115 protein-coding genes and 2 pseudogenes (1 of these 117 only partly in view) are annotated in these 105,642 nt (G+C 70.7%); 73 read left to right on the top strand and 44 right to left on the bottom strand.

From position 1 onward, the window contains the following. Window positions 1–517: 517 nt before the first annotated feature. From rpmH to ACGH48_RS18760, 9 genes are all read left to right on the top strand, one after another. Window positions 518–655: a 50S ribosomal protein L34 gene (rpmH, locus tag ACGH48_RS18800; RefSeq protein ID WP_022889115.1), complete on the top strand. Its 138-nt coding sequence runs from the start codon at window positions 518–520 to the stop codon at window positions 653–655. A gap of 47 nt (window positions 656–702) precedes the next feature. Next, window positions 703–1,053: a ribonuclease P protein component gene (gene rnpA / locus ACGH48_RS18795; RefSeq protein ID WP_222658970.1), complete on the top strand. Its 351-nt coding sequence runs from the start codon at window positions 703–705 to the stop codon at window positions 1,051–1,053. Beyond that, window positions 1,050–1,430, top strand: coding sequence for a membrane protein insertion efficiency factor YidD (yidD, locus tag ACGH48_RS18790; protein WP_111083680.1), 381 nt, complete (start codon window positions 1,050–1,052; stop codon window positions 1,428–1,430). The genes rnpA and yidD overlap by 4 nt, the downstream gene beginning before the upstream one ends. Before the next feature lie 8 nt (window positions 1,431–1,438). Continuing rightward, a complete protein-coding gene (yidC, locus tag ACGH48_RS18785; RefSeq protein WP_123292941.1) occupies window positions 1,439–2,407 on the top strand; it encodes a membrane protein insertase YidC in 969 nt (322 codons plus the stop codon). Next, window positions 2,408–2,902, top strand: a complete 495-nt coding sequence (locus tag ACGH48_RS18780; RefSeq protein WP_123311292.1) for a R3H domain-containing nucleic acid-binding protein — start codon at window positions 2,408–2,410, stop codon at window positions 2,900–2,902. Next, window positions 2,899–3,558, top strand: coding sequence for a 16S rRNA (guanine(527)-N(7))-methyltransferase RsmG (gene rsmG / locus ACGH48_RS18775; protein WP_123311294.1), 660 nt, complete (start codon window positions 2,899–2,901; stop codon window positions 3,556–3,558). The genes ACGH48_RS18780 and rsmG overlap by 4 nt, the downstream gene beginning before the upstream one ends. Window positions 3,559–3,639: 81 nt before the next feature. After that, window positions 3,640–4,533: a ParA family protein gene (locus ACGH48_RS18770; RefSeq protein ID WP_275898011.1), complete on the top strand. Its 894-nt coding sequence runs from the start codon at window positions 3,640–3,642 to the stop codon at window positions 4,531–4,533. Beyond that, window positions 4,533–5,498, top strand: coding sequence for a ParB/RepB/Spo0J family partition protein (locus ACGH48_RS18765; protein WP_396289716.1), 966 nt, complete (start codon window positions 4,533–4,535; stop codon window positions 5,496–5,498). The genes ACGH48_RS18770 and ACGH48_RS18765 overlap by 1 nt, the downstream gene beginning before the upstream one ends. A gap of 313 nt (window positions 5,499–5,811) precedes the next feature. After that, window positions 5,812–5,985, top strand: a complete 174-nt coding sequence (locus ACGH48_RS18760) for a hypothetical protein (protein ID WP_396289715.1) — start codon at window positions 5,812–5,814, stop codon at window positions 5,983–5,985. Between the two features lie 24 nt (window positions 5,986–6,009). On the opposite strand, the gene ACGH48_RS18755 is transcribed toward ACGH48_RS18760, so the two are convergent. The 6 genes from ACGH48_RS18755 to ACGH48_RS18730 form a co-directional block, all read right to left on the bottom strand. Next, window positions 6,010–6,126: an ATP-dependent Clp protease proteolytic subunit gene (locus ACGH48_RS18755; protein WP_396291143.1), complete on the bottom strand. Its 117-nt coding sequence runs from the start codon at window positions 6,124–6,126 to the stop codon at window positions 6,010–6,012. Window positions 6,127–6,584: 458 nt separating this feature from the next. Next, a complete protein-coding gene (locus tag ACGH48_RS18750; RefSeq protein ID WP_396289713.1) occupies window positions 6,585–7,547 on the bottom strand; it encodes a D-alanine--D-alanine ligase in 963 nt (320 codons plus the stop codon). A 60-nt stretch (window positions 7,548–7,607) separates the two neighbouring features. Further along, complete coding sequence (locus ACGH48_RS18745) at window positions 7,608–8,912, bottom strand: PLP-dependent aminotransferase family protein (protein ID WP_123311304.1); 1,305 nt, start codon at window positions 8,910–8,912, stop codon at window positions 7,608–7,610. Between the two features lie 161 nt (window positions 8,913–9,073). Continuing rightward, window positions 9,074–9,400 (bottom strand): thioredoxin, encoded by a 327-nt coding sequence (gene trxA, locus ACGH48_RS18740; protein ID WP_017887828.1) that lies wholly within the window; start codon window positions 9,398–9,400, stop codon window positions 9,074–9,076. A gap of 76 nt (window positions 9,401–9,476) precedes the next feature. Continuing rightward, complete coding sequence (gene trxB / locus ACGH48_RS18735; protein WP_123311306.1) at window positions 9,477–10,463, bottom strand: thioredoxin-disulfide reductase; 987 nt, start codon at window positions 10,461–10,463, stop codon at window positions 9,477–9,479. Window positions 10,464–10,546: 83 nt separating this feature from the next. Next, window positions 10,547–14,608, bottom strand: a complete 4,062-nt coding sequence (locus ACGH48_RS18730; RefSeq protein WP_396289712.1) for a DUF6049 family protein — start codon at window positions 14,606–14,608, stop codon at window positions 10,547–10,549. 110 nt (window positions 14,609–14,718) lie between these two features. Here ACGH48_RS18730 and ACGH48_RS18725 point away from each other — a divergent pair, with 110 nt between their 5' ends. The 6 genes from ACGH48_RS18725 to dnaB all read left to right on the top strand — a co-directional run bounded on the left by ACGH48_RS18725 (window position 14,719) and on the right by dnaB (window position 20,182). Beyond that, complete coding sequence (locus tag ACGH48_RS18725; protein WP_396289711.1) at window positions 14,719–16,155, top strand: CCA tRNA nucleotidyltransferase; 1,437 nt, start codon at window positions 14,719–14,721, stop codon at window positions 16,153–16,155. 234 nt (window positions 16,156–16,389) lie between these two features. Next, complete coding sequence (gene rpsF, locus ACGH48_RS18720; RefSeq protein ID WP_111083667.1) at window positions 16,390–16,773, top strand: 30S ribosomal protein S6; 384 nt, start codon at window positions 16,390–16,392, stop codon at window positions 16,771–16,773. Window positions 16,774–16,776: 3 nt separating this feature from the next. Further along, window positions 16,777–17,364: a single-stranded DNA-binding protein gene (locus ACGH48_RS18715; protein ID WP_123311310.1), complete on the top strand. Its 588-nt coding sequence runs from the start codon at window positions 16,777–16,779 to the stop codon at window positions 17,362–17,364. A gap of 50 nt (window positions 17,365–17,414) precedes the next feature. Then, window positions 17,415–17,672, top strand: coding sequence for a 30S ribosomal protein S18 (rpsR, locus tag ACGH48_RS18710; RefSeq protein ID WP_017887834.1), 258 nt, complete (start codon window positions 17,415–17,417; stop codon window positions 17,670–17,672). Between the two features lie 14 nt (window positions 17,673–17,686). Then, on the top strand, window positions 17,687–18,139 hold the full coding sequence (rplI, locus tag ACGH48_RS18705) for a 50S ribosomal protein L9 (RefSeq protein ID WP_111083665.1): 453 nt from the start codon (window positions 17,687–17,689) through the stop codon (window positions 18,137–18,139). 678 nt (window positions 18,140–18,817) lie between these two features. After that, window positions 18,818–20,182 (top strand): replicative DNA helicase, encoded by a 1,365-nt coding sequence (gene dnaB, locus ACGH48_RS18700; RefSeq protein WP_111083664.1) that lies wholly within the window; start codon window positions 18,818–18,820, stop codon window positions 20,180–20,182. 832 nt (window positions 20,183–21,014) lie between these two features. Here dnaB and ACGH48_RS18695 read toward each other — a convergent pair. From ACGH48_RS18695 to ACGH48_RS18685, 3 genes are all read right to left on the bottom strand, one after another. After that, window positions 21,015–21,209 carry a hypothetical protein gene (locus ACGH48_RS18695; RefSeq protein WP_148061717.1) on the bottom strand — a complete coding sequence of 65 codons (195 nt, stop codon included), beginning with the start codon at window positions 21,207–21,209 and terminating at the stop codon, window positions 21,015–21,017. A 63-nt stretch (window positions 21,210–21,272) separates the two neighbouring features. Then, window positions 21,273–21,842, bottom strand: coding sequence for a GNAT family N-acetyltransferase (locus ACGH48_RS18690; protein ID WP_396289708.1), 570 nt, complete (start codon window positions 21,840–21,842; stop codon window positions 21,273–21,275). Window positions 21,843–21,943: 101 nt separating this feature from the next. Then, entirely contained in the window at window positions 21,944–22,927 is a 984-nt protein-coding gene (locus ACGH48_RS18685; RefSeq protein WP_340196594.1) for an aldo/keto reductase, read from the bottom strand. A gap of 90 nt (window positions 22,928–23,017) precedes the next feature. Here ACGH48_RS18685 and ACGH48_RS18680 point away from each other — a divergent pair, with 90 nt between their 5' ends. Together ACGH48_RS18680 and ACGH48_RS18675 are read left to right on the top strand one after the other, a co-directional pair. Next, complete coding sequence (locus tag ACGH48_RS18680; RefSeq protein ID WP_070417508.1) at window positions 23,018–23,425, top strand: MerR family transcriptional regulator; 408 nt, start codon at window positions 23,018–23,020, stop codon at window positions 23,423–23,425. Between the two features lie 167 nt (window positions 23,426–23,592). Then, a complete protein-coding gene (locus tag ACGH48_RS18675) occupies window positions 23,593–24,618 on the top strand; it encodes a S66 peptidase family protein (protein ID WP_396289706.1) in 1,026 nt (341 codons plus the stop codon). 39 nt (window positions 24,619–24,657) lie between these two features. Here the strand turns inward: ACGH48_RS18675 and ACGH48_RS18670 are convergent, their stop codons facing one another. Next, on the bottom strand, window positions 24,658–24,936 hold the full coding sequence (locus tag ACGH48_RS18670; RefSeq protein ID WP_148061719.1) for a hypothetical protein: 279 nt from the start codon (window positions 24,934–24,936) through the stop codon (window positions 24,658–24,660). Between the two features lie 90 nt (window positions 24,937–25,026). Here ACGH48_RS18670 and ACGH48_RS18665 point away from each other — a divergent pair, with 90 nt between their 5' ends. The 4 genes from ACGH48_RS18665 to ACGH48_RS18650 all read left to right on the top strand — a co-directional run bounded on the left by ACGH48_RS18665 (window position 25,027) and on the right by ACGH48_RS18650 (window position 28,033). Next, the gene (locus tag ACGH48_RS18665; RefSeq protein ID WP_396289705.1) at window positions 25,027–25,617 is read left to right on the top strand and encodes an SH3 domain-containing protein; all 591 of its coding nucleotides are present in this window, start codon (window positions 25,027–25,029) and stop codon (window positions 25,615–25,617) included. A 37-nt stretch (window positions 25,618–25,654) separates the two neighbouring features. After that, window positions 25,655–26,302, top strand: coding sequence for a Type 1 glutamine amidotransferase-like domain-containing protein (locus tag ACGH48_RS18660; RefSeq protein WP_396289704.1), 648 nt, complete (start codon window positions 25,655–25,657; stop codon window positions 26,300–26,302). Window positions 26,303–26,427: 125 nt separating this feature from the next. Next, the gene (locus tag ACGH48_RS18655) at window positions 26,428–27,402 is read left to right on the top strand and encodes a nuclear transport factor 2 family protein (RefSeq protein ID WP_396289703.1); all 975 of its coding nucleotides are present in this window, start codon (window positions 26,428–26,430) and stop codon (window positions 27,400–27,402) included. A 70-nt stretch (window positions 27,403–27,472) separates the two neighbouring features. Beyond that, window positions 27,473–28,033: an MOSC domain-containing protein gene (locus tag ACGH48_RS18650; protein ID WP_396289702.1), complete on the top strand. Its 561-nt coding sequence runs from the start codon at window positions 27,473–27,475 to the stop codon at window positions 28,031–28,033. A 37-nt stretch (window positions 28,034–28,070) separates the two neighbouring features. On the opposite strand, the gene ACGH48_RS18645 is transcribed toward ACGH48_RS18650, so the two are convergent. Next, window positions 28,071–28,520: a MarR family winged helix-turn-helix transcriptional regulator gene (locus tag ACGH48_RS18645; RefSeq protein ID WP_396289701.1), complete on the bottom strand. Its 450-nt coding sequence runs from the start codon at window positions 28,518–28,520 to the stop codon at window positions 28,071–28,073. A gap of 172 nt (window positions 28,521–28,692) precedes the next feature. On the opposite strand from ACGH48_RS18645, the gene ACGH48_RS18640 reads away from it, so the two are divergent. The 4 genes from ACGH48_RS18640 to ACGH48_RS18625 all read left to right on the top strand — a co-directional run bounded on the left by ACGH48_RS18640 (window position 28,693) and on the right by ACGH48_RS18625 (window position 32,176). Beyond that, entirely contained in the window at window positions 28,693–29,346 is a 654-nt protein-coding gene (locus ACGH48_RS18640) for a hypothetical protein (RefSeq protein ID WP_396289700.1), read from the top strand. Between the two features lie 159 nt (window positions 29,347–29,505). Next, window positions 29,506–30,390 carry a S26 family signal peptidase gene (locus tag ACGH48_RS18635; RefSeq protein WP_396289698.1) on the top strand — a complete coding sequence of 295 codons (885 nt, stop codon included), beginning with the start codon at window positions 29,506–29,508 and terminating at the stop codon, window positions 30,388–30,390. Continuing rightward, window positions 30,387–31,241: a LamG domain-containing protein gene (locus tag ACGH48_RS18630; protein WP_396289697.1), complete on the top strand. Its 855-nt coding sequence runs from the start codon at window positions 30,387–30,389 to the stop codon at window positions 31,239–31,241. Before ACGH48_RS18635 ends, ACGH48_RS18630 begins: the two co-directional genes overlap by 4 nt. Window positions 31,242–31,606: 365 nt before the next feature. Next, on the top strand, window positions 31,607–32,176 hold the full coding sequence (locus tag ACGH48_RS18625; RefSeq protein WP_123311385.1) for a manganese efflux pump MntP family protein: 570 nt from the start codon (window positions 31,607–31,609) through the stop codon (window positions 32,174–32,176). Between the two features lie 23 nt (window positions 32,177–32,199). Here the strand turns inward: ACGH48_RS18625 and ACGH48_RS18620 are convergent, their stop codons facing one another. Beyond that, window positions 32,200–33,588, bottom strand: coding sequence for a hypothetical protein (locus tag ACGH48_RS18620; RefSeq protein ID WP_396289696.1), 1,389 nt, complete (start codon window positions 33,586–33,588; stop codon window positions 32,200–32,202). A gap of 139 nt (window positions 33,589–33,727) precedes the next feature. Between ACGH48_RS18620 and ACGH48_RS18615 the strand changes: the two genes are divergently transcribed. From ACGH48_RS18615 to ACGH48_RS18605, 3 genes are all read left to right on the top strand, one after another. After that, window positions 33,728–34,450, top strand: coding sequence for an SDR family NAD(P)-dependent oxidoreductase (locus ACGH48_RS18615; RefSeq protein WP_396289694.1), 723 nt, complete (start codon window positions 33,728–33,730; stop codon window positions 34,448–34,450). Between the two features lie 17 nt (window positions 34,451–34,467). Beyond that, window positions 34,468–35,118 (top strand): dihydrofolate reductase family protein, encoded by a 651-nt coding sequence (locus ACGH48_RS18610; protein WP_396289693.1) that lies wholly within the window; start codon window positions 34,468–34,470, stop codon window positions 35,116–35,118. Between the two features lie 125 nt (window positions 35,119–35,243). Next, the gene (locus ACGH48_RS18605) at window positions 35,244–35,519 is read left to right on the top strand and encodes a hypothetical protein (protein ID WP_396289692.1); all 276 of its coding nucleotides are present in this window, start codon (window positions 35,244–35,246) and stop codon (window positions 35,517–35,519) included. On the opposite strand, the gene ACGH48_RS18600 is transcribed toward ACGH48_RS18605, so the two are convergent. After that, window positions 35,520–36,059 (bottom strand): MarR family winged helix-turn-helix transcriptional regulator, encoded by a 540-nt coding sequence (locus ACGH48_RS18600; RefSeq protein WP_396289691.1) that lies wholly within the window; start codon window positions 36,057–36,059, stop codon window positions 35,520–35,522. A gap of 58 nt (window positions 36,060–36,117) precedes the next feature. Between ACGH48_RS18600 and ACGH48_RS18595 the strand changes: the two genes are divergently transcribed. Then, the gene (locus ACGH48_RS18595) at window positions 36,118–37,344 is read left to right on the top strand and encodes an FAD-dependent monooxygenase (RefSeq protein WP_396289690.1); all 1,227 of its coding nucleotides are present in this window, start codon (window positions 36,118–36,120) and stop codon (window positions 37,342–37,344) included. Window positions 37,345–37,352: 8 nt separating this feature from the next. Here the strand turns inward: ACGH48_RS18595 and ACGH48_RS18590 are convergent, their stop codons facing one another. After that, window positions 37,353–38,144: an SDR family NAD(P)-dependent oxidoreductase gene (locus ACGH48_RS18590; RefSeq protein ID WP_396289689.1), complete on the bottom strand. Its 792-nt coding sequence runs from the start codon at window positions 38,142–38,144 to the stop codon at window positions 37,353–37,355. Window positions 38,145–38,252: 108 nt separating this feature from the next. Here ACGH48_RS18590 and ACGH48_RS18585 point away from each other — a divergent pair, with 108 nt between their 5' ends. The 7 genes from ACGH48_RS18585 (at window position 38,253) to ACGH48_RS18555 (ending at window position 46,215) form a co-directional block, all read left to right on the top strand. Further along, the gene (locus ACGH48_RS18585) at window positions 38,253–38,750 is read left to right on the top strand and encodes a MarR family winged helix-turn-helix transcriptional regulator (RefSeq protein ID WP_396289687.1); all 498 of its coding nucleotides are present in this window, start codon (window positions 38,253–38,255) and stop codon (window positions 38,748–38,750) included. 112 nt (window positions 38,751–38,862) lie between these two features. Beyond that, complete coding sequence (locus tag ACGH48_RS18580; RefSeq protein WP_396289685.1) at window positions 38,863–39,882, top strand: LacI family DNA-binding transcriptional regulator; 1,020 nt, start codon at window positions 38,863–38,865, stop codon at window positions 39,880–39,882. Between the two features lie 110 nt (window positions 39,883–39,992). Next, a complete protein-coding gene (locus ACGH48_RS18575) occupies window positions 39,993–41,255 on the top strand; it encodes an ABC transporter substrate-binding protein (RefSeq protein ID WP_340196957.1) in 1,263 nt (420 codons plus the stop codon). Between the two features lie 25 nt (window positions 41,256–41,280). Continuing rightward, the gene (locus ACGH48_RS18570) at window positions 41,281–42,234 is read left to right on the top strand and encodes a carbohydrate ABC transporter permease (protein ID WP_396289684.1); all 954 of its coding nucleotides are present in this window, start codon (window positions 41,281–41,283) and stop codon (window positions 42,232–42,234) included. Beyond that, window positions 42,231–43,103, top strand: coding sequence for a carbohydrate ABC transporter permease (locus ACGH48_RS18565; RefSeq protein WP_396289683.1), 873 nt, complete (start codon window positions 42,231–42,233; stop codon window positions 43,101–43,103). Before ACGH48_RS18570 ends, ACGH48_RS18565 begins: the two co-directional genes overlap by 4 nt. Before the next feature lie 53 nt (window positions 43,104–43,156). Next, window positions 43,157–44,434 carry a family 1 glycosylhydrolase gene (locus ACGH48_RS18560; protein ID WP_396289681.1) on the top strand — a complete coding sequence of 426 codons (1,278 nt, stop codon included), beginning with the start codon at window positions 43,157–43,159 and terminating at the stop codon, window positions 44,432–44,434. Window positions 44,435–44,532: 98 nt separating this feature from the next. Beyond that, window positions 44,533–46,215, top strand: coding sequence for a CBM35 domain-containing protein (locus tag ACGH48_RS18555; RefSeq protein ID WP_396289680.1), 1,683 nt, complete (start codon window positions 44,533–44,535; stop codon window positions 46,213–46,215). A 152-nt stretch (window positions 46,216–46,367) separates the two neighbouring features. Here ACGH48_RS18555 and ACGH48_RS18550 read toward each other — a convergent pair whose 3' ends face one another. Next, window positions 46,368–46,799 carry a MerR family transcriptional regulator gene (locus ACGH48_RS18550; RefSeq protein ID WP_396289678.1) on the bottom strand — a complete coding sequence of 144 codons (432 nt, stop codon included), beginning with the start codon at window positions 46,797–46,799 and terminating at the stop codon, window positions 46,368–46,370. Window positions 46,800–46,859: 60 nt separating this feature from the next. On the opposite strand from ACGH48_RS18550, the gene ACGH48_RS18545 reads away from it, so the two are divergent. The 6 genes from ACGH48_RS18545 (at window position 46,860) to ACGH48_RS18520 (ending at window position 52,073) form a co-directional block, all read left to right on the top strand. Beyond that, window positions 46,860–47,561: an SDR family oxidoreductase gene (locus ACGH48_RS18545; protein ID WP_396289676.1), complete on the top strand. Its 702-nt coding sequence runs from the start codon at window positions 46,860–46,862 to the stop codon at window positions 47,559–47,561. A 176-nt stretch (window positions 47,562–47,737) separates the two neighbouring features. Then, window positions 47,738–48,196, top strand: a complete 459-nt coding sequence (locus tag ACGH48_RS18540; protein WP_222658933.1) for a hypothetical protein — start codon at window positions 47,738–47,740, stop codon at window positions 48,194–48,196. 137 nt (window positions 48,197–48,333) lie between these two features. Beyond that, a complete protein-coding gene (locus ACGH48_RS18535) occupies window positions 48,334–49,032 on the top strand; it encodes a GAF and ANTAR domain-containing protein (protein ID WP_396289674.1) in 699 nt (232 codons plus the stop codon). A gap of 12 nt (window positions 49,033–49,044) precedes the next feature. Next, window positions 49,045–49,761, top strand: a complete 717-nt coding sequence (locus ACGH48_RS18530; protein ID WP_123311427.1) for a GAF and ANTAR domain-containing protein — start codon at window positions 49,045–49,047, stop codon at window positions 49,759–49,761. Window positions 49,762–49,857: 96 nt separating this feature from the next. Next, window positions 49,858–50,949 carry a fatty acid desaturase gene (locus tag ACGH48_RS18525; RefSeq protein WP_123312205.1) on the top strand — a complete coding sequence of 364 codons (1,092 nt, stop codon included), beginning with the start codon at window positions 49,858–49,860 and terminating at the stop codon, window positions 50,947–50,949. Between the two features lie 125 nt (window positions 50,950–51,074). Further along, window positions 51,075–52,073: a matrixin family metalloprotease gene (locus ACGH48_RS18520; protein ID WP_396289672.1), complete on the top strand. Its 999-nt coding sequence runs from the start codon at window positions 51,075–51,077 to the stop codon at window positions 52,071–52,073. Between the two features lie 27 nt (window positions 52,074–52,100). Here ACGH48_RS18520 and ACGH48_RS18515 read toward each other — a convergent pair whose 3' ends face one another. After that, window positions 52,101–52,751 (bottom strand): SDR family oxidoreductase, encoded by a 651-nt coding sequence (locus ACGH48_RS18515; protein WP_123311432.1) that lies wholly within the window; start codon window positions 52,749–52,751, stop codon window positions 52,101–52,103. A 107-nt stretch (window positions 52,752–52,858) separates the two neighbouring features. On the opposite strand from ACGH48_RS18515, the gene ACGH48_RS18510 reads away from it, so the two are divergent. Together ACGH48_RS18510 and ACGH48_RS18505 are read left to right on the top strand one after the other, a co-directional pair. Further along, window positions 52,859–53,347 (top strand): DUF4126 family protein, encoded by a 489-nt coding sequence (locus ACGH48_RS18510; RefSeq protein ID WP_123311434.1) that lies wholly within the window; start codon window positions 52,859–52,861, stop codon window positions 53,345–53,347. Next, entirely contained in the window at window positions 53,347–54,318 is a 972-nt protein-coding gene (locus ACGH48_RS18505) for an NAD-dependent epimerase/dehydratase family protein (protein WP_396289670.1), read from the top strand. The genes ACGH48_RS18510 and ACGH48_RS18505 overlap by 1 nt, the downstream gene beginning before the upstream one ends. A 165-nt stretch (window positions 54,319–54,483) precedes the next feature. Here the strand turns inward: ACGH48_RS18505 and ACGH48_RS18500 are convergent, their stop codons facing one another. Beyond that, window positions 54,484–54,687 (bottom strand): hypothetical protein, encoded by a 204-nt coding sequence (locus tag ACGH48_RS18500; protein WP_396289668.1) that lies wholly within the window; start codon window positions 54,685–54,687, stop codon window positions 54,484–54,486. Then, the gene (locus ACGH48_RS18495) at window positions 54,684–55,556 is read right to left on the bottom strand and encodes a helix-turn-helix transcriptional regulator (RefSeq protein ID WP_396289667.1); all 873 of its coding nucleotides are present in this window, start codon (window positions 55,554–55,556) and stop codon (window positions 54,684–54,686) included. The genes ACGH48_RS18500 and ACGH48_RS18495 overlap by 4 nt, the downstream gene beginning before the upstream one ends. Before the next feature lie 86 nt (window positions 55,557–55,642). Between ACGH48_RS18495 and ACGH48_RS18490 the strand changes: the two genes are divergently transcribed. Continuing rightward, on the top strand, window positions 55,643–56,527 hold the full coding sequence (locus ACGH48_RS18490; RefSeq protein WP_396289666.1) for an aldo/keto reductase: 885 nt from the start codon (window positions 55,643–55,645) through the stop codon (window positions 56,525–56,527). Between the two features lie 72 nt (window positions 56,528–56,599). Here ACGH48_RS18490 and ACGH48_RS18485 read toward each other — a convergent pair whose 3' ends face one another. Beyond that, window positions 56,600–57,865 carry a cell wall metabolism sensor histidine kinase WalK gene (locus ACGH48_RS18485; RefSeq protein ID WP_221180525.1) on the bottom strand — a complete coding sequence of 422 codons (1,266 nt, stop codon included), beginning with the start codon at window positions 57,863–57,865 and terminating at the stop codon, window positions 56,600–56,602. A gap of 92 nt (window positions 57,866–57,957) precedes the next feature. Further along, window positions 57,958–58,641, bottom strand: a pseudogene (locus tag ACGH48_RS18480) (response regulator transcription factor); the annotation flags it as partial. A gap of 138 nt (window positions 58,642–58,779) precedes the next feature. On the opposite strand from ACGH48_RS18480, the gene ACGH48_RS18475 reads away from it, so the two are divergent. The 4 genes from ACGH48_RS18475 to ACGH48_RS18460 are packed head-to-tail and all read left to right on the top strand — an operon-like array spanning window position 58,780 to window position 62,774. Next, complete coding sequence (locus ACGH48_RS18475) at window positions 58,780–59,880, top strand: AAA family ATPase (protein WP_396289665.1); 1,101 nt, start codon at window positions 58,780–58,782, stop codon at window positions 59,878–59,880. Then, window positions 59,877–60,791 (top strand): DUF58 domain-containing protein, encoded by a 915-nt coding sequence (locus ACGH48_RS18470; RefSeq protein ID WP_396289664.1) that lies wholly within the window; start codon window positions 59,877–59,879, stop codon window positions 60,789–60,791. Before ACGH48_RS18475 ends, ACGH48_RS18470 begins: the two co-directional genes overlap by 4 nt. Further along, window positions 60,788–61,783: a VWA domain-containing protein gene (locus ACGH48_RS18465; protein WP_396289663.1), complete on the top strand. Its 996-nt coding sequence runs from the start codon at window positions 60,788–60,790 to the stop codon at window positions 61,781–61,783. The genes ACGH48_RS18470 and ACGH48_RS18465 overlap by 4 nt, the downstream gene beginning before the upstream one ends. A gap of 16 nt (window positions 61,784–61,799) precedes the next feature. Beyond that, window positions 61,800–62,774, top strand: a complete 975-nt coding sequence (locus tag ACGH48_RS18460; RefSeq protein WP_396289662.1) for a S1C family serine protease — start codon at window positions 61,800–61,802, stop codon at window positions 62,772–62,774. A gap of 18 nt (window positions 62,775–62,792) precedes the next feature. Here the strand turns inward: ACGH48_RS18460 and ACGH48_RS18455 are convergent, their stop codons facing one another. Both ACGH48_RS18455 and ACGH48_RS18450 read right to left on the bottom strand, forming a co-directional pair. Beyond that, entirely contained in the window at window positions 62,793–63,680 is an 888-nt protein-coding gene (locus ACGH48_RS18455; protein WP_396289661.1) for a helix-turn-helix transcriptional regulator, read from the bottom strand. Window positions 63,681–63,753: 73 nt separating this feature from the next. Next, complete coding sequence (locus tag ACGH48_RS18450) at window positions 63,754–64,923, bottom strand: PQQ-dependent sugar dehydrogenase (protein WP_396289660.1); 1,170 nt, start codon at window positions 64,921–64,923, stop codon at window positions 63,754–63,756. Between the two features lie 109 nt (window positions 64,924–65,032). Here ACGH48_RS18450 and ACGH48_RS18445 point away from each other — a divergent pair, with 109 nt between their 5' ends. Continuing rightward, a complete protein-coding gene (locus tag ACGH48_RS18445) occupies window positions 65,033–65,431 on the top strand; it encodes a cupin domain-containing protein (protein ID WP_396289659.1) in 399 nt (132 codons plus the stop codon). Beyond that, the gene (locus ACGH48_RS18440; RefSeq protein ID WP_396289658.1) at window positions 65,428–66,099 is read left to right on the top strand and encodes an SDR family NAD(P)-dependent oxidoreductase; all 672 of its coding nucleotides are present in this window, start codon (window positions 65,428–65,430) and stop codon (window positions 66,097–66,099) included. Before ACGH48_RS18445 ends, ACGH48_RS18440 begins: the two co-directional genes overlap by 4 nt. Window positions 66,100–66,169: 70 nt before the next feature. Here the strand turns inward: ACGH48_RS18440 and ACGH48_RS18435 are convergent, their stop codons facing one another. Then, window positions 66,170–66,712: a TetR/AcrR family transcriptional regulator gene (locus tag ACGH48_RS18435; RefSeq protein WP_396289657.1), complete on the bottom strand. Its 543-nt coding sequence runs from the start codon at window positions 66,710–66,712 to the stop codon at window positions 66,170–66,172. Between the two features lie 53 nt (window positions 66,713–66,765). Here ACGH48_RS18435 and ACGH48_RS18430 point away from each other — a divergent pair, with 53 nt between their 5' ends. Genes ACGH48_RS18430 through ACGH48_RS18420 form a run of 3 tightly spaced genes read left to right on the top strand, consistent with a single transcriptional unit; the run spans window position 66,766 to window position 68,721 of the window. Further along, entirely contained in the window at window positions 66,766–67,098 is a 333-nt protein-coding gene (locus ACGH48_RS18430) for a hypothetical protein (RefSeq protein WP_340196943.1), read from the top strand. 51 nt (window positions 67,099–67,149) lie between these two features. After that, a complete protein-coding gene (locus ACGH48_RS18425) occupies window positions 67,150–68,253 on the top strand; it encodes a hypothetical protein (protein WP_396289656.1) in 1,104 nt (367 codons plus the stop codon). Between the two features lie 30 nt (window positions 68,254–68,283). Beyond that, on the top strand, window positions 68,284–68,721 hold the full coding sequence (locus tag ACGH48_RS18420; protein ID WP_123311473.1) for a hypothetical protein: 438 nt from the start codon (window positions 68,284–68,286) through the stop codon (window positions 68,719–68,721). 43 nt (window positions 68,722–68,764) lie between these two features. Here the strand turns inward: ACGH48_RS18420 and ACGH48_RS18415 are convergent, their stop codons facing one another. The 8 genes from ACGH48_RS18415 to ACGH48_RS18380 form a co-directional block, all read right to left on the bottom strand. Next, window positions 68,765–71,584, bottom strand: coding sequence for an FtsX-like permease family protein (locus ACGH48_RS18415; protein WP_396289655.1), 2,820 nt, complete (start codon window positions 71,582–71,584; stop codon window positions 68,765–68,767). Beyond that, window positions 71,581–72,309, bottom strand: coding sequence for an ABC transporter ATP-binding protein (locus tag ACGH48_RS18410; RefSeq protein WP_396289654.1), 729 nt, complete (start codon window positions 72,307–72,309; stop codon window positions 71,581–71,583). Before ACGH48_RS18410 ends, ACGH48_RS18415 begins: the two co-directional genes overlap by 4 nt. After that, complete coding sequence (locus ACGH48_RS18405; protein ID WP_396289653.1) at window positions 72,306–72,890, bottom strand: PadR family transcriptional regulator; 585 nt, start codon at window positions 72,888–72,890, stop codon at window positions 72,306–72,308. The genes ACGH48_RS18410 and ACGH48_RS18405 overlap by 4 nt, the downstream gene beginning before the upstream one ends. A gap of 146 nt (window positions 72,891–73,036) precedes the next feature. Further along, window positions 73,037–73,918, bottom strand: a complete 882-nt coding sequence (locus ACGH48_RS18400) for an aldo/keto reductase (protein ID WP_340196938.1) — start codon at window positions 73,916–73,918, stop codon at window positions 73,037–73,039. Between the two features lie 55 nt (window positions 73,919–73,973). Further along, a complete protein-coding gene (locus tag ACGH48_RS18395; protein WP_396289652.1) occupies window positions 73,974–74,561 on the bottom strand; it encodes a YdeI family protein in 588 nt (195 codons plus the stop codon). A gap of 56 nt (window positions 74,562–74,617) precedes the next feature. Continuing rightward, window positions 74,618–76,156, bottom strand: a complete 1,539-nt coding sequence (locus ACGH48_RS18390) for an FAD-binding oxidoreductase (RefSeq protein ID WP_396289651.1) — start codon at window positions 76,154–76,156, stop codon at window positions 74,618–74,620. After that, window positions 76,153–76,389: a hypothetical protein gene (locus ACGH48_RS18385; protein WP_123311486.1), complete on the bottom strand. Its 237-nt coding sequence runs from the start codon at window positions 76,387–76,389 to the stop codon at window positions 76,153–76,155. Before ACGH48_RS18385 ends, ACGH48_RS18390 begins: the two co-directional genes overlap by 4 nt. Window positions 76,390–76,494: 105 nt before the next feature. Next, window positions 76,495–77,034 carry an acyl-CoA thioesterase gene (locus ACGH48_RS18380; RefSeq protein ID WP_396289650.1) on the bottom strand — a complete coding sequence of 180 codons (540 nt, stop codon included), beginning with the start codon at window positions 77,032–77,034 and terminating at the stop codon, window positions 76,495–76,497. Between the two features lie 128 nt (window positions 77,035–77,162). On the opposite strand from ACGH48_RS18380, the gene ACGH48_RS18375 reads away from it, so the two are divergent. Next, a complete protein-coding gene (locus tag ACGH48_RS18375; protein ID WP_396289649.1) occupies window positions 77,163–78,149 on the top strand; it encodes an aldo/keto reductase in 987 nt (328 codons plus the stop codon). A 178-nt stretch (window positions 78,150–78,327) separates the two neighbouring features. Beyond that, entirely contained in the window at window positions 78,328–79,758 is a 1,431-nt protein-coding gene (locus tag ACGH48_RS18370; protein ID WP_396289648.1) for a nucleobase:cation symporter-2 family protein, read from the top strand. Window positions 79,759–79,768: 10 nt separating this feature from the next. Here the strand turns inward: ACGH48_RS18370 and uraH are convergent, their stop codons facing one another. From uraH to ACGH48_RS18335, 7 genes and pseudogenes are all read right to left on the bottom strand, one after another. After that, window positions 79,769–80,107: a hydroxyisourate hydrolase gene (uraH, locus tag ACGH48_RS18365; protein ID WP_396291142.1), complete on the bottom strand. Its 339-nt coding sequence runs from the start codon at window positions 80,105–80,107 to the stop codon at window positions 79,769–79,771. Further along, a pseudogene (gene uraD, locus ACGH48_RS18360) lies at window positions 80,108–80,566 on the bottom strand (2-oxo-4-hydroxy-4-carboxy-5-ureidoimidazoline decarboxylase); the annotation flags it as partial. It abuts the gene before it with no gap. Window positions 80,567–80,736: 170 nt separating this feature from the next. Continuing rightward, window positions 80,737–81,219 carry an FBP domain-containing protein gene (locus ACGH48_RS18355; protein ID WP_340196932.1) on the bottom strand — a complete coding sequence of 161 codons (483 nt, stop codon included), beginning with the start codon at window positions 81,217–81,219 and terminating at the stop codon, window positions 80,737–80,739. A 181-nt stretch (window positions 81,220–81,400) separates the two neighbouring features. Continuing rightward, window positions 81,401–82,126: a class I SAM-dependent methyltransferase gene (locus ACGH48_RS18350; protein WP_396289647.1), complete on the bottom strand. Its 726-nt coding sequence runs from the start codon at window positions 82,124–82,126 to the stop codon at window positions 81,401–81,403. A gap of 39 nt (window positions 82,127–82,165) precedes the next feature. After that, window positions 82,166–83,077 (bottom strand): helix-turn-helix transcriptional regulator, encoded by a 912-nt coding sequence (locus ACGH48_RS18345; RefSeq protein ID WP_123311496.1) that lies wholly within the window; start codon window positions 83,075–83,077, stop codon window positions 82,166–82,168. A gap of 114 nt (window positions 83,078–83,191) precedes the next feature. Then, window positions 83,192–84,451 (bottom strand): hemolysin family protein, encoded by a 1,260-nt coding sequence (locus ACGH48_RS18340; RefSeq protein ID WP_396289645.1) that lies wholly within the window; start codon window positions 84,449–84,451, stop codon window positions 83,192–83,194. A 129-nt stretch (window positions 84,452–84,580) separates the two neighbouring features. Continuing rightward, entirely contained in the window at window positions 84,581–85,588 is a 1,008-nt protein-coding gene (locus tag ACGH48_RS18335) for a M23 family metallopeptidase (RefSeq protein WP_123311500.1), read from the bottom strand. A 162-nt stretch (window positions 85,589–85,750) separates the two neighbouring features. On the opposite strand from ACGH48_RS18335, the gene ACGH48_RS18330 reads away from it, so the two are divergent. Then, window positions 85,751–86,245 carry a hypothetical protein gene (locus tag ACGH48_RS18330; protein ID WP_123311502.1) on the top strand — a complete coding sequence of 165 codons (495 nt, stop codon included), beginning with the start codon at window positions 85,751–85,753 and terminating at the stop codon, window positions 86,243–86,245. Between the two features lie 19 nt (window positions 86,246–86,264). On the opposite strand, the gene ACGH48_RS18325 is transcribed toward ACGH48_RS18330, so the two are convergent. Both ACGH48_RS18325 and ACGH48_RS18320 read right to left on the bottom strand, forming a co-directional pair. Beyond that, window positions 86,265–87,956, bottom strand: a complete 1,692-nt coding sequence (locus ACGH48_RS18325; RefSeq protein ID WP_396289644.1) for a cation:proton antiporter — start codon at window positions 87,954–87,956, stop codon at window positions 86,265–86,267. A 318-nt stretch (window positions 87,957–88,274) separates the two neighbouring features. Beyond that, entirely contained in the window at window positions 88,275–88,640 is a 366-nt protein-coding gene (locus ACGH48_RS18320) for a hypothetical protein (protein ID WP_396289642.1), read from the bottom strand. A gap of 193 nt (window positions 88,641–88,833) precedes the next feature. Between ACGH48_RS18320 and ACGH48_RS18315 the strand changes: the two genes are divergently transcribed. Beyond that, complete coding sequence (locus ACGH48_RS18315) at window positions 88,834–91,044, top strand: NADP-dependent isocitrate dehydrogenase (protein WP_396289641.1); 2,211 nt, start codon at window positions 88,834–88,836, stop codon at window positions 91,042–91,044. 291 nt (window positions 91,045–91,335) lie between these two features. On the opposite strand, the gene ACGH48_RS18310 is transcribed toward ACGH48_RS18315, so the two are convergent. Further along, a complete protein-coding gene (locus ACGH48_RS18310; protein WP_396289640.1) occupies window positions 91,336–91,788 on the bottom strand; it encodes a DUF3817 domain-containing protein in 453 nt (150 codons plus the stop codon). A gap of 51 nt (window positions 91,789–91,839) precedes the next feature. On the opposite strand from ACGH48_RS18310, the gene ACGH48_RS18305 reads away from it, so the two are divergent. Both ACGH48_RS18305 and ACGH48_RS18300 read left to right on the top strand, forming a co-directional pair. Next, on the top strand, window positions 91,840–92,616 hold the full coding sequence (locus tag ACGH48_RS18305) for a ThuA domain-containing protein (RefSeq protein WP_340197414.1): 777 nt from the start codon (window positions 91,840–91,842) through the stop codon (window positions 92,614–92,616). Next, the gene (locus ACGH48_RS18300) at window positions 92,613–93,770 is read left to right on the top strand and encodes a PP2C family protein-serine/threonine phosphatase (protein ID WP_396289639.1); all 1,158 of its coding nucleotides are present in this window, start codon (window positions 92,613–92,615) and stop codon (window positions 93,768–93,770) included. The genes ACGH48_RS18305 and ACGH48_RS18300 overlap by 4 nt, the downstream gene beginning before the upstream one ends. 45 nt (window positions 93,771–93,815) lie before the next feature. Here the strand turns inward: ACGH48_RS18300 and ACGH48_RS18295 are convergent, their stop codons facing one another. After that, window positions 93,816–94,259, bottom strand: a complete 444-nt coding sequence (locus tag ACGH48_RS18295; RefSeq protein WP_123311513.1) for a hypothetical protein — start codon at window positions 94,257–94,259, stop codon at window positions 93,816–93,818. A 74-nt stretch (window positions 94,260–94,333) separates the two neighbouring features. Between ACGH48_RS18295 and ACGH48_RS18290 the strand changes: the two genes are divergently transcribed. The 8 genes from ACGH48_RS18290 to ACGH48_RS18255 all read left to right on the top strand — a co-directional run bounded on the left by ACGH48_RS18290 (window position 94,334) and on the right by ACGH48_RS18255 (window position 101,236). Next, window positions 94,334–94,984 (top strand): ScbR family autoregulator-binding transcription factor, encoded by a 651-nt coding sequence (locus ACGH48_RS18290; RefSeq protein WP_396289638.1) that lies wholly within the window; start codon window positions 94,334–94,336, stop codon window positions 94,982–94,984. A 117-nt stretch (window positions 94,985–95,101) separates the two neighbouring features. Next, the gene (locus tag ACGH48_RS18285; RefSeq protein ID WP_396289637.1) at window positions 95,102–95,980 is read left to right on the top strand and encodes a phosphotransferase; all 879 of its coding nucleotides are present in this window, start codon (window positions 95,102–95,104) and stop codon (window positions 95,978–95,980) included. A 58-nt stretch (window positions 95,981–96,038) separates the two neighbouring features. Beyond that, window positions 96,039–96,650, top strand: a complete 612-nt coding sequence (locus ACGH48_RS18280) for a hypothetical protein (protein WP_123311519.1) — start codon at window positions 96,039–96,041, stop codon at window positions 96,648–96,650. After that, window positions 96,647–97,351 (top strand): DinB family protein, encoded by a 705-nt coding sequence (locus tag ACGH48_RS18275; RefSeq protein WP_396289635.1) that lies wholly within the window; start codon window positions 96,647–96,649, stop codon window positions 97,349–97,351. The genes ACGH48_RS18280 and ACGH48_RS18275 overlap by 4 nt, the downstream gene beginning before the upstream one ends. A 208-nt stretch (window positions 97,352–97,559) precedes the next feature. After that, on the top strand, window positions 97,560–98,207 hold the full coding sequence (locus ACGH48_RS18270) for an ABC transporter permease (protein ID WP_396289633.1): 648 nt from the start codon (window positions 97,560–97,562) through the stop codon (window positions 98,205–98,207). Next, complete coding sequence (locus ACGH48_RS18265; RefSeq protein WP_111083580.1) at window positions 98,194–99,471, top strand: ABC transporter ATP-binding protein; 1,278 nt, start codon at window positions 98,194–98,196, stop codon at window positions 99,469–99,471. Before ACGH48_RS18270 ends, ACGH48_RS18265 begins: the two co-directional genes overlap by 14 nt. Then, window positions 99,468–100,229, top strand: coding sequence for an ABC transporter permease (locus tag ACGH48_RS18260; RefSeq protein WP_111083579.1), 762 nt, complete (start codon window positions 99,468–99,470; stop codon window positions 100,227–100,229). Before ACGH48_RS18265 ends, ACGH48_RS18260 begins: the two co-directional genes overlap by 4 nt. Continuing rightward, window positions 100,226–101,236, top strand: coding sequence for a glycine betaine ABC transporter substrate-binding protein (locus ACGH48_RS18255; RefSeq protein ID WP_396289632.1), 1,011 nt, complete (start codon window positions 100,226–100,228; stop codon window positions 101,234–101,236). The genes ACGH48_RS18260 and ACGH48_RS18255 overlap by 4 nt, the downstream gene beginning before the upstream one ends. Here the strand turns inward: ACGH48_RS18255 and ACGH48_RS18250 are convergent. Beyond that, window positions 101,223–101,852, bottom strand: a complete 630-nt coding sequence (locus tag ACGH48_RS18250; RefSeq protein WP_396289631.1) for a TetR/AcrR family transcriptional regulator — start codon at window positions 101,850–101,852, stop codon at window positions 101,223–101,225. The genes ACGH48_RS18255 and ACGH48_RS18250 overlap by 14 nt on opposite strands. Window positions 101,853–101,932: 80 nt before the next feature. Between ACGH48_RS18250 and ACGH48_RS18245 the strand changes: the two genes are divergently transcribed. From ACGH48_RS18245 to ACGH48_RS18235, 3 genes are read left to right on the top strand one after another with little or no spacing between them, the layout of a single operon-like run. After that, window positions 101,933–102,679 (top strand): ABC transporter ATP-binding protein, encoded by a 747-nt coding sequence (locus ACGH48_RS18245; protein ID WP_123311530.1) that lies wholly within the window; start codon window positions 101,933–101,935, stop codon window positions 102,677–102,679. Further along, the gene (locus ACGH48_RS18240; protein WP_340197422.1) at window positions 102,676–103,953 is read left to right on the top strand and encodes an ABC transporter permease; all 1,278 of its coding nucleotides are present in this window, start codon (window positions 102,676–102,678) and stop codon (window positions 103,951–103,953) included. Before ACGH48_RS18245 ends, ACGH48_RS18240 begins: the two co-directional genes overlap by 4 nt. 26 nt (window positions 103,954–103,979) lie before the next feature. Continuing rightward, on the top strand, window positions 103,980–104,507 hold the full coding sequence (locus ACGH48_RS18235) for a GNAT family N-acetyltransferase (RefSeq protein WP_396289630.1): 528 nt from the start codon (window positions 103,980–103,982) through the stop codon (window positions 104,505–104,507). A gap of 32 nt (window positions 104,508–104,539) precedes the next feature. Here the strand turns inward: ACGH48_RS18235 and ACGH48_RS18230 are convergent, their stop codons facing one another. Next, window positions 104,540–104,815 carry a hypothetical protein gene (locus ACGH48_RS18230; protein WP_340197424.1) on the bottom strand — a complete coding sequence of 92 codons (276 nt, stop codon included), beginning with the start codon at window positions 104,813–104,815 and terminating at the stop codon, window positions 104,540–104,542. Window positions 104,816–104,917: 102 nt separating this feature from the next. Here ACGH48_RS18230 and ACGH48_RS18225 point away from each other — a divergent pair, with 102 nt between their 5' ends. Continuing rightward, window positions 104,918–105,586 (top strand): hypothetical protein, encoded by a 669-nt coding sequence (locus tag ACGH48_RS18225; RefSeq protein WP_111083572.1) that lies wholly within the window; start codon window positions 104,918–104,920, stop codon window positions 105,584–105,586. A 39-nt stretch (window positions 105,587–105,625) separates the two neighbouring features. After that, window positions 105,626–105,642, top strand: the start of a protein-coding gene (locus ACGH48_RS18220) for a phytoene desaturase family protein (RefSeq protein WP_396289629.1). It continues 1,429 nt past the right edge of the window; the window shows 17 of its 1,446 coding nt (coding positions 1–17); the start codon lies at window positions 105,626–105,628; the stop codon falls past the right edge of the window.

Here is a 105,642-nt window from a genome sequence, read left to right as displayed (position 1 = left end):
GTCGCGCTCGTCTCCAGGTGTGTGTCGTGCGTTCGGTGCCGGACCGGGGTGCGTCCTGCTGGGTCGGACGTGCCGGGGCGCCGCGGGTGGTGGCGCTCAGCGGACCGTGTCGTTCGCCGGCGGTTCGTCGGTGGCTCGGGGGCTTCGTCGACGCCTCGTACCGCGCGTGTTCCCACAGGGTTGTCCACAGTGTTGTCCACGACCGCCCGGATCCGTCGGACAGGAGTACTTCCCTGTCGTACCGGGGCGCGGGGCCGATCGATGACCCCACTGTAAAGGACCGGGCCGGGTGGCACCGAACGGAAGTTGTCCCCAATGTGGAGAATGGACCGCGGCGGTGTCCACGACGCCCCGGCATCGAGGCCGGCCCCGATCGGCGTTTGACCTGCCCGCTGCTGTCACGTACCGTTAACCAGTTGACTGCGGCCGATTGGTCGCGCCCATCTGCGTCGTTCGACACCGAGCGATGACACATACATACGTGACGGCTCGCCGCGAGCAGCCGTGTGGAGAGATCATGAGCAAGCGCACCTTCCAGCCGAACAACCGTCGCCGCGCCAAGAAGCACGGCTTCCGCCTCCGCATGCGGACGCGTGCCGGCCGCGCCATCCTGTCGGCGCGTCGCGCCAAGGGCCGCACCGAGCTCTCGGCCTGATCAGGCTCATCGCCTGATCCGGTCCTCGGTCTGACCCCGGCATCGCAGTGTTGGCCAGCGCCAACCGCATCGTCCGCGGGGACGACTACCGGAACGTCGTGCGTCGTGGTCGCAAGAGCGCCACGGCGCACGTCGTCGTGTCCGTGGTCCGTCGTTCGGCGGACCCCACCGGACCGTCACGGTTCGGGTTCATCGTCGCGAAGACGGTGGGCAACGCGGTGACCCGGAACCTGATCAGGCGGCGGCTCAAGGCGATCGCGCACGGCATCCTCGCCGACTCCCCCGTGGGGTACGACGTGGTGGTCCGAGCACTGCCAGCCGCATCGCAGGCCGGATGGCCTACCCTGCTCGAAGACGTCGTGCGCTCCTACGCGCGCGGGGTGGAGAAGGCAGCATGAACCGCATCCAGTGGACCCGGCTGGCCTGGGTCGCCGCGTTGCTCCCACGCAACGCGTGCGTCGTCGTGCTCCGGGCCTACCGTGCCGTGATCTCCCCGCTGTACGGCAACGTCTGCCGGTACCACCCGTCGTGCTCCCGGTACGCCCTCGAAGCGATCCAGCAGTACGGCGTCGTCCGCGGATCCGCGATGGGCGCCTGGCGTATCGCTCGCTGCAACCCCTGGGCTGCAGGCGGCATCGACGACGTCACGGAACGTCGTCGCCCGTTCGTCGTCAACCGGTTCGGGTTCGTCCTCGCGCCGATCCCGCAGCAGCCGCACCCCGCGGTCGGAACGGCCCGGCCGGTCCTGCTCCCCCAGCGCACTCGAAAGGCGTAGCCGTCCCCATGGACATCATCGGTACGATCCTCTGGCCGCTCAAATGGGTGGTCTCCGCCATCCTCGTCGGCTTCCACTGGATCTTCGAGAGCATCGGCATGGACCCGGGCGCGGGTATCACCTGGGTCCTCTCCATCATCTTCCTGACCTTCGTGGTCCGCGCCGCGCTGATCCCGATCTTCGTGCGCCAGATCAAGTCGCAGCGTCGCATGCTCGAGGTCGCGCCGCAGCTGAAGAAGATCCAGGACAAGTACAAGGGCAAGAAGGACCAGTTCTCGCGTGAGGCCATGAGCCGCGAGACCATGGCGCTCTACAAGGAGACCGGTACCAACCCGCTGAGCTCCTGCCTGCCGCTGCTGCTGCAGATGCCGATCTTCTTCTCGCTGTACTCGGTGCTGCACGAAGCTCAGATCAACAAGACGGGCATCGGCCTGCTGACGAACGACCTCGCGGCGTCGTTCGGCAACGCGGCCCTGTTCGGCGCTCCCCTGCACGAGACGTTCACCAACGCCTCCGGGTGGGAAGTCCGTGCGATCGCCGGCTTCATGATCGTCGTCATGACCGCGTCGCAGTTCATCACGCAGCTGCAGCTGGTCGCCAAGAACATGTCGCCGGAGACCAAGGCGTCGCCGATGTACCGCCAGCAGAAGATGATGCTGTACATCCTCCCGCTGGTCTTCGTGATCTCGGGTCTGAGCTTCCCCCTCGGCGTCATGTTCTACTGGCTCGCGTCGAACGTCTGGACGATGGCGCAGCAGTACTTCGTCATCCGCAGCATGCCGACGCCCGGCTCCGAGGCGGCGCTGGCGCGTGAGGCACGTCTGGCGAAGAAGGCCCAGCGTCGTGGGATCGCGAACCCGGTCCTCGCCGAGGCCGGTGCCGGTGCGGGTGCCGCCGAGATCGAGGCCGTGCGCGTCACCACCCAGCGTTCGCAGCCGGTCGGCAAGCAGCGCTCGAAGAAGAACGGGAAGAAGTAAGTGACCGAGCAGGACACCGCCGCAGCCGTCGACACCACCGAGGCCGAAGACGGCCGCGACGAAGCTGACATCGCTGCGGACTACATCGAGGAACTCCTCGACATCTGCGACCTCGATGGCGACATCGAGATCGAGGAGCGCGCCGGCCGCGTCTACCTGTCGGTCACCGATGACGGTGAGGCGCTTCGTGTGCTGTCGAAGCCGGACACCGTGACCGCGCTGCAGGAACTGACGCGGATCGCCGTGCAGGCGGAGACCGGTGAGTTCAGCCGGTTGATCCTCGACGTGGGCGGTTCGCGTGACGCCCGTGCCGATGAACTCCAGCGCCTCGTCGACACTGCGGTCGAGCGCATCGAGGCGGGTTCGTCGTCGGCCGCCCTGCCCCCGATGTCGTCGTACGAGCGCAAGCTGGTCCACGACCTGGTCGCCGAGAAGGGCTTCCACTCGGAGTCCGAGGGCGAGGGTCGGGACCGCCACACGGTCGTCACCCGATGACGGACGACGCGGTGTCCACGGACGCCGCTCCGGTGCTCGAAGTCGAGCCCGCGGCTGCGTCCGCGCTCTTCGGCGACCAGATCGAGACGGCGCGGTCGTTCACGAACGAGTTGGCTCGACGGGGCGAGGAACTGGGCCTGATCGGCCCGCTCGAGCTGCCTCGGCTCTGGACGCGACACATCCTCAATTCTGCGTTGCTGGCGCCCCTCCTGGAGGCCCGTGGTCGGGTTGCCGACGTCGGTTCCGGTGCAGGGTTGCCCGGGCTCGTGCTCGCGATCGCCCGTCCTGACGTGCGGTTCACGCTCATCGAGCCGATGGAGCGTCGCGTGGACTGGCTCACGTCCGAGGCGGGCCGACTCGGCCTGTCGAACGTGACCGTCGTCCGTGCGCGGGCTGAGGACGTCTCTGACGACATCGTGGTCGACCAGGTCACGGCCCGCGCTGTCAGTGCACTGTCGAAGCTCATCCCGCTCACGGTTCCGCTCGTTCGGTCCGGCGGCCAGCTCATCCTGATGAAGGGTGCGCGGGTCGACGACGAGATCGAGAAGGCTCGGAAGGTCATCCTCCGCACGCACCTCTCAGACGTCGAGGTCCTCGAGCTCGGGGACGGTGTGGTCGACGAGACCACACGTGTCTTCCGGGCTACAGTTGACTGACGCTGCGGCCCGGACCGACAGGTTCGACCATCAGCGGCTCCACGTTTCACGTGAAACATCGAACCGGGGAAGAGGCATTCGTTGAGCTCATCGACCGATTACGACGCGTCGACTCCGCTTGCTCGCGAAATCGCCGACCTGAACCGCCGGCGTCGGGCCATCGCGACGCAGCAGTTCCCACTGCCGTCGAAGACGCGCATCATCACCGTCTCGAATCAGAAGGGCGGCGTCGGGAAGACCACGACGACCGTGAACCTGGCTGCAGGCCTCGCCCATGGCGGGGCTCGCGTCCTCGTGATCGACCTGGATCCCCAGGGCAACGCGTCGACGGCGCTCGGTGTCGACCACCAGGCTGAGGTCGCCAGCATCTACGACGTCATCGTCGACGAGGCTGCGATGGCCGACACGGTGCAGCGGTCCCCCGAGTCCGACACACTCTGGTGTGTTCCGGCGACGATCCACCTGGCCGGCGCGGAGATCGAGCTCGTGTCGCTGGTTGCGCGGGAACAGCGCCTGCGCACTGCGCTCGACCTGTACCTCCAGTCGCTGGATGAGCCGTACCACTACGTCTTCATCGACTGCCCGCCGTCGCTCGGCCTCTTGACGATCAACGCGTTCGTCGCGGCGCAGGAAGTGCTGATCCCGATCCAGTGCGAGTACTACGCGCTCGAGGGCCTCAGCCAGTTGTTGCGGAACATCGAGCTCATCGAGCGACACCTCAACCCCAATCTCCGGGTCTCGACCATCCTGCTGACCATGTACGACGGACGGACCAACCTGGCGAACCAGGTCGCAAACGACGTTCGCGAGCACTTCGGTGACCAGGTGCTCAAGGCGATGATCCCCCGATCAGTGCGGGTGAGTGAAGCGCCGAGTTACGGACAGAGCGTCGTGGCGTACGACGTGAACTCCACCGGGTCGCTCTCCTACCTGGAGGCGGCCGCCGAGATCGCAGCACGAGGAGCGCAGGACTGATGGCACCCAAGCGAACCGGACTGGGCCGTGGCATCGGCGCGCTCATCCCGACGGCGACGGACCAGCAGGATCGTCCGGTCGACGTGTTCTTCCCCACCGGTGGTTCCCCGGCATCGGCGCCGACGGCCGACGAGCTCGTGGCCGTCCCGGGTGCGCGACTCGCGAACCTCAACCCGCTGGACGTGATCCCGAACGCACAGCAGCCCCGCAAGGAGTTCCGCGAGGAAGAGCTGCAGGAGCTCGTCCACTCCATTCGCGAGATCGGCGTGCTGCAGCCCATCGTGGTCCGCCCGATCCCCGGGGCTGCGGGGACGGAGCCGCAGTACGAGCTCATCATGGGCGAACGGCGCCTCCGTGCGACCAAGGAACTCGGACTCAGCGTCATCCCGGCGATCGTCAAGGAGACGCCGGACGACGCGATGCTCCGTGACGCCCTCCTCGAGAACCTCCACCGTGCGCAGCTCAACCCCCTCGAAGAGGCTTCGGCGTACCAGCAGCTCTTGGCGGACTTCGGTATCACGCAGGAGCAGCTCGGTCAGCGCATCGGGCGATCGCGCCCGCAGATCACCAACACCATCCGTCTGCTCCGGCTCCCCTCCCCCGTGCAGCGCCGGGTCGCCGCCGGTGTCCTGTCCGCCGGGCACGCTCGCGCGATCCTGGCTGCTCCGGACGCTGAGGCGATGGAGTACCTCGCCGAGAAGATCGTCAACGAGGACCTGTCCGTCCGTGCTGCTGAGGCCATCGCACAGCAGCTCGCGACGAAGACCCCGCCGAAGCCGGCACCACAGCCCACGAAGAACCAAGCGCACTTCAACGACCTCGCTGAGCGGATCGGCGATCGCCTGAACACGCGGGTCAAGATCGCCGTCGGAGCACGGAAGAGTTCCGTGACGATCGACTTTGCGAACGGTGACGACCTCAACCGCATCCTCACCGAGCTGGGTATTGGCGACGTCTCGTCTTGATGCGCCTCCGCGGGCGCTGTGCGGCCCGTAGCGGGCCTCGCAGGCCCGGTTCGGGTGTCCGGAGCAGCGAGGGAGCGTTCAGTCCGTTACGGGGCGCGCAGTCGTTCAGCTGGTTCGAGTTCACGAGCAGCCAACTGGAAGGCCGGACGTTTCACGTGGAACGCTCTCAATCTCGGATCATGGGATCCTGCAATCCTGAGCCGCTATGGCGTGATGTCGTCGGCCAGGAAGTCCGCGCTCGTCGCCGGGGCCGCGGGACACCCTGCACGACGTCGCTCGTCGCGCAGGGACGCCTCCGCAGTACTTGTCCGAGGTGGAACGCGCGCGGAAGGAGCCGTCGCCCGAGATGCTGGCACCAGTGGCCGGCGCGCTCGAGAGCTCGTTGCCGGACCTGACGGTAGCCGCAGCGGAACAGCTCCGCGAGCGAGGACGTTCCGCAGGTACTGGTGGCGAACGACTGCGGAACAGTTTCCTCCTCGCAGCCTGAGGCGTCGTCGGGGAGCGCCGTCCGTCAGCGTCGAGTGATCACGTGGTCCACGAGCCCCCACTGCCAGGCCTGACGGGCCGTGAAGACGCGGTCGTGATCGGTGTCGGCTCGCAGTCGGTCGACACTCCGGCCGCAGTGCACAGTGAGCACGTTCTCGATCTCGGCGCGGATCCGGACGACCTCGTCGGCCGGCAGGATGGGCTCGGGTATGGTCCCTGTCCCTGCGCCGCGGGTTGGTGGAGCAGTTGACGGAGAGCTGCACGTCCGAGTCGGGTTGCGGAGTACCAGTGGTCGTGCAGCGAGTCCTCGAAGATGCGGTCGAGCGTCTGCCCGGGGCCCGCTGCGATGAGTCCGAGCACGGTGGCCGTCGAGTACGAGCACGCGCTGGTCGAAGAGGGCACGCCGGTACTCGGTCGTGAAGGCTGCGGGGGTGGTGAATCGGTCATGCGTCCACCGAGCGCCGGCAGATGACCAGACGCACCCGATGCTGCTCAGAGTGGATCAGCTCTCAACAGCGAGCCGCCGGACAGCGGTGTTCCACGTGGAACATCGCGCTGGCGGCCGCTCGATGTTCCACGTGGAACGTTCGACCCCGCGGGTCAGACATTGTGGTCGCGGATCGCCTGTTCGGCGAGCTCTGCGTAGGTCCAACCGAGGTCGAAACCGGACGCCGAGAGTGCCTGCGGGAGCAGTGATGTCTCGGTCAGACCCGGGAGCACGTTGGCCTCGAGGAACCAGGGCGTGCCCGCTCCGTCGATGATGAGGTCCACACGCGACAGGTGGCGGAGGCCGAGCGCCGTGTGGGCTGCGACTGCGGCGTCTGCTGCAGCTGACGCGAACTCGTCCGACAGCCTGGCCGGGGTGTAGAACGTCGTCTCCCCCGCGTTGTACCGCGCCTCGAACCCGTAGATCCCGTTCCGCGGCACGATCTCCACGGCGGAGAGGGCCACGGGCCCGTCGCCGGTGTCGATGATGCCGACCGCGACTTCGGTGCCTCGGATGAGCTGCTCGACCACGACGTCGTCGCAGTACGTGTACGCGGTCACCATGGCTCGCGGCAGGTCGTTGACGTCATCGACGAGGGTGACGCCCTGCGCGCTGCCACCGCGTGCTGGCTTCACGGCGAGTGGGACCGGGTGCTCCCCCGCGATGGCCTCGAGCACTCCGACAGCACCGAGTTCGCGGAACACGTCGTGGGACAGGGTGACGGAACGAGGGGTTCGCACACCTGCCCGCGCGACCAACGCGGAGGCCGTGGGCTTGTCCCATGCCAACCGTGCCGACGTGGAACGTGAGCCGACGAACGGGATGTCCACCGCCTCCAGGATGCCCCGCAGGGCCCCGTCTTCACCGGAGGCGCCGTGCAGAGCCGGCCACACGACGTCCGGGCGGGTTTCGGCGAGAGCCGGCAGGAGTAGTGCGTCCGCGTCGCGGAGGTCGACCTGCCAGCCGTACCCGGTCAGCGAGTCGGCGACTCGTCGACCGGAGCGCAGGGAGACGTCACGTTCGTGCGAGATCCCTCCCGCGACGACGACGACGTGACGACGGGTGAGCTCAGCCATGGGGGTCCTCCGGTGTGGAACGACGGTGCTGTTGGACTTCGCACCGCAGAAAAGCGCTGATCAGGAGATATTCGGCGGCGGCGCGCTGACCGAGGACGTCTCACGCACGACGCCGTTCGGCCGCGTGCTCGGGCCGAAGGTCTCGATCAGCTCGAGCTCGTCGTTCACGACGTTGGCGAGCCGCTTCACGCCGACGCGGATCTGCTCGGGAGTGGGGTAGCAGAAGGACAGCCGGATGTGTCCCCCACCGCGACCGTCTGCGTAGAAGGCCGTCCCCGGCGTGTAGGCGACGAGCTCCTTCACCGCGCGCGGCAGCATGCCCTTCGAGTCGAGCGACTCGGGGAGCGTGAGCCAGACGAAGAAACCACCGTTCGGCTTCGTCCAGGAGAGGTCCGGTAGGAACTCCCCCAGGGCGGACAGCATGGCGTCACGACGCTCGGCGTAGATGCCCCGGAAGGTGTCGACCTGACCCTTCCAGTCCGCGGCGTCCAGGTAGGCGTTCACGACGTACTGACCGAAGGAGTTCGGGGCGAGGACGGCCGATTCGTTGGCGAGCACGAGCTTCTCGCGGATGGCATGCGGCGCGAGCGCCCAGCCGACGCGGAAACCGGGTGCGAGGGTCTTCGAGAAGGACCCCAGGTACACGACGCCTTCTTCGTCGATGGAGCGGATGGCCTGCGGTGCCGGCTCGTCGAACCAGAGGAGCCCGTACGGGTTGTCCTCGAGCACGAGGATGTTGTTCGACCGGCAGATGTCGAGCACCTCGATACGGCGCTCCCGGCTCATGGTGACGCCGGCCGGGTTGTGGAAGTTCGGGATCGTGTAGAGGAACTTGATCCGCTTCCCCTGCGTGCGCAGGTTCGCGATAGCCTCGCGCAGCGCCTCGGGCACCAGCCCGAGTTCATCCGTCGTCACGTGGACGGTCTCCGCCTGGTACGACCGGAACACACCGATCGCGCCGACGTAGGACGGGGACTCGGCGAGCACGACGTCGCCCGGATCGATGAACAGCCGCGTGACGAGGTCCAGCGCGTGCTGCGAGCCCGTCGTCACGACGACGTCCTCGGCGCTCGCACGGATGCCCTCGAGGCTCATGACGTCGACGATGTGCTCGCGGAGCGACCGGAGACCCTGACCGCCGCCGTACTGCAACGCCATGGCGGCGTGCTCGTTCATGACACGGTCCAGGGAGCCCGTGACGAGCTCTCTGGGCAGTGCGGAGACGAACGGCATGCCGCCGGCCAGCGAGACCACCTCAGGGCGCGAGGCGACGGCGAACAGCGCTCGGACCTCGGAGGCGCTCAGCCCGGCGGTGCGCTGGGCGTAGGAGTCGTACCAGGGGTCGAGGCTGTTGCCGTTCGTCATACCGTGCTCCGATCAGTGAGACATTCCCGCCACACTACGACATCGACCCCGGAAACCCGGGCTCCGCGGCGGGGGCCGATCCGCAACGGGTGGCATGCGAACGCCCCGCCCGCGTCTGCTGAGCAGGACGAGGACGGGGCGTTCGGTGGTGCTGGTTCGACCTACGCGAGGAACTCGGCGAGGTCGGCCTCGAGCGCGGGCTTCGGCTTGGCACCGATGACGGTCTTGACGACCTCGCCGCCCTTGAAGACCTTCATCGCCGGGATCGACGTGATCTGGTAGTTCATGGCCGACTGGGGGTTGTCGTCCACGTTGAGCTTCACGATCTCGATCTTGCCGGCGTGCTCTTCGGCGATCTGGTCGAGGATCGGCGAGACGGCGCGACACGGGCCGCACCACTCGGCCCAGAAGTCGACGAGGATCGTCTTGTCGGACTTGAGGACCTCGTCCGAGAAGGTGGCGTCGGTGACAGCCTTTGCGTTGGACATGGGTGTCCTTTCGTGAGAAGTCAGTACTGGGTGTGGAACCACGGGCGCGCCCCCGGCATTCCGGGGGCTGTCCGGGTCAGGCGGAGATGGTGACCGGCTCGACCGGGGTCTCGCCCACGGCAGCATCGGTCAGCGTGTCCTCGAGGTCGGCGAGGTACTTCTCCGCGTCGAGGGCAGCGACCGCACCGGAGCCGGCAGCCGTGATGGCCTGGCGGTAGGTGTGGTCGAGGACGTCGCCGGCCACGAACACCCCGGGGACGCCGACGGCCTTGGACGTGCGGCCCTCGACGGCGATGGTGCCCTCGGGAGCGAGCTCGAGCTGGCCGTGCACGAGGTGCACGCGGGGGTCGTTGCCGATCGCGATGAACAGGCCGTCGAGGGCGAGTTCGCTCTCGGTGCCGTCCACGGTGTCCTTGAGGGTCACACCGGTCACTGCGGAGTCACCCTGGATGCCGATGACCTCCTTGTTCCACGCGAACTCGATCTTCGGGTCGTTGTGGGCACGGTCCTGCATGATCTTCGACGCGCGAAGGGTGTCCTTGCGGTGGATCACGGTGACCTTGTCGGCGAAGCGGGTGAGGAACGTCGCTTCTTCCATCGCGGAGTCGCCACCGCCGACGACGGCGATGTTCTTCTGGCGGAAGAAGAAGCCGTCGCAGGTCGCGCACCACGAGACACCGTGGCCCGAGAGGCGCTCTTCGTCGGCGATGCCGAGGTGGCGGTACGCCGAGCCGGTTGCGTAGATGACCGCGAGGGCCTCGTACGTCTCGCCGGAGCCGACGGTGACCTTCTTCACGTCGCCGGTGAGGTCGACGGAGACGGCGTCGTCGTACAGGACCTCAGCACCGAACTTCTCGGCCTGTTCCTGCATCTTGATCATGAGGTCGGGTCCCTGGATCCCCTCGGGGAAGCCCGGGAAGTTCTCGACCTCGGTCGTCTTGGTGAGTTCCCCGCCCGTCTCGACGCTGGAGGCGACGATGAGCGGCTTGAGCTCTGCGCGCGCGGCGTAGATGCCGGCGGTGAACCCGGCCGGACCGGAACCGATGATGATGAGCTGGCGCATGCCTGACTGCCCTTCCGTTGCGTGCTGACCGGGTCAACACATGGTACCGGCGCGGCATTCCGCGACGTCCGGGAAGCGTGCGGTCAGCGGCCGAGCTTGCTCTTCACCATGCCGACGGCGTTCCTGATCTCGCCGTTCTTCGCGACGACGAGCGCCCCGAAGTAGACGAGGACCATGACGGCGCCGGTCAGGACGATGGTGATGAGCGCGCCGGTGCGGTCCGACATGGCGAACCCGGCCGCGGAGAACGCGCCGAAGAAGTTGACGACCAGCAGGCCGACGACACCGGCGATCAAGGCCGCGATGACGAACTGCACGTGCGAGCGGGTCACGACCGGCCCCTCGATGCTGCCGAGCTTCCGACGCACCAGGACGAGGGCGACGATCGTCTGCGCGGTCCCGGCGAGGGTGGTGCACGCGGCCACACCGATGCCGATCACGGAGGTCGGGAACGTCGACACCGCGAGGGCCCCGATGACGAACAGGACGGACTGGATGCACTGCATCAGGAACGGCGTCCGGTGGTCGTGCATGGCCCAGAACACGCGCTGGATGATGAACAACATGCTGAACAGGACCAGGCCCGGCATGTAGGCGACCAGGACGGCGCCGACCTGCAGCGCGCTCTCGAACGTGCCCTCGTAGAGTCGGCCGAACGGCACCGCGACGACGACCAGCGCCACCGACGCGAACACGGTGAAGAGCCCGACGATGCGCAGGGACAGCGAGAGGTTCCGTCGGACGGATGCCAGGTCGCCGCGTTCGGCGTCGTGGCTCATCCGGGTGAAGTACGCCGTCGCGATGGACACCGTGATGATCGAGTGCGGCAGCATGAAGATGAGCCACGCGTTGCCGAGCACCGCGTTGCCGGGTCCGTCGCCCTGACCCTTCCACGCGACGGCCGACTGCACGATGCCGGCGACCTGCGTCACCAGGATCATCGCGAAGAGCCACCCGGCAGCGGTCCCCGTCGACTTCAGGCCGACGCCGCGCCACCGGAAGTCCGGTCGGAACGACAGCCCTGCTCGCCGCCAGAACAGCGGGAGGAACGCCGCCTGGGCGAACACCCCGAACGAGGCGCTGCCGGCGAGGAGCGCGATCTTCGCGGGTGTCCATTCGTCGAGGGCGCTGCCGCTGGTGCCGTACATGGCGATGAAGACGACGAGGCCGGCGATCGCGATGACGTTGTTGAGCAGAGGAGCCCAGGTGAACGGTCCGAAGACCTGCTTGGCGTTGAGGACCTCACCCAGCAGCGAGTACATCGCGTAGAACAGGATCTGCGGCAGGCACCAGAACGCGAAGGCGATGGCCAGGTCGGTCGCAGCGGGCCCCCGGGTGTCCGAGGACGTCGTGTAGAGGCGGACCAGGAGCGGTGCCAGTGCCGTCGCGACGATGGTGATGACGATGAAGACCGACCCGCCGAGCGTCACGATCTTGTTGACGTACGCCTGGCCGCCGTCGGTGCCGTTCTTCATGGCGCGGACGATCTGCGGGATGAGCACGGCCGACAGCAGGCCACCCGCGATGAGGGCGTAGATGTTGTTCGGCAGCTGGTTCGCGACGGCGAACGCGTTCGCCGAGGGGCTCGCGTTCTGCCCGATGGCGTAGGCGAGCACGAAGGTCTTCGCGAAGCCGAGGATCCGGCTCACCATCGTCCCCGCCGCGAGCATCGCACTCGCCCGCCCCAGGTTGCGCTCGGCGACCGGTTCAGCGTCGACGTCGGGCTGGGGCTGGGTGGCGCTGATGGTCGGCTCCTCGGGGTCGCGGGCGTCCGCGACCCGGCTGGGACGGGCGTCGGACGGGAGGCCCGGTCCGGCTCCGGCACGGTCGGTCGCGTCCTGCGGACGGTCGCCTCCGGGGGCCGCGACAGCGGCCGGGACGGCGGACGCACCGGGCGCGCTCGGCTGCACGGCGAGCGGGCGGTTGGGGTCGTCGTCGTCCTCGTCGTCGAGTTCGCCGTTGCGACGGCGGATGCGCTTCCGGATGCTGCGGAAGATACCGAAGCCGAAGATCGCGATCAGGGCGACCGCGGCGGCGGCGGTGATGACCGTCTCCCACTGTGCCTGGACGTTGAGCTCGACGGTGGCCGGCTGCGCGACGGCGACGCCGGTCGGGCTCGACAGCGACATGGTCAGCTCGACCTTGCCGTTCGCGACCGACTGCACGGGCACGGTGGCACGGGTGGACGAGTCCGGCTGGATCTCGACCACGATGTCGTTGCGGACGATCCGGAGTGCGGAGTTCGACGGCTGGACGGCCAGGTGCACCGTCACCGGGTAGTCCGAGCTGTTGCGGATCGAGACCGGTAGCGACGACCGGTCCCCGAGCAGGGTCAGGCTGCTCGAGTCCACGATCCCGACCTCGGTGGTCTGCTTCGCCCAAGCCGCGGTGCGGGCGTCGACCGCGGCCGTGAGTCCCTCGTCGTCGCCGCGCCACGCGTTCGAGGCGAGGGCGAGCAGCCGGAGGCGTGCCGGTGCCGTCAGTTCGGTGGGGGTGTCGAGGATCGTGGCGAACGCGGAGAGCCCCTGTTCGCCCTGCACCAGGCGCTTGAGCTGCGCGATGCGGTCGGCGCCCGTGGACGCACTGTTGAGGGTGAGCGACCCCGCGACGGCCTTCGACGTGGTGGAGAGGTCGGCCGGCGCCACCCAGGCGGTGCTCTCGAGGGCGTCGAGGGTCTGGCTGAGGCGCGTGGAGTCCGAGGGCCAGTCGCGACCGAGGGTGAGCAGGATCGGTCCGGTGGTGCCGCCGTCACGCGCCGAGGTGGCGAGCGTCGCGGTCAGTTCGGACATCGCCGACGACCAGCTCTGGCGGTCCGGTGCCGTCGCGGCATCGCGCAGCAGGGACGACATCGACTGGTCGGAGACGAGGACGTGGTCGTCGCCGATCTTCTCGGACGCCGAGATCGTGGCGTTCGCGCCGGCGGAGGTGTTCCCGCTCGAGACGATCGTCGTGTTCTTGTCGGCCCGCTGCAGCGCCGTCAGGTCAGCCGCGGTCACGGTGCCGTCCGCCGGCCACGCGATGGAGTCCATGGAGTAGGGGAAGTCCAGCAGCTGCTCCGTGGTGGGCAGCGTCTCCGTGGTCTCGCCCGTGCCGGAGCCCGTGCCGGAGCCGGCGTCGGTGGTGGCGTCGTCGCTCGGGGTCGCGGTGCTGCTCGGGCCGGAGGTCTGCCCAGGGGTGGCGGTCGGCGTCGGTGCGGGCGTCTCGGCACCGGGGAAGTTCTCGGACTTCACGGACTGGTCGAGCGAGATCGGGGCGAGGATGCCGTCCGACCCCGCCTGGCGCAGGCCGGTGACGTCGGCGTCGGCGTAGGGCAGCGCGAAGGTCTCGTTGCGCAGGGCTTCGAGCCGCTGGAGCCACGCGGTCGCCGCGGACGGGGCGTTCTCGCCGAGGATCCGGATCGAGGCGATGATGCGTGGGTCGACCGCGACGGCGACGTTGTGGTCCTCGGCCGCGTCGAGCTGCTGGGTGAGGGTGCCGTCCACCGAGGTCGCGGCGGCCAGGACGGCCGCGCTGAGGATGCCGTCCGTGGACTTCGGGACGGTCACCGGCATCGCCACCGAGACGCTGACCGGCACCTGCTCGAAGTCCGGGTACCAGGTGATCGCGGAGCGGGCGACGGCGAACGTCTCACCGGCCGTGTACTCCGCCGCGATGCGCCGCGCACCGAACGAGGAGTACCCGCCGAGTGCGACGTTGCCCGAGACGATCTCGACCGAGTCGATGGTGACCGATCGGTGCGCCGGGACCGCCGGGATGTCCACGGAGTCCATCGGGGCGCCGAGGTAACCGGTCGTGGTGGTGTCTGCAAGCCACTCGGCGAGGACGTCCCGTGTGCTCACGGAGCGGAAGATGTCGAACTCCGCGGTGCCTGCCGGCAGTGCGGTGTCGGTGTCGTTGGTGACCGTCACCGAGAGGGTGAGGTCCTGGTCGCGCTGCACGATCCCACGGTGCGCGGGAGCGACCGAGATGGTGGCCTTGCCGGCGTCGGCGGCAGCCGGATCGGCGAGGTGGGTCGTTGCTGACGAGACCGTCGCGGCGGACGCGTGGTCCGTGCTGACGGGCGCGACGACCAGGCCGAGCGCGACGAGGGTCGACGCGGCTGCGGCGAGCGTGGTGCGGAGGATGTGCATACGGGAGCGGGCCACGGGGTCGGTTCGGGCCGAGCACGAGTGTATGAGGCGCGACCATGAACAGGTCCCGTGCGCGCGGGGTTGTGGAGAACTCGGGGCGTCGATCTGGGAGGATGAGGACCGTCATGCAGTCCGTTGCCCAGGCCGTCGAACGACTCGACGCACTCGCCACCACCGAGCCCGTCGACCTCCTCGCTCGGGCCTTCGCCGACGCCGGACACGAGCTGGCCCTGGTCGGCGGTCCCGTCCGCGACGCCTTCCTCGGTCGTCCCGTCACCGACCTCGACTTCACGACGAGCGCCCGTCCGGACGACATCCTCCGCATCGTGGAGCCGATCGCGAGCGCCACGTGGGACGTCGGCCGCCAGTTCGGCACCATCGCGGCGCGGGTCGGTGGCGAGCAGGTCGAGATCACCACCTACCGCAGTGACGTCTACGACGGCGAGACCCGGAAGCCCGAGGTCGCGTTCGGCGACACCATCGAGGACGACCTGCTCCGTCGCGACTTCACGGTCAACGCGATGGCGCTCCGGCTGCCGGCCCGCGAGCTCGTCGACGTGCACGGCGGCGTCGAGGACCTGCTGGCCGCCCGGCTCCGCACCCCGCAGGCCGCCGTGGTGTCGTTCCGCGACGACCCGCTCCGGATGATGCGGGCAGCGCGGTTCACGGCGCAGCTCGGGTTCACGGTCGACGACGACGTCCGTGCCGCCATGCAGGAGCTCGTCGACTCCATCGACATCGTGTCCGCCGAGCGGGTGCGCGACGAACTCGTCAAGCTGCTGAACACGAGCGACCCGGTGCCCGGCATCCGGCTGCTCGTGGACACCGGCCTCGCCGAGCGGTTCCTGCCCGAGCTGCCCGAGATGCGGCTCGAGATCGACGAGCACCACCACCACAAGGACGTCTACGAGCACTCCCTGACGGTGCTCGAGCAGGCCATCGGGTACGAGGCCGAGCGGCACGCGGGCGACCCGCCGGACACCGTCCTGCGACTCGCGGCGCTGCTGCACGACATCGGCAAGCCCGCCACCCGCAAGCTCGAGCCCGGCGGCGCCGTCAGCTTCCACCACCACGACCTGGTCGGCGCGAAGCTCGCGAAGAAACGACTGCGCGCCCTGCGCTTCGACAACGACACGATCGCCGCCGTGTCCCGGCTGATCGAGCTGCACCTGCGGTTCTTCGGGTACACCGACGGAGCCTGGACCGACTCCGCCGTCCGCCGCTACGTGCGCGACGCCGGACCGCAGCTCGAGCGGCTGCACGAGCTCACACGCTCGGACGTCACCACGCGGAACCGTCGCAAGGCGGACCGCCTGGCGTTCGCGTACGACGACCTCGAGGACCGCATCAAGGTCCTCGCCGCGCAAGAGGAGCTGGAGTCGATCCGGCCCGACCTGACCGGCGACGACATCATGCGGATCCTCGACATCCCGCCGGGGCGTGCTGTGGGCGAGGCCTACCGCTTCCTGCTCGAGGCGCGGATGGACGACGGACCCCTCGGAGCGGACGCAGCCGAGGCGCGCCTGCGCGACTGGTGGGCCGCGCGCGACGCGACCGCCTGACAGGCGCGACCGCAGCCACGGAACCAGGTTCCGGACTCGGAACCGCGCGAATGCACGGTGTGGTGTCCGGAACCTGGTTCCGCGAGCCGATCCACAGACCGGTGGCGCGCCTCCAGGCCGTCCGGTAGTCTGTGCAGGTTGCCCGGCGCGTGTCTGCGTGCCGTGGCACATGCATCAACCCTCCTGCCCCGGGAACTGCCCGGGGCCGCTGAGACCAGAGGAGGTGGGTTCCGCATGCACCAGTACGAACTGATGGCGATCCTCGACCCCGAGATCGATGAGCGCACCGTCGCTCCCAGCCTGGACAAGTTCCTCGCTGTCATCCGCAACGACGGTGGCACCGTCGACAACGTGGACGTCTGGGGCCGTCGCCGGCTCGCTTACGAGATCGCCAAGAAGTCCGAGGGCATCTACGCCGTCGTCGACTTCACGTCCTCCCCCGAGGCCGCCAAGGAGCTCGACCGTCAGCTCGGTCTCTCCGAGGCCGTGCTCCGCACGAAGGTCCTCCGCGCCGAAGAGGGCATCGCGCAGGTCGCCGCCCAGAAGCAGCGCGACGAGGCACGTGCGGCCCGCAAGGCCGCCAACGCGTCCGCAACCGCGACCGCGAGCGCCGAGTAACCCGTGGCCGGCGAAACCGTCATCACGGTGGTGGGCAACCTCACCGCGGACCCCGAGCTGCGCTACACGCAGAACGGGCTCGCGGTGGCGAACTTCACCATCGCCTCCACGCCTCGCACGTTCGACCGTCAGGCGAACGAGTGGAAGGACGGCGACGCGCTGTTCCTCCGCGCGAGTGTGTGGCGGGAGTTCGCCGAGCACGTGGCGGGGTCACTGACGAAGGGCTCGCGCGTCATCGCGCAGGGTCGTCTGCGTCAGCGTTCCTACCAGGACCGTGAGGGTCAGCAGCGCACGAGCATCGAGCTCGAGGTCGACGAGATCGGCCCGTCGCTCCGGTACGCGACCGCACAGATCACCCGCGCAGCGGGTGGCGGCGGCGGTCGTGGCCAGGTCGGCGGCGGCAACGGCGGCGGTCAGCAGGGCGGCGGCAACGGCGGCTGGAACAACAACGGTGGCGGCAACGCCTCCGCTGGTGGCCAGTCCGACGAGCCGTGGTCCCCGCAGGGTGGCCAGCAGGGCGGCGGCAACGCACAGTCGAACGACGTGTGGAGCACCCCCGGCGGCAACTTCGACGACGAGACCCCCTTCTGATCCCTCGGGTTCCGACGGACACACAACTCTTCTTCTAAGGACAAATCACTATGGCTGGAAAGAGCACCGGCGACCGCCGGAAGCCTCGCGGCAAGGGCGGCAAGAACGCCGCTCCCGCGAAGTCGATCAAGGTCGGCGTCATCGACTACAAGGACGTTGCGACCCTTCGCAAGTTCATCTCGGAGCGTGGAAAGATCCGTGCCCGTCGCATCACCGGCGTCTCCGTCCAGGAGCAGCGCCTCATCGCCCGTGCCGTGAAGAACGCCCGTGAGATGGCGCTCCTCCCCTACGCCGGCTCCGGCCGCTGATCGGAGGTCGACACATGTCGAAGCTCATCCTCACCCACGAGGTCTCCGGCCTCGGTTCCGCTGGTGACGTCGTCGACGTCAAGAACGGCTACGCCCGCAACTACCTCATCCCCCAGGGCTTCGCTGTCGCGTGGTCCAAGGGCGGCGAGAAGCAGGTCGAGTCGATCCGTGCCGCGCGCACCGCGCGTGAGCTCGCCACCATCGAAGAGGCGCAGGACCTCAAGATGAAGCTCGAGAACGCGACCATCTCCCTGGCGGTCAAGGCCGGCAAGGACGGCCGTCTGTTCGGCTCCGTCCGTCCGGGCGACGTCGCTGACGCCGTCCAGGCGCAGGGCGTCGGCTCGCTCGACAAGCGCAAGGTCGAGGTCCCCGCGACCATCAAGACCGTCGGTGACCACGAGGCCACCGTGCGTCTGCGCGAGGACATCACTGCCGTGATCTCGCTCAAGGTCGTCGCTGCCAAGTAGCACTGACGTTCCGCTCCACGACGGGCGGGTCTCCTCCGGGAGGCCCGTCCGTCGTTGCGTTGGCGGGTGCTCCGCGTGGTGCGCGGCGCGGGGCGCGGGGCGCGCGGGTGCGGGGCGCGTGGCGCGCGTGGCTTCACTTGGTGAGCAGAAAAGGTCGGGTCCCGATCCCCCACTCGACATCTTCTGCTCACCATCAACGCACGGTCGTCCAGAACGGCCGGGAGGCCCGGCTCGGCTTGTACGGGCGGGTTCGGCTTGGCTGGCTGGTTACCTCTCAGGCCCGGTCCGGCTTGCTGGGAACGGCCCGAGAACACTTCCCACAGGAGGGGCACTTGTCAAGTCGTTTTACACAGCAGAAACGTGTCAAATCGGAACCTTCAACGCCTACTTGAACCCCACTTTTCCACACATGGTGTGAACCGGAAAACCCCAGGTCAAGTGGTCGAAAGTGTGTTCCCATGGGTCTGTTTCCACAGGACCATCCACAGTTGTCCACACAGCATCCCGGCGTGTTCCGCAATCTGTCCACAGAGTTATCCACAGGGCCGTTTGTTGGGGATAACTCTGCGGCCGTAGCTTGGCCCAGCGACTCGGGGATGTCGGTTGCTGGGGGTAGAAAGTCGTTGCGGGTGTCGGACCGTCGTGTCCGGTCCCGCGTCGTTCAACAGAGGAGAGAGTGTGTCGATCGCGCATCTTGAGCCCGCACCGCAGGAGTACGCGGAGCGCGGCATGGAACGCACCCCGCCGCACGACCTGCTGGCCGAGCAGTCGACCATCGGCGGCATGCTGCTGTCGAAGGACGCCGTCGCCGACGTCATTGAGACGGCCCGTGGCGTGGACTTCTACGTCCCCAAGCACGAGGTCATCTTCGACGCGATCCTGTCGCTCTACTCGCACGGCGAGCCCACCGACGTCATCGCCGTCACCGACGAGCTGACCAAGACCGGACTGCTGTCCCGTGGCGGTGGCGCCGAGTACCTGCACAGCGTCACGAGCATGGTGCCGACCGCGGCGAACGCCGGGTACTACGCCGGCATCGTCGCCGAGAAGGCCGTCCTCCGTCGCCTCGTCGACGCCGGTACGCGCATCGTGCAGATGGGGTACGCGTCCGAGGGAGAGGTCACCGACCTCGTCAACAGCGCCCAGGCTGAGGTCTACAACGTCGCAGGCGGCGTGCAGACCGAGGACTACGTGCCGCTGACCGACGCCATCTCGGCCGCCCTCGACGAGATCGAGGCCGCCAAGGGGCGCGACGGCCAGATGACCGGTGTGCCGACCGGCTTCGCGCAGCTCGACGGCCTGACGAACGGCTTCCACCCGGGGCAGCTCATCATCGTCGCCGCACGACCGGCGCTCGGTAAGTCCACCCTCGCGCTCGACCTGTGCCGCGCAGCCGCGATCAAGCACGACCAGACCGCCGCCTTCTTCTCGCTCGAGATGGGTCGCGCCGAGATCGCGATGCGACTCCTGTCCGCCGAGACCAGCGTGCCGCTGCAGAACATGCGCAAGGGCACCGTCGACTCCCGCGACTGGACCACCATCGCGCAGACCCGCGGCCGCATCAACGACGCCCCGTTCTTCATCGACGACTCCCCCAACATGACGCTCGTCGAGATCCGCGCCAAGTGCCGTCGACTCAAGCAGCAGCACAACCTCAAGCTCGTCGTCATCGACTACCTGCAGCTGATGACCTCGGGCAAGAAGGTCGAGAGCCGCCAGCAAGAGGTCTCCGAGTTCTCGCGTGCGCTGAAGCTGATGGCGAAGGAGCTCCAGGTCCCCGTCATCGCGCTGTCGCAGCTGAACCGTGGCCCCGAGCAGCGTGCCGACAAGAAGCCCGCGATCTCCGACCTGCGTGAGTCCGGGTCGATCGAGCAGGACGCCGACATGGTCATCCTGCTGCACCGCGAGTCGGCGTACGAGAAGGACAACCCGCGGCAGGGTGAGGCCGACCTGATCGTGGCGAAGCACCGCAACGGGCCGACGGACACCATCACCGTGGCGTTCCACGGGATGTTCTCGCGGTTCGTGGACATGCCGCAGTAGTCGCGTTCTCGTTCGCCAGCTGACTTGTCCGACTGCCACTCAACGTGTCTGAAGTACGGAAGTGGACACGTTGTCTGGTAGCACAGACTGACGACGCTGTCGGGTCAGACAAGCCTGCTTCAATCGTCTCGAGGCGTCCGTATGGCGTACGTGAACTGCGAAAGTACGCGGACTACCTATTTGAGACGGTGTCGGCCCCGGACCAGGGCAGTCGGAGTCGGGGCCGCCCGCAGGCGCCCGGACGTCCACTGAAGGACCGGCTATCGGACGCGCTGAGGTCCGCTTGATCGGCGGCGACGGCGGACCCAGAGCGCGAGGAACACGACCTCCATCGCTGCCAGTGGGAGCAAGGACCAAACGGCCCATGTCGCGCCCACCAGGATTGCGACCAACGCCGCCACACTTAGAACTGCGGCGATGATGACACCGCCGCCCACGAAGCCCCGCTTCATCGCATCGACTTCTTGTTCAGTGACCATCGCCGGACCTCCGAAACCGAGTCTGTCAGTCACATGCTCACTTGTACCGCCAGCCGATCGACTACCGAACGGCGGCGCGCGCGGAAGAACTAGTCTGACGAGGCAGGCTGGACGAGGGTTTACCTCGGCGGGTTGCGATCGATCGGAGCGTCGTGTTCACCCCTACCTCTCACTACCTGGCTGTGATGAACCCTGGCGGAAGTATCCCGTTTCCCATCTGGATCGTCATCGTCCTGGCGCTCGTGGCAGTAGGCGGTGTCCTCGCCTTCAAACGAGGACGACGGAAGTAACGTCGTGGGCCTGACTCCGGCCGGCCCGATGCGAGGCCGCTGGCTCCATGATCACTCGAACCCCTACCCCGATGTGGTGAACATCCCGAGGAGCACCCCGGCGGCGGCGAGCACCCATCCGCTGATGATGATCGGGAACCACGGAAGCTTCTTCCGGTAGAGCTTGCCTGTTCGGCGGTAGTCGATGAGGTAGTAGACGATGCCGCTCGCGAACGGCAGCGCGCCGATGATGAACAGGGTGATGGCGAGAGAACGCATGCTGTCGATCTTGCCCACGTGACGTGGACGAGGCATCGCGGCGCTGTCTCATTAGCCGATCGGCTACCGGACGGTTCGAGTGGTAGCCCGCTCGCGATCGAGCATGGCGTACTGGTAGCCATCGACCCAGCACAGGTCGGCGTGCCAGGAGTCCTCGACGCCGTGCTGCTCACGTCGCATGCCGTTCTTCTCGAGGACGCGGGCTGAGGCGATGTTGTCGGCGTTGCAACTCGCCGTGACGCGTCGGAGCCGGAGCACGTCGAACGCTGCGGTCAGGAGACCGCGGACCAAGTCCGTTCCGAGTCCGCGTCCTGCGAGGTCGGGTCGCAGCATGTATCCGATGACCCCTTGTGTGCCTTGGGGCATCCCTGGTTGCCCCAGGGCGTCGACGACGTCGAAGAACCCCAAGCCGGCGACCCGGCCGTCCAAGTCAGCGATGCACGAGTAGTCGATGTCGCTGTCGGGGATGCTCGCCCACTCTTGGGCGTAGACGTCCGGGTCGACGGAGGTGCGGAGCATGAACCGATTTACAACCGGGTTGTTCCGAAGCGCGACGAGCGTGTCTGCATCCTCGGGCCGAGGGGCGCGGAGGAGGAGGCCGGCGCTCCGAGCGGGCCAAGGAGAGCTGTTCACGCTGTCATCCTCCCAGGAGCCCGGCTCGGCGACCGATCGGCTACCAGACAGCAGAAGAGACCCGCGGCACTTCCTGGGTACTGCGGGTCGCTCTGGCTGGATCAGCCCCGATCGCGTGCCATTCCTGCCTCGGTGTTGCGTGGTCCGACAGCGACGCCGTGCGGGGAAGCAGCTTCGATGCGGTCGAGATCGCTCGTGGTGAGCACCACGTCAGCAGCGGCGACGTTCTCCTCGACCCGTGACGCTTTGGTCGTGCCCGGGATCGGGACCGTGTTGGCTTGGATCAGCCACGCCAGCGCAAGCTGCGCGGTCGTCACACCCTTCTCATCAGCGATGACCTTCAGCGCCTCGACGACGCGCAGATTCGCGTCGATGGCTTCGTCGGAGAACCTGGGGAGGTTTCGCCGCGCATCTCCTTCGGGGAGGTCGTCCTTCCGAGTGACGGTGCCCGAGAGGAACCCACGTCCGAGCGGCGAGAACGGCACGAACCCGATCCCGAGCTCCGCGGCGGTGTCGAGGACACCATTGTGTTCGGTGTCGCGCTCGAACAGGCTGTACTCGGACTGGATCGCAGTGATCGGGAATGTCGCGTGTGCACGGCGCAGGGTCTCGGATGAGGTCTCGGAGACGCCGATGTAGCGGGCCTTACCAGCGGTGACCGCTTCAGCCATCGCGCCGACCGTGTCCTCGATCGGCACGTTCGGGTCGGCTCGGTGCAGGTACCAGAGGTCGACATGGTCGGTGCCGAGGTGACGGAGGGACCTGTCGATCGCTCGACGCGCATGTTCTGGGGACCCGTCGAGTCCGATCGGGGTGCCGTCGTCGGTGAAGTCGGTGGCGAACTTCGATGCGACGACCACACGGTCCCGATCCCCGCCGAGCACGCGTCCGAGGAGCTTCTCGTTCTCGAACGGCCCGTACGCCTCCGCGGTGTCGAACAGGGTGACCCCGAGGTCGAGGGCCCGTCGGATGGTGTCCACGGAGCCCGCTTCGGTCGCGCCGCCGTAGTAGGCACTCATACCCATGCACCCGAGGCCGAGCGCGGACGTGACGAGGCCCTGGGAGCCGAGAGGGATCTGCTGCATGCGTGTTCTCCGTTCGTCGCCGGGAGCACCCGGACGCCGTCGACCCTCCACCCTGGTGTGCACACCATGTCAAGTGGAAGACTCGACCTCATGCTGCTTCCCGAGGTCCACGTCAACGAGCCGGTCACGATCAGCGCCGCCGCGGACCTACTCGGCATCACGGTCGACACGATCCGGTACTACGAGAAGGAAGGGATCGCACCGGCGGCGGAGCGCGGTCCGGATGGGTGGCGGCGGTACGACACGGCGGCGCTGAGCTGGCTGGCCGGGACGGTGATGCTCCGCGGCACCGGGATGAGCATGCAGGAGATGCGCGAGTACGCGGCCGCGTACCGGGCCGGCGCTGACGACGTCGCACGGCTCGCGCTCCTCGAGCAGCACCACGAGGCCGTCCTCGCCCGGCAAGCCGAGGTGTGGCGACACCTCGCGGCACTGGAACGGAAGATCGCGGCATACCGCGAAACCATCGCCGTGAGCGACACCCACTCGACAATGTGACCCCTCGCCCGGACACGACAGACGACAGTCGATGCCCCGTCTCGATGGACGATCGGCTACCGGGCAGATGCATCGACATCTCCTGGTTACCCCGGTGAGTGGCCGAGATTGCGGAACCGGTGCACCGTCGCTTCGGGACATGATCAGGAGGCCGTTACGGTCGAACCATGGCGAGCATCACCTACCCAGCGCCGCTCCGCGCAGGGGGACGCATCGAGGTTCCGGCACCGTCGATGGGCATCCCCGCGCATCTCCTCGAGCGGTTGCAGGCTGCGGTCGATGCGCTCACGACCCTCGGTTTCGACGTTCGACTGCGCCCGCACGCGGTGACGGGTGGTCTGACCCCGGCGCCGGCTGCTGCGCGAGCGGAAGACCTGCACGCTGCGTTCGAGGAAGCTGACGTCGTCCTTCCACCATGGGGCGGGGAGCTCGCCATCGAGTTGGTCGAGGGGATCGACTGGAACGTCCTCGCCGAAGCTCGCCCGTGGTTCGTGGGGTGGTCGGACATCTCGACGTTGCTGTTGCCCCTGACCACGCGGACCGGGCTCGCAACGCTCCACGGCGCGAACCTCATGGATGAGCCGTACGAGCTGCCCACCGAGTTCGCGCGGTGGACCGCCGTCGCGGGGCTCCCGCCGAACAGCACCTTCGAGCAGTACAGCGCACCTCGCCGACGCAGCCGTCCGTGGGGAGCGTGGGCGGACGAGCCGTTGGACCGCGATCGGGCCTACGACGCCCCCACGAGGTGGCGGCCCCTCGACGGAACGGATGACCTGAGGATGCGCGGCCGTCTGATCGGTGGCTGCCTCGAAACAGTGTCGTTGCTCGCCGGAACGCCCTACGGTGACGTGCCTGCATTCGCGCGGAAGTACGCCCCGGAGGGCACGATCGTCTACCTCGAAGCGGCGGAGTCCAACGCGATCACCGTCCTTCGGATGCTTGCCTCACTGCGTCTCGCGGGCTGGTTCGATGACGCGAACGGCATCCTGATCGGGCGTACCGACGGCACCGCATCGCCTGAACTGAGCCAGGAAGACGCCGTGCGACACGCGCTGGGCGACCTCGACGTGCCGGTACTCCTCGACTTCGACACCGGGCACCAGCCTCCGCAGATGCCACTGGTGAACGGCGCCCTGGCAGAAGTCCGACTCAACGGAGCGGACAGTTCGATCGTGCAGCACCTGGTCCCGTGATGCGACCGCTCGGCGATCCCCCAACCGAACGCGTCGGAGCTACAGGCCCTTGCGCTTGTTGGTCTCCCAGTACCCGAGTACGACGTCGTGCTCTTCCGGCAGCTCTCGTTCCACGAGGAGGAGGAGACGACGTCCTTGGCGTTCGTGGAAGCGGGCGGCGGCCTCGGTCGGCCAGCCCGTTTCGATACCGTAGTTCTCGGTGAAGTCGCGGGCCCAGGCAAGGATCTCGCTCGTGAGTCGCGGCGAGAAGGACGGTGTGCCCTCGGCGCACGGCCCGTCTTCGTCCCACAGCGGCCAATCGACGCTGTACTCGTTCATCAGCCGGTAGTGCACATCCGAAGGATCGCACAGGTCGGAACCGTTTCCGATGGCCGCCGGTTGTCCACGGACACCGGGTAACGTCCGAGCATGTCGTCTTGGTGGGACCGCACCGATCCGACGGACCGCCCGGAGTTGACGAACCGTGCTCCCGCCGGGCTCGTCGAATCGTGGTGGAACGTCGTTGCAGGGGCCGTCCTGCTGATCGGACTGCCAGTGATCGTGCTCAGTGGGGGCTTCAGTCCGGCGCGCATCGCGTTCGCACTCTTCGGCCTGGCCATCATGGTGGCGCTTGAGCTCGTCTTCGTGCGGAAGCTCACGCGGCGGATCGCAGGCCGGCGAGCCCTTCGCCTGGTGACTGCTGATCACGAGGTCCCAGAACGCGCGCCGTTGACGATCAGGCCGGGCGACGTCGTCCAGGTCGGAGCTCGCGACACTGAGTGGCCCGCTTTCGTGTTCGTGACGACCGAACACGGAACGGGATGGGTTCCCGCGCGCCACCTCGACATCGACGGTTCGGCAGGTACCGTCCGCGTCGGGTACGACACCACCGAGCTTCCCGCGAGTTCCGGTGAGATCGTCGACCTCGTGGCGGACGATCCTGAAAGCGGCTGGTCCTGGTGTCGGAACGCCGACGGTCGTGAAGGGTGGCTACCGCACCGCGTCCTCACTGCTGCATGACCGATCGTGTCGGCGGGGCCCTCTACAGTCACGCAGCGTGAAGATCCTCCTGCTCTCCCGCAACACCGGGGCGATCCTGCCCTTCCTGACCGAGCCGGACGGCGCAGATCCAGCGCTCGACCGGTTCCGGATCGCCTACGTCGATGACGCGCAGCAGGCATTCACGGGCGCCCCGTTCGTCGAAGCGGAACGCGCGGCCATCGCAGCGCTCGCTGGCGAGGTCGTCCCGGTCACCGTGCGCGGAACCGAGAACCACCGGTTCGACCAGATCCTCGCGGGTGTCGACGCCGTGTACGTCGCCAGCGGAAGCACCTTCGCGCTCCTCGAGGCTCTGCGGGTGAGCGGGAACGACGAGGTGTTGGTGGAGCACGTCCGGGCTGGTCTGCCGTACATCGGCGCGAGCGCCGGCTCGATCGTGGCCGGACCGGACGTGACCCCAGCATCCTTGATGGACGATCCTGCTGACGGGCCTGCTCTCACCGACCACACCGGCCTCGCGTTGGTCGACCAGACGGTGGTCCCGCACGCGGACGGCCTCCTGCCGCCGTACCCGCCGGAACTCATCCAGGAGACCCTCGACACGTACCGCGACTCCTACGCCTTGGTCCCGCTCGACGACGACCAGGCGCTGGCCGTGGACGGCGGGCGAACGCGTGTCATCAGGTCCGACACGATTCCGGGGTGAGCCGTCTTGTCGGCGGCGCAGCGCACGGGCTCCCAGGATCACGAGTAGTTGTCACGTCACCAACCTGAGCGGATCACTCGGAAAGTTGGCGCTGCGTTCCAGGCTGCGCTTGCATCGTGGTGCTCGTGACGAACCTCCGAACGACCTTCCTCGCACGCGGCCTCGCCGTGCTCGCGGGTACTGCCCTCTTCGCCGGACTGCACGTCTCCGGATCAGCCTCCGCGTCGACCGACGCTCCCGCCACCTCCGCCACGACCTCGACGTCCACCAATGCCTCGATCGCGAACGGCGGGACGACCGCCAGCCGCCACGACACGGCCACCGAACACCGGAACGCCTGCCGCATCCACCGCCTCCTGACCGGCACCTTCTCGGCTCCCGACAGCCGCTCCGCGAAGCGGCTCGCGGCGAAGGACGTAGCCCCGGACGCGGTGACGCACGCAGCCGGAGCAAGCACCGGGCCGAGCGGGATCCTCGCCCAGTTCGCGGCCGACCGTGCCCGTGTGCCCGGCGCCCACGCCGTCATCAAGCACCTGGCAGCCGACGGTGACCTGGTCGCCGTGCACTGGCAGATCGCGCCGGACCCGAAGGACGAACGACGGGGTGAGGCCGCGGTCGACCTGTTCCGTCTCGCGAACGGCCGCGTCGTCGAGCACTGGTCCCTGGATCAGCAGATCGCCACGGGGAAGCCGGCCAGCGGCAACACGAACACGATGTTCAGCGATCTGTACCGCCCCGCACACCGGACGAAGGCGCCGACGGAACGGCAGGAAGAGCGCAACCGCGTCCTCGCGGTCAGGGCCTACGACAGCCTGTTCCGTGACCACGACGTGTCGGTGCTCGACCGCGACTTCGACCCGGCCTACCTGCAGCACAACCCGGTGGCGCCGAACGGCACGGCCGCGCTGAAGCAACTGTTCGCGGGTGGCGCGCAGTTCCCGGCGCAGCAGTCGGTCATCTCCCTGTCCGACGGCGACATCGTCTGGACGTTCTCGCAGCGCGTCGACGCGAAGTCGGGTGACCCGATCCTCGCCGCCGACCTCTTCCGTGTCGACGGCGGGAAGATCCGTGAGCACTGGGACGTGGTGCCGGCCAGCTGAGCGCGGGCATCCGAACGAACGACCCAGCATCACCGATGCGCCGGTCCCGGACCTGCGCCAGAATCGGACCATGACCGACAACCGTGACGAGCAGCCGCGCGTGATCGCCGTGAGCCGGGACGACGTCCATCGGTTCAGCAAGCCCGTGGTCGACGAGGTCACCCTGGTCGAGGGGTGGGGCATCGAGGGCGATGCGCATGCCGGGACGACCGTCCAGCACCGGTCTCGCGTCGCGCGTGACCCCTCCCAGCCGAACCTGCGTCAGGTCCACCTGCTCCACGCCGAGGTCTTCGACGAGGTCGCCGAGGCCGGGTTCCGCGTCGAGCCCGGCCAGATGGGCGAGAACGTCACGACCCGCGGGGTCGACCTGCTCGGCCTGCCCACCGGGACGCTGCTGCACCTCGGCGACGAGGCGTGCGTCCGTGTGACGGGCCTGCGCAACCCGTGCCAGCAGATCAACGGGTTCGAACCGGGGCTGTTGCGCGAGGTGCTCGGGCGGGACGAGGACGGTGCGCTGGTGCGCAAGGGCGGCGTGATGAGCGTCGTCGTGACCGGCGGTGTCGTCCGCACGGGTGACCGCATCCGGGTCGAGCTGCCCACCGGCGAGCAGCAGGCGCTGCAGCCGGTCTGACGGGCACCCGAGCGCCAGAGCACGCGAGCTCGGCGCCCTACTCCCCCGCCACCGCAGCCTGCTCGTACAGACTCGTCGCCAGGTCGTTGAGCACCTCGTGCAGCTCCCCACCGTGCGTGCCGTCGACCGCTCGGAGCATGGCGGCGTAGCGCTGCCGGTAGTCCGCGACGACGTCGTCGCCGGCCGGCAGCAGCCGCAGCAGCGATCCACGCCGGTCGTTCGGGTTCGGCGCGCGCTCGAGGAGTCCGGCGGTGCTCATCCGGTCGATCATGTTCGTCACCGCGCCCGAGGTCAGGCCGAGGTAGCCGGCGACCTCCGTCGGCGTGGAGTACCCGGTGTCGCTGATGAGCACGAGCGCCCGGAGGGCGTTCTCGTGTACCCCGGCGCGGGCGCTGAGCTGGTTCACCAGGCTCGCGTTCGCGCGCACGACAGCGGTGAACGCGGCCATCAGGTCGGCGGCGTCGTCATCGGGTGCGGCGGGTGTCACGGGGGAATCCTTCCATGTCCGGAACCAGGGGGACACGAGCGTCCCCCGCACTGGGGTAGGTGTGCGAGTGGCTAACTTGGTCAACCAATGACTATCTTAATGATTGAAGCAAAACAGCCCGAATGCCTTGCTTCCCCAGTCACCGAGAACCACCGAACCGATGAGGTACACCGTGTCCACCAAGCTCCGCACCTCCGCACTGAAGCGGATCCGCTTCGCACCCGTGGCCCTGCTGGCCGGCATCTTCGCCGCGGTGCTCCTCTCCCTCTCGCTCACCGGTACCCTGTCCGGGTTCGCGGCGAGCATCACGAACAGCAGCAACACCGCCGGCAGCGGCACGCTGATCATGCAGGAGCAGAACGCCGGCGCGACCGTCACCTGCCTCAGCACCGACGGTGGTTCGGTCTCGACGAACTCCGCGACCTGCTCGACGATCAACAAGTTCGGCGGCAGCACCACGATGACGCCGGGCAACACGGTGAACACCGCGATCTCCATCAAGAACACCGGGACCGCGGCCGCCAGCACCTTCACGCTGAACCCCGGCGCCACCTGCACCCAGTCGGCGAACGGCTCGGCCAACGGCACCGCGACCGACCTCTGCGCCAAGATGAACCTGGTCATCACCTCCGGCTCGACCACCGTCTTCAGCGGCACGCTCGCCAGCTTCAAGGGCGCCGCAGCGTCGGCCTTCACGATGCCGCAGGCCCCGGTCGCCGGTGCCAGCGTCCCGTTCAACTTCGCGGTGACCCTCGACTCGTCGGCCGGCAACACCTACCAGGGCCTCGCGGCCTCGGTCCCCATGACCTGGACGTTCACGGCCTGATCCCGCTCCGGGCCGGCACCCCCCAAGCCGTCCCGGGACGTCCCGTGACCCCAGACCGGCGACGCTCGACCGACCCCCCTCCGGCCGAGCGTCGCCACCCCCGTCCCACCGAGCGCAGCAGGCGCTGAGCCGCACCCCACCGAGCCGCAGGAGCACGACATGAGCCAGACCGCAGCGATCCCGCTCAGCGGCACGCTCGACCGTCCGGTCCTCCGGGGTCGTGCGGTCACCCGCTCCGAGTCCGTCCTCGCCTGGTTGCTCGCCCTGGTCGCCGCTCTGCTGCTCACTGCGGCGATCCTGTTCCTGTCCGCCGGCGGCCGCTGGTTCGTCGTCGAGACCCCCTCGATGGGTGAGGCCGCCCCGGTCGGCACCCTGGTGCTCGACCTGCCGGTCGACGTCACCACCCTGCACGTCGGCGAGATCGTCTCGTTCGAGACCTCCGCCAACCCGGACGTCGTCTACACGCACCGCATCGTCGCGATCGACGCCGACGGCGGTCTGCACACGCGCGGCGACGTGAACGGCGCCGTCGACCCGTGGACGCTCTCGCAGGCCGACGTGATCGGTACCCCGGCGCTCCTGGTCCCGCACCTCGGCTGGCTGTTCCGCGCCGCTCCGATCCTGCTCATCGGCACGCTCCTGATCCTCACCCTGACCAGCGCCTTCACGGACCGGGTGACCCGTACCTGCCTCCGGATCGCCGGCTCCGCGCTGACGGTCTCGTACGCCGCGTTCGTCCTCAAGCCGTTCGTCAACGTGACGACCATCACGAACACCTCGAGCCCGACGGGAGTCGAGGCCACCGTCATCTCGTCCGGCATCTTCCCGGTCCGCGTCGACGCCCACGGCGGCAACACCGTGCACCTGGTCGACGGCGAGGTCGGCCGCGTCGTCATCCACGAGCTGACCCGCAACGGGCACTACCAGCTGACGTCGAACATCGATCTCGACCCGCTCGGGTGGGTGGCGCTCATCGCCCTGTGCCTGGTCCCGCTCGTGGCCTGCCTGGCGGTCGGCCGCGTCGAGGCGGTGCGTCCCTCGTGATTCTCCGGCACCTGCGCGACGGCCGCGTCGTCGCCCTCCTGCTCGCGGTCGCCCTGGCCGTCGTCGTCCTGCTGAACCAGTTCGCGCCGACGCGCTCGGCCTACAGCGCCACTGTGCGGAACGACACGAACACGGCCGCGACCGCCCCGTACTTCACCTGCACGGGAGCCGTCGGAGCGGACACGGCGAACGCCCTGTTCGCGTACCGGCTCACCGAGTCGTCGAACGCCAGGACCGCCACGGACTGGTCCGGTCGCGGTGTGAACGGCACCTACCAGGGCTCGATGACGGCGGCCACCCCCGACCCGATCGCCTGCCCGCGCGACACCGGCAGCGCCTACGTGCTGAACGGCTCGACCAGCTACGTCACCGCCTCGCGCTCGTACGCCAACCCGACCACCTTCAGCGAAGAGGTCTGGTTCAGGACGACGGTCGCCGGCGGGCAGCTCATCGGCTTCGGCAGCAGCCAGACCGGTGGATCCGGCCAGCACGACCGGAAGCTCTACCTCAACACCAGTGGACAGCTCGCGTTCGGCACCTACAGCGGGACGACCCAGGTCGTCACGTCGCCCAAGGCGTACACGGACGGCACGTGGCACCACGCCGTGACGACGATGTCGCCGACGAACGGCATGCGTCTCTACGTCGACGGCACGCTGGTCGCCTCGAACGCTGCGTTCAAGGCCCCCGAGAACTTCACCGGCTACTTCCGCATCGGGTACGACACCGTCAGCGGGTGGCCGGGCTCCCCCGCGAACCCCTACTTCACCGGGTCCATGCGGTACGCGGCCGTCTACGGGACGGAACTGTCGGCCACCCAGGTCGCCGCCCACGCAGCAGCCGGCCGCTGACGCGCCCAGAGCGGACGGGAGGCCCGTGGCGGGCCCGCCACGGGCCTCCCGTCCGTCCGCGGTCGCGCCCACCCCGCCGCGCGAGGTTCCGAGATCTCGGAACCTCGCGCGCGTGCAGCGCCCCGATCGGAACCTGGGCGGGTCGCACGCGGTGTGTCGTGGAACCTCGGCGGACCGCACGCGGGGTGTCGTGGATCCTCCCGCGCTTCCAGGCGACCACGGGGGTCCGGGGCGGGCGCACCAACCCCCGGATTCGGCGCGACGAATACCGCTGATCAGGCCTTTTCGTGCTGGGTACCGTGCCAGGATCATCAGGTCCTGAGACGTCGGCGTCTCCGTCCGACCGTCTCGAAAGGCGCCGCCCCATGTCGTTCTGGGCCCTCTTCCTCATCGCGCTCGGCGTCTCCGCAGACGCCTTCGCCGTCGCCCTCGGCAAGGGCCTGCACATGAAGCGTTTCGACGTGCGGCACGCCCTCGTCATCGCGCTGACGTTCGGTGCGTTCCAGGCGCTCATGCCCCTGCTCGGATGGTTGCTCGGTTCGGCGTTCGCGCAGTACATCGCGGCCTTCGACCACTGGGTCGCGTTCGGACTGCTCGCGCTGATCGGCGGCAAGATGCTGTGGGAGGCGTTCTCGAAGCACGAGGACACCGAGCAGGACACCGACCGCCTGCCGATCCGTGAGCTCCTGGTCCTGGCGATCGCGACGAGCATCGACGCCCTGGCCGTCGGCGTCACGTTGGCGTTCCTGCCGGTGTCGATCGGCGGCGCGGTGCTGCTCATCGGTGTGACGACGGCGGTGCTGTCCTTCGCTGGCGTGGTCGTCGGGCGCCGTGTCGGAGCCCGGTTCGGCAAGCCCGCCGAGATCGCCGGCGGTGTGGTCCTCATCCTGATCGGCGTGAACATCGTGCTCGAGCACACGGGCGTCATCGGCTGACGCTGCGGAACGGACGCCGACCGTCAGATGTCGAGGACCCCGTCCACGGCTGACTCACGCGCAGGGATGTCCCGGGTCGCGATGTCCTCCTCGAGGTGCACCGTCACGTACGCCCAGTCCTCGACGTGGCCGGCGTCGTCGAACACGCGGTACCGCCGACGGAGCCGCAGGTACGGCACGTCGCTGTGCTCGAACGACACGACCACCTCGGTCGCGGGCCACTCCCCCTCGACGACGACCTCGACGGCGCGGTAGGCGCTCGCTGCACGGCGAGGCTCGGGGTGATCGCGGGTCCACAGGATCCCCGGTTCGGCCAGCGACTCGAACACACCGACCAGTGCGGCGACCGCCTGCTCCTTCCTCGACTCGTGCGTGTCGTGGAGCGGCCACCGGGTGCCCTCGACCCCGGTGAGGTCGAACCGCTCGATCCACGGGGCACGAGCCGCTTCGAGCCGTTCCCGTTCGTTCTCCCACGACGACTCGTCCTCGTCGTCGTCCACCGTCCGTGCCGGCAGGGCATCGGTGGTGATGGTGGTCGGCAGACCGTCGGAGAGGTCGACGTCGACCTCGCGGTACTGGTAGGTGTAGAGCAGCCCGCCCGTGGTGTCCGGGATCCGCCGGGGCCCGGTGGGGGCGTACCGGACGGTCAGCACCGAGCCCTCGCGACCGACGCCCTCGACCAGGTGGTCGACGGTGATCGTCGCGCGGCTGCCGTCCGGTCGAACGAGCACCAGGTCGGTCGCCGGGGTGGGCAGCGGCGGACCCGGGTCCGCGAGGGGCTCCATCGTCGGGACGAAGCCCTCGTCCTCGTCGCCGAACGCGATGCTCCAGGTGTACGGGCCACCGTCGTCCTCGTCGTCGAGCAGCTCCGGTTCGTCGTCCTCGGCGGCCGCCTCGGCCTCGAGCGTCGCCGCCCACTCCTCCGGTGTCGGCCAGAACGGCTCGGCCGGCGCCCACGGCAGGGTCTCCGGATCGACACCGTCGAGCGGGTCGGAGTCGGAGTCGGAGTCGTCGGCATCCGTATCGCCGTCCGGCGAGCCGTCCACGTCGTCGCCGTCCCACATGGACGCGTCACGAGGGTCACCGATCCACAACCCGTCCACATCGGCACCGTGCGGCCGACGATCCCCGAGCTCGACCGCGCACGTCAGACCGGTCGGCGTGACGTGCACGGCGGACCGGGACACCTCGTCGCCACCGTCACCGTTCGACTCGTAGACGACCCACGCGCCCGCTGTGGTCGCCAGGACGCGGACGTCGTCGACCGCACCGTCGGGCAACGGAGCACCAGGCCACGTCACCCACCGCACGTCGTCACCGGTGACGACTGCTGCGACCGGACGCGTCGCGTCCGGCAGGATCGTCGCGTCGCCGACGGCGACGGCGTCCGCAGGGTCGAGGAAGCTGCTCATGTTGCGACCGTACTGCAGCCCTGTGGCCGGGCCGAGAACGGACGGGAGGCGCGGGGCGGGCCCGCCCCGCGCCTCCCGTCCGCCCCGTTGCTGGTCCACCTGCCGCACACGACTCCGCCACCCGGCGCATGATGAACGCATGTCCCGCATCCTCGTCACCGGATCGACCGACGGCCTCGGGCGGGCGACCGCCGACACCCTGCTGCGCGACGGCCACGACGTGATCGTGCACGCCCGGAGCACGGCGCGCGCCGAAGCGGTCGCCGACCTCGTCGACCGCGGCGCCGCACTGGTCGTCGCCGACCTGTCCGACCGGGCCGCCGTGATCGCCGCCGCGCGCGACCTCGACGCCGGCGACCCGATCGACGCGGTCGTGCACAACGCCGGCGTGATCTCCGGCCGTGCGCTGATCCCGGTCAACGTCGTCGCGCCGTACCTGTTCACCGCGCTGCTCCGGACGCCGACCCGGCACGTGTACCTGAGCAGCGGGATGCACCGCGGCGGTCGACCCCGACTGGACGGCGTCGACTGGGACGGCACCGCGGAGACCAACACGTACTCGGACACCAAGCTCTTCGTGACCGCGCTCGCCGCCGAGGTCGCCGAGCGCCGGCCCGGCGTCCTGAGCAACGCCGTCGACCCGGGCTGGGTGCCGACGAAGATGGGCGGCGCGGGGGCGTCGGACGACCTCGAGCTCGGACACCGCACGCAGGAGGCCCTCGTGACCGACCCCGACGCAACCGTCAGCGGCGGTTACTGGTTCCACGGGCAGCGGCGGGAGCCGCACCAGGCGGTCGCGGACCCGCAGTTCCGCCGCCAACTCGTCGAGGCGCTGGCGGCGGCGACCGGCATCACCCTCTGAAGCAGGACAGGAGCGCCATGTCGACGGTCAGGGTCCACAACTTCGCGATCTCGCTCGACGGGTACGGTGCCGGAGCGGACCAGTCGCTCGACCGGCCGTTCGGGCACGCCGAGGGTCGCCTGATGGACTGGTTCGCGGCCACCGCGACCTTCCGCGCGATGCAGGGCGCATCCGGCGGGACCACGGGAGTGGACGACGAGTTCGCGCGCGCGTGGGGGCCGGACATCGGCGTCGAGATCATGGGGCGGAACAAGTTCGGACCCCAGCGCGGACCGTGGCCGGACGACGGCTGGACCGGCTGGTGGGGCGACGAACCGCCGTTCCACACGCCGGTCTTCGTGCTCACGCACCACCCCCGCGAGCCCCTCGAGATGGCGGGCGGGACGACCTTCCACTTCGTCGACGCGACCCCGGCGGAAGCGCTCGAGCTCGCGCGCCAGGCCGCACCGGGTCGGGACGTCCGCATCGGCGGTGGGGTCGAGACCGTCCGCGAGTTCCTGCAGGCGGACCTGGTCGACCACCTGCACCTGGTCGAGGTACCGATCGTGCTCGGCCGGGGCGAGCGGCTCTGGGACGGGCTCGAGGGCATCGAGGAGCGCTTCGCCGTCGAGACGGTCGCGTCGCCGTCCGGCGTCGTGCACCGCACGTTCTCGCGGGCGGCGCGCTGATCGCAGGGTAGGGCACTGATCGATCCTGAGCCGCAGCGCCTGCAGAGGACTACCGTCAGGGACAGGTGACCCGAGCCCCCGGCTGCCGGCACGATCTCTTCGTCCGATGCCGACCGGAACAGGCCATGTCCTCCTCGCAGCCCGACTCCCCACCCCTGACGAACGGGGTGCTCCCGCACGAGACGACGAGCTGGACCACGCTCGAGGTCGACCGCTGGGAAGCGCGCTCCGGTCGGTCCCACATCGGGACCGTCGTGTTCACGCACCGGTACGAGGTCCGTGGGTGGTCCGGCGAGGTCTTCGGCGACCACACGAGCCTGGAGAGTGCGAAGGCACAGCTCGAGGCATTGGCGCGGTGGAGCCTGGGTGAGCGACCGTGGTCACCCGATGCGATCGCCTGATCAGTCCATCGCGTCGTCGTAGATCCCGATCAGGCGGTCCAGGAACGCCTGCACCGTGGCGCGTTCGGTGGCGTCCATGCCGGCGACGACGTCCTCGATCCCCTCGATCAGCGGCAGCACCAGGTCGTACGCACGGTCGGAGGACGGCTCGGCTGCGGTGACGACGAGCTTGCGGCCGTCGCTGGGGTGCCGCTCCCGCGTGACGTGGCCGGCGGACTCGAGTCGGTTGAGCACGAGGGTCATGGCAGCGGTGGAGATCTCCAACCGTCGCGCGAGCTCGGTCGGGGTGGACTGGCCGTGGCTGATGAGGTGGTCCATCGCCTCGAGCCCGGCCGCGTCGACGTCGAGCGCTCTGGCGAGGTGTCGCTCGAACCGCTGCTGCCGCACGCCGACCTGCTGCACCCGTGCGCGGATGTCGTCGTCCGGCAGAGGTCGTCCGTCGCGACGGGCGGCTTCGCGGTCGCGTCGGTCGTCGCGGTCGCGCCGGGCGTCGAGGTCTCGCGGTCCGTCGGTGGGCGCTGTCGGTTCGTCGTGCGGCACACCGCGATGATAGTCGTGTAGATTGCCAATCTCATTGGTAATCAAGATTCGAGGCAACATGTCGACCGACCGCAAGCGCGTCCTCATCTCCGGTGCGAGCATCGCCGGGCCCGCCCTGGCGTACTGGCTGCACCGCTACGGCTACGAGACGACGATCGTCGAGCGCGCCCCCGAGCTCCGGACCGGCGGCCAGAACGTCGACGTGCGGGGTGCCGGGCGCGAGGTGTCGCGACGGATGGGCATCGAGGACGACATCCGCGCCGCCACGACGGGTGAGGTCGGCATGCGGTTCGTCGGCCGTTCCGGCTCGGTGATCGCGGAGTTCCCGGCGGGCACCACGGACTCGGGTGGTGCCACCGCAGAACTCGAGATCCTGCGCGGTGACCTCGCGCAGCTGCTCGTGAGCCGGACCACCGACACCACCGAGTACCGGTTCGGCGACCGCATCACCGGCATCGCGGACAACGACGGCGGCGCCGGCGACGGCGTGACCGTGCAGTTCCAGCACGCCCCCGAGGAGCGTTTCGACCTGGTGATCGCGGCCGACGGCATCGGCTCGAGCACCCGGCGGCTGGTCTTCGGCGACGAGCCGCAGATCCGCTCGCTCGGCCTCGAGACGTCCTACGCGACGATCCCCCGAACCGAGGCCGACGACGACTGGTGGCGCTGGTACAACGCGCCGGGTGGCCGGTCGGTCACCCTCCGTCCGGACCCGCACGGCACGATCCGGGCGACGCTGTCGTTCGTGACCGACCGGACACGGGAGCGCGCCGGCTCCGAACGACGATCCATCGAGGAGCAGCGCCGACGACTGCACGAGGTGTTCGCGGACGCCGGGTGGGAAGCGGCGCGCGTGCTCGAGGGCATCGACACCGCTGACGACCTGGACTCCGAGTCGATCGGGCAGGTCCGTGCACCGAGGTGGTCCGCGGGTCGTGTGGCGCTCGTGGGCGACGCCGCCTACTGCGCCTCGCCGGTCAGCGGCATGGGCACGAGCCTGTCGCTCACGGGGGCGTACGTGTTGGCCGGTGAGCTCGCCGCCCACGTCGACCACCGCGATGCCTTCCGTGGCTACGAACGCATCATGCGGCCCTACGTCGCCCAGGCGCAGCAGCTGCCGCCGGGGGTGCCGCGGGTCGCGAACCCGAAGAGCCGGCTCGGGATCGCTGCGTTCGGTGCCGCGGTCCGGGTCGCGTCCACCCCGATCATCGGTCGGCTCGGCGACCGGTTCTTCACACCTCCGGCGGACGCGATCGACCTGCCGGACTACGCGCACCTGGGCTGACGTGCCACCTACAGGAGCCCGGTCAGGACACCGCCGTCAGCCCGGATCGCCGCGCCGTTCGTCGCGGAGGACAGCGGGCTCGCAAGGTAGGTGACGAGCGCCGCGATCTCGGCCGGGTCGATGAAGCGCTCGAGCAGGCTGGTCCGGTTCTGAGCGATGATCGCGGCCTGCATCGCCTCGACCGGAAGAGCCTGCGCCTCGGCGATCGCCTCGACCGTCGTCGCGACACCGTCGGAGTACGTGGGGCCGCCGAGGACGGTGTTGATCGTGACCGAGGTCCCACGGGTCTGCTTCGCGAGTCCGTTCGCCAGCGCGATCACCGCGGCCTTGGTCACGCCGTAGTGCACCATGTCCGCGGGGACGTTCACGCCGGACTCGCTCCCGATGAACACGATGCGACCCCACCCGCGTTCGAGCATCCCGCCGAGCAGGTGCCGCGACAGGCGGACCCCGCTCATCACGTTGACCTCGAAGTACCGGGACCAGTCCTCGTCGGCGATCGACTCGAAGGCGGCGAGTCCGAAGAGTCCGACGTTGTTGACGAGGACGTCGACGGCGTCGAGTGACCCGAGCAGTCGGGTGACGGCGCCCGGGTCTCCGAAGTCGGCCGCGATCCCGGACACCGTGGCTCCCGGATGGTCACGCCGCAGGCGATCGACGGCTGCCTCGACCCGGGCTTCCTCCCGGCCGTTGACGATCACGCGCATGCCCTCGGCCGCGAGTGCTGAGGCGATCGCGTACCCGATGCCCTGCGTCGATCCGCTGATGAACGCCGTTCTGCCTCGGAGCTGCAGGTCCATGGATCCTCCTCCGTCGTCCCGCGTCGCTCGACCCGGTGACTTGCCTGAGCAAGTCACCGTACGGGAGGTTTGCTTGCTCAGGCAAGTCATCGGTCGTACGATGCCCTGATGGCACCGCCCGAACCACACGGCCTGCGCGGCGAACGACTCGAGATCTGGGCAGCCGTGGCGACGATGCTCGAACGACTCCCGGTCGCCCTGGACGCCCAACTCCAACGAGACAGTGGCCTCACGCACTTCGAACTCGGGGTCCTCACCGCCCTCGACGCCGCGCCGGACAGGACCCTGCGGATGAGCACCCTCGCCGGGTACGCGAGCTCGACGCTCTCGCGGCTGTCCCGCGCGGTCACGCGGCTCGAGGCGAAGGGGTGGGCGCGCCGTGTGGTCGACACGACGGACGGCCGATTCACCCTCGCGGTCCTGACGGATGACGGGCACGGCAAGGTCCTCGAGTCGACGCCCGCGCACCATGCCCTGGTCGAGCGCCTGGTCTTCGACACGCTCACTGCGACCCAGACGCGGCAGCTCGGGGTCATCGCGCGGAGCATCGGCGACGCGGTGGACGCAGCTCCGTCGTGGACACCGCCCGGGGCCCGCCAGCCGTGACCGGACTGACACGTCCGGGCCGCACGACGCTGGTGCGGTAGGTTCCTGCCCAACGCATTCCGGACGCGAGAGGGGAGCGCGGATGGCCCAGGGACACCGCTCGCCCCCCACGATGAGCGACGTCGCAGCCGTCGCGGGCGTCTCGAAGAAGACCGTCTCGAACGTCCTGTCGGGCTACGAACACGTCTCGGCCCGCACCCACGACCGGGTGATGGCTGCGGTGGACGAACTCGGCTACGAGCTCAACGTCTCGGCCCGGAACTTCCGCGCCGGCCGGTCGAAGGTCATCGGCCTGGCGGTGCCGGAGCTGCGGCAGGCGTACTTCGCCGAGCTCGCCGACGCCGTCATCCGCGCTGCCGGTGCGGTGGGGTACACGGTGCTCATCGAGCAGACCGCGAGCGGTGTGCGCGAGGCGGACGCGATCACCCGGATGCGCGAACACTCGATCGACGGCATCATCTACAGCCCGCTGACGGTGCGGTCGAACGATGCCCCTGCGCTCGAGGTGAAGTTCCCCCTCGTGGTGCTCGGCGAGCCGATCCCGGACACCCCGGTCACGTTCATCACGATGTCGAACGCGGACGCGCTGCACGATGCGACGGCGCACCTGCTCGACGCGGGCCGTCGGTCGATCGCGTTCATCGGGTCAGAACCGTCAGGGCCGGTGCGGACGGCGCAGGAGCGGCTCCGCGGGTACCGCGAGGCGCTCGCCGAGCACGGCGTGGCGTTCCGAACCGAGCTCGTCGTCCCCACGGCGCTCTGGCACCGGGCTGAAGGGGCAGCGGCGGCGCGGGCTCTGCTCGACTCCGGCGTCGAGGTCGACGGGATCGTCTGCTGCAACGACGCCCTGGCACTCGGGGCGATGAGCGCGTTGCAGCTCGCCGGTCGGACCGTGCCGGACGACGTCGCGGTGGTCGGCTTCGACGACATCGAGGAGTCGGCGTACGCGACGCCCGCGCTCACCACGGTGTCGGCCGACCTGGACCGGGTCGCGGCGACGGCGGTCGGGGTCCTCGTCGAACAGCTGGAGGAGGACGCGGCCGTCGAACCGGGTGTGCTGCGCTCGCCGCACGCGTTGGTCGTGCGGGCGTCGTCGGCGCCCGTCGCAGTGGAACGCACGGTCTCCGCCTGAGGTCTTGACCTGCCCGAGGGGCACGGACTACTGTCCAGATTTACACCGGTGTAAATCCGGCATGGACGAGGTCCCGCACACCGATGTGCAGGACGGATGGCAGGTTTTCGATGAAGAAGCACATCGCAGTCGTCGCGCTCGCAACAGCGGCGGCGATCTCCCTGGCCGGATGCGCCGGCTCCCCCGGATCGTCCGCGAACGCCCACGTCGACCTGACGTTCTGGCACGGGTACACCGAGGCCGACGGCAAGGTCCTGGACGGCATCGTCAAGGACTTCAACGAGTCGCAGGACAAGGTCACGATCACGACCCAGACGAAGACGTGGGCGGTCATCGACGACACGATGCTCCCCGCGCTGACGGCGAAGAAGGGCCCGGACATCGTCGCGATGACCTCGGACCGACTGCCCGTCTACGCCGAGAAGAAGGCCCTCGTCGACCTGAGCGACTTCTACGACGACGACACCAGCAACACCGGCGAGCTCAAGGAGCAGGCCGTCGCGATGGAGCAGGTCGACGGCAAGGAGTACGGCGTCCCGAGCGGCTTCGTCCCCCTGTCCGTGATCTACAACAAGAAGCTCTTCGCCGAGGCCGGCATCGACGCGTTCCCGACGACGTGGGACGAGTGGGTCGCCGACGCGAAGAAGCTGACGAAGGACGAGAACGGCGACGGCACCCCGGAGCAGTACGGGCTCGTGCTGCCGGACCACCAGACGGTCGGCAACGGCATCTGGCCGAGCCTGTTCGCGGGCAACGGCGGCTCGATCACGAACGACGCCGGGACGAAGTCGACCATCGACTCCGCTGCGAACGTCGAGACGCTCGAGTACTGGGCGAAGGCGATCCGGCAGGACAAGATCTCGCCGACCGGTGTCGACGGCATCGCGGCCGACAAGCTCTTCACCGCCGGCAAGACCGCCATGGAGATCGGCGGCCCGTGGATGGCCGGCGTCGCGAAGGCGTCCGACATCGACTACGGGATCGCCGCGATCCCGGCCGGCCCGAAGGCGCAGGTGGCCTCCGCCATCGGCATCTCGCTCGGCGTGACGGCACAGACCGACGACCCGAAGCAGGCCGCTGCCGAGGACTTCCTGCGGTACTTCAACCAGAAGGACGTCGCGACCAAGTGGGCGCTCGGGTCGGGTTGGCCGTCCCTGCGCACCGACGTCACCGCCGCCGACGTCGACGCGAACCCCACCGTCGCGGCGCTGACCGGTCTGACCGGCACGACGATCCCGCTCCTCCCGGGCGTCGTGAACAGCGGTGACGTGCTCACCGCCCTCGACACCGCGACGCAGAAGTCGATCGCGGGCGGCGACCCCGAGTCGCTGCTCGGCACCGCCGACGTCGACGTGCAGTCAGCCCTGAAGTAGCAGCAGCGGCCCCCGGAGGACCCTCGTGACCACGCAGCAACTCGGCCGACGCCGTCGGTACCGCCCCCCGCGACAGCTCGGCGGCCGGACTCCCCTGAACGGGACCTTCCGGCGCCGTGCGACCGTCGTCGGATTCCTCGCACCCGCGATCGTCGTCCTCGGAGCGTTCGTGCTCTGGCCGATGCTCTCGGCACTGCGGCTCTCGTTCACCGACGCCAGCGGCTTCGGTGACCCGAGCTGGGTCGGCTTCGCGAACTACGTCCGGGTCTTCACCGACCCCGACGTGGTCCGCTCGATCGGCAACACGGCGCTGTACTCGGTGCTGTTCACCCCGGTCGCGATCGCCGTGGCGCTGGTGCTGGCCCTGGCGCTCAACCACCCGGCGCTGCCGTTCCGCGGCTTCTTCCGCTCGGCGCTGTTCCTGCCGTTCATCGTGTCCCTGGCGGTCGCCGCGTTCGCGTGGTCGTACCTGCTCGACCCGCAGATCGGCCTGCTGAACCACTGGCTCCAGGTGGGCGGCATCCGGCTCGGCAACGTCCTGCAGGACCCGACGCTCGCCATGCCGACCGTGGTGCTCGTCGCGGTCTGGAAGAACTTCGGCTTCTACATGGTCATCTTCCTGGCGGGGCTGCAGGAGATCCCGACCAGCCTGTACGAGGCGGCACAGCTGGACGGTGCGAACGGCCGCCAGCGGTTCGCGAACGTGACGTTCCCGATGCTCAGCAACACCATGGCGTTCGTCGTCATCGTCGCGCTCATCGCCGCACTGCAGGCGTTCGACCAGATCTACGTCCTGACCGGCGGCGGGCCGTACCGGTCCACCGAGACGATCGTCATGCAGATCTACCAGTCCGGGTTCAAGGACCTCGACCTCGGCTTCGCGTCCGCCCTGGCGTACGTGCTGCTCATCGCGACCCTGCTGCTGAGCCTCGTGCAGTTCCTGTTCTTCGGCAAGCGCGGAGAGGACACCGCATCATGACCGCACTCCCCCGTCCGGCCACCGCGGTCCGGCGCAGGACCGTCGCCCGGCGCCCACCGTCGATGCGGTGGCTCGGTTTCGCCGCCGTGCTCATCGTCACCCTCGCGGTGCTGCTCCCCGTGCTCGTGATCGTCTTCACGGCGTTCAAGCCGGCGAGCGAGGTGAACGCCTACCCGCCGACGCTCTTCCCGCACACGTGGACGCTCGACAACTTCCGGGCGATCTTCACGCAGCTGCCGTTCGGCCGGCTCATCCTGAACAGCTTCGCCTTCGCCGGCGGGGTGACGGTGTTCGCGCTGGCGTTCGACGCGCTCGCCGCCTACGCGCTGGCCCGGCTCGACTTCCGGGGCAGCAGGGTCCTGCTCATCGTGATCATCGCCAGCCTGATGATCCCGTTCCAGGCCACCCTGATCCCGATCTACCAGCTCGTGTCCGACCTCGGGTGGGTGAACACCTTCGCCGGCCTCATCGCCCCGCGGGCGGCAGACGCGTTCGGGATCTTCTTCCTCCGGCAGTTCTTCGTGTCGCTCCCCCGCGACCTCGACAACGCGGCGCGCATCGACGGCGCGTCCGAGTGGCGGATCTTCCGGAGCATCATCCTGCCGAACGCCGTGCCGGCACTGCTCACCCTCGGCATCTTCACCTTCGTCAACAACTGGAACGACCTGCTCTGGCCGCTGGTGTTCACCACGGACCAGGACATGGGGACCATCACCTCGGGGCTGACGCTGCTGACCGGACCCGGCGGCATCATCCCGCAGGGCGTGATGATGGCCGGCGCCCTGATCGCCGTGCTGCCCCTCGCCGTCATGTTCCTGCTCGTGCAACGGCGCTTCATCGAGAGCGTCGCCAGCACCGGGCTCAAGTGACGACGACACCGCGCGGTCCCCTCGGGGGAGCGCCCACCACGAAACGAGACACCATGCACTGGTCCGACGACGGACGGCTGCACTTCGCCCTGGGCATCGAGGACACCTTCGTCCCGCAGGCCCGGCCGGGTGAGCGCCCCATCGACGAGTACGAACTCACCGACCACTACCGGCAGTACGCCGCCGACCTCGGCCTGGCGGTCGACGTCGGTGCCGAGCTGCTCCGCTGGGGCGTCCCCTGGTACCGGGTGGCCCCGGAGCCGGGCGTCTGGGACTGGTCCTGGGTCGACGGTGTCATGCAGCGCTTCCGTGAGACCGGCCTGCGGCCCGTCATCGACCTGCTGCACTACGGCACACCGCTCTGGCTCGACGGCCAGTTCGCGAACCCCGACTACCCGGCGCACGTCACGGAGTACGCGGCCCGGTTCGCCGCCCGGTACGGCGACGTCGCGACCGACTACACGCCCGTCAACGAGCCCGTGATCCACGCCCTGTTCTCGGGTGAGTACGGCTACTGGCCGCCGTACCTGACCGGCGCCGAGGGCTCCGCCCGCATCGCCTCGGCCCTGGCGAAGGGGTTCGTCTCCACCCAGCACGCGATCGCTCGTGAGCTCGGTGACGACGCCACCTTCGTGCACGTCGACGCCGGTATCCGGTACGTCGGCGACGTCGACGTCCCCGAGCACCGTGACACCGTGGCGCGGCTCCGCGCCCAGACGTTCCTGGTCGAGGACCTCGTGACCGGCGGGGTCGACGACCACCATCCGCTCGTCGGACGGCTGCGCTCCGGCGGTGTCACCGACGTGGACCTGGACTGGTTCCGACAGCACGCGGTCCGGCCGGACGTGATGGGCGTCAACTACTACCCGCTGCACTCCACCGAGGTGTTCGAGTCGGGGGTGCACCACGGTGGCGGGTTCGCGGACCCGCGGCCCTACGAGGACACCGGTGTCGAGGGGCTCCGCGACGTCCTCACCACGTACGCCGAGCGGTACGGCGCTCCGGTCATGCTGACCGAGACGTGCGTCACCGGGTCCGTCGACGAACGCATCGGCTGGCTCGACGACTCCGTGGCCGCCGTGCACGAGCTCCGTGCCGAGGGCGTCCCGGTGGTCGGGTACACCTGGTGGCCGCTGTTCGACATGTACGAGTGGACCTGGCGGCACACGGACGCACCCCGCCAGGAGCACCTGCTCACGATGGGCCTCTTCGACCTCGTCGAAGACGGCGTCGGCGGCCTCGACCGCCGCCGCAACCCGGTCGCAGACGCCTTCGCTGCGCACACGCGACAGGAACGCGCCGTGGCAGCGGCCCTGTCGGCGACCCAGTGACGGTCTGGAGGCGCGAGTCGGGTCGGTCCCGCGCCTCCCGTCCGTCTCCGCGCACCACCACTGCACCACAACCGCACCACCTGACCGAACGGAGCACCATGTCCCTCCGCCTCGGCGCCGCTCCGGCGCCTCGTCGACGCCGAACGCTCGCGCTCGTCGTCACCGCTGCCGCCGCTGCGGCAGCCCTCGTCGCCGGTGTCACCGGCCCCGCCCCCGCGCAGGCGGTCACGACCGGCAACGGAGCCCTCGTGTACTCACCTGCCGCGGGCTCCTCGTTCAACCCGGAGGGCGGCCGCGCTGCCGGGACCACCTACGCGAAGAACATCGTCCTGAAGAACAGCGGGTCGGCGAACGGGCAGCAGTTCGTCACGTTCGACCAGCTGGTGCTCGAGAACGGGGTGCAGATGTACCCGATCTACCGCAGCACCGACAACGGCACCTCGTGGAGCCGCGTCGCCACCGTCAAGCCGAGCGCGCAGTTCCCGACGCTCACGCGCACCGCCCAGCCCTCGCTGTACGAGACCCCGATCCAGCTCGGCACGATGCCGGCCGGCACGCTGCTGCTGAGCGGGATGATCATGCCCACCGACCGGTCGAGCAGCCGACTGGTCATGTACAAGAGCCTCGACCACGGGCTGACCTGGTCCTTCGTGAGCACCGTCGACACCGGCGGTCCGGCCACCTACGACCCGAGTCCGACCTCGACCACCTCGACCGTGTGGGAGCCGTCCGTCGCGGTCGACGCCAACGGCGGCCTCGTGACGTACTTCTCCGACGAGCGGCAGAAGGCGAAGGGCGTCCTGCAGGCCGTCAGCTACCGACGGTCGACGGACGGCGGTCTCACCTGGGGTGGCCTGGTGAACGTCTCGGCGCCGACGAACAAGAGTGACCGGCCCGGCATGATCACGGTCACCCGGATCCCGAACGGCAACTACGTGGCGACGTTCGAGGTCGTCAACCGGCCGAGCCAGACGAACAACACGGCGCCGGTGTACTTCAAGACATCGCCCGACGGACTCACCTGGAGCCCGGAGACGAGCATCGGCACGAAGATCGCACTGCCCGACGGCCGCGGGGTCGGTTCCTCGCCCGAGGTCCGCTGGGTCCCGACGACGGGCAACGCGAACGGCATGATCGTGGTGTCGTCGAAGTGGTCGCTCGACAGCGCCGGCAACATCGACGGCGGGCAGAACTTCGTCGTCAACCGCAACCAGGGCTCCGGCTCGTGGGAGCAGCTGCCCTACGCCGTCACGTACGACGCCCGCGACGCCGAAGGCGGCACGTTCAGCGGCTTCGCCCAGGGCTTCGACTCGAGCGCGGACGGCAAGACGCTCTACCAGGCGACGAACGTCGAGAACCTGACGACGACCTACAACGACGTGCGGGTCGGGTCGATCCCGATCAACGCGCTGCGGTACGAGGCCGAGTCCGCGGTCCGGAACGACACGAGCACCGTCACGCAGGCCGACGCGGTGGGCGGCGCGAAGGTCGGCAACATCAACAACGCGACCAGCTCCGTGCAGTTCACGGTGCAGGCGGCGACCGCGGGGACGTACACCGTCAACGTCCGGTACGACAACGGCACCGGGGCGACGAGCACGCATGCGCTCGCCGTCAACGGGACATCGGCCGGGACGATCAGCTACGCGCCGACCGTCAACTGGGGGCGCTTCGGGTGGGCGCAGAAGACCGTCACCCTGAAGGCCGGCGCGAACACGCTGACCTTCACGAAGGGCACCGGCTTCGCGGAGCTGGACCAGATCCAGGTGTTCCAGCCCTGACGCCGCACCAGCTGCCCTGGTCGTGACCAGGTGGCGGACGGGCGCACCCGCTCGGCGGCGACGCGAAGCGTCGCGCGGGTGCGCCGACCGAGCCTGCGAGGGAGGATGTGGCGGGCGCGCACCGTGCCTCCCGTCCGTTCTGCCGTTCCGTCTCAGGCCGCGACCGCTCCGTCCGCCGGCTCGCGCAACGCCGGGCAGTGCTCGGCGGTCGGGTGCTCGGAGATCGCGATGACCTCGTCGAGCCGGCCGCGTGCCGCTTCGAGCTCTGTCATCTGCGCCGTGATCCGGTCGCGCTCGGCGACGAGCAGCGCGAACGACTCCGGGGTCGCGTGCCCGCTGTCCACGCACGGCAGCAGCTGCACGATCGTGCGGCTCGGCAGGCCGGCGGCGAACAGCTGCTGCACGAGCTGCACGCGTTCCACCGCCGGGGCGTCGTAGACGCGCTGCCCGCTGGTCGTCCGCGACGCGGTGAGCAGTCCCTGCTCCTCGTAGTACCGCAGCGAGCGCACGCTGGCGCCGGTCTCCGCGGCGAGGTCGCCGATCCGCATGCCGACTCCGATCCGGGGCTTGCCCCTGACATCCATGTGAGGTCTTAGCGTAACCGAGCCGCTGCGGGAGACACCCGCACGGCAGGAGGAGACACCATGGAGATCGCTGGATCGGTCGCACTCGTCACCGGCTCGAACCGGGGCATCGGACGCCGCTTCGCCCTGCAGCTGCTGGAGCGCGGGGCCACCAAGGTCTACGCGACCGCACGCCGACCGGAACTCGTCGACGTCGAGGGCGTGGTGGCGCTGCCGCTGGACATCACCGACCAGGCGTCGATCGAGGCGGCGGCCGCAGCCGCGGGCGACGTCACCCTGCTCGTGAACAACGCGGGCATCTCGACGACGGGCTCGCTGCTCACCGACGACCTGACGGACGCGCGCCGCGAGATGGACACGCACTACTGGGGGAACCTCGCGATGATCCGAGCGTTCGCACCGGTGATCGAGCGCAACGGTGGCGGTGGCATCGTGAACGTCCTGTCCGCGCTGTCCTGGTTCGTCTACCCGGGATCCGGTGCGTACGCGGCGGCGAAGGCCGCCGAGTGGAACCTGACGAACGCCGTCCGGTTGGAGCTCGCCGGCAAGGGGATCAGCGTGCAGGGGCTGCACCTCGGCGCGGCGGACACGGACATGATGGACGGCTACGAGGGACCGAAGGTCGACCCGGGCGACGTGGCGCGGGCTGCGCTGGACGGCGTCGAGCGCGGCGCGGCCGAGGTCGTCGTCGACGAGTGGAGCAGCGCGGTGAAGGCGTCGCTGTCGCAGGACCCGTCGGCGTTCTACGCGCAGTTCGCCTGAGCGGGGCGGCGCCGGGGTCGCACCCGGCGCCCCGCCGCCGTGCGGGGTGGGGCGCGTCCCGCAGCCGGTCGGCTGGGAGGGCTCACATCCCCGGGTCCCACACTGACGCCACGGTGTCGCCGTACCGAGTCCGAGATCCTCTCGTGCTCCCGCGGGGAGCCGCCAAGGGAGTCATCATGACGGACCAGTCCGAGGCGGCCTCGACGCCGCTCGCGCTCACGAGTGTGGTGGCCTCCGGCCTGCCCACCGAACTCGGCAAGCCCACGGCGGCGAAGTACTACGACGTCCCGGCGGTGTTCAACCGCCGGCCCGACGCGGTCGAGATGGCGGGCCTGCGCGGTGCCGAAGGGCACGCGCAGCTCGTGACCGCCGGCTACCCCGACGTCACGCTGGACGTGCAGGACCGGCGTCTCGTCATCGGCAACACGAACCTCGGCCAGCTCGAACGCGGTCTCGCGACGGTGGTGGCGACGATCGTCGACGTCGTGAGTCGGGCCGCGCTGTTCGACAAGGAGCAGGTCCGCGACGCTGCCCGCATCGAGTTCGACGACCGCGCGGCTCGGGCCCGCGAGGTCACGCGGGCGGCGGAGCGGATCCACTTCGTGCCGGAGCCCGCGCGCCTCCACGCGGGGTGACGGCGTCCGGGCCGTCGACGGCTCGTGCCGTCGACCGCCCGGGCAGGCGACGGCTGCGGAGCACTGCGCTAGCGTGGCAGCACGCAGGGACCGGATCAGCCCCCGCGTTCGACCCGGACCAGGACGGTGTCCCTCTGATGAACGACTTCACGACGGCGGTGACCGCGCTGCAGGCCGCCCCCGACGGCTCGGACATGTGCCCGCCGTTCCTGTCGACGCTGCCCGTCACCGGGGTCGGCATCTCGACGCTCGGCAACCCGCTCGGGTCGGGGACGGTGTGCGCGAGCGACGCGCGAGCGGAGCGGATCGACGAGATCCAGTTCGACCTCGGCGAGGGCCCGTGCTGGCAGGCGCTGACGACCCGCCGCCCGGTCCTGGAGCCCGACCTGTCCAACACGACGAACACCGGTTGGCCGCTCGCACTCGAGGAACTCCTGCGCGCCGGGGTCGGGGCCGTGTTCTCGTTCCCGATGCGCATCGGGACGATCCCGGTCGGCGCGGTCGACCTGTCCGTGGACAGCGAGCGCACCCTGACCGTGGGTCAGATCCGCGGCGCGGTGGAACTCACCGAGGTCGCCGCCCGTCGGGTGCTCCGTGGTGCGCTGCTCGCGGCGGCCGCGGACGGGCGAGCCGACATGGATACCAGCCGGTACTCCCGACGTGAGGTGCACCAGGCGACCGGCATGGTCGCAGCACAGCTCGGGGTGGACGTCTCCGACGCCCTCCTCGTGCTGCAGGCGCACGCCTTCGCCACCGAACGCACCGTCCGCGACGTCTCGAACGACGTCATCGCTCGCCGCATCGACCTCGCCCGGCCGTACGGTTCCGAGAACTGAGGAGCACGCCCCATGGCACCGACCCGCGAGCGCCGGCTCATCGACACCTTCGTCACGCTGACCGACACCCTCGTCGACGAGTACGACGTCGTCGACCTGCTGCAGAACCTGGTCGACAGCGTCGTCGACATCTTCGACGCCTCGGCCGCGGGCATCCTGCTGGCGAACCAGAACCAGGAACTCGAGGTCGTGGCGTCGACCAGTGAACGATCGAGCTTCGTCGGACTCCTGCAGCTCGACGCCGGCGAGGGCCCGTGCGTGGAGTGCTTCGCGACCGGGCGTCCCGTGTCCGTCGGCGACCAGGCGGAGATGCAACGCCGGTGGCCGACGTTCGCCGCCGCGTCGGCCGAGTCGGGGTACGCGTCGGTGCACGCGATCCCCATGCGGTTGCGGGACACGACGCTCGGATCGCTCAACCTGTTCCGCGAGACCGAGGGTGCGCTGAACCGTGACGACGCGCTGGCCGCGCAGGCGCTGACCGACGTCGCGACCATCAGCATCCTGCAGCAGCGGACCCTGCAACACGCGGCGCTGACGCAGGCGCAGTTGCAGCGAGCCCTCGACAGTCGGGTCGTGATCGAGCAGGCCAAGGGCTTCGTGGCGTACACGCACTCGGTCGAGACCGATGCGGCGTTCGAGCTGCTGCGACAGTACGCGCGGTCCCACCAGGAGCGGCTCGCCGACGTCGCCCGCGCGATCGTCGAACGTCGTCTGGTCCTCCCCGCCTGATCCCGTGTGTCCCCGGTCCTGACCGGCGTACGATCACCAGCAAGTCGTAGCCCCGGACCCCGGTTGCAGGCGCAGCACTGGATCCAGGAGGACACCATGGGCGACGAACTGGTCGTACCGACGGGCTACCGGAAGACCGAACGACGGTCGCCCCGAGCCGACACCACCTCGACGTACACCGCGCTGCTCGCGCAGGTGCGCACCGCGGGGCTCCTCGGCCGGCGCACGGGCTGGTACTGGGGTCTCATCGCCGTGCTCGCCGTGCTGCTCGGCATCACGGGCGGGGCGTTCGCCGTGCTCGGCGGCTCCTGGTACCAGCTGATCGTGGCCGGCGTGCTGGGCGCACTGTTCACGCAGTTCGCCTTCCTGTCCCACGAGGCCGCACACCGTCAGGTCTTCGCGTCGCACCACTGGAACGACCGAGCGGCCCGCTACGCCGGCACGTTCCTGACCGGGATCAGCTACGCGTGGTGGATGAACAAGCACACCCGGCACCACGCCAACCCGAACACGGTCGGCAAGGACCCCGACATCTCGTTCGACGCGATCTCGTTCCGGCCCGAGGACGCCGCCAGCCGGACCGGTTTCCTGCGCGTGCTCGTCCGGGTGCAGGGCTACGCGTTCTTCCCGATGCTCCTGGTCGAGGGTGTGAACCTGCACTGGCAGTCGATCCGCACGTACACCAGCCGCGGCCCGGTGAAGCGGCGGTGGGCCGAGGGATCCGTCTTCGTCGGGCGGTTCGTGCTCTACCTGGGCGTCGTGTTCTGGTTCCTGCCGGTCGGCATGGCCTTCGCGTTCCTCGGCGTGCAGCTCGCCGTGTTCGGGTTCCTCATGGGCATCGCGTTCGCACCGAACCACAAGGGCATGCCCGTCATCGAACCCGGCCGCCGCGTGGACTTCTTCTCACGCCAGGTCCTGACCTCGCGCGACATCGGGGGCGGCGCGTGGGTCGAGTACTTCATGGGCGGGCTGAACCACCAGGTGGAGCACCACCTGTTCCCGAGCATGGCGCGCCCGAACCTGCGCGCCGCCCGGGACATGGTCCGCAGGTACTGCGCCGACCAGGGCGTGCCGTACACCGAGACGACGCTGGTGCACTCCTACGTCATCGTGGTCCGCTACCTCAACGAGGTCGGTCTGGCGGCGCGCGATCCGTTCGCGTGTCCGATGGTCGAGCGGCTGCGCTGACCGAACGCGTGGGCGGGGCAGCATCTGTCCTGTTGGCGCAGCCCTGGACCTGACGGGTGCCCATCGGCGAGCATGGACCCGATCAGGGACGGCGGGCACAGGGGCTCGCCGCGGGAAGGGCAACCATGCGTCCTGTCAGGATCACGCTCACCACCGGGGCGGTCATCGCACTCGTCGTCGGCCTCACCGCCACGGCGGCACCCGCGCAGGCGGCGACGCCGAGCGCGTCGGCGGCCGGCAGCCGTTGCGCCGCGGGGACGCTCTCGGTGCAGACGCTCCGGACGGGGTGCACGGTCGCGTCCGGCACGGTCGTCTTGCCGGACGGCCGCACGTTCGCCGTGCCGGCCCCCGGTGAGAGCGTGATGGCGAGCAGCTCCGCGGCGCCGGGTGCTCCCGAGCTGGCGGAGGTCGTCATCGCGAACACCGGCACCGGGGGTGTCGCGGTCCGCATCGACGAGGCGTGGAGCGGTTCGGCACCGGCGGTCCGCCGGGAGCAGGCGCGGAGCGCCGCGGCCAGTGCGGCGGCTACCGCGCCGGCCGCCACGTCCGCGGCCACCACCAAGTGCACCAGCACGGCCAACGCACGGAACGGGTACCGCTGGGCGAGCACGGTGCAGTGGTACTACAACGAGTCCGGCCAGAAGTCGTCGTACGCCAAGGACGCCCTGCGCAAGGCGGCGAACGCGTGGACGGGCACGATCTCGTCGTGCGACCGCACCGTGACCTCGTCCGCGCGGAACTCCTACGTGCGCCTGGCGACCCAGGCACCCGGGCTCACCGACAAGGGCGCGTGCTCGAAGAGCAACGGCTACAGCGTCGTCGGGTGGGGCAAGCTGCCCTCCGGGACCCTCGGCGTGACGTGCGTCTGGTACGACGGCAACGGAATCGCCAAGGAGTCCGACCAGCGGTACGCCACGAGCTACAAGTGGAGTTCCACGGCCACCTGCTCGGGCGCCCGGTTCGACACCCAGGCCGTCGCCACGCACGAGTGGGGGCACCTGTACGGGCTCGGCCACGTGAAGACCGGCACCGGTCAGGTCATGGAGCCGTCCGGCGGGTACTGCGACACCGGATCGCGGACGCTCGGGCTCGGTGACATGACCGGCATCGCGGCGATCTACTGACGCGCGGCTCCGGGCAGCGCCCGACCGTCAGACCGCGTCGGCACGCAGGAAGTCCGCCACCGGCGTCGATCCCGAGTTGAACCGGATGGTGTTGCCCGCCGTGCCGGGGGTCTCGAGCACGTCGGCGATCACGTGCGCGACGTCGCCACGCGGCACGTCGGTCGAGGAGCCGTCCCAGTCCACCGAGCCCGTCGCGTCGTCGTCCGTCAGGGTGCTCGGCGCCACGATCGTCCACTGCAGACCGGAGTCGCGCACCACGGCATCGGCGATCGCCTTCGACTGTGCGTATGCGAAGAAGTCGTCGTCCTGCGGCACCCCGTGGTCGAGCTGCGACCCGGACCACGACACCATGACGTAGCGGTCGACGCCGGCCTGCTTCGCGCCCTGCACCGACAGGATCGCGGCGTCGCGATCGATCGCCCACGTCCGGTCGACGGACCCGCCGCCTGCACCGGCGGACCACACGACGGCGTCGTGCCCGCGGACGAGTTCCGCGAAGTCGGTCAGGGACTGCTGCTGGATGTCCGCGACCCGGGGCTCGCCGCCGTGGGCACGGATCTCGTCGGACTGGTCCGCGTCGCGGATGACCGAGGTGACCGTGTGGCCGCGCTCGCTGAGGATGCGGGTGGTGAGGAGTGCGACCTTGCCGTGGCCGCCGAAGACGATGACGTTGCTCATGCGGCGGACGCTACTCGGGCCGGCTCAGTACCCGCAGTCCGTGAGGACCCTCGGAGCGCTCGCGGCGCACGTGCGTACGGTCGGACCTGATCACGACTGGAGACACGATGAGCAAGCAGCACGAGCAGCACACCCTGGTCCGCACCCTGGTGCTCGGCATCCTGAGCGGTGGCCGCAGTGCCACCCCGCTCGCGGTGCTGGCGCTGAACCACGACCGGTCCTCGCTGAAGGGTTCGTGGCAGGACTGGAAGGTCTTCAGCACCCCGCTCGGCCGCGGACTCCTCGTCGCCTCGGCCGTCGGTGAGCTCATCGGCGACAAGCTGCCGATGACCCCGAACCGCATCTCCCCCGCCGGCCTCGTCGGTCGCATCGGCTCCGGCGCACTCGTCGGCGCCGCGCTCGGGACGACCGGCAAGCGCGACCTGCGCATCGAGGGCGCGATCCTCGGAGGCGTCGGCGCCATCGTCGGGTCGTTCGTCGGGTGGGGTGCCCGCAAGCTCGTCGGTGCCACCACGCGCCTGCCCGACCCGGTCGTGGCGCTCGCCGAGGACGCCGCGACCATCGCCGGCTCCGTGAAGGTCATCACCGCCGACTGATGCGCATCGTCGTCATCGGAGCCACCGGCCACATCGGCACGTTCCTCGTCCCCCGCCTCGTCCGCTCCGGTCACGAGGTCGTCGCCGTCAGCCGCGGTACCAGTACCCCCTACGCCGACTCCCCCGAGTGGCAGCGGGTCGACCGCGTCACCGCGGACCGCGAGCAGGAGGACCGCGACGGCACGTTCGGCACGCGGATCGCCGCGCTCGGCGCCGACGCCGTCGTCGACCTCGTCTGCTTCACCGTCGCCTCCGCCGAAGCCCTCGTCGAAGCCCTGCGCGGGACCGGCACGCACCTGGTGCACTGCGGGTCGATCTGGCGGGCCGGCGCCTCCCGCGTCCTGCCGATCACCGAGGACGACTTCACGCCGCCCTTCGGTGACTACGGGGTGCAGAAGGACGCGATCGCCCGGATGCTCAAGGAAGAAACCACGTCAGGGGGTTTGGCGACGACGACGCTGCACCCCGGACACATCAGCGGTCCGGGCTGGATGCCGATCGGTCCGCTCGGCAACCTCGACCCGTCGGTGCTGACGAGGCTGTCCGCCGGCGAGACGATCGAGGTCCCCGGTCTCGGCGCCGAGACGATGGCCCACGTGCATGCCGACGACGTCGCGCAGGCCTTCCAGCTCGCCGTCGAACGCCGTGCTGCGGCGGTCGGCAAAGACTTCTTCATCACGGCCCCGACGGCGCTCACCGCGCGTGGGTACGCCCACCTGGCAGCGTCGTGGTTCGGCCAGGAGGCCCGGCTCCACTCCGTCAGCTGGGACCGGTTCCGCGAGACCACGACTCCAGAGCACGCTGACGCCAGCTGGGAGCACCTGTCACGCAGCCAGGTGTTCAGCGTCGAGAAGGCCCGCCGTCTGCTCGGCTACACGCCCGCGTTCACCGCCGAACAGACGGTGCTCGACGCCGTCCGCTGGCTCGTCGACCACGACCAGCTCGAGGTCGCAGGCCCCCTCGTCGTCTGATGAGCGCATCCCGGTGAACGTGACCGACTGACGGACGGGAGGCCCGTGGCGGCGCCACCCCGTCCCTCCCGTCACGGCCGGCGTGCCGCTGGCGCGTCACGCCGGAACCGGCGGGTGGGGCCCACCTCCCGTCCGCCGTCTGGTCACGCGCAGCGCCGGGTCGCGTCAGCGACGCCGGAACAGCTCGCCGAGGTGCCACGGGCCGGGCGCGAGCCGCACGGCGGCCTCCGCGCGCACGCGCTCCTCGAGCGCACGGTCGCGGGTCAGCTCGTGGATCTCCTGCTCGGCGCGCCAGCGGAACCGCACCCGGCCCAGGAACCCGAGCGGTGCGGCGGCTGCGGTGGTCGGGACGGACTCGGTATCGCTCATGCGTCCTCCGGTTCCGGGACGGCTGCGGCCGTCGTGGCGACGAGGTTCGCGAGCAGCTGCAGGCGTTCCTCGGACGGTGAGCCCGGCTCGGTGCCGTAGGCGATGAGCGTCAGACCGGTGTCGGTCGTGAGTTCCATGGTCTCGTAGGTCAGGTCGAGGTCGCCGACCTCGGGGTGGTGCACCCGCTTCTCGCCGTTCAGGTGCCGCATGACGCCGTGCGCGGCCCAGCGCTGCCGGAACTCCTCGCTGCGGGTGGAGAGCTCACCGATCAGGTCGGTCAGGCCCTTGTCGTAGGGCTGTCGGGCGGCCTCGGCGCGGAGGACGGCCACCATGTCGCTCGCGACGACGTCCCAGTCGCGCCAGAACTCCTGACCGCGTGGGTCGAGGAACGCGAAGCGGGCGGTGTTCGGGGTGCCGGCGGGGTCGAGGAACAGCGGCGAGTACAGCGCGCGTGCCAGGGCGTTGCCGGCCAGGAAGTCGGAGCGGCCGTTGCGCACCCACGCGGGCATGGTCATGCCGTCGAGCATGCGCTGCACGGTCGGCCGGACCTTCGACGTCGGGGGCTTCCGCCGCGTGGTCGCCGATGCGTTCTGCACACGCGCCAGGTCGAACAGGTGCGCGTGCTCGGCGTCGTCGAGGCGCAGCGCACGCGACAGCGACTCGAGCACGCTCTCCGAGACACCGGTGAGGTTGCCGCGCTCGAGGCGGATGTAGTAGTCGACGCTCATGCCGGCGATGAGTGCGAGCTCCTCGCGGCGGAGCCCCTTGACCCGTCGGACGCCACCGAAGTCGGGCAACCCGACCTGCTGCGGTGTGACCCGCTCGCGGCGGGTGCGGAGGAAGTCGCGCACTTCGCTTCTGGTGTCCATGCGTCCACGGTAGGACGGTGCCGGGCGGGGAAGAAGGGGTTGCTGGTACCCGTCAGGGTCGGGGGCACCGGCCTAGCGTCGTGGGCATGGACACACTCACCCTCAACAACGGACTCGAGATCCCCGCGATCGGTTTCGGCGTGTTCCAGAGCGCACCCGACGAGACCGTGGACGCGGTCCGCACGGCACTGGAGACCGGGTACCGCCACATCGACACGGCCGCCGCGTACGGCAATGAACGCGAGGTCGGCGAGGGCATCCGCGCCTCCGGCGTCGACCGCGACGAGATCGTGGTCGAGACGAAGATCTGGGTCTCCGACTACGGCTACGACGAGACCCTGCACGCGTTCGAGAAGGCCACCGGCAAGCTCGGGTTCGACCGCGTCGACGTGCTGATCCTGCACCAGCCCGCGCCGGACCGCTTCGAACGGACGGTGCAGGCGTACAAGGCGCTCGAGGCGCTGTACGCCGACGGTCGGGTCGGAGCGATCGGCGTGAGCAACTTCATGCCGCACCACCTGCAGTCGCTGCTCGACGCGACCGACGTCATCCCGGCGCTCAACCAGGTCGAGCTGCACCCGTACTTCACGCAGCCGGACGTGCAGCGCGCCGACGCGGAGCACGGGGTCCTCGACCAGGCGTGGTCCCCAATCGGCGGGATCACCTTCTACCCGGGCTGGGGTGACGAGCGGGTCAGCGTGATGGACGACCCGACGATCCGGACCATCGCCCAGACGCACGGCAAGACGCCGGCGCAGGTGATGCTCCGCTGGCACGTGCAGCAGGGGCGGAACGCGATCCCGAAGTCGACGAACCCCGGACGGATCGCGGAGAACTTCGACGTCTTCGACTTCGTGCTCTCCGAGGACGACCTCAGGGCCCTGGACGCGCTCGACACGGGCCGCCGGAACGGCCCGGACCCCGACGGTGCGGACACGAGCCGCTTCGAGCGGGTGATCCCGGAGGCCTGACGCGACCAGGAGACGGCGAGGAGGCCCGTGGCGGCGGCGCCACGGGCCTCCTGGCCGTCACGGGGTCGGCACTCAGGCGAGCGGGTCGCCGTCCGGCGGCTCGTCCGTCCTCGTCGGGGCGCCCGGCACGGCGCGCTCCGGCAACCAGATGACGAAGGTCGACCCGTCGGAGCCGCGACTCTCGAGGCGGAGGCGGCCCTCGTGGCTCTCCACGATCTGGCGCGCGATCGACAGCCCGAGGCCGCTGCCGGTGGAGGCGTCCGAGGACTCCCGGTAGAAGCGGTCGAACACCCGAGGCCGGGCATCGTCGGCGATGCCGGGGCCCTCGTCACGCACCGCGAGCCACGCCCACCCGCGGACGCTCCCGACGCCGATCGTCACGGTGGAGCCGACGGGTGCGAGCCGGACGGCGTTCGAGAGCAGGTTACCGAGTGCGCGCGACAGGGCGTCGGGATCGGCGAACACCACCGGGCCGCCGTGGATCCGCTCGCGGATCGTGAGGTCGCGGCGGCTCGCCAGGATCCCGTACTCCGCAGCAGCGGACGCGGCCAGCCGCGCGACGTCGACGTCGCGGTCGGTGAAGGCCTCGGACCGGGTGCGGGCGGTCGCGAGCAGGTCCTCAAGCAGGCGGCTCATCCGCCGGGTGGACTGCAGCACGACGTCGGCTGACGCCTGCCGTTCGGCCGGGGTGGCGGCGTCGTCGGCGAGGACGGCCTCGACGTTCGACTGCACGACGGCGACGGGGTTCCGCAGTTCGTGGGAGACGTCCTCGACGAGCATCCGTTCGGCCCGGAACGCGCGGTCGAGCCGGTCGAGCATCCCGTCGATGGTGTCGGCGAGGGTGTGCAGCTCGTCGGGAGGTCCTGACGCGTCGATGCGGCGTGACAGGTCGGTCGCGGTGATCTCCTGCGTCGCCCGGGTGATCGCACCGACGGGGCGGAGCGCGCGGCCGGCGACCCACCAGCCGATCGCCAGGCTCAGGACGAACATCACGACCAGGGCGATGATCGAGTACTGCTGCAGCGACTGCAGGGACGTGTAGTTGACGGCGCGCTGCACCGTCTCGAGGTCGGCGACCTGGAACTGCTCGCCGGGCTTGTAGACGATCGTGCCGTCGGCGGCCTTGTAGAACTTCTTCACCGTGACGGGATTGAGGGGCTCGGCGCTGACCGTGCTCGACAGGGCGACGTAGACGGCGGCGAGGGCGAGTGCGGTGATCCCGAACAGGACGGCGCTGTACGTCAGGGTCAGGCGCATCCGGATCGTGCGTGCCCAGGCCGGCAGGCGGAGGAGCCGGCGGTCGCCGACCTCGCGCCTGGCCCGGTCGAGCGCGCTCACGACGCAGCGCCGGCCGCGCCGACCGCCCGTACCGGCGCGGCTGGCGCTCCGAGCGTCGACGCGTCCCCGGTGCCGTCCTCGGTGAGTTCCCGGAGCCGGTACCCGCGGCCGACGACGGTCTCGATCGCCGGCTCCTCGTCCGCGACGCTGAGCTTCCGGCGGAGCGTGCCCACCGTGACCCGGACGGTCTGCGTGAACGGGTCGGCGTTCTCGTCCCACACGTGCTCGAGCAGTTCCTCTGCCGACACCACGTAGCCGACACGGCCGAGCAGGTACCGCAGCACCCCGAACTCCTTCAGGGTCAGCGCGAGTTCGCGGTCGCCACGGCGCGCGAGCTGCCGCGCGGTGTCGACGACGATCGGGCCGTCGACGAGCACGGAGGACGCGGCCTCGCCCGAGCGCCGGGTGAGTGCGCGCATCCGGGCGGTGAGCTCGACGAGCGCGAACGGTTTCACCAGGTAGTCGTCGGCCCCGACGTCGAGCCCACGCACCCGGTCGCGCAGCTGCCCACGGGCGGTGAGCATGAGGATCCGCGGCCCGGTCCGTCCGGTGCCGGCGGACCCGTCGGCCCCGGCGCGGATCTCGCCCGCCAGCGCGAAGCCGTCGCCGTCGGGCAGGTTCACGTCGAGCAGGACGATGTCGTAGTCCGTGACGGCGAGCTTCCCGCGGGCATCCCCGAGCGTGCCGGCGGCGTCGACCGCGTACCCCTCACGCTGCAGGGCGACGCGCAACGCGGTCACCAGACCGGCTTCGTCCTCCACCATCAGCACGCGCATGCCTCACGGTAACCAGGGCGGCTGGGCGACTGACAGGTACTGTCCGTTCCCCCTTTTCGGTCCGGTTTCGATCCGGCTTCCCGTCGTTTTCGCCCCTGGCGACTGGAGTGGGACGCACCCGAACGACAGGAGGACACCATGACCGAAGCCGCCCACGCCGACCCGTACACGACGCCGTCCGCGTCAGCCGTCCTCGAACGCGCACTGTTCGAGGTCAAGCACGTGGTCGTCGGCCAGGACGCCATGGTCGAGCGGATGATGATCGGGCTGCTCGCCCGGGGCCACGTGCTGCTCGAGGGCGTCCCCGGCGTCGCGAAGACCCTCGCGGTCCGCACCCTGGCCACCGTCGTCGGCGGGGACTTCGTCCGCCTGCAGTTCACCCCCGACCTGATGCCGTCCGACATCGTCGGCACGCGGGTCTGGCGGCCGTCCACCGAGACCTTCGACGTCGAACCCGGACCGGTGTTCGCCAACCTCGTGCTCGCCGACGAGATCAACCGCGCTCCCGCCAAGGTGCAGTCGGCGCTGCTCGAGGCGATGGCCGAGCAGCAGGTCTCGATCGGTGGGCAGACCCATCGACTCCCCGACCCCTTCATCGTGCTCGCCACCCAGAACCCGATCGAGAACGACGGCGTGTACGCGCTCCCCGAAGCGCAGCGCGATCGCTTCCTGCTCAAGGTCGACGTCGACCATGCCGACGAGCTCGGGGAGCTGACCATCGTGCAGCGGATGAGCGCCGACCGGCCACGCGCGCAGCAGATCCTGACGGTGCCCGACATCGTCCGGTTGCAGGCCGAGGCTGAGCAGGTGTTCGTGCACCACGCGGTCGCGATGTTCGCCGTGCAGCTCGTGATGGCGACCCGCCACCCGCACCGGTACGGCGTACACACCCTCGACGGAGTGCTCGAGTACGGCGTCAGTGCTCGCGGGTCGCTCGGCCTGGTCGCCGCGGCCCGGGCGCTTGCGCTCCTCCGGGGCCGCGACTACGTGCTGCCCGGTGACATCGCGGACGTCGCCTCCGACGTGCTCGCGCACCGCCTCGTGCTCACCTTCGACGCCGTCGCCGACGGGGTCGACCCCAGGACCGCTGTGGAGGCCGTGCTCGCGGCCGTCCCGCAGCCTCGGATCGCGTCGTCCGAGGACCCGAGCGCGGTCGCGGCGGGCGGTGACGTGCGGTACCCCCCAGCCGCACCGACCCCCGCCGCGGCCGCTTCCACCCCGTACGAGGCGACGCCGTGAGCGACGCCGCACGGCTCCGCCGCCTCGAGCTCACCGTCCGGCGCCGTGTCGACGGCACGGTGCACGGCGACCACCAGGGCCTGTCCCTCGGCACGGGAAGCGACCCCGAGGAACTCGTGCGCTACCAGCCCGGGCACGACGTCCGCCGGATCGACTGGAACGCCACGGCTCGCGCCGGCGAACCGTACGTCTGGCTCACCCGCGCTGAGCACGCCCTCGAGACGTGGGTGCTGGTCGACCGCTCGCCGAGCATGGCCTTCGGCACCACCGACCGTGAGAAGGCCGACGTCGCCACCTGGACGGCGGCGGCGATCGGCCTGCTCACCACCGGCGCGGGTGACCGGGTGGGACTCGGCGTCGTCGGCACCGAGGGGATCCGCTGGACCCCTCCGCGCGCCGGTCGCACCACCGCCCGCCGCGTGCTCCGTGCCGATCCGGGCCCCCGCGACGGCGTCCCGACGACCGACCTGGCCGCAGCGCTCCGCGTGTTCGCCGCCCAGGCGCCCCGCCGCGGTCTGCGGGTCGTCATCAGTGACCTGCTCGACCAGCCGGCGACCGACAGCGCGCGGCTGCCGTGGGAACCCGCCCTGCGTCGGCTGTCGGCACGCCACGAGGTCATCGTCGTCGAGGTGCTCGACCCCCGCGAGCTCGACCTGCCCGACGTCGGCGACGTCGTCTTCGTCGACCCGGAGTCCGGCGCCCAGCGCGTCGTCGCCACCTCGGACCGGGCACTCCGCACCGCGTACGCCGCCGGAGCAGCCGCCCACCGCGCGGCCACCGCCACCGCCGTCCGCGCCGCCGGGGCCGACCACCTGGTCCTGCGCACTGACGATGACCTCGGCCGCGAACTCACCCGCTTCATCCACCGCCGGCACCGCACGCCCGCCCGATCGGCACGGAGGACCCGATGACCTTCCTCACACCCTGGTTCCTGCTCGCCCTGGTGCCGGTGGCGGCGCTCGCCGTGGCGTACCTGCTCGTCCAGCGCCGACGCCGTCGGTACGCCGTGCGCTTCGCGACCCTGCCGATGCTCGACAAGCTCGTCCCGAAGCAGCCCCGGTGGCGTCGGCACCTGCCCGCGGCGCTCGTCCTGGTCGGCCTGACCGCCCTCGGCTTCGCCGGTGCGCGCCCCGAGATCGACGTCCGGGTGCCGTACGAGCGTGCCACGGTCATCGTCGCGATCGACACGTCCGGCTCGATGCAGGCCGACGACGTCGACCCGAACCGGCTCGAGGCCGCCAAGTCCGCCGCCGAGTCCTTCGTCGCCGAGATGCCGGAGACGTTCAACGTCGGGGCGATCGCCTTCGCCGGCGGCGCGGACGTCCTGGCTCCGGCCACCCGCGACCACGAAGCGGTCCGGGAGGCCATCGCCGGCATGGACGACGGCGGCGGTGGGACGGCGATCGGCGAGGCCGTCTTCGAGGCGGTCGGCGAGGTCGACCGCCTCAGTGACGAGGGTGCCACCGGCTCGGCGTCGCCGTCCCCGACCCCCGGCGGGTCCGGGGAACCGGAGCGCATCCCGGCGCGACTCGTGCTGCTCTCCGACGGCGCGAACACCACCGGGCGCGAACCCGCCGCGGCCGCCGAAGCAGCTCGCGAAGCCGGCATGCCCGTCTCCACCATCGCCTACGGCACCGATTCCGGGGTCGCGAACCTCTGGGGGACGCAGCAGGCCGTCCCCGTCGACGAGACCTCGCTCCGCCAGCTCGCGGACGAGACCGACGGACGGTTCTACCGGGCGTCCAGCACCGGCGAACTCCGCGAGGTCTACCAGGACATCGGCTCGTCGATCGGTTGGCACGAGGAACCCGTCGAGATCACGCCGTGGCTCGCCCTGCTCGGCATGCTCCTCGCCCTCACCGCCGGCGCGCTCTCCCTCCGCTGGTTCGCCCGCATCGTCTGAACACGAGGACACGACCATGAGTGACACCCCGCCCGGCATCGGCCGGCCCGCAGGTCCACAGCACTGGTCCACCGGCGCACCGCCCGAGCGATCTGCGCGACCAGACGGCGGACGGGAGGCCCGGGACCAGCTCGCAACGGGCCTCCCGTCCGTCCCCACGCCCGTCCAGGGCCCCCCACCGGACCCGGCCACCCGCCGATCCGAGCTCGACGAGCCGGCACCGCGCCGCGAGCGGCGGGGCGGCGGCCGAACCGCGACCGTCCTCGTCGCCGCGCTCGTCCTCGGCGGCACCGCGGGGGTCACCGGCGCCCTGCTCGTCACCCCGGACTCCCCGGTCAGCGCCCCGGTGGCCGGTCGGCAGCAGTCCGGCACGTCCGGCTCGTCGGGGACGTCCGGCTCGTCCGGCGGTACTGCGACCGACGCCGAGGACGCCGCCCAGCGGATGCTGCAGAGCGTCGTGCAGGTCCGCACGACCGGCGGGAGCGGATCCGGCTTCGTCATCGACGACGCCGGACACGTCATGACGAACCACCACGTCGTCGACGGTTCGTCGGCCGTACGGCTCGTACTGCCCGACGGCACCAGCACCGACGGCCGGGTCGTCGGCAGCGACGAGGACAGCGACATCGCGGTCATCGAGGCGACCGGCCTGACCGTGCCCGCAGCCGACCTCGGACGCAGCGCCGACCTGCGGATCGGCGAGTCCGTCATCGCGGTCGGGTCCCCGCTCGGCCTGAACGGCACCGTCACCTCGGGCATCATCAGCGCCCTCGAACGGACTTCGCAGCGATCGGCGCAGCCGCTCGTGCAGACCGACGCGTCGATCAACCCCGGCAACTCCGGCGGGCCGCTGGTCGGGCTCGACGGCCGCGTCGTGGGGGTGAACACGTCGATCGCGACGCTCGGCTACTCCTCCGGCAACATCGGCATCGGCTTCGCGGTGCCCATCGATGACGCCGCACGCATCGCGGACGACATCATCCGGGGCTGACGCTCCGCGGGGCACCGCTCATCCGGGGCTGACCGCGCTGCGCGCGCGTTCCGCGATCTGCTCCGTCGCCGCCCAAGAAGCGAGCAGGCGGAGCGCGTCGGCGGTCGGGCTGCCCGGGGTCGCCGGGTAGATCGTCAGCGCGAGTCCGGGGTCCTCGGCGAGTTCGAGCGTCTGGAAGTGCAGCTCGAGCGGGCCGACGACGGCGTGGTGGAAGGACTTCACGCCGGCGTAGTGGCGCCGGACGTCGTGCGCGGCCCAGAGCGCGCGGAAGTCGTCGCTCCGCATCGAGAGTTCCCCGATGAGCGCCGCGAGGTTGCGGTCGTTCGGCGTGCGGCCGGCCTCGCGCCGCAGGATCGCGACGTTCGTGTGCGCCGCCCGCTGCCAGTCCTGGTAGAAGTTCCGCGCCTGGGGGTCGAGGAAGATGAAGCGCGAGAAGTTCATCGGTCGGGCCGGCGCCGACACCAGGTCCGAGTGCATGGCGTAGCCGAGGGCGTTGGCGGCGACGATGTCCTGGCGGTTGTTGATGATCATCGCCGGAGCGTCGGTGATGACGTCGAGCAGGTACTGCAGCTCCGGGCGGACCGCGGCGACCGGCACGACCGTGCCCGCCCGCCGCGGGGTCGCGTTCTGGTGCCGGGACAGGTCTCGGAGGTGTTCGAGCTCGGCCGCGTCGAGCTGCAGTGCGCCGGCGATGGCCTCGAGCACGCTGTCGGAGACGCCCTGCAGGTTCCCCCGCTCCAGTCGCGTGTAGTAGTCGATGCTGACGCCTGCCAGCCGGGCGACCTCTTCGCGCCGGAGCCCGGTGACCCTGCGGCGGGTGCCGAACGTCTCGACCCCGGCCTGCTCGGGGGTGATGCGGGCGCGACGGCTGGACAGGAAGTCGCGGGCTTCGTCGCGGTGGTTCATGTCGTCACGGTAACGGGCCGGGGAGCATGCGAGCGAGGGGCTGCCGGAACCCCCGTGGCAGCGCTCCGTCGGCTCACCCCGCGGCGCGGGTCAGCGGCACGGACACGATGCGGTCGTCGCCCTGCACAGGGTCACCGCGGCCGTCGGTGTTGTTCGTGACGAACCACAGCGTGTCCGACGGCCCCTCGAGCACGGTCCGGATCCGGCCGAAGTCGCCCTGGAAGTACTCGGTCGACGAACCCGGGTCGTCCGCAGGGATCGCCCGGAGCACCTCGCCGCGCAGGTTGGCCACGAACACGGTGTCGTTGACGACCGTCAGGCCACTCGGGGAGGCCTCGTCCGTCGACCACTGCTGCACCGGATCGACGAAGCCCTGGTCCTCGCCGCCCTCCCCTTCGACCTCTGGCCAGCCGTAGTTCTCCCCCGCCTCGATGACGTTCAACTCGTCGAGGGTGTTCTCGCCGAACTCCGACGCGAACATCGTGCCGTCCGACGACCAGCCCATGCCCTGCACGTTGCGGTGGCCGAGGCTCCACACCGGGGACCCGTCGACGGGGTTGTCGTCCGGCACGTCGCCGTCCGGGGTGAGCCGCAGGATCTTGCCCGCGAGTGAGTCCTCGTCCTGCGCGTCGCTGCTCGCGCCGGCATCCCCGACGCTGGCGTAGAGCATGTCGTCGGGGCCGAACGCGATCCGGCCGCCGTCGTGGAACGTGTTCGACGGCAGTCCGTCGATGATCGTCGTGGCGTCGCCGAGCGCCCACGAGCCCGTGGTGCCGGTCAGGTCGTACCGCTGGATCCGGTTGCCGTCGTCGGCCGTCGAGTACACGAACAGGTCGTCGTCGTGCAGGGCCAGGCCGAGCAGTCCGCCCTCGCCGCCGTGGCTGACGCCGTCGACCGTGCCGACCTCGCGCGTCGTGCCGTCGTCCTGCAGCTCGAGGATCCGGGCGGAGTCGCGCTCGCTGACCAGGGCGTCGCCGTCATCGCCGGTGCGGACGACGGACCACGGTGCCTCGAGCCCCGTGATCACGTCGGTGGTGTCGCCGTCGGGCGCGGTCTGTCCGGTCGGCAGGTCGGCCGGGGCGGTGGCCCGGGCGCTCGCCGACGAGCCGCGGTCGTCGTCCGGTGCGGCGTCGGCGCAGCCGCCGAGGGCGAGCGCGGCCACCGCGGCGATGCCCGCGGCGGACCAGGCGCGTCGGGCGCGGGTGGGGGTCGGGTGCTGGTGCGGGTGTTCGCTGCTGTCCACGGTGGTCCTCCCGGATCGTGCGTCGATCACACACGTGGTGTTCGGGAAACGGCTGAGGGGTACGGTCGGCACCTCCCTCCGGTGCGCACATCGGCCTACCGTCGGGGTTATGGAGATCCAACCGAAGCAGCCGACCGTCAAGAACCCGGCCGAGCAGTTCACCGGAGACGTCTACCTCGACGCCATCGCCTCGCCGAAGGAGGACGGCCAGTCGATGACCGTCGCCAAGGTCCGGTTCCTGCCCGGCGCGCGGACCGCGTGGCACTCGCACGCCAAGGGGCAGACCCTGCACGTCACCGAGGGCGTCGCCCGGATGGGGACCCGTGGCGGCGGCGTCGTCGAGGTCCAGGCCGGGCAGACCGTCTACACGCCGGCCGGTGAGGAGCACTGGCACGGTGCGACCCCGACGGACTACATGGAGCACCTCGCGATGCTCGACCTCGCCGACGACCCGGCGACCACCACCACCTGGCTCGAACACGTCACCGACGAGGAGTACTCCGCATGACCACCATCGCCATCATCGGGGCCGGCAAAGGCCTCGGACTCGCCGTCGCCGAGCGCTTCGGCCGTGAGGGCTTCTCGATCGCCTTGATCTCCCGCAACCAGGACCGGCTGGACGGCCTCGCCGCATCGCTGCGCGAGCAGGGCATCACCGCCGCCGGGTTCGCCGCGAACGTCCGTGACGGCGACTCGCTCCGCACCGCCCTCGAGCGCGCGAGCGAGCAGCTCGGCCCGATCGAGGTGCTGCAGTACAGCCCGCTCCCCGCCAAGGAGTACATGCGCCCCGTTCTCGAGACCACCGCCGACGACCTGGTCGGCCCGATCGAGTTCTCGGTCTACGGCTCGGTCAACGCGGTCCGTCAGGTGCTGCCCGGCATGCGGGCGATCGGCCACGGCACGATCCTGTTCGTGAACGGCGGCAGTGCGGTCCGGCCCGGCGCCCGGGTCACCGGCACCTCGGTCGCCTTCGCGGCGGAGAGCGCCTACGCCCAGCTCCTGCACGACGCCGTGCGCGACGAGCAGGTCCACGTCGGCCAGCTCATCATCCCGTTCGGCATCGACGACGGGCAGCCGGAGCACTCGGGCGAGTCCATCGCGGACCGGCTGTGGGCGATCCACGCCGAGCGCGGCGAGTTCCGCACCTACGCGGAGGCGCTGCCCGACCTCGCCTGAGCACGGCTCACGCCGCGACGGACGGGAGGCCCGGTGCCAGCTGGCACCGGGCCTCCTGTCCGCCCTCGGGTCACGTCGAGAGCACCGCGACGGCACGCGCGGCGCGTGCGGCGACCTCGGTGGCCGTCGGCTCCGGAGCCAGGCCGAGCAGGCGCTCGCGGTGGAGCTCCCCGAGCAGCAGCGTGAAGAGTTCGGCGGCGGTCTCCGGAGTCGCTCCGGCACGGACCAGGGCCTGTTGGGCGGCGAGCGGGCCGGCCTCGTGGAACTCGCGGGCGAGCTCGGGCGACCGGCTCGACTCCGCGATGACGAGCCGGTGCAGGGCGACGGCGCGGTCCGAGAGCAACGCGCCGCCGATCGACGCCGCGGTGGACTCGAGGTCGCGGGTGGGCCCGTCCGCGTACGTGTGCTGTCGTCGGACGACCGCGCGGAGCAGTGCGGGCTTGTCGCCGATCGCCGTGTAGAGCGTGCGCTTCGTGACCCCGGCCTCGGCGGCGATGCGATCCAGCGCGACTCCTGCGAAGCCGTGCTCGAGGAACAGGTCGGTCGCGACGTCGAGGATCCGCTCGTCGCGGGCGACCCGCTCGTCGGCGGTCGGACGTCCTCGCTTGTTCACGAGACCAGCCTACCCGTAATGATACGCTCCCGTTTCATTGACGAGGAGGGTCCATGACCGATGTGGTCTGTCACGTGGCGATCGCCGACGACTGGGAGATGAGCCGCGGGTTCGGCGAGTACGAGGTCGCGACCCGCGGGGTGCCGCTCGAACCCGACGGGTACGTCCGCGCGACGACGCCGGACCGGGTGTCCGAGGTCGTCGCCGAGCGGTACGGCGACCTCGCGCTGCCCCTGCTCCGGATCGACGTGAGCGTCGCAGGGCTCGCGGCTGCGGGGGTGACGGTCGAGTGGGTCGACGGGCTCCCGCGGATCCGGGGGCCGATCCCGATGGACGACGAGGTCGTGTTGGCCGAGGTGCCGATCGCGATGGGTCCTCGGACGTAGTCGCGCGCCCGGAGCCCGGCGACGGCACGGGGTGCTCGTAGCGTCGCAGGCGTGGAACCGAAAGCGTTCGACGGCGTGGCGGGCGTCGCGCTGCTGCTGCTCATGCCGACGTCGGTGGTGTTCGTCGCCGCCGCGCTCCGACGACTCGCGGTGCCGCGGTGGTCCTGGGCGCTGTACCTGCTCGGGGTGGGCGGCGTCCTCGTCCTGCTCCACTTCGCTGGGCACACCCGGTACGAGGTGGAGGACGACACGCAGATCTGGTGGGACTTCGGCCAGTTCGTGGGGCTCGGTCTCGGACGCATCGGGGTCGGCGTCAACGCGGTCGTGGCGACGGCGTGGATACTGTCCCGCCCACGCGGCGCCGACGAGGTCCTGCCGCGACGCGAGACCCGGTTGGTCGCCGCGTCGTACCTGACCACCGCGATCGCAACCGCACTGCCGGCGACGTGGTGGGCTGCCGGGCTCGGGATCGTGCCGCTCCCCATCGAGCTGGCGGTCGTGGCGGTCGGGGTGGGGTTCTTGACCGTCGCGTTGTGGCTGCGCCGGACACGGGCCACGAGGGCTGACGAGGCCGTCCAGGTGCCCGAGTTCCTGTGGCCGCTGGACGCGGGCATCGCGATCGCGGTGGTCGGGTTGCTCGCCGTCGGTCCGCTGCTCACGGGGAGCGGGCTGCCGGACGGGTCCCTCCGCCGTGCTCCGGAGGCCGCGACGACGACCGAGCCGTCGGTGACGCCGGACCCCGAATGGCCGGGTCCGGTGCCGACCACGACGACGACGCTCGACGCCGACGCGATCGAGGCGGACACCCGCGCGTTGCTCGAGGACACGATCCGCTGGGCCGGCCCCCTCGACGACCTGTCCTCACCGACGCCCGCCGCTGCCCGGCCGCCGCAGGTCGAACTCGTCGCGGAGCGGTGCGACGACGGTGGACGGCGGTGGACCGGGTCGCTCGTGCTGCCCACCGTCCGGCCGCAGGACCTGGCACCGCGCGTGCAGGCGGGGTGGGATGCAGCGGGCTACGCGGCGGTCGACCGGGCGATGGGCACCGACCTCGTCATGCCGCTCCGCGGGGACGCCGCGGTGGAACGGATGCGGCTCGGCGGTGGACCCGACGGGGTGCACGTCGACGTCGAGTCCTTCTGCACCGGCACGTGAGCACGACACCCGCGCCCTAGGCTGGAAGGGATGTCCAGCGTCCTCCTCACCGTGCACGTCGTGGCGGCGCTGCTCACCCTCGGGCCCGTCGCGGTCGCCGGGAGCACGTTCCCGAAGCCCGCACGCGCGCTCGTCGCCGATCCGGACGACCAGGCCGCTCGAGCCGTCGCGACGGTCCTGCACCGGATCTGCCACGTGTACTCGATCATCTCGCTCGCCGTCCCGACGTTCGGCACGGCGCTGGCGTTCGAGGTCGGGGCGCTCGACGAGGCCTGGCTGCTCGTGTCGATCGGTCTGACCGCCGTGGCTGCGGCGATCCTCGCGCTCGGGGTCCTGCCGGAGCAGCGCCAGGTCCTCCGCGGCAACGGGACGGAGCGCTCGCCGCGGAAGCTCGCGGCGCTGGTCGGTTCGTTCAACCTGGTGTGGGTCGTCGTCGCCGTGCTCATGGTGGTGCAGCCCGGCGCCTGACCGGGCCGCACCACGGCAGCAGCACGCACGGTGCCGCCCCGCCTCAGTGCGCCCGCCGCACCGCCACCCGGCGTCGGCCGTGCGCGGTGAGCCACGCCCCCGCGGTCACGACCAGCGGCAGCCCGATCGCCAGCAGGGCCAGCATCGACCAGTCCGGAACGAACGGCATGTGGTTCGTCCCGACCACGGGCTCCGTGAACCGCAGGGTGAGCGCCCGCATCGGCAGCAGCCCCAGCAGGGTGCCGATCACCGCGCCCACCGAGGCCAGGATCGCCGCCTGCCAGGTCGACACCCGCCGCCGGAGTCGTGGTGCAGCACCGATCGCGTCGAGCACCTCGTCGTCTCGGCGCCCGTCGGACCGTGCGAGCCCGATGGCCACCGCAGTCGCACCGATCGTCACGGCTGCGGCCAGCGCGAGCACGATCGCGCGGATGAGCGCGCCGTTGTCGACCGGACCGGCCTCGTAGGCGAACTGCGGGCCGTCCCACCGGGCTCGGTCCGCACCGCCGAAGCTCTGCCAGGCGGAACTCAGCTCGTCCCACTGTTCGGGGGCGATGTCCCCGGGCAGCGTCGTGACGAGCATGCCGTCGACGGCCGGGACCCCGTACTGCGCAGCGGTCGCCTTCGTCATGAAGACGCCGACTTGGATCCGCGGCGACTGCACGTCGAGCACCGCAGGGATGGACACGCTGGCGTCCGGCTTCGTCCTCGTCGTGATCGTCGGGCTCTCCCACGTGCGGTCGTGGAACGTGTCGATGCGGACCGCGCCGTCGTGGGCGTACTCCGGCCACAGGGACACCGCCTTGCCGCCCTCGAGCGCATCCCGCACGGCAGCCGACGGGCGGTGGCCGGTGAGCACGGCGTAGTCGTCGACGGTGCCCGTCCAGATGTGCGGCGTACTCGCGTCAGCGGTGTCGAGGTAGTACGCGCAGCCGGTGGTGTCGTTCGCGGGGCAGTCGAAGTCCGTCCACCGGTGCGGCAGCGTCACGGACGACGGGGTGTCGCCCGCCCAGCCCTCGGCCACGCCGAGCACCCGGATCCGGTCGTGGTCGAACACCCGGGCCACGACCTTCGCCGCGTGTGCCGTCAACGCCGCGTCGTGACCGCTGGAGGCACCGTCCTCGCTGGACAGCTGCACCTCGGTCGTCGCCACTCCGACGGCCGTGCGGTACTCGTACCCACGGACGTACTGGGCGTGGCTCGACGCACTCCACGTGATCACCACCGACGCGACGAACACGACGCTCATCACGCTCGCGAGCACCGGCACCGTCCGGACCGGGTTGCGCCGTGCATCGCGTGCGGCGAGACGCGCCGACAACCCGAGGCGCGACGACAGCCGCGTGACGAGGGCGAGGAGCCACGGCGAGCAGATCGCGATGCCGAGCTGCATCAGGCACGGTCCGAGCGCGACTCCGGCCCCGGCCACCCAGGCCCAGTGGTCGTCCTGCACCGGGCGGTCGTTGAGCATGAGCACCCCGACGCCGCAGGCCAGCGTCATCACGGCGCCGGCGACGACGAGCGCCGGCCCCCAGACGCGGCGCCGACGGCGGGCCGGACGGTCGACGGGCGCGGGACGGAGCGAACCCCGCAGCGCTGCGAGCACGTTGATGCGCGTGGCGGCCCGAGCGGCGACGAGGGCGGAGACCAGCCCGGCCAGGATGCCGGCGGCCGCGACCACGAGCAGCAGGAGCGGGGGCACGTGCAGGCCCGGGAACGACACGACGTCGCCGTTGTCGATCAGGCGGAACACCACGACGCCGAGCCCGGTGCCCGCCGCGACGCCGAGGACCGCGCCGATCGACCCGAGCACGAGGCCGGAGCCGGCGACGATCGTCCGGACGAACCGCTTGTCCCCGCCGACGCTCGTCACGATCGCGTACGAACGGGTGTCCGCCCGCGTCCCGACCAGGAACGCGGCCCCGGCGAGCAGTGCGACCTCGAACATCGCGAAGACACCGAGCAGCGCCATCGCACCGAGGTACCACAGCAGCGAGGAGCTCATCTGGCCGCCGGGCAGGCGGGCGTCCGGCGGGTCGAGGACCACGGGGCGTGACTGCACGACGATGCCGTGCGCGTTGAGCTGCCGGATCTCCGACCAGGTCGGGGCGTCCGACGGCAGGTAGACGGTGACGTCGGTCAGGCCGACGTCGTCGGTGGTGTCGGTCGTCGACAGCGTCGTCCCCCAGGGCAGGAACACCCCCTGCTCGCTCGGTGCCGAGCCGAGGTCGCGCATCGTCCCGGTGATCGTGAACCGCTTCGTGACGGGGTCGGTGAGGTCGACGGTGTCACCGATGTGCGCACCGAGCCGGTCGAGGGTCGCGGGCGTGACCATGAGCTGGTTGCGTGCGGTCGGTGCCGAGCCGTCGAGGACGCGCCAGTGCCCCTCGAGGGACGGGTCCCAGACGCTGCCCTCCACCGCGGCCAGACCCACCGGGCCCTGCGGACCCTGCACCACGACGGGGGTACTGCCGACCGGGATCGACAGGGCACCGTCCGGCACGTGGGCGAGGACGTTCGCGAACGGGGCGTCCTCGTCGGCCTTCGTGACCGGGCTGTTCCGCTTCGAGTCGGTGAACTGCCACTGCACCGGGTCCTGCCGCATGCCGGGCAGGTCCGGTCCGGACACCCGCATCTGCGCCGCCGCGTTGCCGAGGTCGTAGTCCAGTGACTCCTCGACCGTGGGCTGTGTCGACTGCACGACGACCGCCACTGCGGCGAACCCGGCGGTCGGGATGCCGATGAGCGCGATGATCAGTGCCGCACGACCGGCCTTCGCGAAGGCCAGTCGACGCCCCAGACGGAGCGCCGGTCGGAGGGCGAACGGCGTCCGGCCGGTACCGGGACGCCGACGCCGGCTCACGACGCGGTCCGGTCCGACAGGGCGAGCTCGACGCCCGAGTACACGGTCTCGTCGACCACGCGACCGTCGCGCAGGAAGACGATCCGGTCCGCCCAGGCCGCGTGCCGGGCGTCGTGGGTGACGAGCAGCGCGCCGGCTCCGGCGTCCACGTGTCGACGGAGCATGCGGAGCACGACCTCGCCGGTCTGCGAGTCGAGTGCGCCGGTCGGCTCGTCGGCCAGCACGAGCCGACGTTCGCCGACCACGCCCCGGGCGATCGCGACGCGCTGCTGCTGCCCGCCGGACAGGTCGTCCGGGTAGGCGTCGGCGCGGTGTGCGAGTTCGACGTTGTCGAGCGCCAGTTCCGCGGCGCGCCGGGCCTGCGAGGCCTTCCAGCCGTCGAGTTCGAGCGGCAGCGCCACGTTCTCGACGGCGGTGAGCGAGGGGATCAGGTTGAAGTCCTGGAACACGAACCCGATGAGGCGACGGCGCAGGGCCGCGAGTTCCTTGGCGGGCCGATCGGACACGAACGCGCCGTCGATCAGGACCTCGCCGCTCGTGGGCGGCAGCAGGGTGCCGGCGCAGGCGAGCAGCGTCGACTTGCCGGAGCCCGAGGTCCCCATCACGGCGACCATCTCGCCGCGCTGGACGGCCAGGTCGATGCCGGCCAGGGCCGTGACGGCCTTCGCGCCGGAGCCGTAGTGCACACTGACGGCGTCGAGCTGCAGGAGCGGTGCGGCGCTCACCGTGCGCTCCGCGCGACGTCGGCAGCGGTCGGGGACGAGGAGCTGGCGTCAGCCGCCGGGTGCTCGTCCGGCCGGTACCGAGCCACGGTCGATTCCACGTGGTCGAGCCAGCGCACCTCGGCCTCGGCCTGGAACACCATCGACTCGAGCACGAGCGACCACGCCAGGTCCGTCGCGGGATCGGTCGTGCGCTTGAGCCGGGTCAGGTCCTGCAGGTTCCGGATCGCTGCGGCCCGCTGCACCTGCACCAGGCGGGTGACGTCGACACCCGGCACGGTGACGGCGAGGGCCAGCTTGATCGCCAGTTCGTCGCGACCGCGCTTGGCGGGCACCGGCTCACTGAACCAGCGCGCCACTTCCCCGCGACCCGCGTCGGTCACCGTGTAGACGACGTGGCCGTCGTCGTCGGTGTCGCCGCGGGCCACGAGGCCGTCGCGTTCCAGGCGGTCGAGGGTCGTGTAGACCTGGCCGATGTTCAGCGGCCAGCTCCCGCCGGTGCGGTGCTCGAACTCCCCCCTGAGCTGGTACCCGTACCCGGGTCCCCCCACCAGCAGCGCGAGTACGCCCATCCGTACGCTCATGACACTTCCCCGTCTCTCGTCCACCATGGACATACGGAGTATGCCCATACTGCGTATGCATCCGCAACCAGGAAACGGACTGGAGGCCCGTGGCGGTGTCGCCACGGGCCTCCAGTCCGCCGTTCGGTCGCGTCCGCGACCCCGGGTCAGGAACCCAGCTTCGACAGCTCCTCGAACTCCTCGTCGGTGAGCTCGATGGTCGCGCCCTGCAGGTTGTCCTCCAGGTGCGAGACGCTCGACGTGCCGGGGATCGGCAGGACGACCGGCGAGCGCTTGAGCAGCCAGGCGAGTGCGAGCTGCGCCGGCGACGCACCCTTCCGCTCGGCGATCTCGGTGAGCGGCGAGTCCTCGCCGGTCAGGCCGCCCGTCGCGAGCGGGAACCACGGGATGAACGCGATGCCCTGCTCGGTCGACCAGTCGAGGAGTTCCTCGGCGTCGCGCTTCTGCAGGTTGTACAGGTTCTGGACGGAGACGATCGTGGCGATCTCCTGCGCGGCCTTGACGTCGTCGACCGACACCTCGGACAGGCCGATGTGCCGGATCTTGCCCTCGTCCTGCAGCTTCTTCAGCTCACCGACCTGGTCCTCGAGCGGGACCTTCGGGTCGATGCGGTGCAGCTGGAACAGGTCGATGCGCTCGAGGCCCAGACGGCGGAGGCTCATCTCCGCCTCCTGCCGCAGGTACTCCGGACGGCCGACCGGCGGCCACTCGTTCGGGCCGGTCCGGGTGAGTCCGGCCTTCGTCGCGATCACGACGTCGTCGCCGTAGGGGTGGAGCGCTTCGTGCAGGAGCTCCTCGGCGACGTAGGGGCCGTAGGAGTCGGCGGTGTCGAAGAAGTCCACGCCGAGCTCGACGGCGCGCTTGAGCACGCGGACGGCCTCGTCGTGGTCCTTCGGGGGTCCCCAGACGCCGGGGCCGGTGAGCTGCATGGTGCCGTAGCCGAGGCGGTGCACCTCGAGGTCGCCCCCGATGCGGAAGGTGCCGGAGGCGGCGGCCGGACGGTTGGTGGTGTCGGTGCCAGTGGTCATGTCCCCGGTCTACGCCTGCTCCGTCGAACCGTCCTGGACGGATGTCCCCCGGGTGCTACGGCCGGTCCGGGCGGGGGTACGGCGTCTCGCCGCGCTCGAGCCCCTCGACGAGCTTGGTCAGCCGATTGGTCCGGGCCGTGGCGCTCGGCGCCGTCGTGATCCGGTGGAGCACGGCGTACCGGTTCGTCGCGTCGAGCTCGGCGAACAGGGTGGCTGCCGCGGGCGAGGCGTCGAGCGCCGCCTGCAGGTCCTCCGGGACGGTGGCGCTCGCGGCTCCGGCGTAGGCGCGGTCCCACCGGCCGTCGCCCTTGGCACGGTCGATCTCGGCCTGCCCTCGTTCGCGCATCCGGCCGTCGGCGGTGAGCGTCGCGACGAGCCCGATGTTCCGCTGCGACCAGAGCGAGGCCTTCCGCCGCGGGGTGAAGCGCTGCCGGAACGTCGCCTCGTCGCGGCCGCGCTTCTGCCCGTCGATCCACCCGGAGCAGAGCGCTTCGTCGAGGGCTTGGTCGTACGTCAGGCTCGTCGGCTCCGAGGTGCCCTTCTTCGCGAGCACGAGCCACACCCCGTCGGTGTCGCCCTCGTGCTCGTCCAGCCAGGTGCGCCAGGCCGCGGCGTCCGGCAGCACCAGGTCGACGAGGTCCATGCGGTCATCGTAGGACGGCCCGGCCCGCGTGCGTCACGCCGAGACTCGTGCGTGCGTCAGACCCAGTTCGGCTGGTCCAGCACGCCCGTCGGGTCCGCCTGTTCCGCGATGCGGTGCAGGCGCGAGGTGTTGTCCCCGAAGTAGGCCGACGGGTCCGTGATGGCCGCGTCGCAGTAGTTCGCGTACGCCGCGTCGCCCCACGCTGGACGCATGGCCCGGCGGAACCCCCGCACGTACGCGTCGAACGGTGCGGGGTCGGCGCCGTCCGCGAAGACCGCCGTGTACTGCACGGTCATGAGCGCGGACCGCCACGGGAACGCCGAGTCGGTGCGGCCGACGTCCGCCACGACGCCGCCGAGGGCGTCGAGCGCGACCCCGCCCTCCAGGTTGCCGTCGACGTCGCCCGCCGCTGCCGCCTGCGCGACGAGCACGTCGATCTGTGCGTCGGTGAGCTTCGTCGATCCGATCGACGAGGTCGCCGCCTCGGACACCCGTTGGGGCTTCCCCGCCAACGCGGACATGGCGGCGCCGTAGGTCAGTTCCTGTCCGGTGTGGGCGAGCGGCTTCGCACCCGTGGCGGCGATGAAACCGTCGACGGAGGTGTCGGCGCCGGTCTTCGAACCGGTCCACACGCCGGTCACGGTGACCGTCGGCGCGGTGTGCCGACTGCCGTTCAGCAGCTTGAGCGTCGACCACAGCTCGGGGTCGGCGGTGGGCGCCCAGTCCTGCCAGGCGCGCACCACGGCAGCGGCGGCCGACCACGCGAACGTGATGGTGAAGAGCAGGACGGGAGGCGCGGCCCGCGTCCGGTACGTCAGTGCGGTCACGACGCCGACGGTTCCACCGCCTCCACCGCGGCAGGCCCAGAACAGGTCGGGTTCGCGGGACGTCGAGACCTCGTGCACGGAGCCGTCCGGGGTGACGAGCGTCACGCCGGTGAGCTGGTCGCAGGTCAGCCCGAACGAGCGGACGAGCACGCCGACGCCACCGCCGAGGGTGAGCCCGCCGATGCCGACGGTCGGACAGGACCCGGCGCCGATGGCCCGACCGGCCTTCGCGAGCGCGGCGTAGACGTCCCCGAGCTGCGCGCCCGGGCCGATCGTGACGGTGTCGTCGTCGTGCAGTTCGACGTCGTCGAGGTCCTGCGTGCTGATCACGAGCGACCGCGGGACGTCGGTGCCCGGGGCGCCACCGGCCGACCACCCCGTGTACGAGTGCCCGCCCGCTCGCAGTGCGACGGGCGTGTGGGTCGTGCGCGCGAACGCGAGGCCGGCCTGCACGTCGGCGACCCCCGCGACCCGGAGGATCCCCTGCGGGTCGGCGTCGTCGTAGCGCGGGTTCTCGAGCACGCGTGCGCCGTCCCACCCGTTCGACCCGGACCGGAGCAGCGTGCCGGAGACCGCGGCGGCGAGGGCGTCCCACGAGTCCGGGCCGCCGGACGTCGGTGCGCTCGTCGGCTCGGCGGAGCCGCTGGCAGTCGGTCGCGGCGAGCCCGAGGGAGTGGGACCCGGCCGGGTGCATGCTGCCAGGACCCCGGCGAGCCCGAGTCCGACGCCCCCGGCGAGCAGGGCGCGCCGGGTCGAGGTGCGGCTCACGAGCCGGCGAGTCCCCCGCCGGCACCGGTGATGCCGGGGTGTGCGGACTTCGCGAGGCCCTCGGTCATCGAGTGCGCTGCCTCGGCGTCGGCGAGGGAGCGGGCGCCGAGGGTCGGGTCGACGGGTTCGAGGTGGGCGAGGCGCTTCGCACGACGGCGGTTCTGCACCTCGAGCACGGTGAGCAGCGCGGCGATGGCCACGACCACTCCGACGACGATCCACATGACGACCATGACGTTCCCCTTCCGTCCCCGGGGCGTCCACCCCGTGCTCGCAGCGTAGCGCCGGCGGTGCGACGCCATCCACCGGAGCCGGGATCTGTCGCCGTTCCGTGACCGTCAGGCGGTGCTGCTGATCCGGACGGCGCCCGCCCACCCGTGCACCCACTCGGGCAGGTCGCGGTCAGCTGGTGCTCCGCCCACGGCGTCGAGCAGGTCCGTCATCGGGACGGTCCCGCCGGAGCGTCGCAGGAACCGCGCCTGCACGACGGCACGGGCGACGACGGCTCCGCGACGGACGAACGTCTGCTCCAGGTACACGGCCCGGTCGTCGACGCCGAGCACCCGGGTCACGAGCTCGAACCGTTGCCCGAGCGTCAGGGACCGCTTGTACGTGATGGTCTGCGCCGAGACGACCGGGTACCAGCCGCGCTCCGCGATCGCGCCCCAGAACCCCGACCGCAGCATCAGGTCGAGCCGCCCGAGGTCGAGCATCGACAGGTACTTCCCGTTGTTGACGTGCCGCAGCGGGTCGAGGTCGGTCAGGGTCACGCGGAACGGGGTGTGTGCCGCGTCCCAGAGCGACGGCCGCCGTCCATCCGTCGTCGGGCGGAGCCGGACACGCAGGCGCAACAGGAACAGCCGGAAGTACAGGTTCACGCGCCGATCACACCAGAAGGCCGCGCTGCCCCGCGTGGACCTTGGAGGATCCACACGAACGGTGCCCGTGTCTGACCGGCACCGGCAGTGCCTTCCTCCGAGCGGCGCACCCGGAGTAGACCTGCAGCATGCAGACACGCAAGCTCGCAGACCTCGAGGTCGGACCCGTCGGCCTCGGCACCATGGGCATGAGCGCCTTCTACACGGGCGCCGGCACCGACGACGCGGAGTCGATCCGCACCATCCACCGCGCGATCGACCTGGGCGTCACCCTGTTCGACACGGCCGAGGCGTACGGCCCCTACACGAACGAGGACCTGCTCCGCCGAGCCCTCGCCGACCGCCGCGACGACGTCGTGATCGCGACGAAGTTCGGCCTGATCACCCACACCGCCGGCGAGGAGACGCCCGCCCGGGGCCGCGGCATCAGCTCCGCACCGGAGTCCGTGCGCGAGGCGCTCGAGGGCTCCCTCCGCCGCCTCGGTACCGACCACATCGACCTGTACTACCAGCACCGCGTCGACCCGGCCGTCCCGATCGAGGACGTCGTCGGCCAGCTCGCCGGCTTCGTGCAGGAGGGCAAGATCCGGCACATCGGGCTGTCCGAGGCCGGAGCCGAGACCATCCGCAAGGCCCACGCCGTCCACCCGATCACCGCCCTGCAGAGCGAGTACTCGCTGTGGACGCGCGACCCCGAGGGCGACGTGCTCGACACCCTGCGTGAGCTCGGGATCGGCCTCGTGCCGTACTCGCCGCTGGGCCGCGGCTTCCTGACCGGTGCGATCACGAAGCCGTCCGACCTGGACTCCGACGACTTCCGCCTGGCGAACCCGCGTTTCCAGGAAGAGGCGTTCGCGCTGAACATGCGGATCGTCGACGCGGTCAAGGAGATCGCGACCGAGGCCGACGCGACCCCGGCGCAGGTGTCGCTCGCCTGGCTGCTCGCCCAGGGCGACGACGTCGTGCCGATCCCCGGTACGAAGCGCGTGTCGCGCCTCGAGGAGAACGTCGGCGCCGCCGACCTGACCCTCACCGCGGACCAGCTGTCGCGCCTGTCGGCGCTGCCGGTCCCGACCGGTGACCGCTACCCCGACATGTCGACCATCGGTCGGTAGACGCGACATCGTTCGAAACGGGAGGCCAGTGGCGCATCCGCCACGGGCCTCCCGTCCGTCTCGGCGTGCGTTTCGGGCCGGAGCCCGGTGACCGACGCGACCCACGTCCGTCATCCCGGGGAAACACGGGCTGCATAGCGTCCGGAGCACAGGGAAACCACCGCTCGAAGGGGACGCCATGACGACCGAGAAGACACCGCGCACGACCCGGAGTGACGGCGGAGTGGACTCCGTCCCACCACTTGCGAGACTCCTGCCGCTCGGCCTGCAGCACGTGCTCGCGATGTACGCGGGCGCGATCGCCGTCCCGCTCATCGTCGGCGGTGCGCTCGGGTTCGACCGTGCCGACCTGGCGTTCCTCATCAGCGCGGACCTGTTCGTCGCGGGCCTCGCGACGATCGTGCAGTCCGTGGGCTTCTGGCGGTTCGGGGTCCGGCTGCCGCTCGTGCAGGGCGTCACCTTCGCCGCGGTCGGACCGATGATCGCGATCGGCACCGAGCACGGCATCACCGCCGTCTACGGGGCGACGATCGCGTGCGGGGTGTTCATGGTGGTCGTCGCGCCGTGGTTCGCGCAGCTCGTCCGGCTGTTCCCGCCGATCGTCACCGGCACGGTCATCCTCATCATCGGCCTGTCGCTCATGAGCGTCGCGGCCGGTTGGGTGACCGACGGCGGGAAGGACGGTGCTGCGGACCCGCTCGACGTCGCGTTCGCCGCCGGGGTCCTGCTCGCGATCGTCCTGGTCGAACGCTTCGCTCCGCGCGGTCTCGCGCGGGTGTCGGTGCTGTTCGGGCTGCTGCTCGGCACCGTCGTGGCCCTGTTCGTCCCCGGCATGGTCGACGGGGCGGGCATCGGTGACGCGGGCTGGTTCGCCGTCGTCACGCCGTTCCACTTCGGGCTGCCGACGTTCGACCTCGCCTCGATCGTGTCGATGCTCGTCGTCGGGCTCGTGATCATGACCGAGACCACCGGCGACATGATCGCGGTCGGCGAGGTCACCGGGCGTCCCGTGTCGAAGCGCACGCTCGCCGACGGCCTGCGGGCGGACGGGCTCGGCACGGTCGTCGGCGGGGTGTTCAACTCGTTCCCGTACACGGCGTTCGCGCAGAACGTCGGGCTCGTCGCACTGACCGGCGTGCGCTCCCGGTACGTGGCGACGGCGGCCGGCGGCATCCTCGTCGTGCTCGGCCTGGTGCCGAAGGTCGCCGCGGTGGTCGAGGCGATCCCGCACGCGGTACTCGGTGGTGCCGGCGTCGCCCTGTTCGGCATGGTCGCGGCTTCGGGCATCAGGACGCTGTCGAAGGTGCGGTTCGACAACCGGAACGTCCTCGTGGTGGCGCTGCCGCTCGGCATCGCACTGCTGCCGACCGTCGCCCCGGAGATCTACGGGCAGTTCCCGACCTGGTTCACGCTGGTGTTCGACTCGGGGATCTCGGCCGGTGCCGTCGCCGCGATCCTGCTCAACCTGCTGCTCGGGTCGCGCTCCGTGGCCGAGCGGTACGGCGAGGACCCGGCGGTCGGTTCCTACGACGGGGTGCGGTCGACGGCGCCGATCGCGCTGCCCGACCCGCGCGGACCGCGCGAGTCGAGCAGCGAGCCCTCGGCCTAGACGACGGCGGTCAACTCCCGCGGTAGGTGCTGTAGGCGAAGGGGCTCAGCAGCAGCGGCACGTGCAGGTGCTCGGTGCCCGTGACGCGGAAGGCCACCGTCACGAACGGGTGGAAGGTCGGGGTCCCGGCGGTGGCGAAGTAGGCGCCGGTGTCGAACCGCAGGACGTGGTCGGTGCGCGCGAGCACGTCGGGGCCGAGCGCGGCGCGGCCGTCGGCGTCCGTCGTGCCGGTCGCGACGACCGCACCGTCGACGGTGCTGAGGGTCAGGTCGACACCGACCGCCGGGGTGCCGGTGGTGGCGTCGAGCACGTGGGTGGTCAGGTGCGGGACGGCGAAGGTCGCACGGATGCGGTGCAGGGCGATGTCGGCGAGGGCAGCCGCGGCCTCCTGCGTCTCGACCGCCGGGTCGCCCGCGAGGCGCCGGTCGAGCTCGGCCAACAGCTCCTCGGGGGTCCGGCCGACGGCCCGCACCAGGAACACCCGGCCGAACCGTTGCTCGTACGCGGCGTTGCCGTCGGCGATCCGGCGAGCCACGTCGTCGTCGGCGGTGCGCATCGACGACTGCTCGCGGGCCGACGAGGGGTCGGTCGTGCGCTCCCCGATCCGCGGGTGCTGGGCCAGGGCGTGGTCGAGCTCCGGCGCACCCCACGACGCCGACTCGGTGCGCGCGCGGTCGAGCAGCGCCGGCACCGTCCCGAACGGTCGCGCGGCCACCAGGGCGTCGACCCACGCGGGCACGTCGGCCCATTTCCGGATCACCGCGGCAGCGTCGGGGGCGGTCGCGTCGTCGAGGTCGCCGAGGTCCATGTGCCGAGGCTATGGAACGTCCGTTTCACCCGCGTTACCGGGCGGTTTCCCCCGCAACGCGACCCGCGGTCCTGAAACGGTCGCGTCTGCCGGACGGGAGGCCCGTGGCGGCCCCGCCCCGTGCCTCCCGTCCGCCGTCCGTCGCGGTGCGGGCGCACGACGCCGGCGTCTCAGACCTCCGTTGCGAAGGATGCTGCGCGCAGCTGCAGGTCCTCGATGCGCCGCAGGCGTGCCGCCTCGACGTCGTAGCCCTCGTACGCGGGCGGCGGCAGCTTCCGGACGTTCCGCGAGCACTGGAAGTCCTGGCAGACCAGCGTGCCGACGGTGTTGCCGTTGCGGCCGGCCGGCCCGGACCGCTTCGCGCTGTAGAACGCGACGTCGTTCGGCAGCTTGACGTCCTGGCACCACGAGCACTGGGCCCGTGCGCGCGACGACGCCTCCGCCTGCCGGAACAGGATGCCGATCAGTTCGCCGTCCAGGGTCGGGACGACGGCGTAGGCACGCCGACCGATCTTCGGGTCGCGCCAGCCGAGGTAGTCCAACGCGTCCCAGTCGAGCGTCTCGAAGCCGGCGGGCAGGGTGATGTCGGTCGTCTCCTTGCGGGATGCGTTGACGAAGGACGTGCGGAGGGTCTTCTCCGTGATGGGGAGCATGGTGGATCGCTTTCGAGCGGGCCCGGGGCGTGCGGACGCACACCGCACCGGGCGGAGGAGGTCAGGGTTCGACGAGGGCGGCCGTGCCTGCGGGCACGACCGGGGGCCTCACGCCCTGATGCCGGCGTCACGGGCGCCGACCACCTCCTGGAAGCTCACGCGACCAGCCTACGTCGACGTGTCAAGCGGCGGGGACGGCCGTCACCAGGACGAGCGAGCCGTCGTGCGCGGGCTGGATCCGCAGCGCCCCGTGGCGCCGGTCCCACTCGCCGGAGTCGAGCGCCGTACGGAGGGCCGACACCGATCGCCGTGCGGTGAGCTCGTCGACGGAGCTCCACGCCGGGTCCGCGTTCCGGGCACCCGGGTCGAGCAGGCGTTCCGGGCGGCCGTAGTAGGCCTCCGAGAACCCGTCGACGCAGGTGAACGGGATCGGCAGCGGGGTGTTCGTGACGGTGTCGCCGGCTAGCGCACTGGCGATGCGGTCGAGCGCGGGGTGGCGACGGGCCTCGGTCGCCATCACCTCGGGTGCGTACTCGGCGAGCCAGGAGTCCTCGATGCGGGCCGGGTCGCACGTCAGGATCACGATCGGGCCACGGGTCACCCGGCGCAGCTCGGCCAGCCCGCGTTCGAGGTCGCCCCACCGGTGCAGCGAGAAGGTCGTCATCGCGGCGTCGAAGGCGTCGTCGTCGAAGGGCAGCGACCCGGCGGGCTCGACCACGGTCACGTCGCGGTCGGTGGGCGCGTACGACACGACACCCGCGCCGACGTCCAGCACGCTGCGAGCGTCGCCGAGGGCCTTCGCGATCGCGCGGGCGAACGCGGGCTCGGGTCGGCGGTGCTGCCGGTGCCCCTGGCCGCTGCGGCCGGGGTCGGCGGCCCCAGCTGATCCGTCCGTCGTCCTGGTCACGACGTCAGCCTACGGACGGCGTCCGGGGCCGACCAGCACTCAGTCGACCGACTCGGACTCCGACTCCGACTCGCGCAGGGCCGCGTACTGCTCGGCCCGCTCCGTCGCCGCCCAGGTGCCGAGCAGCGCCAGCGACCGTTCGGTCTCGCTGCCCGGCTCGGCCGAGTACGTGAACAGTGTCAGGCCGGGGTCGGCGACCAGGTCGAGCGCCTCGTACGCCAGCCGGAGTTCCCCGACGATCGGGTGGTCGATGCGCTTCCCGCCGGCACGCTGCAGTCGGACGTCGTGCGCGGCCCACCAGCCGCGGAACTCCTCGCTGCGCGTGGAGAGCTCCCCGACGAGGGTGATGAGTCCGGGCTCGCACGGGTTCGACACCGCTGCCGCACGGAGCACGGCGACGGCGTCCTTCGCGGTCTGTGCCCAGTCCGGGAAGAAGTCTCGGGCCGCCGGGTCGAGGAACGTGAAGCGGGCGGTGTTCACGGGGCGCCCGGGGCCGGCGAACATCGGCGAGTACAGCGCGCGACCGAGTTCGTTCGTCGCGACCACGTCACCACGCTCGTTGCGCACCCACGCCGGCGCCCCGGTGATCGCGTCGAGCAGGCGCTGCACGCCGGGGCGGACCCGGGTGGGCACGTTCCGGTGCATCGTCTTGACGCCGGAGTTCGCCAGGCGGGTCAGGTCCCACAGGTGGACGCGCTCGTCCTCGTCGAGCTGCAGTGCGCTCGCGAGGCCCTCGAGCACGCTGTCCGAGACGCCCTTCAGCGATCCGCGCTCGAGTCGTGTGTAGTAGTCGACGCTGACGCCGGCGAGCATGGCGACCTCGTGGCGCCGGAGCCCCGGGACGCGGCGGACGCCGCCGCCGAAGGACGGCATGCCGACCTGCTCGGGCGTGAGCCGTGCCCGTCGGGAGGACAGGAAGTCGCGGATCTCGTTGCGCACGTCGATACCCATGGGGAGAGCGTACGTGGCGGCGCTGTCCGTCCGGCAGGCACTGGCGGTACCCGCCGGAGGACGGGAGGCCCGTGGCGGCGCCGCCACGGGCCTCCCGAGCACAAGCGGGCGCGTCTACAGGCCGACGTCGGCCGTGATCCGCACCCGCGCCACCCGGTGACCGTCCATGGCGGTCACCTCGAGGCGGTGGCCGCCCGCGGCGACGACGTCGCCGACCTCGGGCACGCGGTCCAGGTGGACCTGCACGAGCCCGCCGACGGTCTCGTAGTCGCCGTCGGGCAGCGCCGGGCCGCCGTCCGCGACGAGGTCCTCGAGCACCGTGGACCCGTCCACGCCGTCGTGCTCGGCCGTCGGTTCGTCGTACTCGTCGCGGATGCGTCCGACGAGGTCCTCGAGCAGCGCCTCGAGCGTGACCATGCCCGCGCTGCCGCCGTACTCGTCCACGACCAGGGCGATCTGGTGTCCGTCGGTCCGCATGTCCGCGATGGCGCCGGACAGCGACTTCGTCTCCGGCAGCGCCAACACGGGGCGGACCAGGGTCGACACCGGCGCGGACGGGTCGCTCGGACGGAGCAGGTCGCGGAGGTGCACGAAGCCGTCGACCTCGTCGCGCCCGCCGGAGGTCACGAGGTACCGCGTGTGCCCGACCTCGATCGCGTGGTCGGTGGCCTCGGCGATGGTCAGTCCTGCGTCGATCGTCGACACGTCGTACCAGGGGCGCATCGACTCACGGAGGATCCGGTCACCGGCGTCCAGCGCGCTCCGGGCGATCCGGCGCCCCTGCTCGTCGACGCCGGTGTGCTCGTCGACGAGTCCGCGGAGTTCTTCGGTGCTCATCGACTCACTGCGGGCGTTCGGGTCGCCGCCGAGTGCACGGACGACCACGTTCGTCGAGGCGGACAGCACCCAGATCACCGGGCGCATCAGGGTCGCGAAGCGGTCGAGGGTCGGCGCGACGAGCATCGAGAAGCCCTCGGCGCGCTGCAGCGCGAGTCGCTTCGGGACGAGCTCGCCGAACACGAGCGACAGGTAGGCGATGACGAGGGTCATCAGCACGAGGGCGACCGTCTCGGCGGCGCCCTGGCCGAGTCCGAGGCCGGTGAACAGGGGCGCGACGTCGGGTGCGATCGACGAGGCACCGTACGCAGCCGAGAAGAACCCGGCGACGGTCACGCCGATCTGCACGGCCGCGAGGAACCGGTTCGGGTCGCGTCCGAGCTCGGCGACTCGAAGGCCGCGGGAGCCCCGGCGTTCGAGCTGCTGCAGTTGCGACTCACGGAGCGAGACGAGTGCGATCTCGGCAGCGGCGAAGACCCCGCCGACGAGCACGAAGAGGATGACGAGCCCGAAGGCGATCCAGGTGTCGGCGCCCATCAGCGGGCAGCTTCCTCGGATCGACGACGGGCGGGCGGTCTGTGGTGATCGTCCATGCCTGTGAGTCTGCACAGGGCTGCTGGGATGTCACCCCACCAGCGCTCGACGTCTGCTGTGCGTGCTTCGGCGCTACGTGGTGAGCGAGCGGCCGATGCGGGCTTCGAGCCACGCCTCGGGGTCGATCGGGGTCACGCCGTCCATCAGGACCTCGAGGTGCAGGTGCGCGCCCGTCGAGACACCCGAGGAGCCCACGAGGCCGATGAACTGGCCCGCCTCGACCTGGTCGCCGACCTTGAGCGGCGACGATCCCGGGATCATGTGCCCGTACAGCGTCGACACCTGGCGGCCGTCGATCTCGTGGTCGATGATCACGGCGTTGCCGTACGAGAAGTACGTGCCCGAGATCCGGACGGTGCCGGCGGCGACGGCGCCGATGGGCGTGCCCATGCCGGGCGTGAAGTCGAGGCCCTGGTGCAGCGAGGAGCACGCGCCGCACGGTGCCGAACGGTAGCCGAAGCCCGAGCTCATCTGCACCGGGCCGGGGAACGGGGACCGGACGGCTCCGCCGTAGGACACGGCTTCGCCCGCGATGCCGCTCGCGTCCGCCGTGCCGCCCGCGGTGACGACCGTGCGCGTCGTGCCGCCGCCGACGGTGAACCCGTCGCGGTCGAGTCCGGTCGCGGTGACCGCCTGGGTGACCGCGTAGTCCTGGGTCCGCACGATCGGCGCGATGGTCGAGGTCGCCATCGAGGTGCCGGCGCTGGCGTGGGCGGGCATCGCCGAGGCGGCGAACATCGCGATCGCGGCAGCCGCGCTGGTCAGGGTGATCCGTCCGGCACGACCGGACCGGGAGGCCCGTGGGGCCTTCGTGACGCTCGTCACGGTCGCGGCGGGGCGGCGGACCACGCGCGTGATGCGGGTGTCGACGTGTTCGGTCGTCGCGCGGGCTGCGGTGGCACGGCGGCCCACGGGCTTCGCGACCGTTGCTGCCTTGGCGGGCTTCTCGGGCTTCTCCGGCTTGCCTGCTCGGCGCTGGGGCTTCCGGGCTGCGGCGCGCTCGGCCTCGAGGGCAGCGCGACGGGACAGGTGCACCACCGGGGTCTCCGGGTGCTGGTCGAGTTCGGGTGCAGTCGTCATGGCCGCCCACCATTCTGCACGACTCTGTCGCTTTGTACAGGCCCCACCGTGATCTTTTCGTTACCGGCGCGGCTGGGAGCCCCCTGACCACTGCGGGCTCCGGCGTCCCCCGACCGTCCGACATCGGTAGCGTCGTGGGAAAGCGACGGAAGGACCCGCACCATGGCCCGATCGCCGCGAGAGCGGCCCGCGCAGGTCGACCTCGGCACCGCCGACGTCGTGCTCGCCGGCACCCAGGAGCTCTTGCCCGTGCTCCGCGCCGCCGCGGTGCGCGCGGGCATCGATGCCGCCCGCATGCGGGTCATCGGGGTGGACGACCTGCCGGACCCGGAGGAGACCTGGGACGCCGAACTCGCGGTCATCGCGATCCGACGCCCCGGTGACGACCCCGCGTTCCACCGTGCGCAGGAGGCCGCCGAGCTCATCGACCCGCTGCTCGTGCCGCACGCCGTCCGGATCGTCGTGACGGTCTCGGGTCTGACGCGGCTGGCGCCCAAGGTCGAGCGCACCCTGACCTCCGAGGTGCTGCACCAGATCGACGCGGCATCGGCACCGTCGGGGTTCGAGCGGCCGTTCCGGAGCATGCGGATGCGGCTCGGGCTCGCAGCACTCCGGGCCGCCGGCGTGCGGGTGTTCCGCGTCTCGATCGGCACCTGACCGGCGCGACAGCCAGCCGTCAGCGGGCAGGTGCCCCGCGGAGCTCGAGGGCGATCTGCTCGGCGTCGAGGTTCTGCAGCATCGACTCGAGCACCTCGGCGTCGAACGTGCCGTCGTCGCGGGCATCGAGGATCGCCGCGCGCTGTGCCTCGAGCACCGCGAGCCGTCGGGCCTTCTCGCGGCCCATCCACGCCCGGAGTTCGGCCGGGTCGGCAGCCCGGAGCTCCTCGTTCGTCGTCGGCGGCTGTTCGCGCGTCCCCGGGACCTGTTCGGCAGCACCGCGCATGAGGTCGAGCAGTCGCCGGCGTTCCTCGGTGTCCTTCGCGGCGGTGTCCGGTGCCGGTGCCGTGATCCGCCGGAGCAGCGGGCCGATCGTGCCGCCCTGGACCACGAGCGACAACAGGGCCACCGCGAACGCGATGAAGACCAGGAGCGATCGCTGCGGCGTGCCCTCGGGCAGGGTCTGCGCAGCGGCGACGGTCACCGCTCCACGCATGCCCGCCCAGACCACGGCGGTGCCCTCCCGCCAGCCCAGCGGCGCCTTGGTGTAGTACGCGATGTCCGCCAGGGTGCGGCGGACGCGCGTCGTGAACCGGTCGAGCTCCCGTTCCGAGGGCGCGCGGTTGCCGGGCCGGTGCTCGCGGATCACCTCGCTCATCGCGTCGCGGTCGCCGGCGTGCATCTCGGCGAAGCGCTCCTGCATCCGCTCGCCGCGCTTGGCGCTCGCCGACAGCGCCAGCAGCAGCGGCACGACGTACGCCGCACGGACGAGCACGGTGAGCACGAGGGCACCGACGGCGATCAGCAGCGCCGGACCGATGCCCGCGTGCTCCCGCTGGACGTCGCCGAGGATCGACGCGAGCTCGAGCCCCATCGTCAGGAACACCGCTCCCTCGAGCACGAGCTCGATGGTCTGCCAGTTCTGCGCGTCCGACAGGCGGTGCCCCGGTGGGAGCCTGCGCGGGCCGACGATGCCGGTGAAGAGCCCGGCGACGACCGCAGCCACGAGTCCGGACCCGCCGAAGTGCTCGGTCGGCAGGGCAGCGACGAACGGCACCGCGAAGGACAGTGCCGTGTTCACCGCGGCACTCGGCACGCGGGCGCGGACGAAGACGTTCAACCAGCCGACGAACCAGCCGAAGACCACGGCGATGGCGACGGCCTTCGCGAAGTCGCCGAGCGCGCCCCAGAACGAGAACGATGCACCCGCGGTGAAGATCGCCGTGCGCAGGAGCACGAGCGCGGTCGCGTCGTTGAGCAGCGATTCGCCGTCGAGGATCGAGATCGCCCGGCGCGACACCGAGGTCTGCTTGACGATCGAGGTGGCGACGGCGTCGGTGGGACTGACGATCGCGCCGAGGGCGATCCCCCACCAGAACCCGAGGTCCGGCACCACCCAGGCGAAGAACAGGCCGAGCACCAGGCTCGACGCGATGACGAGCAGGACCGACAGGCCACTGATGGCGCCGAACTCGCGCCGGAAGTTCATCGACGGCATCGACACCGCCGACGAGTACAACAGCGGCGGCAGGACCCCCGCCAGGATCCACTCCGGTTCGATCTCGGCGTCCGGCACGAACGGCAGCAGGCTCGCGACGATCCCCACGACGACGAGCACGAGCGGCGCCGCGACCCCGATGCGGGGCCCGAGCACGGCGGCACCCGCGATGGCGATGACGGCGATGACGCCGACCACGAGGAGTTCGGTCACGACCCCAGGGTGGCACCACCGTGCGGACGTCGTCACCCGGTGCGCGGTCGGCCGCTCCGTGCGGTGCAGCAGGCGCGCACGCGGCGGTCACCCGCGCACCGCACGGCGGAACCGGCATGGTGCGGTGGGCGCGACCGCCGGACGGACGGGAGGCTCGTGGTGGCGTGGCCGCGTGCCTCCTGTCCGCACGGTGCGTGCGTCGTCATCCCGTGCGCGGTTGGCGGCGCGGTGCGGCGCAGTAGGCGCGCACGCGGCGGTCACCCGCGCACCGAACGGCGGAACCGGCACGGTGCGGTGCGGTGGGGGCCGTCCGGGCGATCAGGTCCTGTCGGGCTCACCGCTGTGGAGAACACTCGCCTGGACCGAGGGGTGTGGAGGAGCGGTGTGCGCGATGACCGCGACGCTGCCGACGGCGAGCACGAGTGCCAGCGCTCCGGCGGTGCAGGCGGTCCCGATCCGGCGGAGCCGCCCGCGCCCGCTCCGGTCGCGCGGGGCGAACCGTGCCGGCCCGCGCCGGGGCTCCGGGCCGACGAGCCACGGACCGGACCCGTCGACGTCGTACGAGAAGGGCCCACTGCCGTCCGGGGCGTACCGGTACGGGCCACTGCCGTCCGAGGCGTAGGCGGAGCGCAGGTCCTCCGCGGTCCACCCGAACTCCTCCGGCGTCTGACGCGTCGTCGACATGGTCACCCTCCTGCGGCTCGGGAACTGCGGAAGACCAGTCCACCGGGCGTTCCTATGTGTCGCCAGTGCGCCTCCAGGACGTCTGCCGAGTACCTGCCGGACGCAGGCCGCACCATGTATCTTGATGTCGAGACATCCTGCGCCACGAGTACCGTGGACGTACCGACGGTCGAACAAGGGAGTACCCGCCAGCATGGCCAAGATCATCTACACCCTCACGGACGAGGCGCCGTTCCTCGCCACCCACTCCTTCCTCCCGGTCATCCAGGCCTTCGCCGGCACCGCTGGTGTCGACGTCGAGACGCGCGACATCTCGCTCGCCGGCCGGATCATCGCCCAGTTCCCCGAGCGGCTCACCGACGAGCAGCGCGTGGACGACGCCCTGGCCGAGCTCGGCGAGCTCGCGAAGACCCCCGAGGCGAACATCATCAAGCTGCCGAACATCTCGGCGTCGATCCCGCAGCTCAAGGTCGCGATCAAGGAGCTGCAGTCGCAGGGCTATGACCTGCCGGACTACCCCGACGAGCCGAAGACGGACGAGGAGCGCGACGCCCGCGCCCGCTACGGCCGCGTCCAGGGCAGCGCCGTCAACCCCGTGCTGCGCGAGGGCAACTCCGACCGCCGCGCGCCCCTGTCGGTCAAGAACTACGCGCGGAAGCACCCGCACCGCATGGGCGCCTGGTCGCGTGACTCGAAGACCAACGTCGTCACCATGGGCGTCGACGACTTCCGGTCGAACGAGAAGTCCTGGATCGCCCCCGCCGACGACGTCCTGACGATCACGTTCGTCGCCGAGGGTGGCGAGACCCAGGTCCTCAAGCAGTCGATCCCCGTCGTGCAGGGCGAGGTCGTCGACGGCACCGTGCTGCACGTCGCCGCGCTGGAGACCTTCCTGCAGGAGCAGATCCAGCGCGCCGCGGCCGAGGACGTCCTGTTCTCCGTCCACCTCAAGGCCACGATGATGAAGGTCTCCGACCCGATCATCTTCGGCCACGTCATCAAGGCGTTCTTCCCGTCGGTGTTCGAGCGATTCGGGGCCGACCTGGCGGCTGCCGGACTCACCCCGAACGACGGCCTCGGCTCGATCCTCGCGGGCCTCGACGCCCTGCCGAACGGCGCGGAGATCAAGCAGGCCTTCACCGACGGCATCGCCGCCGGCCCCGAGCTCGCGATGGTCGACTCGGACAAGGGCATCACGAACCTGCACGTGCCGAGCGACGTCATCGTGGACGCCTCGATGCCCGCGATGATCCGCACCTCCGGCCACATGTGGGGCCCGGACGGCGACGAGCACGACACCCTCGCCGTGATCCCGGACTCGAGCTACGCCGGCATCTACCAGACCGTGATCGACGACTGCCGCATCAACGGCGCCTTCGACCCGGCGACGATGGGCTCCGTCCCGAACGTCGGCCTGATGGCGCTGAAGGCCGAGGAGTACGGCTCGCACGACAAGACCTTCGAGGTCCCCGGTGCGGGCGTCGTCCGCGTGACGAACGCCGCCGGCGACGTCGTCATCGAGCACGACGTCGAGCCCGGCGACATCTGGCGCGCCTGCCAGACCAAGGACGTCGCCATCCGCGACTGGGTCAAGCTCGCCGTCACGCGTGCCCGCGCCTCGGAGACCCCGGCCGTGTTCTGGCTCGACGAGACCCGTGCGCACGACGCGAACCTGATCGGTCTGGTCCGTCGGTACCTGGGCGAGCTCGACACCGAGGGCCTGCAGATCGAGATCCTGTCGCCGGAGGACGCCATGCGCTTCTCGCTCGAGCGCATCCGCCGCGGCGAGGACACCATCTCGGTGACGGGCAACGTCCTGCGCGACTACCTGACCGACCTGTTCCCGATCATGGAGCTCGGCACCTCGGCGAAGATGCTCTCCGTCGTCCCGCTGCTCGGTGGTGGCGGACTGTTCGAGACCGGCGCCGGCGGTTCAGCCCCGAAGCACGTCCAGCAGCTCGTGCAGCAGAACTACCTGCGCTGGGACAGCCTCGGCGAGTTCCTCGCGCTGGCGGTCAGCCTCGAGCACCTCGCCGGTGTGACGGGCAACGAGCGGGCGAAGATCCTCGGTGAGACGCTCGACCGTGCCACCGGGACCTTCCTCGAGCAGGACAAGTCCCCGGGCCGCAAGCTCGGCTCGATCGACAACCGCGGCAGCCACTTCTACCTGGCCAAGTACTGGGCGGAGGAGCTCGCGGCGCAGACGCAGGACACCGAGCTCGCGGCGGCGTTCGCCGAGATCGCCGGGAAGCTCGATGCCCAGGAGCAGCAGATCGTCGACGAGCTGAACGGCGTGCAGGGCCACCCGGCCGACATCGGCGGCTACTACCGCCCCGACGACGCCAAGACGAGCGCGGTCATGCGCCCGTCCGCCACGTTGAACGCGACGCTCGCCGCGCTCTAGGAGCACCGCCTGACGGACGGGAGGCCCGGTGCCAGCTGGCACCGGGCCTCCCGTCCGTCGTCACGCGCGCCCACCCCCGTCACCCGCCCCCCGAGCCCCCGCCCCCGAGGTTCCGAAATCTCGGCATGTCGCGTCGCGCACGGCCCGTCTCCGGAACCTCGGCGAACCTGAGCGGCGTGTTGTGGAACCTCGCGGCGGCCGATCTCGCGGCGGCCGATCTCGCGGCGGCCGACCTCGCGGCGGCTGGCCTCGCGGCAGCCGATCTCGCGGCGGCCGGAGCCAGAACGGCGCTCAGGAGCGCGGCACGGGCGGACCCGCGGCGAGCAGCACCACGAACACCACGGCGACCGCCACCACCCCGATGCCGACCGCGACCACCGGACGACGCACCACGAAGAACAGCAGGCGGTCCCAGAAGCCCGAGTGCGCGTCCGGCGAGCGGCGCCACGAGCCCTCGAGCATCCCGCGCCGGGCCACCGCGACCTCGAACGGCACCGTGGCGTACGGCACGACGGCACTCGCCCAGCCGAGCAGGAGCGTACCGGCCGACCAACGCTGGTTGACCGCGACGACGGTCGTCACCACCAGGTAGGCCAGGAACACGAAGCCGTGCACCCCGCCGCCGATCCGGACGCCCCAGTCGCCGGCGTCCAGGCCGTACTTGAGCACCATCCCGGCGATGAGCATGGTCCAGGTCACGAGTTCGGCGACCGCGGCGGCGCGGAACAGGGAGCGGGGAGTCATGCCCACATCGTCGCGGACCGCCCCTGGAGAAGACCCGCTAGCGTGGGAGCCATGTCAGTGCCGACCGAATCCCGTCCCCTGAACATCGTCGTCTGGAACGAGAACGTGCACGAGACCCGCGGTGACGCGACGGTCATCGGGCACTACCCCGACGGCATGCACACCGTGATCGCCGCAGCGCTCCGCGAGCACCACCCCGACGCCACCGTGAGCACCGCCACGCTGCAGGAGCCGGACCACGGCATCACCGCCGAACGCCTGGCCACGACCGACGTCCTGTTCTGGTGGGGTCACGCCGCCCACGACGAGGTCAGCGACGCCGTCGTCGACCTGGTCGTCGACGCCGTGCACGCCGGCATGGGCCTGGTGGTGCTGCACTCCGGGCACTACTCGAAGCCGTTCAAGCGCCTGATGGGCACCACCTGCTCGCTGAAGTGGCGGAACGACGGCGAACGCGAGCTCGTCTGGACGATCGCGCCGGAGCACCCGATCGCCGCCGGGGTCCCGCACCCGATCGTGATCGACCGGCAGGAGATGTACGGCGAGTTCTTCGACATCCCGCGCCCCGACGAAGAGGTCTTCCTGTCGACCTTCGCGGGCGGCGAGGTGTTCCGGTCCGGCGTCGCCTACCGCCGTGGTCTCGGGAAGGTCTTCTACTTCTCCCCCGGCGACCAGGAGTACCCCGTCTACCACCACCCGGACATCCAGCGGGTGTTGTCGAACGCGGCCTCCTGGGCCGCCCCGGTGTCCGAGCGACGCACGTTGACGGCCGACCAGCACCCGCGGGACTGGTTCCTGACGGACGGTGCGGGTAGACAGGACGGGTGACCAACCATCTCGACGGTGCGGACCGACGCACCGCGGTGATCGAGGCGCTCGAGGTCTTGGGGGCAGGCCCCGAGGAGCGTTTCGACCGCATCACCCGCATGACCCACGAGGCGTTCGGCGTGCCGCTGACCTTCCTCAACCTCGTCCACAGTGACGTCGTCACGACGCAGTCGACGTTCGGCTGGCACCAGGGTTCGAGCGTGCCCGCGAGCGAGCAGTTCTGTGCCACGACGGTGCTCAGCCCGGAGCCGATGGTGATCCCCGACGCCTCGCTCGACGACCGGTACGCGCACACTGCGGCGGTGGCGGAGCACGGGATCCGCTTCTACGCGGGGGCGCCGCTGACGATGCTCGACGGCACCCGGGTCGGAACGCTGTGCATCATGGACGCGACCCCGCGCGAGATGTCGGCCGCGGACCTCGACCTGCTCCGCGACCTCGCCCGCTGGGCCGAGCGCGAACTCGGCCACGCGATCGACCGCGGTCGGATCAGCCGGGTGCGCGAGAGCCTGGTCCCCGAACGCGTCGAGGTCCCCGGCCACGACCTGGACACGCTCGCGCTGCGTCGTCGGGAGGGCGGCGGGGACGTCGCCGACTGGCGACTCGCCGCCGACGGTGCGCTGCACGTCACCGTGGGCAGCGTCGCGGCGGCCGGCCGCGCGTCCGGCCTGCTCGCCTCGGCCGTCCGTGGTGCCGTGGTCGCGCGGACCGAGACCGCCATGCCGGACGCGATCGGCGGTCTGGAGGCCCAGATCACCGCCGACCTGTCCGCTGCGGACGCCGTCGGGTCGCTCTTCCACCTGCGGCTCGACCCGACGTCGGGGCACGTCGACTTCGGGGACGCGGGCCACGGCCTCGCGGTGCTCGTCCGCGCCGACGGCAGCAGCCGTGCGTTGCACTCGCTCGACCTGCCGCTCGGGCTGCAGCCGGAGTCCGTGCCGAGGTCCCCTGCCGCGTTCGACCTGGCGGCGGGCGATCGGCTGGTGGTGTGCACCGAGGGTGTCCTGGCGCTCGAAGGGCTCCGGCACCTGGACGACCTGGCTGCCCTCGTCGCGGCGGAGCCGACCGGTGCCGCGGTCGTCGAGCGGGTCCGTGCCCTGGTGCCGACCGGCGCCGCCGACGACGTGACGCTGGTCGTGCTCGGCCGACACTGAACGCCGGTCGCCGATCACCTGGTCGCGCGTCAGGCACGGAAGCCGTCAGGAGCGGAAGCGGTCCTGCCGTGATCGCGGTGCCCCGGTGAGCGCGACGACGAGCAGCGTGGCCAGCAGCCCGAAGCCGGCGAGCTCGATGCCGAGACCGGCCAGCTGCCAGTAGGCGCTGCCGACCACCTGCGGCTGCGTGATCGACTCGGGCCACCACGCGTCGATGAGCGGGAACGAACCGGGGAACGGGTCGAGGCCGAACACCACGAGCCCGCCGAGCAGCAGCACGACACCGAGCAGGGCCATCGCCCCGCGGGAGCGCCCGAGCATGTGCACGACGAGCGCGGCCGCCATGCCTGCCAGGCCGACGACGGCGATCAGGAACGCGACCACGACGATGGTCTGCGGCGCGAGGGCCACCCAGTCGAGCACCGCGATCGGCAGCAGCAGCCACCGACCGGTCCGCGCCCACCGCGCAGGGTTCCGCCATCCGTCCATGGCCGCCAACCGTAGGGCACCCGCCCGGACGCGGGCCGTGCGTGCCCCGGGAGCGGGACTACGATCGGGAGGTGATGGCGCAGGACGGACGCACCCGGCAGCAGCGCGCGCTCGAGACCCGCGCGGCGATCATCGGGGCCGCGGCCGCCGAGTTCGACGACCGTGGGTACCTCGGTGCGTCGATGGACGGCGTCGCCGAGCGGATCGGTCTGACCAAGGGTGCGCTCTACTTCCACTTCGCCTCGAAGGCCGACCTGGCCGGCGCCGTGATCGCCCAGCAGCACGAGGTCTCCCGGCGGTACGGCGAGGCCGCGATCGCCCGGAGCAGGACACCGCTCGAGGCCCTCATGTGGATGTCGCAGGGACTGGCGACCCAGATGGTGACCGAGGTCGTCGTGAGCGCCGGCATCCGTCTGTCGACCGAGGTCGCGACGCGCGACGTCCCCCGCCAGGACCCGTACACCGACTGGATGGCGGTCATCGCGCAGACGGTCCGCCAGGCGATCGATGCCGGCGAGGTCGACGCCCGGTGGGACCCGGACCTGGTGGGTCGCGTCATCATCCCCGCCTACACGGGCGTGCAGACGGTGTCGGACGTGCTCGCCGACCGCACCGACCTGTACGAGCGCCTGCGGGAGCTCTGGACGGTGCTGCTCGCCGCGCTGGTCACGGAGCGCCTGCGGCCCGAGGTCCCCCGACTCGTCGCGATCATCGCCCCGGAGTGACGCGGGTCCCCCCAGGGAAACACCCACGTCACCGTCCTCCCGAGGATACCCAGCGGTCGGTTTCCGCACCCGCCCCCGTTCGCGGGCATGTGTCCGGCGGCCCACTAGCCTGAGCCGGTGCCCACACCACCGGCCGAGGTCGACGTCGACGTCCCGCTCGTCCGGGCGCTGCTCCACGACCAGCACCCCGACCTGGCGGACCGACGGCTCGTGGTGGTCGCCAACGGCTGGGACAACGTCATCGTGCGGCTCGGCGACGAGTACGCCGTGCGGCTGCCGCGCCGCGAGCTCGCAGCACGCCTGGTCGAGCACGAGCAGCGGTGGCTGCCGGGGATCGCTGCCCGCGTCGGACCGGTGGTCCCGGTGCCGGCTCCGGTGCGCGTGGGTCGTCCTGCGCTCGGGTACCCCTGGTCGTGGAGCGTCGTCCCGTGGCTCCCCGGTGCGCCCGTCGGTGAGCGTGCTGCCGGGGTGCGGGTCGCCGAGGCGCTCGCGGAGTTCGTGCGACGGCTGCACGTGCCGGCTCCGGCCGAGGCACCGGCGAACCCGTTCCGTGCGGTGCCGCTGGCGACGCGCAGCGACGCCGTCCTGACGCGACTCGCCACGCAGGACGTGCCCCGGGCCGTGGAGCTGGCAGCGGCCTGGCGGACCGCGGCGGCGCTGCCCACGCACACCGGGCCTCCCGTCTGGGTGCACGGCGACCTGCACCCCTTCAACGTGCTCGTGGACCGCACGCCGGACGGCGACGAACGCCTGTCGGCGGTCGTCGACTTCGGCGACGTGACCTCGGGGGACCCCGCCGTCGACCTCGCCACCGCCTGGCTGACGCTCGACCGGGAGGCCCGCCACACGTTCCGGACGCTGGTCGCCGCCCCGGACGCCACCTGGGGACGCGCCCGCGGGTGGGCGATCGCGCTCGCCTCCGCGCTCGCGACGTCCGACGAACGCGCCTTCCGGAGCGTCGCCCGGCGCAGCATCGACACGGTGCTGGACGGCTGAGACCCCGCGGGGCTATCGTGACCGCACCATCCGTGCACAGCCGATCGGAGGGGCCCTCATGACCCTCGAGTTCCGCGTCCAGCACGACGTCGCCACCGACGCCTCTCCCGCTCCCACCCGATCCGACCGAACCGGCCTGCGCGGGTTCCTCGACCGCCTCGCCGAGCGCCGCGCCGCCGCACGTGTCCGACGGGTCGAGGCCCGGCTGCAGGAACTCGGCGAGCTCGAGCACCTGCTGTCCGAGGCGCGCGGCGTCGTCGAACGCGGCTGGATCCAGCACGCCTGGTTCGCGTACCTCGACGAGCACGGCCGGACGCGGAACGCCACGAGCGCCGCCGCGATGGACGTGCAGGGTCGGCCGCTCGTCGCCGCCTGCCTGGTCGGCGCCGTCGTCTCGGCCGCCGGCGGACCGCACGCCGTGCACTCGCCACGGGTCCAGCACTCGCTCGACCTCGTCTGGCACGCGCTCGCCGTGGACGAGGGTGCGCCGGTGCTGTGGTGCCCGGCGCCCGACGTCCGGATGGGCCGCGTGCGTGACCTGACGAGCTGGAACGACGCCCCCGCGCGTACCTCGGCCGAGGTGGCCGGGCTGCTGCTCACCGCGGAGCGCGTGGCCGTGCAGGAATCGGCACGCCTGCAGGACGTCGTGGTGGCACGATCGAGGGCATGAGCAGCACCGACGCCGTCCCCGAGGTCCATCCCGCGACGACCGCCGGTCTCGCGTCCAGCGGGAACGCGGTCCTGTCGGACGAGGGCGCGTCGTCGGACACCGATGCCCTGGCCTCGGCCGCCGGGGTGAAGCGGACGCTGCACCGGTACCTGCAGAAGCACCGCGCCGCGCTCCTCGGCAAGCTCGACGGCCTGGCCGAACGACAGGCCCGCTGGCCGGTGACCCCGACCGGCACGAACGTGCTCGGACTCGTGAAGCACGTCGCGGGGGTGCAGGCCGGCTACTTCGGCGAGGTGTTCGGCCGACCGCTGCCGGACGCGCCCGCCTGGCTCGACTCGGAGGACGGCGACGACATGTACGCGTCGCTCGACGAGACCCTGGACGACGTCGTGGCCTTCCACCACCGCAGCGCTGCGCACGCCGACGCGACCATCGAGGCGCTCGACCTGGACGCCCGCGGCACCGTCCCGTGGTGGCCGGAGGAGCACCGCGAGGTCACGCTCCACCGGATCCTGGTGCACATGGCGTACGAGACCGCCCGGCACGCAGGGCACGCCGACATCGTGCGCGAGATGCTCGACGGACTGGCGGGCGACGGGGACGGCAACCTGGCCGACAAGAGCCCGGAAGAGTGGGTCATCTGGCGCGAGCAGCTCGTCGACATCGCCGAGCGCTCCGGACTGCGGGGCCTGGCCACGTAGCCGACGCCGCCTCACGATCGTTACCGTTCTCTCAGGCTCGCCGGTCGAACCGCCTCGTGACCGGGGCTTTCCCGCAGGTCCTCCGCACAGGAAACGATCCGTTCGCCGGCTCCCCGTCGTGCGGTCGCTCCGAGCCCTGCGTAGCTTTGGCGCAGCTTGTGCCCCGACCCGTGGGCAGTTCGGCCGACCGGAAGGGGAGCGCCCACCCGTGTTCCAGTACGTCGTGGAGCGATGGAGCCAGATCTGGTTCTCGTCGTGGCAGCACTTCTCGCTGGTGGTCCAGTGCACGGTGCTCGCCACGGTCATCGCCGTGGTGCTCGCCACACTCGTCTACCGCAGCCCCCGGCTGACCTCCGTCGCGAACGGGGTGTCCGCCATCGGCCTCACCCTGCCGTCCTTCGCGGTCATCGGCCTGCTCATCGTCCCGCTCGGCTTCGGCGTCCTTCCCTCGGTGGTCACCGTCGTCTTCTTCGCCGCCCTGCCGATCCTGCGCAACGCGGTCGTCGGCCTCGCCGAGATCCCGCCCAGCGTCGTCGAGTCGGCGCGGGGCATCGGCATGAGCCGTTTCCGGACCCTCGTGCAGGTCGAACTGCCGATGGCCTGGCCGATCATCCTGAGCGGTGTCCGCGTGTCCGCACAGATGGTGATGGGCATCGCGGCCATCGCCGCGTACGCCCTCGGTCCCGGGCTCGGCGGCTTCATCTTCTCCGGACTCTCGCGCCTCGGCGGCGCGAACGCCCTGTACTCCGTGGTCGTCGGGGTGATCGGCGTCGTCCTGCTCGCCCTCGTCCTCGACCTGCTCCTCATCGGCCTCGGCCGCCTGACCGTCTCGAGAGGTATCCGTGTCCAGCACTGACTCCGCCACCACCACCGCGCCCGACGGGGACGTCACCGGCCGCAGCATCCTGCTCGACGAGGTCACCAAGCGGTACCCCGGACAGTCGAAGCCCGCCGTCGACGGCATCACCCTCGAGATCCCCGCCGGCAAGATCGTCATGCTCGTCGGCCCGTCCGGCTGCGGCAAGACGACCACGCTCAAGATGATCAACCGGCTGATCGAGCCCACCGAGGGCCGCATCGTCGTCGGGGACGACGACGTGACCGGCATCGACGCCGACGAGCTCCGCCGCCGGATGGGTTACGTCATCCAGGCCGGCGGGCTCTTCCCGCACATGACCGTCGCCGCGAACATCGCGATCGTGCCGAAGATGCTCGGCTGGTCGAAGGAGAAGATCGCGGCGCGCGTCGACGAGCTGCTCGACCTCGTCTCGCTCGACCCCGACACCTACCGCGACCGCTACCCCCGCGAACTCTCCGGCGGCCAGCAGCAGCGCGTCGGTGTCGCCCGGGCGCTCGCCGCCGACCCGCCCGTCCTGCTGATGGACGAGCCGTTCGGCGCGGTGGACCCGATCACCCGGCAGCGTCTGCAGGACGAGCTCCTGCGCATCCAGGAAGAGCTGCACAAGACGATCGTCATCGTCAGCCACGACTTCGACGAGGCCGTGAAGCTCGGCGACTGGATCGTCATCTTCACCGAGGGTGCGCACATCGTGCAGTACGACACCCCGGAGCGGATCCTGGCCGAGCCGGCGAACGAGTTCGTCGAGAACTTCATCGGCTCGGGCGCGGGGCTGAAGCAGCTCACCCTGAACCGCGTCCGCGACGTCGAGGTCGTCTCCGCGGTGACCTGCTCCCCCGGCGAAGAGGCGAAGGCCGTCCTGCAGCGCATGCAGGAGGCCGGGGGTCACGGGCACGCCGTCGTGGTCGACCGTCGGCAGCGGCCGATCGGCTGGCCGTCGCGCCGGCAGCTCGAGCGCCTGGACCGGATCCCGGACGGCGTCGACCCGGAACTGCCGATCGTGGGCGAGGCCTCGACGCTCAACGACGCGCTCGACACCATGCTCGTCTCCAGCGCGGGCGCCGCACTCGTCACCGGTCGGGGCGAGGCGTTCCGCGGTGTCATCACGGTCGAGGTCGTCATGGAGGCCATCACCCGGTCGCGTGCGGCAGCCGCTGACGACCGCGCGTACACGCCGGTCGGCACGAACACCAACCAGATCGAGACGCTGCCGTCCTCGCCGGCGGCGCCCGTGATCGCGCCCTCCGGGGAAGACCTGTGAGCGCTGTCGCCGCCGGACCCGCCACCGGCGCCAGCACGTCCTGGAAGGGCTTGCTGTTCCAGCCGATCGCGATCCTCGTCGTGCTCGCCGGGTTCGCGATCTGGCTCGCCACGGCGGACCTGACCCCGACCGAGCGCACGACGCTCAACCCGTCGGACATCCTGGCGCTCACCGGGCAGCACCTGGTGCTCACGCTGCAGTCGACGGTGCTGGTGCTCGTCATCGGCATCCCGCTCGGCATCGTCCTCACGCGCGGACCGCTGCGCCGGGCGAGCCCGTACGTGCTCGCCGTCGCGAACTTCGGGCAGGCGGCCCCCGCGGTCGGCCTGATCGTGCTGCTCGCCGCGTGGCTCGGCCTGAACAGCTGGTCCGCCGTGGTCGCGCTCGTGCTCTACGCGATCCTGCCGGTGCTCCGGAACACCATGATCGGTGTGCAGAGCGTCGACTCGCGGCTCGTGGAGGCCGGCCGTGGCATGGGCATGAGCGCGTTCAGCGTCCTGATGCGCGTCGAGCTGCCCCTCGCGGTGCCGGTCATGCTGTCCGGCATCCGGACGGCCCTCGTGCTGCTCGTCGGTACCGCGAGCCTGGCCACCTTCGTCGGTGCCGGTGGTCTCGGTCTCCTCATCACCACGGGCGTGACGCTCTTCCTGCCGAAGGTGCTCGTCGCCGGGGCGCTGCTCGTGGCGCTCCTCGCCCTCTCCATCGACTGGCTCGGCCGCGTGGTCGAGACCGTCGCACGTCCGAAGGGACTCCGATGAACCGCCGTACCCGCCGCCTCCGCCGCGGGGCCGCCGTCGTGCTCGCCGGCACCACCGCGCTCGTCCTGGCCGGCTGCGGTCTGCAGCCCGCGACGTCCTTCGTCCCCGAGGCCGGTCCCGGCACCATCGAGCGCATCGACGACCTGCCGGACGGTGCCCACATCACCGTGACGTCGAAGAACTTCACCGAGCAGCTCGTGCTCGGCAAGATCGCCGTGCTCGCCGCGAAGGCCGCCGGGTTCGACGTCACCGACGAGACCAACGTGCCGGGCAGCGTCGCCGTCCGCGAGTTGATGACCTCGCACGGTGCGGACTTGACCTACGAGTACACGGGCACCGCCTGGCTGACCTTCATGGGCCACGCCGAGGGGATCCCGGACAAGACCGAGCAGTGGGAAGCGGTCAAGCAGGAGGACGCCGGCAACGGGCTCACGTGGCTCGACCCGGCGCCGATGAACAACACCTACGCCTTCGCGGTCCGCGACGAGGCGGTCGAGGAGCTCGGGGACGTCACGACGCTCTCCGACATCGCGAAGCTGCCCGTCGACGAGCGCACCTTCTGCGTGGAGTCGGAGTTCAACTCGCGTGCCGACGGGTTCAAGCCGATGCTGAAGAAGTACGGCTTGGAGCTCGGCGGTTCGGGCGACAACGGGATCCCGAGCGACAACGTCAGCATCCTCGACACCGGCACGGTCTACACGGCCACCGACCGCGGCAAGTGCAACTTCGGCGAGGTCTTCACCACCGACGGCCGCATCAAGTCCCTCGGCCTGACCGTGCTCGAGGACGACAAGGGATTCTTCCCGGCGTACAACGTCGCCCCGGTCCTCGACTCGGCCACGCTCAAGGAGTACCCGCAGCTCGCCGACGTCTACGACCAGATCTCGCCGAAGCTCACCGACGCCGTGCTGCAGGAGCTGAACCGTCAGGTCGACGTCGAGGGGCGCGAGCCGGCCGACGTCGCCTTCGACTGGATGGTCAAGGAGGGCTTCATCACGAAGCCGTGATGCGGGCCGCGGCGTCGCGGATCGACGCGACCACCGCGGCACGCACCTGCTCCGGGTCGGAGCCCTCGTGCCGGGCGGCGCTGCGCAGTCCCGTCATGCACATGCCGAGCAGCATCTCGGCCGCCTGCGGGGTCGCGGCGTCCGGCCCCCAGGCGGGATCGCGTTCGAGGATCGTGCGCACCGCGCCGGTCATCGCCTCGGCGACCGTGGTCATCCGCGCGACCTGGCGGCGCATCAGCTGCGGGAACCGCACGATGACCTCCTTGCGCTCGAGTCGCTCGTGCTCGTCGCCGAACGACGAGCCGAACACCAGGAACGCCAGGTCGACCACGGCCTGCGCCGCCGGCTCCCCCGCGACGGCGGCCAGGTGCGCGTCGAGGGTGGCGGGGTCGAGGTCGAGCTCGGTGTGCCCGAGGACCGCGTCCTCCTTGCTCTCGAAGTAGTTGAAGAACGTGCGCGGTGACACCTCGGCACGGGCGGCGATCTGCTCGATCGTGGTGCGGTCGATGCCCTGCTCGAGGGCCAGCGACCGAGCCGCCTCCGCGATGCGGTTGCGGGTCTCGATGCGCTTGCGGTCGCGCAGACCCATCTCGGTGGCGGGAGTGGTGTCGGGCATGGCCCGACTGTAACCGGAACGTCACATGATCTACAGCAAACGCAAACTTGCAGTCGTGCACCGGACACTACGGTGGGGCCATGACCACTCCCGTGCTCGAGGCCCGTGACCTCGCCAGGACCTACGGCCGAGGCCCGACGCGGTTCGACGCGCTCAAGGGGGTGTCGCTCCAGGTGCACCAGGGCGAGAGCCTTGCGATCGTCGGCAAGTCCGGCTCGGGCAAGTCGACGCTCATGCACCTGCTCGCACTGCTCGACAAGCCGTCGACCGGGCAGGTCCTGCTCGACGGCACCGATGCGGCGACACTCGGTGCGCGGCAGGTGAACCGCACGCGCAACAGCACCTTCGGGTTCGTGTTCCAGCAGTTCTTCCTGACCCCCAAGACCTCGGTGCTCGACAACGTCGTGCTCCCCCTCAAGATCGCCGGCGTCTCCGGTGCCGAGCGGAAGCGCCGCGGCATGGCGGCGCTCGAGTCCCTCGGCCTCGCCGACAAGGCGAAGAACGACGCCAACGACCTGTCCGGCGGGCAGAAGCAGCGCGTGGTCATCGCACGCGCACTGGTCGGCGAGCCGAGCGTCATCTTCGCCGACGAGCCGACCGGCAACCTCGACACGAACACCGGGCAGGTGGTCGAGGACATGCTCTTCGGCCTGCAGCGCGAACGCGGGATCACGCTCGTCGTGGTGACCCACGACGAAGAACTCGCCGCCCGCTGCGACCGCAGCGTCAACGTCCGCGACGGACTCATCGTCGGCGGATCGGACGGCGTGCCCACGGCCGGCGCCGCCGTCGACCAGCAGGCCACGCACGGAAGGCACTCCGCATGAACTTCCTCGACCTGCTCCGCACCGCGGTCGCGAACACCTTCCGGTCGAAGCTGCGCACGACCCTGACGGTCATCGCGATCTTCATCGGCGCCTTCACGATCACGCTCACCTCGGCGATCGGCACGGGCGTCAGCAACTACATCGACACCCAGGTCTCCTCGATCGGCGACACCGGTTCCCTGACCATCACGAAGGCCGTCGACACCGCGTCGACCGACAGCGGCCCGGCGGAGTACGACCCCGACGAGTCCGGCCAGAGCGTCGACCGTGGTCCGGCGTCGTTCTCGTACCTGTCGCAGTCCGACGTCGACGACATCCGCGCGATCGACGGCATCAAGAGCATCCGTCCGGCGGTCGCCCTCGCGCCGAAGTACGCCGAGCACGGTGACGACGGCAAGTACGTCGTCTCGCTCACGGCCAACGCCGGCGAGCTCGACGCCGACCTGGCGAGCGGGAAGCAGCTCGACGACGACACCGACGCGAACCAGGTGATCCTGCCGACGAACTACCTGGAGAACCTCGGACTCGGCAGTGCGAAGGCCGCCATCGGCAAGGAGCTCACCTTCGCGGTGGACGACTACCAGGGCAAGGAGCACACCCTCACCGCCACGGTGGTCGGTGTGCAGAACGAGTCGCTGTTCGGCGGCGGTGCCGGGGCGAACGCCGCGCTCACCGACGCGATGCAGGCCGCGCAAGAGGTCGGCAAGCCGGACTCGATCGCGACCTCGTACGCCAGCGCCACCGCGACGCTCGACTCCGGGGCATCCGCGACCACGGTCAAGAAGGCGCTGTCGGACGACGGGTTCCTCGGGCAGACCATCCAGGACCAGCTCGGTCAGTTCCAGACCGTCATCAGCGGCATCGTCGGGGTCCTGAACGCCTTCGCCGTCATCGCCCTGGTGGCGGCGGGCTTCGGCATCATCAACACGCTGCTCATGAGCGTGCAGGAGCGCACCCGCGAGATCGGCCTGATGAAGGCCATGGGCATGGGCGGCGGCAAGGTGTACACGCTGTTCTCGCTGGAGGCGGTGTTCATCGGGTTCCTCGGCAGCGCGATCGGTGCCGGTGTCGCGATCCTGCTCGGCACCGGGATCTCGAACGTCCTGGCCGGCACGCTCCTCAAGGACCTGCCGGGGCTGCAGATCATGCAGTTCGCGCCGAGTTCGGTGGCGACGATCATCCTCGTTGTGATGTTCATCGCGTTCCTCGCCGGCACCCTCCCCGCACGCCGCGCCGCGCGGCAGAACCCGATCGAGGCGCTCCGGTACGAGTAGCGCCCGGCGTGCATAGTCTCTGACGGGTGGCGGCATTCGGGCGGGACCTCGGCGACGGGTACACGCTGACGCTGCGCGACCTGACGACGGTCGACCAGGTGCTCGAACTCGTGCGCGCGAACCTGGGCAGACTGCGGGCCGCGGAGCCGTGGGCATGGGACCCGCAGGACCACGAGACCATCGGGCTGCACACCGAGCGGCTGCTCGGCCAGTTCGCGATGGACCGTGCGCTCCCCTGCGTCATCCGGTCCGACGACCGGATCGTCGGGGTGGCGTCGCTGACTTTCGACCCGTACCTGGGCCAGGCGTCCCTCGGCTACTGGGTGGACGCCGGACACGAGGGCCGCGGTGTCGCGGGGCGGGCCGCCCGCGTGCTGGTCGAGGTCGCGCGGGCACGCGGCACCGCACGGCTCGAGATCCGGACCGGCGTCGACAACGTCCGCAGCCGCACGCTCGCCGAACGGCTCGGGTTCGCCCACGAGGGGACCCTGCGGGGTGCGCTGCCGCTCGGGCCCGTCCGCGCCGACGTCGCCGTCTACGGCCTGCTGCTCTAGGCGAGGATCCCCGCCTCCCCCGTGCGCGTGCGTCAGGAGCCCTGCGTCGCACCCAGCCAGACCGCGAACACACCGCCGACGACCGCCAGCACGAGCAGCAGGATCCAGACGGCCAGCGCGACGAGGTTCAGGAAGATCCCCCACCCCGCGCGACCACGGGCGAGCGGTTCCCGGCTCCGGGATGCGACCCCCAGGCACAGCCCGACGATCGGTGCGACGAACGTCCATCCGGCGAGCAGCGAGCAGATCCCGAGGACCAGGCTCGCCGTCCCGAGACCGGTGCGGGGGGATTCCGAGTACGTGACCATGCACCCGACGCTACGGAACCGCTCGGGGTGCGTCGTCCCTCCAGGGCCTGATCCGGGTCCGCCTGCGGACGGATGGTCACCCGCCGCCGGTATCGTCGGAGCATGGCCTTGTTCGGACGACGCAACCACGACGTGCGCGATCGACCCATCAGCCAGGTCGAACTGAAGCGTGCCGTCGACGAGGGCTTCCTCATCGCGAAGGCCGCGGTCACGATCGCGGTCGGCAACCGGATCATCACGAACGCCCTGCGTGACCAGGGCTACTTCGACCACGCGCTGATCGCCGAGGCTGCGCGCGAGGAACTCCACCGCATGGCCGAGGAACAGCGGGGCGACGCTGCCCGCATGCGGGAGATCCGGTCGACGTCGAGCAAGTCGAAGGGTCGCTCACGCCACCAGCACGACTACCGGCGGGGCGACGACCTCAAGCTCCGCACGCGTGAGGCGACGTACGAGCAACTCGCGACGATGCTCGACAAGCGCCGCGACGACCAGCACTTCGTCGACGGCATCGTGCTCGCTGCCCGCGCCCGAGCCTGGGACGACATCGGCACCACGGTCGTCGGGCGTCTCGGCTGGGCCCAGCGTCCGGCCGACGACTACGAGATCGGCCGTGACGACCGCCTGCAGCAGATGCTCGACGAGGACTTCGCGACGTTGCTGGCCGAGCACCCCGTGGGCTCGACCCCAGTCGACGCCGACGAGCCCGACGACGCCGACGGCGACGAGGACGGCTCCGACCCGGCTGACCCCGACGTCGCTCGCCCCTGACCGGGACCACGCGCAGACACGAGTCCCTAGGCTCGGACCATGGTTGATGCGGTGGT

The sequence above is a fragment of the Curtobacterium pomorum genome, assembly GCF_044497295.1.
Lineage (GTDB): Bacteria > Actinomycetota > Actinomycetes > Actinomycetales > Microbacteriaceae > Curtobacterium.
This window is presented reverse-complemented; position numbering and strand designations above follow the sequence as displayed.

Coding starts and splice junctions, on each gene's coding strand:
- ACGH48_RS18585 (WP_396289687.1), top strand. CDS start 38,253: ATGGCACCGCCCGAACCACACGGCCTGCGCGGCGAACGACTCGAGATC.
- ACGH48_RS18540 (WP_222658933.1), top strand. CDS start 47,738: ATGACGGACCAGTCCGAGGCGGCCTCGACGCCGCTCGCGCTCACGAGT.
- ACGH48_RS18565 (WP_396289683.1), top strand. CDS start 42,231: ATGACCGCACTCCCCCGTCCGGCCACCGCGGTCCGGCGCAGGACCGTC.
- ACGH48_RS18280 (WP_123311519.1), top strand. CDS start 96,039: ATGACCCTCGAGTTCCGCGTCCAGCACGACGTCGCCACCGACGCCTCT.
- ACGH48_RS18675 (WP_396289706.1), top strand. CDS start 23,593: ATGGCGAGCATCACCTACCCAGCGCCGCTCCGCGCAGGGGGACGCATC.
- yidD (WP_111083680.1), top strand. CDS start 1,050: ATGAACCGCATCCAGTGGACCCGGCTGGCCTGGGTCGCCGCGTTGCTC.
- ACGH48_RS18320 (WP_396289642.1), bottom strand. CDS start 88,640: ATGTCGACGACGCGTCAGACGCCGGAGGAGTTCGGGTGGACCGCGGAG.
- ACGH48_RS18290 (WP_396289638.1), top strand. CDS start 94,334: ATGGCGCAGGACGGACGCACCCGGCAGCAGCGCGCGCTCGAGACCCGC.
- ACGH48_RS18535 (WP_396289674.1), top strand. CDS start 48,334: ATGAACGACTTCACGACGGCGGTGACCGCGCTGCAGGCCGCCCCCGAC.
- ACGH48_RS18495 (WP_396289667.1), bottom strand. CDS start 55,556: ATGGACACCAGAAGCGAAGTGCGCGACTTCCTCCGCACCCGCCGCGAG.
- ACGH48_RS18295 (WP_123311513.1), bottom strand. CDS start 94,259: ATGGACGGATGGCGGAACCCTGCGCGGTGGGCGCGGACCGGTCGGTGG.
- ACGH48_RS18620 (WP_396289696.1), bottom strand. CDS start 33,588: ATGAGCAGCTTCCTCGACCCTGCGGACGCCGTCGCCGTCGGCGACGCG.
- ACGH48_RS18245 (WP_123311530.1), top strand. CDS start 101,933: ATGACCACTCCCGTGCTCGAGGCCCGTGACCTCGCCAGGACCTACGGC.
- ACGH48_RS18580 (WP_396289685.1), top strand. CDS start 38,863: ATGAGCGACGTCGCAGCCGTCGCGGGCGTCTCGAAGAAGACCGTCTCG.
- ACGH48_RS18695 (WP_148061717.1), bottom strand. CDS start 21,209: ATGCGTTCTCTCGCCATCACCCTGTTCATCATCGGCGCGCTGCCGTTC.
- ACGH48_RS18330 (WP_123311502.1), top strand. CDS start 85,751: ATGGCCCGATCGCCGCGAGAGCGGCCCGCGCAGGTCGACCTCGGCACC.
- ACGH48_RS18385 (WP_123311486.1), bottom strand. CDS start 76,389: ATGGTCGTCATGTGGATCGTCGTCGGAGTGGTCGTGGCCATCGCCGCG.
- ACGH48_RS18560 (WP_396289681.1), top strand. CDS start 43,157: ATGCACTGGTCCGACGACGGACGGCTGCACTTCGCCCTGGGCATCGAG.
- ACGH48_RS18460 (WP_396289662.1), top strand. CDS start 61,800: ATGAGTGACACCCCGCCCGGCATCGGCCGGCCCGCAGGTCCACAGCAC.
- ACGH48_RS18610 (WP_396289693.1), top strand. CDS start 34,468: ATGTCGACGGTCAGGGTCCACAACTTCGCGATCTCGCTCGACGGGTAC.
- yidC (WP_123292941.1), top strand. CDS start 1,439: ATGGACATCATCGGTACGATCCTCTGGCCGCTCAAATGGGTGGTCTCC.
- ACGH48_RS18405 (WP_396289653.1), bottom strand. CDS start 72,890: ATGAGCGTACGGATGGGCGTACTCGCGCTGCTGGTGGGGGGACCCGGG.
- ACGH48_RS18355 (WP_340196932.1), bottom strand. CDS start 81,219: ATGCTCCCCATCACGGAGAAGACCCTCCGCACGTCCTTCGTCAACGCA.
- rpsR (WP_017887834.1), top strand. CDS start 17,415: ATGGCTGGAAAGAGCACCGGCGACCGCCGGAAGCCTCGCGGCAAGGGC.
- rsmG (WP_123311294.1), top strand. CDS start 2,899: ATGACGGACGACGCGGTGTCCACGGACGCCGCTCCGGTGCTCGAAGTC.
- ACGH48_RS18400 (WP_340196938.1), bottom strand. CDS start 73,918: ATGACCACTGGCACCGACACCACCAACCGTCCGGCCGCCGCCTCCGGC.
- ACGH48_RS18590 (WP_396289689.1), bottom strand. CDS start 38,144: ATGGACCTGCAGCTCCGAGGCAGAACGGCGTTCATCAGCGGATCGACG.
- ACGH48_RS18420 (WP_123311473.1), top strand. CDS start 68,284: ATGTCCAGCGTCCTCCTCACCGTGCACGTCGTGGCGGCGCTGCTCACC.
- ACGH48_RS18765 (WP_396289716.1), top strand. CDS start 4,533: ATGGCACCCAAGCGAACCGGACTGGGCCGTGGCATCGGCGCGCTCATC.
- rplI (WP_111083665.1), top strand. CDS start 17,687: ATGTCGAAGCTCATCCTCACCCACGAGGTCTCCGGCCTCGGTTCCGCT.
- ACGH48_RS18670 (WP_148061719.1), bottom strand. CDS start 24,936: ATGAACGAGTACAGCGTCGATTGGCCGCTGTGGGACGAAGACGGGCCG.
- ACGH48_RS18440 (WP_396289658.1), top strand. CDS start 65,428: ATGACCACCATCGCCATCATCGGGGCCGGCAAAGGCCTCGGACTCGCC.
- trxA (WP_017887828.1), bottom strand. CDS start 9,400: ATGTCCAACGCAAAGGCTGTCACCGACGCCACCTTCTCGGACGAGGTC.
- ACGH48_RS18315 (WP_396289641.1), top strand. CDS start 88,834: ATGGCCAAGATCATCTACACCCTCACGGACGAGGCGCCGTTCCTCGCC.
- ACGH48_RS18500 (WP_396289668.1), bottom strand. CDS start 54,687: ATGAGCGATACCGAGTCCGTCCCGACCACCGCAGCCGCCGCACCGCTC.
- ACGH48_RS18745 (WP_123311304.1), bottom strand. CDS start 8,912: ATGACGAACGGCAACAGCCTCGACCCCTGGTACGACTCCTACGCCCAG.
- ACGH48_RS18465 (WP_396289663.1), top strand. CDS start 60,788: ATGACCTTCCTCACACCCTGGTTCCTGCTCGCCCTGGTGCCGGTGGCG.
- ACGH48_RS18750 (WP_396289713.1), bottom strand. CDS start 7,547: ATGGCTGAGCTCACCCGTCGTCACGTCGTCGTCGTCGCGGGAGGGATC.
- ACGH48_RS18550 (WP_396289678.1), bottom strand. CDS start 46,799: ATGGATGTCAGGGGCAAGCCCCGGATCGGAGTCGGCATGCGGATCGGC.
- ACGH48_RS18665 (WP_396289705.1), top strand. CDS start 25,027: ATGTCGTCTTGGTGGGACCGCACCGATCCGACGGACCGCCCGGAGTTG.
- ACGH48_RS18635 (WP_396289698.1), top strand. CDS start 29,506: ATGAGCCAGACCGCAGCGATCCCGCTCAGCGGCACGCTCGACCGTCCG.
- ACGH48_RS18430 (WP_340196943.1), top strand. CDS start 66,766: ATGACCGATGTGGTCTGTCACGTGGCGATCGCCGACGACTGGGAGATG.
- ACGH48_RS18625 (WP_123311385.1), top strand. CDS start 31,607: ATGTCGTTCTGGGCCCTCTTCCTCATCGCGCTCGGCGTCTCCGCAGAC.
- ACGH48_RS18575 (WP_340196957.1), top strand. CDS start 39,993: ATGAAGAAGCACATCGCAGTCGTCGCGCTCGCAACAGCGGCGGCGATC.
- ACGH48_RS18255 (WP_396289632.1), top strand. CDS start 100,226: ATGAACCGCCGTACCCGCCGCCTCCGCCGCGGGGCCGCCGTCGTGCTC.
- ACGH48_RS18490 (WP_396289666.1), top strand. CDS start 55,643: ATGGACACACTCACCCTCAACAACGGACTCGAGATCCCCGCGATCGGT.
- ACGH48_RS18525 (WP_123312205.1), top strand. CDS start 49,858: ATGGGCGACGAACTGGTCGTACCGACGGGCTACCGGAAGACCGAACGA.
- ACGH48_RS18475 (WP_396289665.1), top strand. CDS start 58,780: ATGACCGAAGCCGCCCACGCCGACCCGTACACGACGCCGTCCGCGTCA.
- ACGH48_RS18605 (WP_396289692.1), top strand. CDS start 35,244: ATGTCCTCCTCGCAGCCCGACTCCCCACCCCTGACGAACGGGGTGCTC.
- ACGH48_RS18530 (WP_123311427.1), top strand. CDS start 49,045: ATGGCACCGACCCGCGAGCGCCGGCTCATCGACACCTTCGTCACGCTG.
- ACGH48_RS18455 (WP_396289661.1), bottom strand. CDS start 63,680: ATGAACCACCGCGACGAAGCCCGCGACTTCCTGTCCAGCCGTCGCGCC.
- ACGH48_RS18555 (WP_396289680.1), top strand. CDS start 44,533: ATGTCCCTCCGCCTCGGCGCCGCTCCGGCGCCTCGTCGACGCCGAACG.
- ACGH48_RS18225 (WP_111083572.1), top strand. CDS start 104,918: ATGGCCTTGTTCGGACGACGCAACCACGACGTGCGCGATCGACCCATC.
- ACGH48_RS18250 (WP_396289631.1), bottom strand. CDS start 101,852: ATGCCCGACACCACTCCCGCCACCGAGATGGGTCTGCGCGACCGCAAG.
- rpmH (WP_022889115.1), top strand. CDS start 518: ATGAGCAAGCGCACCTTCCAGCCGAACAACCGTCGCCGCGCCAAGAAG.
- ACGH48_RS18335 (WP_123311500.1), bottom strand. CDS start 85,588: ATGACGACTGCACCCGAACTCGACCAGCACCCGGAGACCCCGGTGGTG.
- ACGH48_RS18370 (WP_396289648.1), top strand. CDS start 78,328: ATGACGACCGAGAAGACACCGCGCACGACCCGGAGTGACGGCGGAGTG.
- ACGH48_RS18685 (WP_340196594.1), bottom strand. CDS start 22,927: ATGCAGCAGATCCCTCTCGGCTCCCAGGGCCTCGTCACGTCCGCGCTC.
- ACGH48_RS18305 (WP_340197414.1), top strand. CDS start 91,840: ATGTCAGTGCCGACCGAATCCCGTCCCCTGAACATCGTCGTCTGGAAC.
- ACGH48_RS18545 (WP_396289676.1), top strand. CDS start 46,860: ATGGAGATCGCTGGATCGGTCGCACTCGTCACCGGCTCGAACCGGGGC.
- ACGH48_RS18680 (WP_070417508.1), top strand. CDS start 23,018: ATGCTGCTTCCCGAGGTCCACGTCAACGAGCCGGTCACGATCAGCGCC.
- ACGH48_RS18310 (WP_396289640.1), bottom strand. CDS start 91,788: ATGACTCCCCGCTCCCTGTTCCGCGCCGCCGCGGTCGCCGAACTCGTG.
- ACGH48_RS18725 (WP_396289711.1), top strand. CDS start 14,719: ATGCAGTCCGTTGCCCAGGCCGTCGAACGACTCGACGCACTCGCCACC.
- ACGH48_RS18230 (WP_340197424.1), bottom strand. CDS start 104,815: ATGGTCACGTACTCGGAATCCCCCCGCACCGGTCTCGGGACGGCGAGC.
- ACGH48_RS18515 (WP_123311432.1), bottom strand. CDS start 52,751: ATGAGCAACGTCATCGTCTTCGGCGGCCACGGCAAGGTCGCACTCCTC.
- rpsF (WP_111083667.1), top strand. CDS start 16,390: ATGCACCAGTACGAACTGATGGCGATCCTCGACCCCGAGATCGATGAG.
- ACGH48_RS18345 (WP_123311496.1), bottom strand. CDS start 83,077: ATGGGTATCGACGTGCGCAACGAGATCCGCGACTTCCTGTCCTCCCGA.
- ACGH48_RS18650 (WP_396289702.1), top strand. CDS start 27,473: ATGACCGACAACCGTGACGAGCAGCCGCGCGTGATCGCCGTGAGCCGG.
- ACGH48_RS18505 (WP_396289670.1), top strand. CDS start 53,347: ATGCGCATCGTCGTCATCGGAGCCACCGGCCACATCGGCACGTTCCTC.
- ACGH48_RS18240 (WP_340197422.1), top strand. CDS start 102,676: ATGAACTTCCTCGACCTGCTCCGCACCGCGGTCGCGAACACCTTCCGG.
- ACGH48_RS18520 (WP_396289672.1), top strand. CDS start 51,075: ATGCGTCCTGTCAGGATCACGCTCACCACCGGGGCGGTCATCGCACTC.
- trxB (WP_123311306.1), bottom strand. CDS start 10,463: ATGCGCCAGCTCATCATCATCGGTTCCGGTCCGGCCGGGTTCACCGCC.
- ACGH48_RS18375 (WP_396289649.1), top strand. CDS start 77,163: ATGCAGACACGCAAGCTCGCAGACCTCGAGGTCGGACCCGTCGGCCTC.
- ACGH48_RS18395 (WP_396289652.1), bottom strand. CDS start 74,561: ATGGACCTCGTCGACCTGGTGCTGCCGGACGCCGCGGCCTGGCGCACC.
- ACGH48_RS18275 (WP_396289635.1), top strand. CDS start 96,647: ATGAGCAGCACCGACGCCGTCCCCGAGGTCCATCCCGCGACGACCGCC.
- ACGH48_RS18595 (WP_396289690.1), top strand. CDS start 36,118: ATGTCGACCGACCGCAAGCGCGTCCTCATCTCCGGTGCGAGCATCGCC.
- ACGH48_RS18445 (WP_396289659.1), top strand. CDS start 65,033: ATGGAGATCCAACCGAAGCAGCCGACCGTCAAGAACCCGGCCGAGCAG.
- ACGH48_RS18615 (WP_396289694.1), top strand. CDS start 33,728: ATGTCCCGCATCCTCGTCACCGGATCGACCGACGGCCTCGGGCGGGCG.
- ACGH48_RS18340 (WP_396289645.1), bottom strand. CDS start 84,451: ATGGGCGCCGACACCTGGATCGCCTTCGGGCTCGTCATCCTCTTCGTG.
- ACGH48_RS18510 (WP_123311434.1), top strand. CDS start 52,859: ATGAGCAAGCAGCACGAGCAGCACACCCTGGTCCGCACCCTGGTGCTC.